Origin of the sequence: Streptomyces sp. NPDC014870 (genome assembly GCF_043081505.1) — a bacterium.
In the GTDB taxonomy this organism is placed as follows: Bacteria; Actinomycetota; Actinomycetes; order Streptomycetales; family Streptomycetaceae; genus Streptomyces.
In genome coordinates, this window is sequence record NZ_JBIBWQ010000013.1 from 209,321 (window position 1) to 320,532 (window position 111,212).

The following is a 111,212-nucleotide window of genomic DNA, read 5'->3' on the forward strand; positions in this document are numbered from 1 at the left end:
TCGGGCCGACGGACCCGACGGTCCTGCCGGATCGGGCGGAGCGGCCGGATCAGCCGGATCGGTCGGCTCCGAGGCGGTCGGGCGCGACCTCGCCGCCGCGCCCGTGCTCCCGTACGCCCTGGTGGCAGGCGTCCTCTGCGCCCTCTACTTCCTCTACTCCTGGGTCCAGTACGCGCACTTCCGCACGCCTTCCTGGGACCTCGGGATCTTCAACCAGTCCGTCCGGGCCTACGCCGAGTTCCGGGCCCCGATCGTCGACATCAAGGGCCCCGGCTTCCTCATACTCGGGGACCACTTCAGTCCCGTGACGGCCCTCCTCGCGCCCCTGTACTGGATCTGGTCCTCGCCGCTCGCCCTGCTCTTCGCGCAGGCCGCGCTCTTCGCAGCCTCGGCCGTGGTCGTCGGCCGCACCGCCCACCAGGTGCTCGGCAGCCGCGCGGCCGGTCTCGGGCTCACGGTCGCCTACGGGCTCTCCTGGGGCCTCCAGGAAGCCGTCAAGTCCGACTTCCACGAGATCGCCTTCGCCGTCCCGCTGCTCGCCCTGACCTGCCGCGCCCTGCTCCTCGGCCGCTGGACCGCCGCCGTCGCCTGGTCGGCACCCCTGGTCCTGGTCAAGGAGGACATGGGGCTCACCGTCGCCATGGTCGGCGCCGTCCTCTTCCTCAAGGGGCAGAAGCGGCTCGGCGCGGCCCTGGCCGCCTTCGGCGCCGCGTTCTTCGCCCTCACGGTCCTGGTCCTGATCCCGGCCGCGAGCCGCGTCGGCCAGTACGACTACTGGGCCAAGATCGAGAAGTCCAGCGAGGGCGCGGACGTCCCCCTCACCCAGGTCCTGCTCAACGCGCTGGGCTCCGACGTGAAGTGGGAGATGGTCTTCTTCCTCGTCGGCATCACGGGCTTCCTGGCGCTGCGCTCCCCGCTGCTGCTGCTCGTCCTGCCGACGCTCGGCTGGCGCTTCCTCTCCCAGGACCCGAACCACTGGGGGATGATCTGGCACTACAGCGCCATCCTGATGCCGATCGTCTTCCTCGCCCTGGTCGACGCGGTCCGCGCGGTCCGCACCTCGCCGCGCGCCTGGCTCGTGGCGTACGGACGGGTCGCCGTCCCCGTCGCCACGGCCGTCGCGATCGTGCTCGCCCTCGACCTGCCGCTGCGGGAGCTGCTGCGCTCGGAGACGTACCGCACGGACGCCCGGACGCTGGAGGCCCGGCAGGCGGTGGACGCGGTGCCGACGGGGGCGAGCGTCGAGACGAACGTGCCGCTCATGGCGCACCTCACCGCCGACCGCACGGTCTACTGGGTCGGTGGGGCGAAGGGCGTCAGCCCCGACTACCTCGCCCTGGACATCTCCTCCGGCTGGTCCCAGCCGGTCACGGACCCCGTGCAGCTGGCGTCCCAGCTGCATCCGGAGGCGCGGTACGAGGTGTCGGCGCGGGCGGGACAGTTCGTGGTGCTCAGGCGGAGCTGAGAGGCGTACGCGCCCGTGCACGCCGAAGGGGCCCGGTTCCGAGAACGGAACCGGGCCCCTTCGCTGTGGCCTGGGCCGGTGATCAGTACTGCTGGCGCGGACGGTTGAACCAGGCCGCGCCGTCGGCCTTCGCCACGAAGACGATGATCAGGATGCCGAGCACGAGGCTGATGATGCCGGCGGGCAGCGAGAAGATGCTGAACAGCACCATGAACGAGGCGTAGACGATGGTGCAGACGCGAACGCCGCCGGCGCCCGTCTTGAACTTGGCGGCGAGCACCATGCCGAGAACGCCGATGATCGCCGAGAAGATGCCGAGACCGATCAGCACGCCCTGGCCCAGGTCCGCGAACATCTCGGCGTCGGCCGACGAGGCGCCGGACCGCTCGAGCTCGCCCTCGATCGCGAACGACATGGCGATGATGGCGAGCGCGCCGATCACGTTGAGGCTGGCGATGATCCAGAGGATCACGCGGGCCGACTTCACACCGCCCGGCATCTCCATGACCGCGCCCGGGTAACCGCCCGCGCCGTACGGCTGCTGGATCGGGGGAGCCTGCGGGTAGCCGTAGCCGGGCTGCTGGCCCTGCTGCTGGGGGTAGCCGTAGCCCGGCTGCTGCCCCTGCGGCTGGCCGTAAGGGTTGTTCGGTTCGCCGAAGCTCATCGCGGGATTCCTCCGTTGGTCTGTGCGGGGACGACGCGGCCCGCGACGGAGGATCTTTTACGGCATATGAGCGGTTCGCCCCCCGGCACTGCCCGCGGCAGTTCGCCGTTATCGTCGTCGTACCGTCGACTTTTTGTCCAGTCGGTAGTCGGGGCTTTGTGCGAGTGCAACCTTTCGCGAACGGTTCCGTCCGCCTCCGCGCGGTCCCCGTGCAGGCGAATTGGAACTAGCGGTGGGTCATCCGGGAGGATGGGCCCATGAGCGCCCAGATTCTCGATGGCAAGGCCACCGCAGCCGCGATCAAGACCGAACTGGCCGTCCGCGTGGCGGCCCTGAAGGAGCGGGGCGTCACGCCCGGCCTCGGCACGATCCTGGTCGGCGACGACCCGGGCAGCCAGAAGTACGTCGCCGGCAAGCACCGCGACTGCGCGCAGGTCGGTATCGCCTCCATCCAGCGCGAGCTGCCCGCGACCGCCACGCAGGAGGAGATCGAGGCGGTCGTCCGGGAGCTCAACGAGGACCCCGCGTGCACCGGGTACATCGTCCAGCTCCCGCTGCCCAAGGGGATCGACGAGAACCGCGTCCTGGAGCTGATGGACCCGGCCAAGGACGCCGACGGCCTGCACCCGACGAACCTGGGCCGGCTCGTCCTGAACGAGCCCGCGCCGCTGCCGTGCACCCCCAACGGCATCATCACGCTGCTGCGCGACCACGGCGTGGAGATCAACGGCGCGGAGGTCGTGGTCGTCGGGCGCGGTGTCACGATCGGCCGCCCGATGCCGCTGCTGCTCACCCGGCGCTCGGAGAACGCGACGGTGACGCAGTGCCACACCGGTACGCGTGACCTGTCCGCGCACCTGCGGCGGGCGGACATCGTCGTCGCCGCCGCGGGCGTGCCGCACCTGATCAAGCCCGAGGACGTGAAGCCGGGCGCGGCCGTCCTGGACGTCGGCGTCTCGCGCGACGGCGAGGGCAAGATCGTCGGCGACGTGCACCCGGGGGTGACCGAGGTCGCGGGCTGGATCTCCCCGAACCCCGGCGGTGTGGGTCCGATGACCCGCGCGCAGCTGCTCGTCAACGTCGTCGAGGCCGCCGAGCGCGCGGCCGCGGCGCTCTGACGATGACGTCGAAGGTCGTGGGGGGCGACGCACCGGGCGCGGAGGGCGCGGAGGGCTCCGGGACGTCCGGGGCCTCCGGGGCCTCCGGGACGTCCGGGGCTTCCGAGCGGGCCGAGGGGGCCGCGGGGGGCGCGGCTGACTCGGGCGCGCCCACGGGCGCCGAGGGCGTGAACGGCGCCGGCGGCGCGGACGGTGCCAAGGCTGTCGAGGGCGCCGACAGTGGCGAGGGCGTCAACGGTGCCGATGGTGTCCTGCCGGCCGGTACGGGCTCCGTCTCCGGCTCCGGTACGGGTGCCCCCGCACCGGCCGGGCGTACGCGGCGGCCCCCGTCGCTCACGACCGACACCGCGCGTCCCGAAGGCGGCGGACGGGCCGCCGCAGGGGACGCTCCGGCCCCCGCGCGCCAGTGGCCGCTGCTGACGGTGCTCGGGCTCGCGGTGCTGGGGCTCCTGATCGTCGGTACCGATCTCTTCGCGCAGTCGTTCCGCGTCGGCACGATGCTCGTCGGCCTCGCGCTGCTCGTGGGTGCGTGTCTGCGGCGCACGCTGCCCTCGGTCGGCATGCTCGCCGTACGGTCGCGCTTCACCGACATGGTCACGTACGGCGTCATGGGCGGGCTCATCGTGCTGCTGGCGCTCATGGTGCAGCCGGACCCGTGGCTGAAGATCCCGTTCCTGGAGGACATCCTCCATCTGACGATCACTTAGGAGCGGCGCCCGCCCTCTCCCCCGTGGGAGGGCGGGCGCCGTTCCTCTGTGAGGGTCATGTACGTGCCAATCAGGTGCAAGGTCCGCCCGTTCGTTGTGGCACGGAAGTGACCATTCCGCCACTCCGTCACTCCCGTGTACCAGCACGTCCCGTACTCCCGCGCTCTCCAGGGAACTGCCATCCTGGGCGGAGGGATCCTGCTGGGGGTCGCGAGGACGCGAGGGGGACCGCACATGCCTCGTTGGCAGGCGCTGCCTGACGAACTCGACCCGCGCGTGCGCGAGTTCGCCGGCCGGTTAAGGCACCTCGTCGACCGCAGCGGGCTGAGCGTCGCCGCCGTCGCCGACCGCACCGGCTACAGCCGGACCGCCTGGGAGCGGTACCTCGACGGTCGCCTCCTCGCGCCGAGGGGCGCCGTCCTCGCGCTCGCCGAGGTGACCGGCGCCGATCCCGGACGGCTCACGGCGGAACGCGAGCGGGCCGAGCGCGCCTGGAACGGCTCCGAGCAGGGCCCGAGGGGCGCCGGTGGCCTCGCCCCCGGCGTGAACGCCTCGACGGAGACCAGCGTCAGCAGCAGCCACAGCCACAGCACCACCGCCGGCCCGGAAAGCACAGGCCCGACCGCCGTCACCGACGACATGGTTCGCTCCGGCCCCAACGGCCCCAACGGCCCCATTGGTCCCAACAGCCCCACCGGTCCCAACGGCGACGCAGGGCGCACCGGCCCAACCGGCCCAACCGGCCCAACCGGTCCAAGCGGCCCGACCGGCAGGCCGGAGCCGGCCCCCGCCCCGCCCTCCGAACCGCCCCGCCGCCCCGCCGCCGCCCTGCGCGTGCTCCTGCTCCTCACCGGCGTGCTCGGCGCCCTGCTCGTCGTCACCGCCGCCGTCCTCCTCGCCGATCTCGGCGGCGGAGGCGGCAGCGGCGGCAGCGGCGGAGACGGTTCCGGCGGTGGCGACCGGGGCTCCGCGGCCACGCGCACGCCCGGCACGTCCCCCGCCTCTCCCGGGGCCTCCGGGGCGGGTACCGGCACGTCGCCGCTCCCCTCCGGAGTGAAATGCTCCGGCGCCGGATGCACCGGCCAGGACCCCGAAGGCATGGGCTGCGGAGGCACGTTCGCCACCACCGTCTCCCGCGCCCCGGTCGGCTTCGCCGGGCAGATCGAGGTGCGGTTCAGCAGGACCTGCGGTGCCGCCTGGGCGCGGGTCACCGGGGCGGCGCCCGGCGACACCCTGCACGTCACCGCCGCCGGAGGCGGCCAGGACGTGACCGTGGGCGCCGATCCGGACGCGTACAGCCCGATGGTCGCGACGGCGGACGGGACGGACGTGCGGGCGTGCGCGGCGCCCGCGAACGGCACCCGCGTCTGTACGGGAGGGCGCTGACCCCAGTCGGGTGGCAGTGAGCCGGACCACAAGGGGGTGGGGGTTCGACCCGTCCCGGGTCGGATAGCCTGACCGCTGGAAAATCTCTTCACGTCGAGACACCGATCGATCAAGAAGAGCTGTCCAGCACCCGGGGCAGGGCCCCCACCCGCCAGCTGTCTTACGGAGATCGCCATGACCCGCACTCCCGTGAATGTCACCGTGACCGGCGCGGCCGGCCAGATCGGCTACGCGCTGCTGTTCCGCATCGCCTCCGGCCACCTGCTCGGCGCGGACGTGCCGGTCAAGCTGCGCCTCCTCGAGATCCCGCAGGGCGTCAAGGCCGCCGAGGGCACCGCCATGGAGCTCGACGACTGCGCCTTCCCGCTGCTCAAGGGCATCGACATCTTCGACGACCCGAACCAGGGCTTCGAGGGTGCGAACGTGGCGCTGCTCGTCGGCGCCCGCCCGCGCACGAAGGGCATGGAGCGCGGTGACCTGCTCGCCGCCAACGGCGGCATCTTCAAGCCGCAGGGCAAGGCCATCAACGACCACGCCGCGGACGACATCAAGGTCCTGGTCGTCGGCAACCCGGCCAACACCAACGCCCTGATCGCCCAGGCCGCGGCCCCGGACGTCCCGGCCGAGCGCTTCACCGCGATGACCCGCCTCGACCACAACCGCGCGCTGTCGCAGCTGGCCGCCAAGACCGGCGCGTCGGTCGAGGACATCAAGCGCCTCACGATCTGGGGCAACCACTCGGCGACCCAGTACCCGGACGTCTTCCACGCGGAGATCGCCGGCAAGAACGCCGCCGAGGTCGTCAACGACGAGGCGTGGCTGGCCGACACCTTCATCCCGACCGTCGCCAAGCGCGGCGCCGCGATCATCGAGGCCCGTGGCGCGTCCTCGGCCGCCTCCGCCGCCAACGCCGCCATCGACCACGTCCACACCTGGGTCAACGGCACCGCCGAGGGCGACTGGACCTCCATGGGCATCCCGTCGGACGGCTCCTACGGTGTCGCCGAGGGCCTCATCTCCTCGTTCCCCGTCACCTGCAAGGACGGCAAGTACGAGATCGTCCAGGGCCTGGACATCAACGCGTTCTCCCGCGCCCGGATCGACGCCTCGGTGCAGGAGCTGGCGGAGGAGCGCGACGCGGTCCGCGAGCTCGGCCTCATCTGAACCTGAGGTCTGAGACCCACCCCGCACACCCCACCGCCCCCGGCCGCTTCGGCCGGGGGCGGTGCGTTTTCCGGTGCCTACTTCTTGTACTGGCCCGGCGTGTAGTGGCCGGGCGTCATGCGGGTGGTGAGGGCGATGCGGTTCCAGGCGTTGATGACGGTGATGGCGCTGATGACCCGCGCCAGCTCCGTCTCGTCGAACTGGGCGGCGGCCCGCGCGTACACCTCGTCCGGGACGAAGCCGTCGGTGACGACGGTGACGGCCTCGGTCAGTTCGAGCGCGGCGAGCTCGCGCTCCGTGTAGAAGTGCCGCGACTCGGCCCAGGCGCTGAGCTGGACGATTCGCTCCACGGACTCGCCTTCGGCGAGGGCGTCCTTGGTGTGCATGTCGATGCAGAACGCGCAGTGGTTGACCTGCGAGGCCCTGATCTTGATCAGGTGGTAGAGGGTGGAGTCGATGTGCTCGGCCGCGGCCTGGTCGAGCCGCCGCATGGCCCGGTAGAACTCGGGGACGCGCTCGCCGAAGTTGAGGCGGGGCGCGTGCTCCGCGGCGTACTCGGGCTTCAGGGTCGGGCTTGTGGTCGTCGTCGTCATGCTTCTCACCGTACGAGCGGGGTGGCGCAGGAGTATGGTCCATTCGTATGGCAGATGAGTGGGCCACTTTTGGGGCCGACCTCCACTTGGACCTGCGCGGCGCGGGGGCGCGTACGGGCCTGCGAGCCGCGCTGATGGACGCGCTGCGGGAGGCGGTGCGCAGCGGGCGACTGGCCGCGGGCGTACGTCTGCCGTCCTCGCGCACGCTCGCCGCCGACCTCGGGATCGCCCGCAACACGGTCGCCGACGCCTACGCCGAGCTGGTCGCCGAAGGCTGGCTGACCGCCCGCCAGGGCTCCGGGACGCGGGTCGCGCAGCGGTCGGTGCCGCGCCGGCGGACCGGTTCGGGCGGGGCGGGCGGTTCGGGCGGTCAGGGCGGCACGCGGACCGGGTCTCCGGCCCGCTCGGGCCGGACCACACCGACGTATGACCTGAAGCCGGGCGTGCCCGACCTCGCCTCCTTCCCGCGCGCCGAATGGCTCAAGGCATCCCGGCGGGCGCTGACGGCGGCGCCCCACGAGGCGTTCGGCTACGGCGATCCGCGCGGCAGGATCGAGCTGCGCACAGTGCTCGCCGAGTACCTCGCACGAGCACGGGGCGTGTACGCGCGGCCGGAACGGATCGTGCTCTGCGCGGGGTTCGTGCACGGCCTCTCGCTCATGGGCCAGGTGCTGCGGGCCCGGAGGGTGCGGGAGGTGGCGGTCGAGGCGTACGGGCTCGACGAGCACTGGCGGCTGCTGACCCGCTCGGGGCTGCGGCTGCCCGCCCTGCCGTACGACGAGCTGGGCACGAGGACCGAGGGGCTGCCCGGGATGAGGGGGGTCGGCGCGGTGCTGATGACGGCCGCCCACCAGTTCCCGCTCGGCGGCGCCCTCCACCCTGACCGGCGGGTCGCGGCCATCGACTGGGCGCGGTCCTCGGGCGGGCTCGTCCTGGAGGACGACTACGACGGGGAGTTCCGCTACGACCGCCAGCCCGTCGGCGCCCTCCAGGGCCTCGACCCGGAGCGGGTGGTGTATCTGGGCACTGCCAGCAAGTCTCTCGCTCCCGGGCTGCGGTTGGGGTGGATGGTGGTGCCGGAGAGCCTCGTGGGCGAGGTGGTCGAGGCGAAGGGCCACATGGACTGGTCGGGCAGCGCGCTCGACCAGTTGACGTTCGCGGAGTTCCTGGCGTCGGGGGCGTACGACCGCCATGTACGGGCGATGCGGCTGCGCTACCGCCGGCGGCGCGACGAACTGGTGGCGGCGCTGGCCGCGCACGCGCCGCGGACCCGGGTGAGCGGCATCGCGGCCGGCCTCCACGCGGTCCTGGAACTCCCGGCGGGCCAGGAGCCGGAGGCCCTGCGCTCCGCCGCGTGGCAGGGGCTCGCGGTGCGCGGCCTGAGCCACTTCCGCCACCCGGACACCGCCCCGGCCCAGGACGGCCTGGTGGTCGGCTACGCCACGCCCCCGGACAGCGCCTGGTCGGGCGCCCTCGCGGCCCTGTGCCGCGTCCTGCCGACGGCCTGACGGCGTGACGGCGTGACGGCGTGGCGCCGTGAAGCCGTGAAGCCGTGACGACTTGGCGCCGTGCCGTCTTGGCGGCGACGCGCCCGTACGCGCCCGTACGCGCCCGTACGCGCCCGTACGCGCGCGTGGCACGGGGGAGCAGCCGGGCCCGGCCGGAGCTCAGGGCGCCGGGCTCTCCGTACGGGCGTCCCTGTCCTCGTCCTCGTCCCGCACCGGCGCCTCGCCGAACCGCGCCAGGACCAGCGCCCCCGCGACGGCGATCGTGAAGCCGAGGATCGCCAGCCACGCCAGGCCCTCCCGCGTCCGGTCGCCCAGCCACACCACCCCGACCAGCGCGGGGCCGATCGTCTCGCCCAGGACCGCGCCCGCCGTCGCCGTCGTCACCGAACCCCGTTGCAGCGCCGAGGTCAGCAGCAGGAACGCGGCCCCGCCGCCGACAAGGAGCGCGTAGAACGCGGGGTTGGTCAGGTCGATCCCGTCGATCAGCCGGACCGCCACCTCCACCACCCCGAAACCGAACCCCGCTCCAAGGCCGAGCGCGAGCGCGCGCGGCCCCTCGGGCAGTCGCCCCGCGAGGGCGCCGATCCCGAGCACGCCGAAGGCCGTCGCCAGCATCGCCCACCGCAGCGCGTCCGAACCGGTCTCGTCGCCCTCCGTCCCCGAGGAGACGGCCAGCATCGCCAGACCCCCGCAGACGACCGCCACCGCGCCCCACTCCACGCGGCTCAGCCGGGCCTTCAGCAGCCAGGAGGCGACCACCGCGGTCACCGCCAGGCTCGCGGCGAGCGCGGCGCCCACGGTGTAGATGGGGAGCGAGAGCAACGCGACGATCTGGAGACCGAAGCCGATCCCGTCCAGCGAGAGACCGGCCAGATATCGCCACTGCCGTACCGCGCGCAGGAACAGGGCGACATCGACTCCGGCGCCCGTCCCCGGCGTCGCCGCCCGGGCGCCGAGCGCCTGCAGAACCGAGGCCGTACCGAAGCAGACCGACGAGGCCAGCGCGCAGATCATCCCAAAGAGCACGAAAGGACTCTAGTGCGGGGCCGCTCGAACAGCGGCTTAAACTGTGCGGTCGCGACCACGGGATGGGGAGGCAGATTCATGCGCAGGCTGAGGTCGAGCACGGTCGTGCTCGGCGGTATGGGAGTGCTCGCGGCGACGATCACCTCCTGCGGATCCGAGCCCGACAAGCGGTGTGTCGACCCGCTGACGCGCGAGAAGCTCCCGAGCTACGAGTGCGAGAGCGGCCGCGGGAGCAGCGGCAGCGGCACGGCCCGCGGCTCGTACTACTACGGCGGCAGCGTCAGCGACAACAGGGTCAGCGGCGGCAGCTTCGACAAGAAGGCCGTCGACACCGGAGGCTTCGGCTGCTCCGGTTCCAGCGGCGGCTGAGCGGGCGGACGACAGGGCATGCGGCGGCACACGATCGAACCCCGGCCGGGGTGGCAGCAGACGGTGGAGGAGCAGGGGCTCGTCTACCCCCTGACCCGCTACCCCGACGACTCTCTGCGCCCGTACTGGGACGAGAGCGCGTACTACTCCTTCACCCTGCCCGAGGTCGAGGCGTTGGAGGAGGTCGTCGAGGAACTGCACGCGATGTGCCTGGCGGCGGCCGCCCACATCGTCGAGCACGACCGGTTCGCCGACCTCGGCCTGACCGATCCGCGGCTCGCCTCCCTCGTCGCCGAGTCCTGGCGCCGCCGGGCCGAACTGCCCTCGCTCTACGGCCGGTTCGACCTGCGCTACGACGGTACGGGCCCGGCCAAGATGCTGGAGTACAACGCCGACACGCCGACCTCGCTGGTCGAGGCCGCGAGTCCGCAGTGGTTCTGGATGGAGGATCGTTTCCCCGGAGCCGACCAGTGGAACTCGCTGCACGAGCGGCTCGTTGACGCCTGGAAGCGTCAGGCGCCGCTGCTGCCGCCGGGCAGCCCGGTGCACTTCGTCCACTCCGAGGGGGACGAGCTCGGCGAGGACCTGATGACGGTCGCGTATCTGCGCGAGACCGCCCAGCAGGCCGGGCTCGACACGGAGGCCCTGTCGGTCGAGCAGATCGGCTGGGACCGGCTCTCGGGCCGGTTCGTGGACGACCGGCTGCGGTTCATCCGCAGCTGCTTCAAGCTGTATCCGTGGGAGTGGCTGGCCACGGACCGCTTCGGTCCGTACGTCCTGGACACCCTCGACAACGGCGGGGGTACGGGCACGACCTGCTGGATCGAGCCCGCGTGGAAGATGCTGCTTTCCAACAAGGCGCTGCTGGCGATCCTCTGGGAGCTGTACCCGGACCACCCGAACCTGCTGCCCGCCTACCTCGACGGCCCGCGCGAACTCGCCGAGCGCGGCGGCTACGTCGCCAAGCCGCTCCTCGGCCGCGAGGGAGCGGGGGTCACCGTCCACGAGCCGGGCTCGGCGCCCGCCGCGCGAGACGAGCCATGCTGCTACCAGGAGTTGGCCCCGCTGCCGGACTTCGACGGCAACCGGGTGGTGCTCGGCGCGTGGGTCGTCGAGGACGAGGCGGCGGGGCTCGGCATCCGGGAGTCGGCGGGCCTGATCACGGACGAGTACGCCCGCTTCCTGCCGCACGTCATCCTCTGAGCCCTGGCGAGGGCTACTCCGGTACGTACTCCCTGAGCGGCGCGGGCTTCAGGCCGGCCGCCTCGGCGGCGGCCAGTGCGCGGGTCAGATCCTGCTCCAGCGTCTCGTTGAAGTGCAGCAGGATGATGTCGCCGGCCTTGAGGGTGGGGGTCGGCGGGGTCCACTGGCCCCAGGTGGTCAGGTCGTACGTCCAGGTCACCAGGGCCTTCGCGCCACAGGCGCGGGCGGTGGTGCGGGTGGTCTCGTCGTACGTGCCGTAGGGCGGGCGGAGCAGCCGGGGGCCGTCGCCGAACTCGGCGAGGTGCTGGTCCCGCGCGCCGCAGACCTCCGCCTTCTGGCCGGCCGCGTCGAGTCCGGTCAGGTCCGGGTGGTTGACGGTGTGGTTCTCGACCCGGGAACGGCCGTGGTCGAGGAGCGTGTGGAAGTAGCCGGAGTCGTACGAGTAGGCGCCCGGGAGCAGGAAGAGCGAGGCGGGCACCCGGCGGTCGATGAGGATCTTGGCGGCGGCGGGGTCGTGGAACCAGCCGTCGTCGATGGTGATGAAGACGACCGGGTCGGTGGTCTCGACATGGGAGACGACGGGGACGGGCGCGGGCCAGGCCGCCGTCGGGGCGGCCTGCGCGGGGCCCGCGAACGCGCCGAGCAGCGCGAGCGGGACGAGAACGGCGAGTGCGCCGCGCAGCGCGCGGCGAGGGCGGGGTCTCGGCATGGCGGCATCATTGGCCTAGACCAACTGTGCTGTCAATGCCCCGAGTTGCCCCGCCCCCACCCCAGGAACCGGACCCGCCCGGTCCACCGGGTCGAGGCCCGAGGCCCGGCTCACCGGTTCAGGGCCCCGAGGCCCGGCCCGTCAACCCAGGCCGGTGAGGCCGTTCACCGGCGCCCGGCGCCCGGCGCCCGGCGTCCGGCGTCCGGCGTCCGGGCCGCTCAGCCCGCGAGTACCGCCCGGAGTTGCTCCAGGCCCCAGTCCAGGTCCTCCTTGCTGATCACCAGCGGCGGTGCGATCCGGATCGTCGAGCCGTGGGTGTCCTTCACCAGCACGCCCCGTTCCATCAGCTTCTCCGAGATCTCCCGGCCCGAGCCCCGCGACGGTGCGATGTCCACGCCCGCCCACAGGCCGCGGCCCCGCACCGCCTCGACCGCGCCGCCGCCCACGAGCAGTCCCAGCTCCGCGTGCAGATGCTCGCCCAGCTCCGCCGCCCGCTGCTGGTACTCGCCCGTCCGCAGCATCGCGATCACCTCCAGGGCCACCGCGCACGCCAGCGGGTTCCCGCCGAACGTCGAGCCGTGCTCGCCCGGCCGGAACACCCCCAGCACGTCCCGGTCGGCGACCACCGCCGAGACCGGGACGACCCCGCCGCCCAGCGCCTTGCCCAGGACGTACACGTCCGGCACCACGCCCTCGTGCTCGCAGGCGAACGTCCGCCCGGTCCGGCCGAGGCCCGACTGGATCTCGTCCGCGATGAACAGCACGTTCCGCTCCCGGGTCAACTCCCGCACCCCGCGCAGATATCCGGGCGGCGGGACGAGCACCCCCGCCTCGCCCTGGATCGGCTCGATCAGCACCGCCACCGTGTGGGCGGTCACCGCCGCCTCCATCGCCGTCAGATCGCCGTACGGCACGATCTCGAAGCCCGGCGTGTACGGGCCGTAGTGGTCGCGGGCCTCGTGGTCCGTGGAGAAGCTGACGATCGTCGTGGTCCGGCCGTGGAAGTTGTTCGCCGCGACCACGATCTTCGCGTGCCCGTCCGGCACGCCCTTGACCTCGTACCCCCACTTCCTGGCGGTCTTCACCGCCGTCTCGATCGCCTCCGCGCCCGTGTTCATCGGCAGGACCATGTCCTTGCCGCACAGCTCCGCGAGCCGGGTGCAGAACTCCGCGAAGCGGTCGTGGTGGAACGCCCTCGACGTGAGCGTCACCCGCTCCAGCTGCGCCCGCGCCGCGTCGATCAGCCGGCGGTGGCCGTGCCCGAAGTTGAGCGCCGAGTACCCGGCGAGCATGTCGAGGTAGCGGCGCCCTTCGACATCGGTCATCCAGGCCCCGTCGGCCGTGGCGACGACGACGGGCAGGGGGTGGTAGTTGTGCGCGCTGTGCGCCTCCGCGGAAGCGATCGCGTCTTGCGTACTCGACACGGGATCTCCGTTCGTCCTGCGGCCAGGGGCGGGTGTGGCTCCCTTTCCTATCGTCGCTCGGATACCGGACGAAGAAACCTTGAGCGACGGCGCGCCCGCTAATGTGGAAACACGCACGGCGACTGGCGTACGGGGAATCGACCCTGGGGGAGCCGTGCGCGGCAGACCACACGCGGTGCCGCCCGCCTGGGCACCACAAGGACCCCGTCCCGTGTGGTGCCGCGCCGAATCGCACGCACCGCTCCGGGACCCGCCGCCGCTACGCCCGGAGGAACGCCATGAGCGACATGACGAGCACCACCCACCACCCCGCCCTCTCCGCCGCCGACCCCGAACTCGCCGCGCTCGTCGGAGCCGAGGAGCGGCTGCAGGCCGAGACCCTGCGGCTGATCCCCAGCGAGAACTACGTCTCCGCCGCCGTCCTGGAGGCCTCCGGCACGGTCCTGCAGAACAAGTACAGCGAGGGCTACCCCGGCCGCCGGTACTACGAGGGCCAGCAGAACATCGACCAGGTCGAGACTCTCGCCGTCGAGCGCGCCAAGGCCGTCTTCGGCGTCGACCACGCCAACGTCCAGCCCTACTCCGGTTCCCCCGCCAACCTCGCCGTCTACCTCGCCTTCGCCGAGCCGGGCGACACCGTGATGGGCATGGCCCTGCCGATGGGCGGCCACCTCACCCACGGCTGGGGCGTCTCCGCCACCGGCCGGTGGTTCCGCGGCGTGCAGTACGGCGTCCGCCAGGACAACGGGCTCGTCGATCTCGACGAGGTCCGCGAACTCGCTCTCAAGGAGCGCCCGAAGGTGATCTTCTGCGGTGGCACCGCGCTGCCCCGCACGATCGACTTCGCCGGCTTCGCCGAGATCGCCCGCGAGGCCGGGTCCGTCCTGGTCGCCGACGTCGCCCACATCGCCGGGCTGATCGCGGGCGGCGCCCACCCCTCACCCGTCCCGTACGCCGACGTCATCTCGACGACCACCCACAAGACCCTGCGCGGCCCGCGCGGCGCCATGCTGATGTCCCGCGAGGAGCACGCCAAGGCCCTCGACAAGGCCGTCTTCCCCGGCCTGCAGGGCGGTCCTCACAACCAGACCACTGCGGCCATCGCCGTCGCCCTGCGCGAGGCCTCCCAGCCCTCCTTCCGCGACTACGCCCACGCGGTCGTCGCCAACGCCAGGGCCCTCGCCGAGGCGCTGCTCGCCCGCGGCTTCGACCTGGTCTCCGGCGGCACCGACAACCACCTGATCCTGATGGACCTCACCCCCAAGCAGGTCCCCGGCAAGGTCGCCGCCAAGGCCCTCGACCGCGCCGGGATCGTCGTCAACTACAACACCGTCCCCTACGACCCCCGGAAGCCCTTCGACCCCTCCGGCATCCGCATCGGCACCCCCTCGCTCACCTCCCGCGGCCTCGGCACCGCGCACATGGCCCAGGTCGCCGACTGGATCGACCGGGGCGTCGCCGCCGCGGGCTCCGGCGACGAGGACGCGCTCCGCACGATCCGCGCCGAGGTCGCGGAGCTGATGGCCGCCTTCCCCGCCCCGGGCCTCCCGGTCTGATCCGACGCCGAACCAACCGGCCGGACCTCCAGCCGTCGAGCCGTCCCGCCGTCGAGGTCCGGCCGGTCGGCGGGCGCTCAGCCGGCCGACTCGGCCATGCGACGGGCCTCCTCCAGGGACGGTTCGCCCTCGAGCCGCAGGGTCAGGGCCCCCGCGTTCCTCGTCCAGAGGAGCGTGGGGCCCGCCGTGCGGACGGAGTGCGTCCACTCCTGGCCGCTCGGGTCCGTCATCGGGACGCTCAGCAGATGCGGCTCGGCGAACCAGTAGCCCTCGGCGCCGTCCGGCAGGTCGACCCACTCCGGCTGCGTCCGCACCTGCTTGGCGAAGCCCGGGGCGAGCCGCGCAGGGAACTCGTCGAGACGGACCGTCCCGCCGTCCTTCCCGCGCCAGCACAGGCTGATCACCGCCCGGCCCTGCTCCGCCGAGCCGGTCACCGACACCGCGTGCGGAGTGCCGAGGGCGCTCGGTATCAAGGGCTCGAACCCCGCCCGTCGCCCCGCCTCCTCCAAGGGAACGGCCCCTTCGCACCCCGGGACCGCCGCGCCCGGCGACGGACGCGCCCCCGGGTCGTACCGGACCTCGACCCCGCCGAAGCCGAACCACTCCGCCACCGTCGCCCGCACCGGGGGCGTGAGCACCAGGACCACCAGGAGCCCGGAGAAGGCCGCGAGCAGCGCCCTCCAGCGCCGGCGCACGGACCCGCGCAGGGCCTCGAAGCGTCGCCGCCGCACCGGCGTCGGCACCCGCTCCGCCAGGAGCTGAGCGAGCACCCGCTCGGCCATGGTCTCCCCGCCCACGTCCGGCACCTTCAGCCGCCGCCCCAGCTCCCGCAGCTCCTCCGGCAGGCCGTCCCCGTGCCCGCCCGGTGACCTGTCCCCGTGCCCGCCCGTGGCCCCGTCCCCGCGCCCGCCCGCGAACCCGTCCCCGTGCCTGCCCTGGGACCCGTCACCGTCCGCCCGCTCGTCCGTCATGCTCCTCACCTCCTTCCTCTCCCTCCAGCACGAGCCCGAGCTTCTTCAACGCCCGGCTCAGCCGGGACTTCACCGTGCCGCGCGGCCAGCCCAGCGCGGCCGCGGTCTCCGTCTCGTCCAGCTCCAGCAGATAGCGGTGGATCACCACCTGCCGATGGTCGTCGCCAAGCCCGTCCAGCGCCCCGAGCAGCTGAAGGCGTCTCTCCCGCTCCTCGGCCGCGATCGCCGGATCCGCCCCCTCCGGTATCAGCGGCTCCGCGGCGAGCAGCTCCGCCTCCCGCCCCGCGACCGCCCGCTGCCGGCCCGCCGCGCGCACTGTGTTCCTCGTCTCATTGGCCACGATCCGCAGCAGCCACGGACGGAAGGCCGCCCCCTCCTTGAACCGCCCCAGCGACCGGTACGCCTTGAAGAAGGCCTGCTGCACCACGTCCTCGGCCTCCGCGCCCGCGCCGTACGCCACCGCCGCCCGCAGCGCGACCGCCGTGTGGGCGCGGACCAGCGACGCGTACGCCTCCGCCTCCCCGGCGCGCACCCGTGCGATCACCGCCGACTCGTCCACGACGCACCGGCCCCCCTCCAGCGTCCTCACACCTTGAATACACCGGCCGACCCCGATCGGTTCCCAGTCCGGGATGGCCCGGTGAACCTGAGAGAATGTGAGGCATGGCCTCTGACAGTCCCCGTGTGCTCTCCGGAATCCAGCCCACCGCAGGCTCGTTCCACCTCGGCAACTACCTCGGTGCCGTCCGCCAGTGGGTCGCGCTTCAGGAGACCCACGACGCCTTCTACATGGTGGTGGACCTGCACGCGATCACGGTTCCGCAGGACCCGGCCGAGCTCCGCGCGAACACCCGGCTCGCCGCCGCGCAGCTGCTCGCCGCCGGTCTCGACCCGGAGCGCTGCACCCTCTTCGTCCAGAGCCATGTGCCCGAGCACGCGCAGCTCGGCTGGGTGATGAACTGCCTCACCGGCTTCGGCGAGGCCTCCCGCATGACCCAGTTCAAGGACAAGTCGTCCAAGCAGGGCGCCGACCGGGCCACCGTCGGCCTCTTCACGTACCCGATCCTCCAGGTCGCCGACATCCTGCTCTACCAGGCCGACCAGGTCCCGGTCGGCGAGGACCAGCGTCAGCACATCGAGCTGACCCGCGACCTCGCGGAGCGGTTCAACGGGCGCTTCGGCGAGACGTTCACGATCCCGGCGCCGTACATCCTCAAGGAGACCGGGAAGATCTACGACCTGCAGGACCCGACGATCAAGATGAGCAAGTCGGCGTCCACGCCGAAGGGTCTGATCAACCTGCTCGACGAGCCGAAGACGACGGCGAAGAAGGTCAAGAGCGCGGTCACCGACACCGACACGGTCATCCGCTTCGACCCGGAGAGCAAGGCCGGCGTCTCCAACCTGCTCTCGATCATGTCCACGCTCACCGGGACGAGCATCCCCGAGCTGGAACAGAGCTACGAGGGCAAGATGTACGGCGCGCTGAAGACCGACCTGGCCGAGGTCATGGTGGACTTCGTCACGCCGTTCCGGACCCGTACGCAGGAATACCTGGACGACCCGGAGACGCTGGACTCGCTCCTGGCCAAGGGCGCGGAGAAGGCGCGGGCGGTCGCTGCCGAGACCCTGGCGCAGACGTACGAGCGGGTGGGCTTCCTGCCCGCCAAGCACTGAGTCCAAGGACCCTGGCCACAGGGGTGGTGCAGGCCGCACACTGGCGGCTGCACCACCACCGTCCCGAATCGACACGACACCGGAGGAGAACGACGTGGGGACCGTAACGCTCGGCGTTTCGATCGCGGTCCCGGAGCCCTACGGCAGCCTGCTCCAGGAGCTGCGCGCCGGCTTCGGGGATCCCGCCGCGCACGGCATCCCCACGCACGTGACGCTCGTCCCGCCGACCGAGGTGGCCGCCGAACGGCTCCCCTCGATCCAGGCGCACCTCGCCGAGGTCGCCGCGGGCGTTCGCTCCTTCCCGGTGCGGCTGAGCGGCACGGGAACGTTTCGCCCGCTCTCCCCGGTCGTGTACGTGACGCTCGCCGAGGGCGTCTCGTCCTGCGGCTGGCTCCAGGAGCGGGTCCGGGACGAGTCCGGACCGCTCGTGCGCGAGCTGCAGTTCCCGTACCACCCGCACGTCACCGTCGCCCACGGCATCGCCGAGGAGGCGATGGACCGGGCCTACGCGGAGCTGGCCGACTTCGAGGCCGCCTGGACCTGCTCGTCCTTCGCCCTGTACGAGCAGGGCGAGGACGGGGTGTGGCGCAAGCTCCGCGTCTTCGAGTTCGGCGACAGCCACGGCGCCTCCGGGGTCCCCGGGGTCCCGGCCCAGGGCTCCGCGCCCGTCGACGAACCCACCCCTGCGGCGGGCTGACGCCCCACCCCGGTCAGACCGGCAGGCGGCGGAACAGCGGCCTCGGCACATGCCGCAGGGCCGACATCACCATCCGCAGCGCCCCCGGCACCCACACGGTCTCCGAGCGCCGTCGCAGCCCCAGCTCGATCGCCAGGGCGACCTCCTCCGGAGTCGTCGCCAGCGGCGCCTCCTCGAGCCCTTCCGTCATCCGGGACCGCACGAATCCCGGGCGTACGACCATCACGTGCACCCCGGTCCCGTACAAGGCGTCCCCGAGCCCCTGGGCGAACGCGTCGAGACCCGCCTTGGACGAGCCGTAGATGAAGTTCGCGCGGCGGGCGCGCTCGCCGGCCACCGACGACAGCACCACCAGCGAACCGTGCCCCTGCGCCTGGAGCGCCGCCGCGCAGATCAGCCCCGCCGAGACCGCGCCCGTGTAGTTGGTCTGGGCGACCCGGACGGCGGCGAGCGGATCGGCCTCGTCGTGCGCCTGGTCGCCGAGGATCCCGAAGGCGAGCAGCACCATGTCGATGTCGCCCTCCGTGAAGATCTTGCCGAGCCGCTCCGCGTGCGACTCGGTGTCGAGCGCGTCGAACGCCACCGTGCGCACGTCGGCGCCCAGCACGCGCAGCGAGTCGGCGGCGGCCTCCAGGGCGGGGGTGGGGCGCCCGGCCAGCCAGACCGTACGGGTGCGGCGGGCGATCAGCCGGCGGGCCGTGGCGAGCCCGATCTCGGACGTGCCGCCGAGCAGGAGCAGGGACTGCGGGGTGCCGAAGGCGTCCTTCATGACGGTCAAACTCCTCGGAGAGAGCGATTCAGGGAGCGATTCACAGGGCGAGGCGACGGGACAGATCGGACGTGAAGACGGACCGGGGGTCGAGCGTGGCGCGCAGCGCGCGGAAGTCGGCGAGCCTCGGGTACATCGCGTGCAGCAGCTCGGGCCGCAGCCGCGAGTCCTTCGCGAGGTAGACCCGGCCGCCCGCGTCCGCCACCTCCTCGTCCAGCTCGTCGAGGAACGCCCCGAGACCGGAGAGCCGGGTCGGGATGTCGAGCGCCAGCGTCCAGCCGGGGACCGGGAACGACAGCCAGCCGGGGTCGCCGGCGCCGAAGCGCTTCAGGACGGCCAGGAACGACGGACAACCGCGCCGCGCGATCCGCCGCACGATCCGGCGCAGGGTCTCCTCGTGCCCGTGGCCGACGACGAACTGGTACTGGACGAACCCGCCCCGGCCGTAGATCCGGTTCCAGTGCGGAACGCCGTCCAGGGGGTGGAAGAACGTGGACATCCGCTGGAGTTCGCCAGTGCGGCGGCGGGGCGCCCCGCGGTACCAGAGCTCGTTGAACATGCCCACGGTCGTGCGGCCGAGCAGCCCCTCGGGGAGGAGCGCGGGCGCGGCGGGCAGGTGCCCCGGGCGGAACGCGAGGGGCGCGCGGCGCGCGCGGCGGTCCCGGACGGGGATCGCGTCGTACGGGGCGTGGTCGCCGCGCGTGAGGACCGACCGGCCGGTGGCGGCGCCGCGCGCGAGGAGGTCGATCCAGGCCACCGAGTAGCGGTACCGGTCGTCGGCGGCGGTGAGCCGGGCCATCAGGTCGTCGAGGTCCGTGGCGCGTTCGGTGTCGACGGACATGAGGGAGGTCTCCACGGGCAACAGCCGGAGGGTCGCGGAGAGGATGACGCCGGTGAGACCCATGCCGCCGGTGGTCGCGTCGAAGAGGTCCGTGCCGGGGACGACGGTGTGGATCCCGCCGTCGGCGGTGAGGAGTTCGAGGGAGGTCACATGGCGGCCGAAGGAGCCCGAGACGTGGTGGTTCTTGCCGTGGATGTCGGCGCCGATCGCCCCGCCGACGGTGACGTACCGGGTCCCGGGGGTGACCGGGACGAACCAGCCGAGCGGGAGCAGGACCTCCATCAGCCGGTGCAGGCTGACGCCCGCTTCGCAGACGACGGTGCCCGCGACGGCGTCGACGGAACGGATCCGGTCGAGGCCGGTCATGTCGAGGACGGAGCCGCCGGCGTTCTGTGCCGCGTCGCCGTAGGCGCGGCCGAGGCCGCGTGCGATCGAGCCCCGGGCGCCGCAGGCGCGGACGGTCTCTGCGGCCTCCTCGTAGGTGCGGGGGCGGTGCACGCGCGCGAGGGTGGGGGCGGTGCGGCCCCAGCCCATGAGGGGCTCGACATCGGTGTGGGCAGCCATGAAGGCGACCGTATCGCCCGGTCTATGCGTTATGTCGGGTATGCCCGGCGGTTCGTCGAAATGGGTGATTAAAGGAGTGTCAGGAAAGATTGCCGTGCGGTCGGCGTGCCGCCGGGCCAGAGTCACCCCTGGTCGACCACCAGCGCGACCACAGCTCGACCGGGGCGACGGCGGAGTCGCCCGGCATCCGGGGAGGCGGAGCCGATGCGACACGCGGACGTGGCCGGGGCCGAGAGGCGGTTGCTGGCGGCCCTGCGCGGCTGCGGGCAGCGCGCGCCTGTGGCGACGGCGGCCCGCGCGCTGTCGTTCGGCGGGGAGCACGGCGCCCTCTGGCTCGCCGCCGGGCTCACCTGCGCCGCACTGGACCCGGAACGCCGAGCGGGCTGGCTGCGCGGCACGGCCCTGATCGCCGGGGCGCATCTGGCCAGCATGGGCGTCAAGCGGGTGGTGCGGCGGCCACGGCCGGGCGCGGCGGAGTACGCACCCCTGGTCCGCACGGCGGGCCGGCACTCCTTCCCCAGCTCCCACGCGACCTCCGCCGTCGCGGCGGCCGTCGCCTTCGGCGCCCTCCACCCGGCGGCCCGGCGCCTCGCCGCCCCCGTGGCGGCCGCGATGTGCGCCTCCCGCCTGGTCGTCGGCGTCCACTACCCGACGGACGTGGCCGCGGGCGCCCTCCTGGGCGCCGTCACGGCCGGCCTGGGCCGCGCCTGGCTCCGCGCGCCCGGACCCGCGTGCACCCCGCCCCACGCGCGCGTGACGCCCGTCCCCGTGGCGGGGCCCATCCTCCTGAGAACCACCGCCTCCCGGCCCGTGAGCCCCGGAGGCGTCCGTGGCTGACCGCGCCTCCATCGGCCGCCCCACGGGCCACCCAACGGTCCGCCCGACCGGCCTCACCGCCGTCCTCGACACCCCCGTCCCCGCACCGCGACGGCGGCACGGGCGCACCGGACACGGCCGCCGGGTGGCCGCCACGGCCGCCGGACTCGTCAGGACCGCGCGGCCCCGGCAGTGGGTCAAGAACGTGCTCGTCCTCGCCGCGCCCGTCGCCGCGGGACAGCTCGTCTCCTGGCACACGGCCGCCCGACTCGCCCTCGTCTTCGCCCTGTTCACGGCCGCGGCCGCCGCCGTCTACCTCGTCAACGACGCCCGCGACGCCGCCGCCGACCGCGCCCACCCCGACAAGTGCCACCGCCCCGTCGCCGCCGGCCTGGTCCCCGTACCCCTCGCGTACACCGCCGGGACCCTCCTCGCCATCGGAGCGGCCGGCGCGAGCGCGGTCCTGTGCAACCCCATGACCGCGGCGCTCCTCATCGCGTACCTCGTCATGCAGTTCGCGTACTGCCTGCGCCTCAAACACGTCCTCGTCGTCGACCTCGCCGTCGTCACCACCGGCTTCCTGATGCGCGCGATGATCGGCGGTGTCGCGCTCGCGATCCCGCTCTCCCGCTGGTTCCTGATCACCACCGGATTCGGCGCGCTCTTCATGGTCGCCGCCAAGCGCTATTCCGAAGCCGTCCGGATGGAGGCCGCGCAGGGCGCCACGCGCGCGTTGCTCACCCAGTACACGACCGGATACCTGCGCTTCGTCTGGCAGCTCGCCGCCGGAGTCGCCGTCCTCGGCTACTGCCTGTGGGCGCTGGAGAGCGGCGGCGTCGCCACCGGCTCGCTCCTGCCGTGGCGTCAGCTCTCCATGATCGCGTTCATCCTCGCCGTGCTGCGCTACGCCGTCTTCGCCGACCGCGGCACCGCCGGAGCCCCCGAGGACGTCGTCCTGCGCGACCGCCCGCTCGCGGTCGTCGGCCTGGTGTGGGCGGCCATGTACGGCATGGCCGTCGCGGACGTGTGAGGCCGCCGGCCGCACGCGGTATCGGTACGAGATCAAGGGGTACGCGTACGAGATGGACTGGCTGACGAAGCTCCCCGTCATCGGACCCTGGGTGACCAGGTTCATGAAGACGCACGCCTGGCGTTCCTACGAGACCCTCGACGCCGCCCACTGGACCCGGCTCGCCGCCGCCATCACCTTCCTCAGCTTCCTCGCGCTCTTCCCGCTGATCGCCGTCGCCGCCGCGGTCGGCGCCGCGCTGCTCAGCAAGGAGCAGCTCGACAAGATCGAGGACAAGGTCAGCGAGCAGGTCCCCGGCATCTCCGACCAGCTCAACATCGGCGGGCTCGTGGACAACGCGGGAACGATCGGTCTCGTCGCCGGCGTCCTGCTGCTCTTCACCGGCATCGGATGGGTCGGCTCGATGCGGGACTGTCTGCGCGCGGTGTGGGGGCTCGACGACCAGGACGAGGGCAACCCCTTCGCCCGCAAGGGCAAGGACGCGCTCGTCCTGCTCGGGCTCGGCGCGGTCGGGCTCTGCTCGCTCGCCGCGTCCTGGCTCGGCTCCACCGCCGTCGGCTGGAGCGCCGACAAGGTGGGGATCTCCGGCGAAGGGGCCACCGGGATCCTGCTCCAGGTGGCCTCCGTCGCCGTCGCCGCCGTCGCGGGCTTCCTCGTCCTGCTGTACCTGCTGACGCTGCTCCCGGGCGTCCAGCCGCCGCGACGCCGTCTGATCGTGGCGGCCGTGATCGGCGCGATCGGGTTCGAACTGCTGAAGCTGCTGATCGGCGGCTACATGCGGGAGGTCGCGGGGAAGTCGATGTACGGCGCGTTCGGCGTACCGGTCGCGCTGCTCCTGTGGATCAACTTCTCCGCGAAACTGCTGCTGTTCTGCGCCGCCTGGACGGCTACGGGGTCGCCGTCGGCTCCACGCCCTCGGACTCCTGAGCCTGAGCCTGATCCTTCTGAGGCTCCTGCTCCTGCTCCGTCTCCTGCGCGTCCGGCCGAGGGCGGCGCAGCGGCCAGCGACGGTTGACGAGGAACGCCGCCCCCGCGAGCAGCACCAGCACACCGCCGATGACGGCGAGGGCGGTTCCGACGCCACCGGACTTCGCCGCGGCGACGTTCTGGGCGGTGTTCGGCGCGTTCTTGCCGGGCGCCGGCGTCGTACCGCCGCTCTCGGTGCCCGGCGTCGTCCGCGCGGACTTCGGCGGAACCAGCTCGCCGACCGGCGTCACCTTCCCGGTCGCGGCGAAGCCCCAGTCCAGGAGCCGCGCGGTCTCCTTGTAGACCGCGTGCTGCTCCTTGGAGGACGGGTTCAGGACCGTCACGAGCAGCACCTTGCCGTTGCGCTCCGCGACGCCGGTGAACGTGGATCCCGCGTGCGTGGTGTTGCCGTTCTTGACGCCGGCGATGCCCGCGTACTGCGGGACGCCGAGGTCCCCGGTCAGCAGCCGGTTGGTGTTCTGGATCTCGAACGTCTCCCGCTTCTTGCCCGGCTTCTGCTCCCCGGGGAAGGCGGCGCGGGCGGTCGCCGCGTACTCCCGGAAGTCCGCCTTCTGCATACCGCTGCGGGCGATCAGCGTGAGGTCGTAGGCCGAGGAGACCTGGCCCGGCGCGTCGTAGCCGTCGGGCGAGACGACGTGCGTGTCGAGGGCCTGCAGTTCGTCGGCGCGCGCGTTCATGTCGGCGACGGTCTGCGGGATGCCCTGGTTCATCGCGGAGAGCACCCGCACGGCGTCGTTGCCGGAGCGCAGGAAGACGCCCAGCCAGAGGTCGTGGACGGTGTAGGTCTGCTTCTCCTTGATGCCGACCAGGCTGGAGCCCGAGCCGAGCCCGGCCAGGTCCCGGGCGGTGACCGTGTGGGTCGCCGTCCTAGGGAACTTGGGCAGGACCGTGTCCGCGAAGAGCATCTTGAGCGTGGAGGCGGGGGCCAGCGGCCAGTGGGCGTTGTGCGCGGCGAGGACCTGGCCGCTCTCGGCGTCCGCGACGATCCACGACCGCGCGCTCAGCTCCTTCGGAAGCACCGGCGCCCCGGGCCCGAGGCTCACCTGCGTGCCGGGCCTGCTGAGCAGCGAGCCGCCGACGGAGGACATGAGGGCGGGCGGCTTGGGCTGCTGGTCCTCCTTGTTGTCCACCGTGTCCGCGTGGGCGGGGGCGGCGGCGAGGAGGGGGAGCAGCGCGGCGGCAAGGACCGCGCGAGCGGTCGTCTTCGAAGCAGACACGATCGAAAACGTACAGGCACCGCTCGGCGAACCGAACCCCGCCCGGCGCTTCCCCCGACCCCGACCACCCGGACGCACACGCGCGTGCCACACCACCCCCGCGACCCCCCGCACCTCCGCCCGCCCCGGCGCCGGGGCGGGTGCGGCGGGTGGTGACAGTGGAGGTATGAAGCTCAGCCGGCCGGTCTCCTGGTCCCTGCTCGCCTTCGGTGTGTGGAGCTGGTTCATCTGGATCACTTTCTATGTGTAACTAGCCAGTAGAGCGTAGAGCTTCAACAACAGAAAAGAGCAGGTGAGAGACCTTGACCCCGTTTGTGTCGGTCGTCGGATCCGAACAACTCGACACGGTGCGAGTCGCCGTGTACGCACGCCAGAGCAAGGCCCGCCCGGACTCGTCCGAGGCGTCCCCAGAGGCACAGCTCGCGGCCGGTGAGGCGCTGGCGGCGAGCCGGGGGTGGGAGGTCGTTCACGCCTTCAAAGACGTCGGAAGGTCCGGTTGGGATCCCAACGCGGTCCGCCCGGCTTTCGAGGACCTCATGTCCGCCGTGCGCGCGGGTGAGGTCGACGTGGTCGTGGTCAACGAGCTGTCGCGGCTGACCCGCAAGGGCGCGCATGACGCGCTGGACATCGACAAGGAGTTCAAGAAGTACGGCGTGCGCTTCGTCTCCGTACTCGAACCGTTCCTCGACACGTCGAACCCGATCGGCGTCGCGATCTTCGCGCTGATCGCGGCACTCGCGAAGCAGGACAGCGACATCAAGGCGGAGCGCCTGCGCGGAGCCAAGGACGAGATCAAGGCGGTCGGTGGCCGGCACTCCAGCTCCGCCCCGTATGCGATGCGGGCTGTCCGAGAGAAGATCGGCAACCTTGTGGTGTCCGTCCTTGAGCCGGACGAGGACAACCCGGAACACGTGGAGATCGTCGAGCGCATGATCGAGATGTCGTTCGCGGGCATCTCCGACAACAAGATCGCAACGACGCTGGCGTCAGAGGAAGTGCCAGCGCCGGGGGAGGCCGAACGACGAGCCACCGACAAGCGGATGCAGTCCATCAAGATGCGGCGCGTGTCGACGGATGACACCCCGATCCGCTGGCGAGCCCAGACAGTCCGCTGGATCCTCTCCCACCCGGCCATCGGAGGCTTCGCCAGTGCGCGAGTGAAGCGGGGCAAGGCGTACGTGAACGTGGTCGCTCGGGACGAGGGCGGGGCGCCCCTGACGCCTCACAGGGGAGTCATCGAGGGGGCCAGGTGGTTGGAACTCCAGGAGCGGCGAAGCAAGCGCACGAAGACGAACAGGCAGCCCGGCGGTGAGGCCACGCCCACCCTCATGAGCGGCTGGCGCTTCACGACCTGCGGGATCTGCTCGGGCTCGATGGGCCAGAGCAAGAACAACGGCGGGCAGGACTACTACATGTGCGCCAATCCCCAGGGGCACGGCGGCCTGAGCGTCAAACGCAACCAGCTCGACGACTATGTGGCGGGCTGTGTCTGGGCACGGCTCGACGCTGCGGAAATCGACGACGAAGAGGACAGGGAATGGCTCGCGGAGGCGGCATTCCGATTCGCGCTACAGCGTGACCTGTCCGGAGTCGAGGAGGAGAGGCGCGAGACGGAAGCGCACCTTGAGCACGTGCGGAACTCCATCGCCGAGCTCCAGGCCGACCGCAAGGCGGGGCTGTACCGAGGGCGCGACGAACTGGCCATGTGGCGCGCGACGATGACGCAGTACCGGAGCTTCGAGGACCAGTGCACGGCCAAGCTGGACGAACTGAACGCGATGACCGCCGCAGCGATCCAGGTTCCGTCGGAGTGGCGCGAACCGGGGGAGGACCCGCTGGGCCCTGGGTCCCCGTGGGCAGCGTGGGATGTGTTCAAGCGCCGAGAGTTCCTCGACCTCTTCCTCGAGGGCGTCTCGGTCGGCCCCGGCAGGGACCCGGAAACCTGGAAGTACATCGCGGTCGAGGACCGGGTGACGCTGAACTGGCGTCGCCCTGAATCGGATGAGGACCACGAGGACGACGAAGAGACACTGTCTGCCCTCTGACGCCTCCCCACAGCCCCGGCAGTCCCTCGCGGACCGTCGGGGCTGTGCTGTGCCCGCAGCGGGGCCGACCAGCGGGCGGGGCCATGACGGTGAGAGAGCCTTTTCGTATGTACAAGAGAAAATAGGGACAAAACCAAACCATCCATCGAAACGCCATCGTCATGCTCGCTCCACGGGAATCCGCTGATCCCTACACCACAGTGAGGGACCGGGTGGGTTGCCCGAGCACTCCGCACGGCGACTGTGGGAATCTCACCGCCCCTACTACTTCCAGAGGGACAGGGACTACCGCGCACCCCACCGACGCGGAACGGGCGGACCGAGTGCCCGTCTCTCACATCAGCTCTGCCCGTGCAGCACGCACCCTCTCGGCGTGGCCGCAGTGGTCGTGTGGCAGAGCGCGGGGGTCACACCGCCCATCAGTAGCCGGCTCGTCCGCGAGTCGCCGAACGGGGCTGTGAGCCCGTGGGATCCCTCACCGTGTCCGGACCGGCCGAGCCGGAGAGGACGACCAAGCCCACCTGCCCCAACAGAGCAGAGGTGCGCGGTACAGGCCCGGCACCTTCGGGATATCGGCCGCAGAGTTCTGGGTTCGAGTCCCCGGGGTGGGCACGAGAACAACGGTCGGCATTCCTGGCCGTGTTTGCCGGCTGTGAGGGGTTGGAGTCAGTGAACGAGCCACCATAGACCGACGCCCGCTGCGGGGGCTGAGAGAGCCAGTAGGAGAAGACCGCCGACGATCCCCGTCACGCGGTCCTCGCTGAACATTTCGGGACGGCGGGGATCGTAGACCACGCTGATCATGTCCGGGGGCGTGTACTCGTTGATGCGGGCGTATGACTCGCCCCGGACCGGAGTGCCGCCCGGGGGTGTGAAGCAGAGGATCGGGTAGAAGTGCACGTCACCGTCACCGTCCTCGTGCTCGCGGACTCCGATGACCTCCGCGTCGATGCGTACACCCCGACGCCTAAGGCCGATCTCGGCCCACGTCCACAGCACCCCCAATACGCACCCGGTGATGCCGAGGACAGCGACGAGCCACATCCCTATCAGGTCCTTCGGGGGCATCGTAAGGGCGGCGCTTCCACGCCGCCGGACTATCCGGGAGGCACGCAGAGAACGACGAACAGGCCGACGACAACAAGAGGGCGGGCGTGCGCTGTATCGACCGCACGGACTCGGCGACGCACCGTCGACGCTGCAAGACTCATCACGCGATGTACGAGGGACGGACGAGTGTCCGCACTCGACGTGCGCGGAGCCGGCGACGAGCGGCCCGGAACGACGCTGCTGCACGGCTCCGCCGGATCATCGGGCAGAAGGGGCACGCGTGGTGTGACTGGCGCCTCAACCACTTCCCCACAGCGGACGTGGACTTGAACCATGTACGGCCCCTCGCGCTGGGAGGGACCGATATGGACGGCAACGTTCAAGTGCTGTGCCGGGGTGCCATCAGCTCAAGACGAGCACTGCGTTCGGGCGCGTGGCCTAACGCTGTGCCCACCACGTTCCCGCTACCCCGCCGGCAGTTGTGACCAGGGCGACGAGCCATCCAGGGATGCGCTGGATGGTCAAGTGCAGCCCCCCGCAACGAAGTTCGAATCGTGGTGGGGCGTCGGTCTGGTCTTTGTTGCGATGCACGTTTCCTCCTGTAGGTCTCCTCCTAACTGACACCCCGCACCGGGTGGCGGAACATGGCGCGCACCCTGGCGAACCCTGGCGAATAGTCGCGTGCCCTAGCGAACCTGGCGGATCTCTTGACACATCCACGCTTGTTAGGGAGGTCCCGTGCCCCGACACCCCCGTCCCCCTTGCTCGGTACCCGCGATCTGGGCGAGTCGCACGACAAGCCGTCTATCGGACCCGCATCGACTTCTATTGCGGCATCGCCCTCTTCGGAGGCAGGGCAGCCGCACGCCTTACCGGTGTGCTGAACGGCTGACGCCGATATGTGGCCCCCGTGTGCCTCTCCGTTGTCGGAGCGGGCGCGGGGGCCATTCGGCGTTCCCGGTAGATCAGAGGGTCAGTCGAGAGACGCCAGGGCGGACGCCACGAGAGAGCGTGCCGCAGCTTCCCGCGCCGCCCCTTGCGATAGCCGGTCGAAGGCTTTTGCATACAGCTCGACTTGGCTTGGCTGCGTCAGGGTGGATGCGGCGTCCAGGGTGTCCGCGTGCACCCTCGTGTCGTCGAAGATTGTGAATGTCGGCATGGGCCAGACGGTTCGTTGGGGCGAGAAGGGGACGATGCTTACGGACACGTTCTGGAGATCCATGACTCCCAGGAGGTGACCGAGCTGCGCCGCCATCGCATCGACGGTGCACAGTCGGTAGCGCAGTACCGATTCCTCCAGGACGAACGCGAACCGGTGTGCTGCGTTGTTCAGTACCGCGTTCCGTCTCATGCGGACCTTGACGGCCTCCGACACGTCGTCCGGTGTACCGCGAAAATCCGCGATGGATGACAGGAGTGACGTCGCGTACGCGGGCGTCTGGAGGAAGCCGGGGATCACGTCGGAGACGTAGACCCGGAACAGGTGAGTGCGCCGGTACAGACTCTCGGTGGACTCCTGCACGTGCCGTAGGCCGCCCCGCTGGAGCCGCTTCCACTGCACGTGAGCGTCCGCCGACTGCCTGTTCGCCGCGATCAGATCCGGCGCCTGGTCGTCGGCGCCGCATGCCCGACACCATGCCCGGATGTCCCCGTCGGAGGGTGGCGTCTTTGCGTTGCCGATGCGCGACACCTTCGAGTCCGACCAGCGCAGTCTGACGGCCAGCTCCCGCCCGCTGAATCCGGCGTCCCTGCGTAGCTCACGCAGCCGGCCCGCCAGTGCTTCACGGGCTTGCTGAACGCTCGATGAGGGGTGTGGGGGCATGGAGCTGGCTGTCCTCAGATCGCGTACAGGTGGTGCGGGACGGCTCGGTCCCAGACGGCCTCGAATGCGGAGGCGCAGAGTTTCACCGTCTCCGCGTCGTCGGTGATCTCGTCCTCCACCACTGCGCCCTCCCCGGAGAAGTGGTGCACGCGGAGGAGCGTGCCGTCGAAGAGCCAGAAGTCATTGCAGGGAAGAGCGATGGCCGTGGCCCGGCGACGTGGCAGCCAACGGACGTCTTCGCCGGCTGTGACGTTGGCGTGGGTGACGTAGTGCTCCCACCGGATGTACTCCGTCACGGGCTCGGAAACGATGCGGGCTCGGCGGATCGTCACGCCCCGAGCCACGGTGTCCGTGATCAACTGATCGTACGGATGCCACCAGGAGGCGCGGTCGCTCCAGTCGATGCGCTCGCCCCGCTTCCATGCCTCGAACCGGTCGGTAGGCGCGTACGAGTCACGCATCTCCAGGTGTACGGCTGACCGCTCACACCGGCCGAGCAGCTCAGCGAAGCTGGGCACGCTCGATGGCATCACACGCCTCCCGGATCATCGGAATCATGCGGGCCGGCATCCTGACGATCGCCTCGCTGTCGGGAACCGGCCCGTTCGCGGGGCTGCTCGCCTCGCACTGGGTTTGAGTCTCGCTGTCCGGCTTCCAGCCTTGCAACAAGATCTCCTGGGCTTCCGCGTCCGCCCACACCGTCGGGCAGTGATCGCGGTCGGTGTTCGGGTCGATGCCTACGAACTCTACGGCCATGGCTGACTGCCTGGTCCAGGTGATTGCGTGAGCTTGCATGAACCATGCTGAGCAGCGGATGGAGAGTCAATATCCCAATCAGCCATAGGAATTGATGTGCAAACTCATGCAACTCCGTGGAGCCCCGGCCAGCCGTCCTCCTAGCGTCGAATGCAAGCGACGACCGCATTGAGGGGACGACGACATGGCCGCCGGAACGCAGGAGAGCGACACGGACGCCCGCACGGACGAGTACACGACGTACGCGCCCAAAGGGGAGACCTGCCCCGAGTGCAGCGCGCCGATCGGAGCCCTGGAGCCCTGCCGCCGGGGATCGGTGGAGCGGCAGTCCGGGCCGCCCGCCGTGGTCTACCGGCACAGCAAGTGCGCCAAGCCGCGCCGTCGCGACCGGTGACCAATCGAAGACGAGAGGAGCAACAGCATGGGTTGGGGAACGGGCAAAGGCGGAAGCGGTGGCAATGGGCAGCACTCCGGTGGGAAGGACCCGGGCACGTCCAAGCCGTCCTCCGACACGGCCAAGCCGAAGGACCCGCCGAAGCACAAGAAGGACTAGTGCAAGTGAAGACGACTGATCTCGCAGCGGCCGAGCGGATTGCCATCCGCGAACTGCTCGGCGCTGTGAACGATGAGATGGAAGCGTCCGTGGCGCCCGAGTGGGAGCGGGCGGCATGGGATGTTCCCCGGGCCGCGTTCGTGGCTGAGCGCATCTACCTTGGTGACGAACTTGAACCGTGCGACCGCGCGAACGCCCCGGAAGCATGGCTCCGTGCGGTCTACGCGAACGACTCCGTGGTGACCCAGGTCAACGACGGAGCGGACCTCGGGGACGGCGACCGACGGGCGTCGTCGTCCGCTTCGGCGCCCTCCATCGTGTTCCGGATGCTCCACATGCTCGACGTGCGTGCCGGACTCAAGGTCCTGGAGATCGGCACGGGAACCGGGTGGAACGCGGGCCTTCTGAACCACGTCGCCGGCCCGGGGAACGTGACGACCGTCGAAGTGGACTCCAAGTTGGCGGCCGAGGCCGCGAAGCGTCTACGGAGGGAAGGGGGCGCCGCGCATGTGGTCACTGGGGACGGGGCCGAGGGATACGCGGCCAACGCTCCCTATGACCGGCTCGTGTCCACGTGCTCCGTACGGTCCGTCCCGCGTCCGTGGGTCGACCAGGTGAAAGCCGGAGGTGTCATCCTCACACCGTGGGAGTCCCCCTGGATCTGCTACGGGTTGCTGCGCATGACCGTGGACGACATGGGTTGTGCGTCGGGGCCGTTCTCGCCGTACTCCGCGTTCATGCTCATGCGGAACCAGCGCACCGACCTACGGATCTTCCGGGACGTCGTGCGCGACGACCATCAGCCCGACGAATCGACCACCAGCCTCCCGCCGTGGCGGGTGACCGGTGACGATCTCGCCGCTCAGTTCGCCATGGGGCTACAGCTCCGTGACGTGTGGTGGACGCGGCAGGACGACCCCGACGTCGACGGGGTGGCCTCCCGACTGTGGGTCGCCACGACCGACGCCACCTCGTGGGCTGCCATCGACTGGGACGGGGAGTCGGACGACCGGTGGACCGTCTGGCAGCACGGCCCGCGTCGGCTGTGGAACGAAGTGGAAGCCGCCCACGCCTGGTGGGTGCTGCATGACCGTCCCGGCCCGGAGCGGTTCGGTCTGACCGTGACCGCAAAGGGGGAGTCCGCATGGCTGGAGACTCCCGATCGGCCTGTTCCTGCAGCCGGCTGACCTGAAGGACTGGTCCGTCTGTGCGCCTGCCCCCCCGGGTGCACAGACCGGGCTACTTCTTGCCCGCGCGGACACCCCGCAAGCCGATCACGCCCACGGCCGTCCCTAGGATGAACGACGTGACAGCCAGTGCGAGGTGCACCCAGAAGTACGCCGTCGGGTTGCCCGCGTCGTCGAAGGCGAGCCCGCTCCCGTCCTTCCAGAGGTTCTTCGCGAAGGTCACCCAGATCACCCAAGACCAGACGCCGAACGCGAGCAGGAACCAGGAGACGCGGCGGCTGAGCTTCATCGGGGGTCCTTCGGGGTGGGGTGCTCGTGCCCTGCCAGTATCGAACGGGCCCGCGGCGGGCTTGCGGGTGGGTCTCGGTACGCTGGTGGCGTGCGCGCTTTGCGGCGCGGACGCGGATAGGGGTGGGGCGCGTGCTCGGCTTTCTGGTGGTGGTTGTGGTGGTTCTCGGCCTGCTGGGCGGGGTCCACTGGTACGTGTGGCGGCGCCTCGTGCGCGATGTCACCGTGCGCGGAAGCGTCGCGCGGCGGCTGGGGACGGGCGCCGCGTTCGTCCTGCCCGCGTTGGCCGTCGGCGCGCTGGTCTCCGCGCGGGCGGGCGCGCCCTTCTGGCTCCAGCAGGTCGTGGCCTGGCCGGGCTATCTGTGGCTGGCCCTGCTGCTTTACCTGACCCTCGCCCTGGTCGTGGGGGAGGCCGTCCGGCCGGTGCTGCGGCGCGTCCTTGAGCGCCGGGACATCGCCGACGCTCCGCAGGCCGTGGCGGCCCCGTCGGCCCCGGTCCCGGTGACCGTGCCCGCCCCCGCGCCGACAGCGCCGGAGGCGCCGGAGGCTCCCGAGGCGCCGGAGCCGGCCGTCGTGGAGTCCGGTGCCACCGCCGTGTCGCGGCGGCTGTTCGTGTCGCGGGTCGTCGGCGGCGCCGCGGCCGCCGCCGCCGTGGGGACCGTCGGGTACGGGACGTACGGCGTGCTGCGCGGGCCCAGCGTCAAGCGGGTGACCGTGCCGCTGGCGAAGATCCCGCGCGCGCTGCACGGGTACCGGATCGCCGTCGTGTCCGACATCCACATCGGGCCGATCCTCGGCCGCGCCCACACCCAGCGCATCGTGGAGACCATCAACGCCACCCAGCCCGACCTGATCGCCGTCGTCGGCGACCTCGTCGACGGCAGCGTCGAGAACCTCGGCTCCGCCGCCGAGCCCCTCGCCCGGCTCCGGGCCCGGCACGGCTCGTTCTTCGTGACCGGCAACCACGAGTACTTCTCCGGCGCCGACGCCTGGGTCGACCACGTCCGCGAACTCGGCCTGCGCCCGCTGCGCAACGAGCGTCTGGAGATCGCGGCGGGCTTCGACCTCGCCGGGGTCGACGACATCGCGGGCGAGAGCGAGGGCAAGGGCCCCGACTTCGCCGCCGCGCTCGGTGACCGGGACCGCGCGAAGGCCGCCGTCCTCCTCGCGCACCAGCCGATCGTCATCGACGACGCCGTCCGCCACGGCGTCGACCTCCAGCTCTCCGGGCACACCCACGGCGGGCAGCTCTGGCCCGGCAACTACCTCGCCGAGCTGGCCAATCCGACCGTCGCCGGTCTGGAGCGGTACGGCGACACCCAGCTGTACGTCTCGCGCGGCGCGGGCGCCTGGGGCCCGCCGGTACGGGTGGGCGCGCCCTCCGACATCACCGTCGTCCAGCTCGCCTCGAAGCAGGCGTGACGGGACGGGCTCCGGCGGGCCCGTGAGTGGAAGCTGTCACTCCTCGCGCAGGGGGTGATACGTACCGTTCGACCCGCCGGATTCTCATATCCCGGACATATACCTGCATCGTGAAGGTTTCCTCTTCCACTTGTGAAGTCCGTGTGATTGGGTGACGCCATCGCGGGATGGCTGGGCGCCGCCGCGGCAGGGGTGGGAACGAAAAAAGGAAGCACGGCGATGCGGTCGACGGTCCGTCTTCGGATCCTCATCACATGCGGAGTTCTGGTGGTCGCCGGAGTGGGCGGCTGGCAGCTGCTCCCGTCCGACGACGAACGGACCGATGCGATCACCATCGGCACCACGGACGAGGTGACCTCGCTCGATCCGGCCGGCGCGTGGGACGCCGGTTCCTGGGCGATGTACAGCAACGTCTACCAGACGCTGCTGAGCTTCAAGCCGGGCGTCATCACGCCGGTTCCGGACGCCGCCGAGAGTTGCAAGTTCGTCGGCGCGAAGCTCACCACGTACCAGTGCGAGCTCCGGGACGACCTGACCTTCTCCAGCGGGCGCAAGGTGACCGGCGAGGACGTCAAGCACTCCTTCGAGCGGATCCTGAACATCAAGGCGGACACCGGTCCCGCGCCGCTCTTCCCGACCCTCAAGAACGTCGTCGCCGACGGGCAGAAGGTCACGTTCAATCTGAACGGCCGGGACGCGACCTTCCCGTTCAAGCTCGCCACGGGCGCGGGTTCCATCGTCGACAGCAGCCAGTACCCGGCCAAGCGGGTCCGTGAGGGCGTCACGGCCGACGGTTCCGGGCCGTACGTCCTCAAGGAGTTCAAGCCTGGCGAGAGCGCGCGCCTGGAGCCGAACCCGAAGTACAGGGGCGCGGCCAAGGCGGGCCGTACGGTCGTCGTGAAGTACTTCCAGGAGTCCGAGAAGCTCGCGGACGCCTGGAAGAACAAGCAGATCGACATCGCGCACCGGCAGATGCCGCCGGAGTTCCTCTCCGAGGCGGGGAACGGCAAGGACTCCGCCCGGATCACGGAGGCGCAGACCGCCGAGGTCCGCAACCTCTACTTCAACGTGAAGCCCGGCTCGCCGATGGCGAAGAAGGAGGTCCGGCAGGCGATCGCCGCCGTCGTCGACCGCCCGGCCATCGTCACCGGCGCCTACCACGGCACGGTGGAGCCGCTGTACTCCCTGATCCCGCAGGGCTTCAACGGTCACAGCACCTCGTTCTACGACGCGTACCCCGAGCCGTCCAAGAAGAAGGCCAAGAGCCTCCTGCAGGAGGCGGACGTCGAGACGCCGGTGAGCTTCACCCTCGGCTACCGCAAGGACGTCACGTACGGGGCCGAGGCGAAGGAGCTGCAGCGGCAGCTGGAGTCGACCGGCCTGTTCAAGGTGAAGCTGGTCGAGGCGGAGTGGCAGGACTTCCAGAAGGCGTACGCGAAGGGCGAGTACGACGCGTACCCGGTCGGCTGGCTGCCCGACTTCCCGGACTCCGACAGCTTCACCGCCCCGCTCGTGGGCGCAGGCAACGCCATGCACACCGGGTTCTCCAGCCGGAAGATCGACTCGTTGATCTCGGCGACGCAGCAGTACAGCGACCGGGCGGCGGCGGCGAACGACTTCGAGGACATCCAGTCGGAGGTCGTGAAGGACGTTCCGCTGATCCCGCTCTGGCAGAAGAAGGACTACGTGCTCGCGACGACGGAGGTCGCCGGCTCGCAGTACCTCACCGACGGCACCGGGGTCTGGCGGCTCTGGGAGCTGAGCTGGATCTGACGCCCGTCCGCCCGTAGGCCCGTCCGCCCGTAGACCCGGGCGGCCCGGCATCCGACGCGTCATCGCCCGAGGGGCCCCGAGCCGTGCACCGGCCGGGCCCCTCGGGCGTTGCTCGGCCCTGTTCAGTCGTCCTTCGTGGACCCCGCGTCCTTCGCGTCCTTGGTCGCCTTGGCGCGCTTCGGCTTGCCCGAGGCCGCCATGCCCGCCGCCGTCGGCATGAAGTCGGCGAGGAGGTCGTGGGTCTCGCGCACCAGCGGGCGCAGCAGCCGGAAGCGGGAGAGCGAGATCGCGCGGGCGGTGACCGGCGCGAGGCGCTCGACGAGCCGACGGCTGTTGGCGCAGCCCTCGGAGCGGTCGTACACCCAGAACAGCACCAGGCCCATCTGCTGGAGCCAGAGCAACTGGGGGAGCGGCTCGGCCAGTTCGGGGTCGATCTTGACGTTCGCCCCGGCGATGACCCGGCGGTGGACCTCGATCGCGGCCTCGCGCGGGCCCTCCGACTCGGGGGAGAAGGGGCTGAGCGGGCTGTCCGGGTCGGCGGCGTTCTTGAAGAACTGGGACGCGAACTCGTGGTACGGCTCGGCGATGTCGAGCCAGCCGAGGAGGACCCCGCGGATGCGGGCCGTGAGGTCCTTCTCGTCGCTGTCCAGGATGGCTTCGACGGCCGACTGGTGTTCCTCGGCGATCCGGTCGTAGAAGCCCTGGACGAGGTGTTCCTTGGACGCGAAGTAGTAGTACGCGTTGCCGACGGAGACCCCGGCCTCCTGGGCGATGGCCCGCATGGTGGTCTTGTCGTAGCCGCGTTCCTTGAAGAGCCGGAGGGCGGTTTCGAGGATCAGCGTGCGGGTCTGCTCGCTCTTGGCGACCTTGGGCTGCGCGGGGCCCTCGGCGGGCTTGTCTTCCTTCACGTCCTTCACGGCCCCGAGCCTAGCCGGGCGCGCCGGGTGCTTCGCAGCGCCCGTCCTCGCAGCGCCCGTCCTCGCGGGCCGGTCCGCCGGCCTTGATCGCCTCGCGCCACTTGGCGGCGGCGAGGACGGTCGCCCGGGCGACCGGCCGGCCGGCCGGGGTGGCCAGCCACCGGGCCTTGGGCCGGTGGTCGGCCAGGGCCCAGAGGCAGACGATCCAGGCGGAGGTGGAGGTGTAGATCTGCCCCCGGTCCCCGATCGCGGTGATCTCCTTGAGGGTGGCCGCGTGGTCGAGGCCGGGGAAGCGGCGCCTGGCCTCCTGAGAGGCTGCCGGGACGAGGTCGAGCGGCACCAGTTGTCGCTGCCGCAGGAGCCAGTGCCGCAGATGGACGCAGAGCGGGCAGTCGGCGTCGTAGGGCACGGTGAGGCGGTGTACGGGGGTGCCGGTCCGGCTCATCGGTCCCACCTCACGCCCCGGCGACGGGCGGTGCCCAGGGGCCCTTGGGGGTGGGGCCGGTCCAGCCCTGCGGGGGCACCGGCGGGACCTGTTCGCGCTCCATGACGCCCCGGCGGCGGATCTTGTTGAGGACGTAGACGTTGCCGAGGTGCATCACGCCGAGGACGAGGAGGACCACGCCGAGCTTGACGGAGAGGGCCTCGAAGAGGGCCCGGGCGTCGGCGACGGCCTCGTCCTGGCTGAGGTAGAGGGCGACGAAGCCGAAGTTGACGAGGTAGAAGCCGACCACCAGAAGGTGGTTCACGGCATCCGCGAGCTTCTCGTTCCCGTGCAGGACGTCGGCGAGGAAGATCCTTCCGTTGCGGCTGAGCGTGCGGGCGACCCAGACGGTCAGGGCCACGCTGATGACCAGGTAGGCGATGTACGCGACGACAGTGAGGTCCATGCCCCACCCTCCTTTGAACGCGTTCAAATAGGTTCTGGGCATGACTGTAGACCCCCACTTGAACATGTTCAAGTGGGGGTCTGTGGGTGGTGCTGTACGGCCGAACTCCCGCTCGGCTGCCGCTACTCCGGGCCCGCGCCGCCCTCAGGTCCTGCGCCGCCCTCCGGTCCCGCATCGGCGCCACGGACACGAACTGGGCCACGTCCCGCAGCGCCTCCGACAGCGCGAGAGGCGGTACGTCGGTCAGCGCCGCCGCCGCCCAGGCGCCGCGCGACGCGGCCGAGGCCGTGGCCCTGCGCCGCTCGAAGCGGACCGCGCCCGTGCGGCAGAGGGACGCGATCCCGGTCTCGCGGCTCTCCGCGTCGACCAGCTCGACAGGGAGCAGCGCCCGCCAGAACACGCCCTCGCCGACCGGTACTTCACCCGCGCGAGGCAGCTCCCGCACCATCTCCGAGGAGTAGCCCTCGCGGAAGAAGCCCAGATGGTCGCCGGTCCAGCCGCGCTCGGCCAGCAGCGCCCTGGCGCGGGCGTAGTGCAGGACGCGGCCGGCGAAGCGGTCGGCACTCGCCCCCGCGGCCACCTCGGCCGGGGCGAGCGGGTACGTCGCGCGGAAGACCTGCTGGAACGGCTGAGCCTGCTCCCGCCCCGTGAACTCGCCCCGCCACTCGGCCATCTCCTCACCGTCCGCCCGCAGCGGATGCCACAACCGCAGCCGGGCCCCCGGGGCGACCGGCAGCGCGGTGCCGTCCGCGCCCGCAAGGGCCCAGCCGCCGCCGGTCCGCTCGGGCAGCCCGGCCGTCCAGCGCCCGTCGCCGTCGGCGTCGGCCTCCCAGAGCAGCGCCCGGGCGACGGCGCCGGTCACCGGATGGTCGATGTAGTACCGCTCCCAGTCCGCCGTCGGCCACGTCGTCCCCGCCGCCAGATGGTCCTCCAGACGGGACCGCTCCACGGCCAGCAGGGTCCGCAGCTCCTTGAACCCGGCGCGCAGCGGCGCAAGCCGCTCTCCGTGCGCCTCCCGGACCGGCTTCGGCGCGGACTTCAGGATCCGGCCCTCGGGGCCCCGGAACGACAGCGAGGCCGCGCCGGGCTCGCTCACCGCGAGGACCGCCGTGTACGCCCCGAGCGCCTCCTCGCGCACCCCGCGCGCGTCGAGCCCGTGCGCCGGGACACCGCGCTCGCGCAGCATCGACGGCGTCAGCCCGGCCCGTCCGGCGACGGTCTCCAGGGCCTTGGCGGTCGCCTTGAGCACCGTCCGGTTGCGGACCCTCCCCCGGACCCGCCCGAGCCACTGGACGGCCTCCTCGGCCCGCGTGCCCTCGAACTCGCCGAGCACCGCCACCGCGGTCGAGGCCAGCGTCTGACTGCGGCACTCGCCCCCGGAGCCGCCGAGCCCGGTGCCCGCGTGCAGGGCGACGGCCCCGGCCGCCGGCGCCGCCCACGGCGCGTCCAGATCGAGCGCGGCCCACAACAGCCCCCGTATCAGACAGGTGTTGGTGTCACCCGCGATGCCCCGGACGGTGATCCCCCAGGGATTCAGGTCGGCCACCGTGTGCTCGGGCTGCGCGGCGATCCCCTCCAACAGCCGCCGCACCAGCTCCGCACCGGACTCGGCCTCCGCCAGGAGCGCCGAGGCGCGCCTGCGCCAGGTCCGGGTCGCCCTGACCTTCTCCAGCTGCACACAGTGCGTCAGGAACGCGGTCACGCCCCTTCCCGCCAGCAGCTCGGCGTGCACGGCCCGCATCGCCGGGCCGTACGCGTCGAGACCGTCGAGAACGTGGCGCGGCAGCCGGCCCTCGACGACAGGTGTCTCCCGCCGCAGCAGGGCGTCGATCCTGTCCCGTGTCCCAGCGAACTCGTCGGAGACGTGGACCCGCAGGTCCTCCGCCGTCCGCCGCAGCGCCCTCAGGCGGGGCCGGTCGCACTCCTCGACCTGCTCGGCCGCCGAGAGCGCGATCGGCACCAGCACCATGAACCTGTCCCGGAGTTCGTGCGGGGAGACCTCGGCCTCCGGGCCCGCGAGGCGCCCGAGCAACAGGTCCGACTCCGCCGTCGACCAGCCGAGCTCTTGGCCCGCCAGCCGCTCCAGGGCCTGATCGAGCAGCGGCTCCCGGCGCATGCACGCCCTCCGGTGCATCACCAGCGCCCATTCCCGCCGCTCCACCGGGTCCGCCGCCTCCGTGAGCGCCAGGACCGCCCCGCCTCCGTGCCCCCCTGCCTCCCCGGACTTGTCCGCATCCAACGCCGCATTCAGCCTGAGCCCCAGGCTCGTGGTCCCCACCATGCGTACGACGGTAGGGGACGCCGCTGACAACGTGAGCACGAAGGGCCCGCGACGTACGATCGACGCATGGAGCCGACCGAGCCCGAGCCGACCGAGCCCATCCCGCGCGACTGGACCGACGAGCATGTCGCGCGCTGGCAGCCGGTCCTGCCCGGCCTCGACCCTTCCGTGGAGGGCGCCGTCACCCGGATGAAGAAGCTCTCCGTCCATCTGCGGCGGGTCCGCGAGCAGTCCCTGGTCGACTTCGAACTGGAACGCCACGAGTTCGACACGCTGCACAAGCTCGCAGGACGGGGCGGCAGCGCCGCCCCCTCCGAGCTGGCCCAGGACCTCGACCTCGCCCCCGCCTCGGTCACCGGCCGCCTCGACGTCCTGGAGCGGCGCGGCTTCGTCCGCCGTACGTCCTCCACGACCGACCGGCGCCGGGTCGTCGTCGAACTCACCGCCGCCGGCCGGGAGACCTGGCGCGGCGCGATGGACGTCCTCGGCCACGAGGAGGACCGGCTGCTCGGCGTCCTCGACGAGGACGAGCGGACCCTGCTCAACGACCTGCTCCGCCGGATCATGCTGGTCGCCGAGGAAGGCCCGCCCGGCCCTCCCTGGCACGGCTAGAGGCCCTGGCGACCCGCCCACGATGACCCCGGTACGCGTTCCCTAAGCGCCTCCGGCCACCCCCTCCCGGTACCCCTTGAACGCCGCCCCCACGATCCCCAGGATCCGCTCCGTCTCCCGATCCGTGTCCTTCCCCGTCGTGAGCGTGGAGTAGACGACGACACGGCCCAGGCCCGGAGTGGCGAACACCCCGCTCGTGTAGCCGCGGTTGGTTCCCGTCTTGCCCCAGACGACGGGCCCGCCGCCGGGCGCCGGGGTGCGCATCAGGCCGCCGAGGCTGAAGCGCGCGTCCGGTATCGGCGGCACCGTGAAGAGCGCCGCCCGTTCGGCCGGACGGTGCAGTCCGCCCCGCATCAGCACGTTCATGAAGCGGGTCAGATCGCCGGACGTGGAGACGAGACCGCCCTCGGCCCACGCCCAGTCGTCGGCGGGCAGCCGTGTGCGGCGCAGTCCGAGCGGCCGCAGGATCCGGTCGCGGAGCTCCGCCTCGTACGACCGGCCCGACACCTTCTCGACGAGGAGGCCGGCGAGGAAGTAGTTGACCCCGTTGTACTGGGCCGTCGTGCCGGGTGGCGTCGGCGTCCCGCAGGAGACCGCCGACCGCACGACCTCGACCGGCGTCCCCGGCCGGACGCACTCCGGCTTCTGCAGCCCACTGGTGTGGCTGAGCAGCTGCCCCACGGTGATCGGCGCGTACGAGCGCGGCAGGAGGCCCGGGAGGTGCGCCTGGACCGGGTCGTCCAGCGACAGTCGCCCCTCGCCGACGAGCTGGAGCACGAGGGCGGCGGTGAACAGCTTCGTGACGCTCCCGACGGCGAACTCGCCGGCGGACGGTCCGTCCACGGGCGCCGTCCACTCACCGGCGGTCCCGGTCCACCGGCCGTCCCGCCCGCTGATCCGGACCATCGCCCCGCGCACGGAGGGCTCGGGCAGCCCGGCCAGAGCGGCTCTCAGGGCGGCGATGTCGACCTGGCCGTCCACGGCGGCGCTCCGTGTCCACGACGGTGCGGCAGCCGAAGCCGGCGCGCTCGTCGGGCCGAGCACCGCCACACCCACGAGGGCCGCCCCCGCCGCGACCAGGGCCGTCCAACGCGCCTTACCGGCAACCGAGTTCGTCCGCCTGCTCGGCCACGTGCTAGTCCGTGCGTTCGTCCTTGAGTTCGTCATGGATCAAGGTTCCCGCCGGAGGCCCGCCCGGACCATCGGGGACACCCCTCGCCGCACCCGGAGGCCACCCCGACGCCACCCGGATCCGCGAACCGCCCTCGCCCCTAGGAGCCGTCACATCCTCTGCCCCTGAGGAACCGTCACACCTCTCGCCCCCCGAGGAACCGTCACATGCTCAGCGAGCGCGCGTAGTTCAGCTGGCCCATGACCCAGTGGATGGTCTCCGGCCCCCTCGCCGGGACCATCGTGGAGTGGTGGCGGCCACCGCTCGTGACCGTGACCTGGATGAAGCCGGTCGTCTGCTTCTCCTTCATCAGCAGGAACAGCAGACCCAGCAGGCACAGCACGAAGAAGATGACGGCCAGCACGATCGCGACCGTCGGGATCTTCTCCTCCGTCCGCGACATGTCCATCGCGTTCCACACCGCGCCCCTGAGCGGCATCGGACCGGCCGGGGTGATGATCTGGTCCCCGACGACCGTGATGTCGCCCAGGCTCAGCAGTGGCGCGCCCCCGGCCATCCCCGCCGGCGGGTACTGCGGAGGCACCGGCAGACCGGCCGCGAGGGTCGGCTCGTAGCCGCCAGGCGTCCCCGCCTGCGGATACCCGTAACCCGGCGTCCCCGCCTGCGGGTAGCCGTACCCCGGAGTCCCCGGCTGCTGGTTGGGACCCCACTTGTACTCACCGTCCGCGTAAGGATTCGGCTCGCTCATCTCTCTCCCCGTTCTCTCCTGCGACGGCCACGACGACAAAGCCCGCTCCTGCACGCAGAGCGTACAGAAGCGGGCTTCCCCACATGGGGCAGGCGACCGGCCAGGTGTCAGAAGCGACGCGTGATCAGCGCGCGCTTCACTTCCTGGATGGCCTTCGTGACCTCGATGCCACGCGGGCAGGCGTCCGTGCAGTTGAACGTCGTGCGGCAACGCCACACGCCGTCCTTGTCGTTCAGGATCTCCAGGCGCTGCTCGCCCGCCTCGTCACGCGAGTCGAAGATGAAGCGGTGCGCGTTGACGATCGCGGCCGGGCCGAAGTACTGCCCGTCGTTCCAGAACACCGGGCAGGACGACGTGCACGCGGCGCACAGGATGCACTTGGTGGTGTCGTCGAAGCGCTCGCGGTCCTCGGCCGACTGCAGACGCTCACGCGTCGGCTCGTTGCCCTTGGTGACCAGGAACGGCATGACGTCCCGGTACGCCTGGAAGAAGGGCTCCATGTCGACCACGAGGTCCTTCATCACCGTGAGGCCCTTGATGGCCTCGACCGTGATCGGCTTCTCGGGGTTGATGTCCTTGATCAGCGTCTTGCAGGCGAGCCTGTTCTTGCCGTTGATCCGCATCGCGTCCGAACCGCAGATGCCGTGCGCGCACGAGCGGCGGAACGTCAGCGAGCCGTCCATGTCCCACTTGATCTTGTGAAGGGCGTCGAGGACACGCTCCTTCGGGTCGATCTCGATCTGGAAGTCCTCCCAGACCGACGCGTCCGACACCTCGGGGTTGAAGCGGCGGATGCGCATGGTGACCGTGATGTACGGGGAGGCGGCGGACTCCGCCTCGACCTTGTCCAGTACGGGGGTAGCCATCAGTACTTACGCTCCATCGGCTGGTAGCGGGTCTGGACGACCGGCTTGTAGTCGAGACGCACGGTCTCGGAGCCGTCCTCGCCGACCTCGCGGTACGCCATCGTGTGGCGCATGAAGTTGACGTCGTCGCGGTTCGGGTAGTCCTCGCGGTAGTGACCACCGCGGGACTCCTTGCGCGCCAGGGCCGAGACGGCCATGACCTCGGCCAGTTCGAGCAGGTTGCCCAGCTCGATGGCCTCCAGGAGGTCGGTGTTGAAGCGCTTGCCCTTGTCCTGGATGGACACGTTCTCGTAGCGCTCGCGCAGCTCGGCGATCTTCTCGACGGCCGTCTTGATGGTCTGCTCCGTACGGAACACCATCACGTTGGCGTCCATCGTCTCCTGGAGCTCACGGCGGATGTCGGCCACCCGCTCGCTGCCCGTGGAGTTGCGCAGCTTGTCGATCTGCGCGACGACGAGCGCCTCCGGGTCCTCCGGAAGCTCGACGAAGTCGCTCTTGGCGGAGTACTCGGCGGCGGCGATGCCGGAGCGCTTGCCGAAGACGTTGATGTCGAGCAGCGAGTTGGTGCCGAGGCGGTTGGCGCCGTGCACCGACACGCAGGCGACCTCGCCGGCCGCGTACAGGCCCGGGACGACGGTGGTGTTGTCCGCCAGGACCTCACCCTCGACGTTGGTCGGGATGCCGCCCATGGCGTAGTGCGCGGTGGGCTGGATCGGGATCGGGTCCGTGTACGGCTCGATGCCGAGGTACGTACGGGCGAACTCGGTGATGTCCGGGAGCTTGGCGTCGAGCTGCTCCGGCGGGAGGTGCGTCAGGTCCAGGTAGACGTGGTCGCCCTCGGGACCGCAGCCGCGGCCCTCGCGGATCTCCGTGTAGATGGAGCGCGAGACGACGTCACGGGACGCGAGGTCCTTCATGACCGGCGCGTACTTCTCCATGAAGCGCTCGCCGTCCTTGTTGCGGAGGATGCCGCCCTCACCGCGGGCGCCCTCCGTCAGCAGGATGCCCATGCGCCAGATGCCCGTCGGGTGGAACTGGAAGAACTCCATGTCCTCCAGCGGCAGGCCGCGCCGGTAGCAGGCCGCCTGGCCGTCACCGGTCAGGGTGTGCGCGTTGGAGGTCACCTTGAAGAACTTGCCCGTGCCGCCGGAGGCGTAGATCACGGCCTTGGCCTGGAAGATGTGGATCTCACCGGTGGCCAGCTCGTACGCGACGACACCGGCGGACTTCTTGACGCCGTCGACCTCGGTGATCAGCTGGTCCAGGACGTAGAACTCGTTGAAGAACTCCACGCCCTCCTTGACGCAGTTCTGGTACAGCGTCTGGAGGATCATGTGGCCGGTGCGGTCCGCGGCGTAGCAGGACCGGCGGACCGGGGCCTCGCCGTGGTTGCGGGAGTGACCGCCGAAGCGGCGCTGGTCGATGGTGCCGTTCGGGGTCCGGTTGAACGGCAGGCCCATCTTCTCCAGGTCGAGGACGGCGTCGATGGCCTCCTTCGCCAGGATCTCTGCGGCGTCCTGGTCGACCAGGTAGTCACCGCCCTTGACCGTGTCGAAGGTGTGCCACTCCCAGTTGTCCTCCTCCACGTTGGCCAGCGCGGCGGCCATGCCGCCCTGCGCGGCGCCCGTGTGGGAGCGGGTGGGGTAGAGCTTCGTCAGGACGGCGGTGCGGCTGCGCTTCGTCGCCTCGATGGCGGCGCGCATGCCGGCGCCACCGGCGCCGACGATGACGGTGTCGTACTTGTGGATCTTCATGACGTGGATTACCTCAGCCCCGTGCCTAGCGGATGTTCGGGTCGAAGGTGAAGATCACCAGCGTGCCCAGAAGGATGGTGAACACCGTGGCGGTGTACAGCAGGCCCTTGAGCCACAGGCGCGTGTTGGCCCGCTCCGCGTAGTCGTTGATGACCGTGCGGAGGCCGTTGGCGCCGTGCAGCATGGCGAGCCAGAGCATCAGGAGGTCCCAGACCTGCCAGAACGGCGAGGCCCAGCGGCCGGCCACGAAGGCGAAGCCGATCTTGGAGACGCCGCCGTCGAGGAAGAGCTGGATCAGCAGGTGGCCGAGGACCAGGACGACGAGGACGATGCCCGAGAGGCGCATGAAGAGCCACGCGGCCATCTCGAAGTTGCCTCGGGTCGCCCGCGGCGTCTTGCCGGTGCGCTTGCGGGGGGCCTCGATGTACGGGGCCGGGTTGTCCACGTCGTAGTGGGCCGCGCCCTCGACGGGACCGATCGCGGAAGTGGTGTCAGCAGACATGTCTGGCGTCAGCTCCCGAACAGTTCACGTGCGGCGTGGCCGAGGACGGGGTAGATCGAACCCGCCATCAGCACGACCCAGATGCCCACGACGGTCCAGAGCATCTGCTTCTGGTAGCGCGGGCCCTTGGACCAGAAGTCCACGGCGATGACCCGAAGGCCGTTCAGCGCGTGGAAGAGGATGGCGGCGACCAGGCCGTACTCGAGGAGTGCGACGATCGGCGTCTTGTACGTGGCGACCACTTCGTCGTAGGCCTCGGGGGAGACGCGGACGAGAGCGGTGTCCAGCACGTGTACGAACAGGAAGAAGAAGATGAGGACGCCGGTGACTCGATGAGCCACCCAGGACCACATTCCTTCCCGGCCGCGGTACAGCGTTCCAGCCGGCACGGAAAAACCCTCCGGGAGCGGGGATCAGGGTCGGCCGGCTTCAGTGTCGGTCTGACCCGGCCGGGTACGGTCCACCGGCCCTGGTCATCGTAGCGACGACTTGTCGGTTCGCTCGCGCGGGGTCCATAGGTGTGATCAAAGAGGCACGGAAGGACTACGGACGGGCTATCACCTCGCCCCGAATCACCGCATTCCGGACGCCCGGGCGGGTGTCGGGTGTGTCTGTACGGATGCCTGTACGGATGTCCGTGCGGATGCCGGTACGGGTGTCTGTGCGGGCGGGTGTGCGGATGCCTGCGCGGACGCCGGCACGCGCGCCGCGTGCGCGCCGAGGCGGTGGGCCAGCCGGGCGCGGGTCAGCCGGCGCAGCTCGTCGGCGGCGACCACCCGCTCCTCGTCCGGCTCGTTCGCGAGCCGGGAGCGGATGCCCGCGAGGACCTGGTCGAGGCGTTCCCCGGGGCGGACGCCGTCGAGGCTGATCACGAAGGCGTGCCCGAAGCGGCTCTCGTACGCGGCGTGGGCGGCCCGCAGCGCGGTGTGCGCGGCGAGCGGCGCGTCGGGGTGGGGCGTGGCCGAGCACTCGGCGGCGAGCGCCTCGTCGCGGTCGGCGGCGGACAGGTCGTACCCGGCCTCGTCGGCGGCGGCGAGCAGCGCGTCGAGCGTCGGGTACGGGCGGTGCGCGGTCACCCGTTCGGCCCAGCGGGGGCTGTGGCAGCAGGTGAGGAGGAGCTCCCGCGCGCCCTCGGCCGGGAGCGCGTTGAAACGCGCCAGCGGGTCGCCCTGCTGGGCGGGTATCGCGGGGGCGGTGGCGGGGGTGGCGGCGGAGCCCAGGTTCCGGTTCCGGGAAGGGGCGCGGGTGTCGCTGGTCAGCGTGGACTCCGGGAAAGATGGGGTGGGTGTGACTCAACGTTATCGATGGGGAGCGAGAACCGTCCGAAGGATGCGCGAATTTCACCCGGAAGGGAGAGTTTCGGAACGTGTGCGTGACGTTCGGTCGCCCGTTGTCGGGGTCCCGTGGCCCCGAATGGCCCCGTCCCGCCCGCTGAGGGAGGATTCCGAGTGATGCGCTACGCCATACGAAGGCCCCACGCGGGCCCCACCGTCCTCGCGGCCGCGCTGGCCCTGGCCACCGTGACCGCCTGCTCCAGCGGCGCCTCCGACGGCCCGGCCGGACCCACATCCGGCGCCGGAACGCCGTCCGCCGCCACCAGCGCGCCGACGAGCACGCCGCCGCCGAGCCCGACGCCCACCCGGACGTACCCCCTCTCCACCGCCCCGCTCACCGTCCCCGCCGTCCGCTCCCACGAAGCAGCGCGCGGACCGGGCTGGCGCCCCACACCCCAGGCGGGGGTCGTGGTCGCGGCCGGCAGCGAGGGCCTCGCCGACGAGGGCCGGCTGCTCGCGGGGGAGCTCAAGATCGCGTACCGGGGCGCCGTGCCGGCCCGCGCGGGCGACGTCGAGCTGGCCCTCGGCGGCGCGGGCGCCCCCGAGTCGTACACGCTCACCACCCGCGACGACCGGGTCCGGATCACCGGCCCCGACCAGGCGGGCGTCTTCTACGGGACCCGCACGCTCAAGCAGTCGGTGAAGGGCTCGGGCGCCATGCCGGAGGGCACGGTCACCGACGCGCCCGCCAAGCCGCAGCGCGGGCTGAACCTGGACATCGCGCGGAAGTTCTTCACGGCGGCGTGGATCGAGGCCCGGCTGCGCGAGATGGCCGACCTCAAGCTCAACCAGTTCGGCCTGCACTTCTCCGACGACCAGGGCTTCCGCATCGCGTCGGACACCCACCCCGAGATCGTCTCGGCCCAGCACCTCACCAAGGCCGAGGTGCGCCGGATCCTCGCCCTCGCGCAGACCCTGCACATCACCGTCGTGCCCGAGATCGACTCGCCCGGACACCTCGGCGCCGTGCTGCGCGCCTACCCGGAGCTCCGGCTGCTCAACGTCCAGGGCGTGCCGCGCCAGGGCGCCATCGACATCTCCAAGCCCGCCTCGGCGAAGCTCGTGGACGAGCTGCTGCGCGAGTACGCGGCCCTCTTCCCGGGCGGCTGGTTCCACGTCGGCGCCGACGAGTACCAGGCGCTGACCGTCCGCGACCCCGCGGCCTCCTACCCGCAGCTGGCCACGGCCGCCCGCGACAAGTACGGCCCGCAGGCCGGCGTCCAGGACCTGGCGGAGGGCTGGCTCAACGACCGCGCGGCGGTGGTGCGCTCCACGGGCAAGGTGGCGAAGGCCTGGAACGACGGGTTCTTCCGGGGCGGCGTCGTCAGCGCCGACAAGCGCATCGAGGTCGAGTACTGGACCGGCAAGGAGATCGGGGCCCGGCCGCCGATCGAGTACCTCCAGGAGGGCCGGCCGGTCGTCAACCTGAACGACGAGTTCCTCTACTACGTCCTCGGCGAGCCGAACCAGTTCACGTACCCCACCGGCCGCCGGATCTACGAGCAGTGGACCCCGCGGGTCCTGCGCGGCACGACCCCGGTTCCGGCACGGTACGACTCCCAGATCCTGGGCGGCCGGTTCGCGGTCTGGTGCGACCTGTCCCGGGCGCAGACGCAGGCGCAGGTGGCGGACGGGATCCGGATGCCGCTGACGGCGACGGCCCAGAAACTGTGGGACGCCAGGACGCCGACGGCGAGTTGGGCCGAGTTCCAGGCACTCGCGGTGAAGGTGCGCGGCTGAGCGGCGGCGCTCACCGGTGTACGGCGGTTTCCCCGTGGACGGGTCCGTTCCGCTCGCGTACGGTCACTCCGCCACGGCCGCGCGGCCGTGGCGGCGCCTCGGGGAGGGGCGTCGATCACCTGTGGGGGTTCGCTCGACCATGCTCCGCAATCCCGTCGGCCTTTCGTACGCCGTCGTGACGCTGCTCGCGACGCTCGCCGTCGCCGATGCCGCTCTCTTCGTCTCGGCCCTCGACGTGCGGCTTCTGATGACCGGCAGCCTGGAGGACCACCCCGAGCCCGCGGGCTTCGCGCACATGGGCGTCGATGTCGTGTCGGTGCTCCAGGCGCTGATCCAGCTGGCGCTCGTCGTCGTCTTCCTCGTCTGGTTCCACCGGGTCCGCAAGAACGCCGGGGTCTTCGCGCCCGATGTGCACCGGGGCGGTCCCGGCTGGGCCATCGGCGCCTGGTTCGTCCCGATCGCCAACCTCTGGTGGCCGCGGAGTGTCGCGGCGGGCACGTGGCGGGCCAGCCGCCGGGACCCCTACGGCGACCAGAAGGTCGCCGGGGAGTCGTTCACCGTGCTGAACCTGTGGTGGGTCTGCTGGATCGTGACGGATGCCGCGAGCTTCTTCGCGACCGCGGTGTACGACGACGCGGACACGGTCGAGGAGTTCACGGCGGGGGCCGGCCTCCTCATGGGAGCGGCCGTCCTGGACATCGTCGCCGCCGTCCTCGCGATCCTGTTCGTCCGTCGTCTGACCTCTATGCAGCACAGCAAGGCCACTGGCATGATTCCGGCCGCGTAGTGACGAAATCACGCCAGGTGGCGCAGTAAGAGGCAGTGCCGCGACCGCGACGGGAGGCCTCGATGAGCCTGCTGGAACTGATCGACCGGGCCGACGAGCGCAGTCTGGCGGCTGCCGGGCTCGCCTGTCTGGACCGCTGTCTGCCGCTGCTCGCCCCCGAGGGAGGGGACGTGCTGCGGCCCGTCTGGGCTGCGGTGGCCCGGGGCGACGGCGAGGCGTGGGGCGAGGCGGTCGCCAAGGCGCGGGTGGACCTGGACGGCACCGGCGCGCAGGGCGCGGCCGCCGGGCTCGTGCGTGAGATGCTGGGCACGGCCCCCGCCGAGTGGGCCGAGGACGTGCTGCGGGTCTGGGCCGCCGGATGTTCCGTCAGCGCGCTCGCCCTGCACGGACGGTACGAGGCCGCCGAGGTCACGGACGAGCTGATCGAGCGGTGCCGCACCGGTGACTCGACCGGGGCCGGTCCGCTCCTCGCGGGCGAGCTGCGCCGGCAGCAGGCGGTCCTGGAGTCGGTCGCCCACGGGCCGACCGGTCTGCGCAGGGCCCGCGAACTCTCCACGGAGGGCGGCCGGGTGCTCCGCGCCGTCGTCTCCCGCCGGGCCCGTACGGCCTGACGCGAACGGGGCGGGTACCCGATGGCACCCGCCCCGCCCCCCGTGCCGCTGCTCCGCCCGTACCGCGCTACTCCGCCGGCTTCACCGCGAGCTGGTCGATGGTGGCCGCGATGTCCGTCTCCGCCCGCGCCTTGTCGAGGCCGAGGCCCGTCAGGACCCCCTCGCCGTCCTCGAACTCGAGCAGCGCGAGCAGGACGTGCTCGGTGCCGACGTAGTTGTGGCCGAGCCGGAGCGCCTCGCGGAAGGTCAGCTCGAGCACCTTCTTCGCCGCCGCGTCGTACGGGATGAGCGCGGGCACCTCCTCGGCCGCCGGCGGCAGCGTCGGGGCGACCGCCGCGCGCAGCGCCTCGGGCGTCACGCCCTGCGAGGCCATCCAGAGCACCGCGAGCCCCTCGGGTTCGGCGAGCAGGCCGAGGGCCACGTGCCCGGGGGCGATCTCGGCGTTCCGGGCGGCCGAGGCCTCGTTCTGGGAGGCCACGACGACGTTCCTGGCCCGCGGGGTGAAGCGGCTGAACCCGGCGTTCGGGTCCATCTTCTCGGTGTCGGGGTCCTTGGGGACGAAGCGCTTCTGGGCCGCCTGACGGGTGACGCCCATGCTCTTGCCGATGTCGGTCCAGGAGGCGCCGGAGCGCCGGGCCTGGTCGACGAAGTGCCCGATCAGATGATCGGCCACGTCGCCGAGGTGGTCCGCCGCGATCACCGCGCTCGACAGCTGGCCGAGCGCGTCGGCGTCGCTCTTCTTGATCGCCGCGATGAGGTCGTCGAGCCGGACGGGGATGGTCATGCCCACGGGGTTCGTCATGAGTGCAACCCTAGGTTGACAGTCCAGTGGTGTCAACCATCAGTTGACAGTCGGCGGGTGTGCGGGGGCACGGAAAGGCGACCGCGATCTGCGGCAAGGGTCGAGGAGGGGCCCTGAGCTGGGCGGAAAAGGAGGACGACCGGGGCCGCCACCCCCCACAGGAGAGGCCCCGGTCGTCGTCCGCGGAGCCGCAGCACGGCCCCGTACTCCGTTCAGCGCCATACAAGCGATTTCTGTCACACCACCGCCGATGTCCCAAGTTGGTTGCAGGTTGCACAAAGAGGGGACGTACGTGGACGCTGTGGCCGAGAAGCACGTAGCGTCTGCTGGGTGCCGACCGGTACGGCGGTGGTGACCAGCCGTGATGACGAACAAGGGTGGGGAGTGCTGGGGGAGGACGCGGAGCTGACGGCCGCGGTGCTCGCTGCGCAGGACGGGAACGAGGACGCCTTCCGTACTGTGTACCGCGCCGTGCACCCACGGCTGCTGGGCTACCTGCGCTCGCTCGTCGGAGACGCCGACGCCGAGGACGTCGCCTCCGAGTCCTGGCTCCAGATAGCCCGCGACCTCGACCGCTTCAGCGGCGACGCGGACCGGTTCCGCGGCTGGGCCGCCAGGATCGCCCGCAACCGCGCGCTCGACCACATCCGGATGCGCGGCAGACGCCCCGCGGCCGGCGGCGACGAGACCGAACTCACCGACAAACCCGCCGAGTCCGACACCGCGGACGAGGCACTGGAAGCACTCGCCACCGGCGACACCATGCACCTGATCGCCCAACTTCCGCAGGACCAGGCCGAGGCCGTGGTCCTCCGGGTCGTCGTCGGCCTGGACGCCAAGAGCGCCGCCGACACCCTCGGCAAGCGCCCCGGCGCCGTACGGACCGCGGCCCACCGGGGCCTGAAGCGGCTCGCCGAACTGCTCGGCGCCGAGGGCGACGGCGGCGCCGCTCCCCTCGGGGGCGTACCGCCGCAGCGCGGTCGCAGGCCGGGGGCCCAGACCCCCGGTGGTGTGACGCAATCGCGCGCGCGGACGCAGAAGGACATGTGATGGCCGACGAGCAGGACCGGTGGCTCGACCAGGAAGCCGCGGAGAGTCTGTTCCGCGGCGAAGCGGTCGATCCCGTCGACGATCACACGCGCGCCGAGGCCGACCGCCTGGCCCGGGCCCTCGCCGAGATCCGCCCGGCACCCCTTGCCCACGCGGTGGACGTCGAACTCCCCGGTGAGGCCGCCGCCCTGGCCGCCTTCCGCGCGGCCGCCGCCGAGCGCGGCGCCACCGTACGGTCCGCAGCCCATGCCTCGTACGTCCCCCACACCACGGCGTCGGCCGTCGCCGAACTCGGCGCGGTACGGATCAGCCGGGCACAGAACGCCCGACGGTGGGGCCGCTCGCTGCGGTACGGACTCGCGGCCGCGGTCGCCGCGGTGGCGGTCGGCGGGGTCGCCGTCGCCTCGGGCTCCGGCATGCTGCCGTTCACCACGGACGGCCCGACCCCGGCCGGTTCCGTGTCCGCCGCGGACACCCCGGGGCCGGTCTCCTCGTACTCCCCGGACTCCTCGCAGGCGCCGGGACCGCACGTCGACACGGTCACGCCGTCCGCGCCCCACACCGACGACCACGGCTCGCCCGGCGCGTCCCCCTCCTCGCCGGCCACCCCCGCGCCCTCGGCCACGACCGGCTCCGGCGACGGTACGGGCGCGCCCGACGGCACGGGCGGCCGGGACGGCACGGGCGACGGCACTCCGAAACCGGAGAAGAGCACCAGCCCGGCGGACAAGGACGGCGACAGCTCGGGCGCCAAGATCGTCAAGGCCTGCAAGGACTTTCGCGCGGGCCGCATCGACGAGAGCGCCAAGCGTCGGCTGGCGCAGTCGGCGCGTACCGGCGAGACCGTGCGCCGCTTCTGCGACCGGATCCTGGCCGAACCCGAGCGCTCGGACGGCACGGGCGACGGCGGCTCCCGGGGCGACGACGGCGGGTGGAGCGACAGCCGGACCGTGGACCGCACCGCCGCGCTCTCCGCGACGCCCGCCCGGGTCATCGCCCGGAACCAGGCCTCCACCCCCGCCCCCACCCGCCTCGGGGACCTGCTCGGAGTCCCCTCGATGAACACGGTGTGACACTTTTCGGCCGGTCGGCGCAGTACAGAGTGAGCCGACTGGTCATCGGCCGCGCGTGAGCCGGGGTTCCCCCCGTACCTTCGGCTCCGCGCACCGGCGCGGGTGGGACACGTTCCCCCGGTCCCACCCGCGCCCCTTCTCCTACCGCCGCACGACACACGCCGCGCGACACACCGCCGCACGACTACCCGTGCGCGACTACCAGTGCACGACGACCTTGTCGCCGACCTTCACCTGGTCGAACAGCGCGGAGATCTTCCCCCGGTCCCGGACGTTGACGCAGCCGTGCGAGGCCCCGTTGTAGCCCCGGGCCGCGAAGTCCGCCGAGTAGTGCACGGCCTGGCCGCGGCTGAAGTACATCGAGTACGGCATCGGCGTGTGGTACAGCTTCGACCAGTCGTTGCGGACCTTGCGGTCGACCTGGAAGATGCCCTCGCGGGTCGGGGTGTTCTCCGAGCCGAAGCGGACGTCCATCGACGAGACGACCTTGCCGTCGATCATCCAGGCCAGCGTGCGGGTCTCCTTGCTGATGCACAGCACCCGGCCGGTCATGCAGCGCGCGTCGGGCGTGTCCAGGGTGTTGGACGTGGAGGGCTTCAGCTCGGCGGCCGTCGGCTTGCGGGTCATCGCCGTCAGCCGCTGCCAGGTGACCTCGTCCACCGAACCGGTCTGCGGCAGCTCCCGCTTCTTCTGGAAGGCCTTGACGGCGCTGCCCGTGATCGAGCCGTAGAAGCCGGTGGGCGCCCGGTCGAAGTAGCCGATCTGGCGCAGCCGCGCCTGCAGCTCACGCACCTTCTCGTTCTCGTCCCCGTCCTTCATCAGGACCTTGCCGACCGGCTGCGGGGAGGTCGTGGAGGGACTGGGCGTCGCGGAGGTCGGCTTGTCGTCCGTGGACGGCGTGGCGCTGGGGGGCGTCGACGGCTGCTCCGTGGCCGGGGCGGAGACGGAGTTCGACGGCTTGCCGCCGGTCGAGGGCGAGGCGCCCGAGCCGCCGCCGGCCGCCTGGGCCGTACAGCCCGTGGCGATCGCCACGGCGACCGTGGCCATGAGTGCCCTGCCCATGACTGCTCTGCGTATGACGGAAGAACGGCGCATCTGTAGCCCCCCGGGAATCAGCTTGTGTACCTCTTGGATGCTTCCCGCGCGCCCTTGGTTGCGCACCGGGCGGCAGCCCGGACCATGCTGTGACACAAGCGAGATCTCAACGAGAGGCGCTACGCATGGCGCGCGAGACGGAGTCGGGACTTCCCATCGAGCCGGTCTACGGACCGGAGGCGCTGGCCGGGTGGGAGCCCGCGGAGAGACTGGGCGAACCGGGCGCGTATCCGTTCACCCGCGGCGTGTACCCGAGCATGTACACCGGCAGGCCCTGGACGATGCGGCAGTACGCCGGTTTCGGCACCGCCGTCGAGTCCAACGCCCGCTACCGGCAGCTGATCGCCAACGGCACGACGGGTCTGTCCGTCGCCTTCGACCTGCCGACCCAGATGGGGTACGACTCGGACGCCCCGATCGCGCACGGCGAGGTCGGCAAGGTGGGCGTCGCCATCGACTCGATCGACGACATGCGGGTGCTGCTGGACGGGATCGCGCTCGACCAGGTCTCCACGTCGATGACCATCAACGCGCCCGCCGCGCTCCTCCTGCTCCTCTACCAACTGGTGGGCGAGGAGCGGGGCGTCCCGGCCGACCGGCTGACCGGGACGATCCAGAACGACGTGCTCAAGGAGTACATCGCGCGCGGCACGTACATCTTCCCGCCCAAGCCCTCGCTGCGGCTGATCGCGGACATCTTCAAGTACTGCGGCGCCGAGATCCCGAAGTGGAACACCATCTCGATCTCCGGCTACCACATGGCCGAGGCCGGCGCCTCGCCCGCGCAGGAGATCGCGTTCACGCTCGCCGACGGCGTCGAGTACGTCCGTACCGCCGTCGCAGCCGGGATGGACGTGGACGACTTCGCGCCCCGGCTGTCGTTCTTCTTCGTGGCCCGGACGACGATCCTGGAGGAGGTCGCCAAGTTCCGGGCGGCCCGCAGGATCTGGGCGCGGGTGATGCGGGAGGAGTTCGGGGCGCGGAACCCCAAGTCGCTGATGCTCCGCTTCCACACCCAGACCGCCGGGGTGCAGCTCACCGCGCAGCAGCCCGAGGTCAATCTCGTCCGGGTGGCCGTCCAGGGCCTCGCCGCCGTCCTCGGCGGTACGCAGTCGCTGCACACCAACTCCTTCGACGAGGCCATCGCCCTGCCGACGGACAAGTCCGCCCGGCTCGCGCTGCGGACGCAGCAGGTGCTGGCGTACGAGACGGACGTCACCGCCACCGTCGACCCGTTCGCCGGCTCGTACGTGGTGGAGAGCATGACGGACGACGTGGAGGCCGCCGCGGTGGAGCTGATGCGGAAGGTCGAGGAGCTGGGCGGCGCGGTCGAGGCCATCGAGCGCGGCTTCCAGAAGGGCGAGATCGAGCGCTCCGCCTACCGGATCGCGCAGCAGACCGACAGCGGCGAGCGGGTCGTGGTCGGCGTCAACCGCTACACGATCGACGTGGAGGAGCCGTACGAGCCGCTGCGCGTCGACCCGGCGATCGAGGCCCAGCAGGCGGAGCGGCTCGCACGGCTGCGCGCCGAGCGCGACGGGGCGGCCGTCACGGCGGCCCTCGACGGGCTGCGGCGGGCGGCACACGGCACGGAGAACGTCCTGTACCCGATGAAGGAGGCGCTCAGGGCGCGGGCGACGGTCGGAGAGGTCTGCGACGCGCTGCGGGAGGTCTGGGGGACGTACGTCCCGAGCGACACCTTCTGACCCCGAGCGACACCTTCTGACCCCGACCGACCCCGGACTTCCGGACGATCTTCCGCGATGCGAAACGGGGGAGCGCTCTGTCGTACCCCCGTGCGAGACTCCCGTACATGCTGGGTGTCACCGATCTTCCGACCTATCTCGTGGGCCTCGTCCTCATCATCCTGCTGCCGGGGCCGAACTCGCTCTACGTGCTGTCCGTCGCCGCCCGCAAGGGCACCCGGACCGGGTACAAGGCCGCCGCCGGCGTCTTCACCGGCGACGCGGTCCTCATGACGCTGGCAGCGCTCGGCGCCGCCTCGCTGCTCCAGACCACACCGCTGCTCTTCATGATCGTGAAGTACGCGGGCGCGGGCTATCTGGCGTGGATGGCGTACGGGATGATGCGCTCGGCCCGGTCGATGTGGCGCACCCGGCACGACGCCGCCGACGAGGAGGGCGCGGGGGTCGCGGCCGACGCGGGGGAGAACCCGTACCGCCGGGCGCTGATCATCAGCCTCTTCAACCCGAAGGCGATCCTCTTCCTGATCTCGTTCTTCGTGCAGTTCGTGGACCCCGGGTACGCCTACCCGGCGCTGTCCTTCCTCGTCCTCGGCACGCTGCTCCAGATCAGCAGCTTCCTCTACCTCACCATGCTCATATTCGGCGGCACCCGGCTCGCCGCCGCGTTCCGCCGCCGCAGGCGGCTCTCGGCCGGCGCGACCACCGCCGCGGGCGCCCTCTTCCTCGGCTTCGCCGCGAAGCTCTCCCTCAGCAGCGCCGCTTGACCCTGACACCGTGTGAGGCCGTGTCGTAGGAGTCGTCATGTTCACCATCGGAGACTTCGCCCGGCACGGGCGGGTGTCGGTCCGGATGCTGCGCCACTACGACGCCATCGGACTGCTGCGCCCGGCCCATGTCGACCCGCACAGCGGCTACCGCCACTACGAGGCGGACCAGCTCGCCCGGCTCAACCGTGTCATCGCGCTCAAGGAGCTCGGCTTCACCCTCGAACAGGTGGGGACGATCCTCGACGAGCAGGTCGGCGCGGAGGAGCTGCGCGGCATGCTGCGCCTGCGCCAGGCCGAGCTGGAGACGGCCCTCGCGGAGGCGGCGGGACGCCTCGCCCAGGTCGGCGCGCGGCTCCGAGCCATCGAGAGCGAGGGGCACATGCCCACGCAGGACGTCGTGATCAAGAGGATTCCGCCGGTGCGGCTGGCCGAGCTGAGCGGGGTGGCCGCAGGGTTCGGCCCCGGCGAGATCGGCCCGGTCATCCAGCCGCTGTACGGGGAGCTGTGCGCGCGCCTGGAGGCCGCGGGCGTCACCGGGTTCGGCCCGGGGATCGCGTACTACGAGGACAGCGGCCGGGGCGACGGCTCGATCCTCGTCCACGCGGGCATGACGCTCCCGGCGGGCACGGAGGCGGTGGCCGGCGTCGACGTCGTCGACCTGCCCGGCCTGGACGAGGCGGCGACGGTCGTGCACCGCGGCTCGATGGAGGACATCCTCCCGACCGTCCAGACCCTGGCCACCTGGATCGACGCGAACGGCTACCGCTCGCTGGGCTACTCCCGCGAGCTGTACCTGGAGTACGCGGAGGACCCCGCGCAGTGGGTGACCGAACTCCAGGAGCCGGTCACGCGCGCGTAGCGCCGGCGGACGCTGGGCGGGCGCCCTCGGACGCCGTGCGTGACAAGGCCCGCCCGGAGGTGTCCGGGCGGGCCTCGCGCCGTGTCCGTGGGCCCTGCCGGCCCTACCTCGCGAGCGCCCGCTTCAGCTTCAGGGCGCGACGGGCCAGCCGGCGGACCCGCGGGTGGCGGGGGACCGGGATGCCGCCCGGGAGGCCAAGGACGGTGAGGCGGCGGCGCGTGAAGTAGTGCCGGGTCCGCTCCGCGAGCGGGCCCGAGAGATGGGCGACCGCCGAATCCCGCAGGTCGGGGCGGATCTTCGGCTGCATCGCGAAGCCGACCGCCGCGACCAGACCCGCCAGGGCCTCCGCGTCCGGCGCGGGCGCCGGGGTCTGCTCGGCGTCCGCCTCCAGGTCCTCGACGAGCGCGTCGACGAGGGTCGCCGGGACGCGGTTGCTGTTCTGGTACGGGGTCAGCCGCTCCAGGAGCATCCCGGTGCCGACCCGGGCCACCGGGATCCCGTAGAAGACGCGCGCCGTCATCAGCGCCGTCGAGAAGCAGCCCACCACCAGGGCGGGGCGCTTCTCCCGGTACACGACCTCGGCGAGCACCGGCCGGTCCAGGACGGTCAGTTCGGCGCCGAGCGCCTCCGCCTCCTGGGCGAGCCGCCGCGTCCAGGCGTCCGGCGCCGTGGGGTGCGGCTTGAAGACGAGCCGCCGGTGACCGCGGGCGACCGCGCCCTTGACCATCCGTACGTGCAACTCCTCCTCCTCGGCCGGGGTGAGCAGCGACAGCGCCGCCAGGTACTGGCCGAGCAGCAGCGCCGGGCCGTCCTCGTCGCCCGCCGGGGCGGACGGGCCCGCGAGCTCCGCGATCACCTTGGTGAACGCCTCCGCGGGTACCACTTCGGCCTCGGGGCCGAACTCGCCGAGGAGCAGCGGCGCGAGGCCCGGCACCAGATCGAGGTGGAGCAGCCGCCGGACCCGCTCGCCGACCAGCGGGTCGATCTTGTTGCGGGTGGGGCCGTAGCTCATCAGGCCGTCGGCGTACACGTCGAGGGACGCCTCGGGGAACAGCCGCGCGATCGTCAGCGCGGGCGCCACCTGCACGGACTCCAGGGCGATCTCGATCCGGTCGTCGCCGAGGTCCCAGATCTTCCGCAGGTGGCGTTCGAGCAGCGGTACGTCGTCGTTCCGCGGCGACCAGCCCGCCGGGTGCAGCGGTTCGATCGCCTCGTTCCAGGACAGCACCGAGTCGAAGCGCCCGCGCAGCTTCTCGAAGCCGGGCATCTCGTCGAGGGCCGGCGTGGTCTCCGGGACGGCCGCGTTGTTGCCGACGAGCAGCAGCCGCCGGTCGGCCGGTCCGAAGCAGCCGCTGTCCAGGGCGGCGGCCAACGTGGCCGCGCCGTACAGAGTGGAGGCGTAGAAGATCTGCGTCGTCCTCACGCGGCGACCCCCGAGCCCGTGGTCCGGGCGAGGGAGCCCGCACGGCGCCTGCGCAGTTTGCGCAGCACGCCCGCCCGCTCCTCGTCCATCGAGGCCAGCGCCTCGCCGAGCACGTCCTGAGGCATGCGCTTCAACGCCGCCGCACTCATCGAGCGCAATTTCTTCGCCACCGCCGGTTCGAATCGTTCAATGGAGGAGACGTGGTGCGAAATGAGTGCGCAATAGGTGCGGACGGCTTTCGGGAGAAGCCGGTCCGCGTCCACGTCGTTCGCCGTTTCCTCGATCACCTGATCGAAGGCCCGGATGAAATCGAGCTGGCGAATATCGCCGATCTGCGTGAGAGAAGTGGAGACGCCCCGGCGGTAGAAGATCCCGAGCGTGCTCACCGCCGCGAAGGAGTCCGCCTCCCGGTGCAGCTTCCAGATCCACGGCCGGTCCTCCGCGGTCCGCAGACCGGGGGTGAAGTGGAGCAGCCCGCGGTCGAGCAGCCGCCGGTGGTACATCCCCGCCCACGCGTACGGGTAGTCGACGGAGGTCGTCCGGTGGGCCGGCAGGATCGCGTCGCGGGGGCGCAGCACCTCGTTCCGCAGCCCGATGGGGGCGCGCTTCACCGACCGCGCCCGGCCCGTGTTCACCACGTGGTCGGTACGGAGGAAGTCGCAGCCGAGCCCGTCCATCGCCGCCACCAGGCGGGCCAGGTGGCCCGGGGCCAGCCAGTCGTCGCCGTCGAGGAAGGCGAGGTACTCGCCCCTGGCCGCGTCGAGGCCGGTGTTGCGCGCGGTGGCGAGACCCTGGTTCTCCTCGTGCCGGAGCAGGACGGCCCCCGGGATCTCGCGTGCCGCCCTGTCGAGGATCTCCGGCGTCCCGTCCGTCGAGCAGTCGTCGACCAGCAGGAATTCGAAGTCCTCGCGGGCGTTCGCGCGCAGGCTTGTCAGGGTGTCGGGGGCGTATGTCTGCACGTTGTAGAACGGCACGACGACGGAGAGCTTGACCACCCGGCCGACGCTAGGCGCCGGTCCGGCCTTCGTTCTGGCCGACAGAGGGATGTTCGGTGAACACGAAGAGGCGGGAGCCTTAACCGCCCCCGATCCTGTCCGTTTTCAACGTGCGGGAAGGCTCTGTTCACCGTTTGTTGTGGCTCAGTTGGGCCACCGAACGAAATGCCTATCTAGCGTCCTCGACGTGCCAGCAAGTACCCCTGAACGAGTACGCATTGCCGTACTCGCCGACTCCGACACCCGGTGGAAATGGGGCGCGCTCACCGCGCGTCGTATAACCGCTTCCGAGCCCACCGGATTCGTCCTGCGCGGCCGGGCCACCCCCACCGCGCGCCAGCTCGCCGAGACCGGGGTGTCCGACACACCCCCGCGCGAGGTGACGGGCGCGGAGTTCCTTCGTGAGGTACGGGACGGGGCGTACGACGTCGTCGTTCTCGCCCTCGTCGGCGGCACGGTCCGCGCGGTCCTCCAGGGGATCGCCGACCTGGGCCTGGAACGCCGCCCGGTGCTCGTCACCGGCTATGTCGGAGTCGTCTACGAGAAGCTCGCCGACGGCCTGCTGCTGCGCCACGGCGCCGACGTCGTCCTCGCCAACTCCCGCCACGACGCGGAGCGTTTCCGTGCCGTGTACGAAGGAGTGGGCGCCGACGCCTCCTCGGTGACGGAGGCCGCGCTGCCGTTCCTCGGCGGGGCTCCCTACGCCCCCGAGGCCGGCCGGGACACCCTCGTCTTCGCCGCCCAGCCGTCCGTGCCGGTCACCCGCGCCGACCGCGCGTACCTGCTCCGCAGGCTCGTGGAGCACGCCCGGAAGAACCCGGGCCGCGAGGTGCTGCTCAAGCTCCGCTCCAAGCCGGGCGAGCACACCACGCACCTGGAGGAACTGCCGTACCAGAAGCTGGTGCGCGACCTGGACGTCCCGCCCAACTTCCGCCTGGTGTACGGGCACATGGGCGAGGTCCTGGACCGCACCGACCTGCTGGTCACGGTCTCCTCGACCGCCGCGCTCGAAGCGCTGCACCGGCGGATCCCCACGGCGATCCTCACCGACATGGGCGTGCGCGAGGTCCTCGGCAACCACCACTTCATCGGCTCGGGGCTGCTGACCTCCTTCGACCGGCTCGACGAGGACATCCGCCCGAAGGCCGACGAGGAGTGGCTCTCCCGCCAGGGTGTGGCCGCCGAAGGCTCGTACGAGAAGGCCTTCGACACCGCCCGTGAGCGGGTCGCCGAGCTGCTCGCCGGCCCGCCGCTGCCCCCGATCGACCCCTACTACACAGCGGAGACGGCCCCCGGCTACCTGCCCGGGATCCTCGCCCGCCACCGCCTGGACGTCACCGCGACGCCGACCCGCGACAGCGGGCTGCGCCGGATCGTCCGGGAGGCCGCGCGCGGCGCGTACCGCCACGGCGTCCAGCGCGTGGCGCCCGTCATCCGCCGTCTTGGAGAACTCTGATGACCACGACCGTGCTTGCCGTCATCCCGGCGCGGGGCGGTTCCAAGGGCGTCCCCGCCAAGAACCTCACCCCGGTCGCCGGCGTCCCGCTCGTCTCCCGCGCCGTCCGGGCCTGTCTGGACGCCCGCCTGGTCACCGATGTCGTCGTCTCCACCGACGACGCGGCGATCGCCTCCGCCGCCCGCGCGGCCGGCGCTGAGGCGGTCCACCGCCCCGCCGCGATCGCTGGCGACACCGCGACCAGCGAGTCGGCCGTGCTGCACGCCATGGACGCCTTCGAGGCGACCAGCGGCCGCCGCGTGGACGTGGTCCTCCTCGTCCAGTGCACGAGCCCCTTCATCACCGCGGAGGAGGTCAACGGCACCGTCGAGAAGATCACCGAGGGCGCCGACACGGCCTTCACGGCCGCCCCCAGCCACGGCTTCCTGTGGCGGGAGACCCCCCAGGGCACCACGGGCGTCAACCACGACAAGTCCTTCCGCCCCCGCCGGCAGGACCGCGAGCCCGAGTACCTGGAGACCGGCGCCGTCTACGCGATGGCCGCCGAGGGCTTCCGTACCCACAACCACCGCTTCTTCGGCCGCACCGAGCTCGTCGTCACCGACCCCCTGCGGGTCCTGGAGATCGACGACCCGCACGACCTGGCCCGCGCCCGCGCCCTCGCGCCGCTGCTCGACACGCCGGTCGTCCCCGGCTTCGAGGACATCGACGCCGTGGTCCTCGACTTCGACGGCACGCAGACCGACGACCGCGTCCACCTCGACTCCGAGGGCCACGAGTTCGTCTCCGCGCACCGCGGCGACGGCCTCGGCATCGCGGCCCTGCGCCGGGCCGGCATGCCGGTCCTGATCCTCTCCACCGAGCAGAACGCGGTCGTCGCCGCCCGCGCCCGCAAGCTCAGGATCCCCGTCCTGCACGGCATCGACCGCAAGGACCTCGCCCTCAAGCAGTGGTGCGAGGAACAGGGCATCGACCCGCAGCGCGTCCTCTACGCCGGCAACGACGTCAACGACCTCCCGTGCTTCCACCTCGTCGGCTGGCCCGTCGCGGTGGCGAGCGCGCACGACTCCGTACGGGCCGCCGCCCGTGCGGTGACCCTCACCCCCGGTGGCTCCGGAGCCGTTCGCGAGATCGCGGCCTGGCTTCTCGGACCCGAGCTCCTCTCCCCCAACCGCTAAGGAACACCAGAACCATGACCTCTCGCCTCCGTACCTTCGGCAGCAAGACCGCGGGCCCCGGCCACCCCGTCTACGTGACCGGTGAGATCGGCATCAACCACAACGGTGACCTGGAGAACGCGCTCGCGCTCATCGACGTGGCCGCCGAGGCCGGCTGCGACGCCGTGAAGTTCCAGAAGCGCACCCCGGAGATCTGCACCCCGCGCGACCAGTGGGACATCGAGCGGGACACCCCGTGGGGCCGGATGACCTACATCGACTACCGCCACCGCGTGGAGTTCGGCGAGGACGAGTACCGCGCCATCGACGAGCACTGCCAGAAGCGCGGCATCGACTGGTTCGCCTCCCCGTGGGACACCGAGGCCGTCGCCTTCCTGGAGAAGTTCGACGTCCCGGCCCACAAGGTCGCCTCCGCCTCCCTGACGGACGACGAGCTGCTGCGCGCCCTGCGCGAGACCGGCCGTACGGTCATCCTCTCCACGGGCATGTCGACGCCGAAGCAGATCCGCCACGCGGTCGAGGTCCTCGGCTCGGACAACATCCTGCTCTGCCACGCCACGTCCACCTACCCGGCGAAGGCCGAGGAGCTCAACCTCCGCGTGATCGACACGCTGAAGGAGGAGTACCCGAACGTCCCGATCGGCTACTCCGGCCACGAGACGGGCCTGCAGACCACGCTGGCCGCCGTCGCCCTCGGCGCCACGTTCGTCGAGCGTCACATCACCCTCGACCGCGCCATGTGGGGCTCCGACCAGGCCGCGTCCGTCGAGCCGCAGGGCCTGCAGCGCCTGGTCCGCGACATCCGCACGATCGAGACCGCGCTCGGTGACGGCGTCAAGAAGGTCTACGAGTCGGAGCTCGGCCCGATGAAGAAGCTCCGCCGGGTCCAGGGGTCTGTCGCCGCATGACCGGCCGGCTGGCGTTCGTCGAGAGCCCTGTCCAGCTCCTGAACGTCCTGGAGTGGGCGCACGCCCAGTCCCCGACCGTCGGGGGCACGACCGCCCCCGACGGCCGGGGGGCCGCGATACACGCGGCCGAGCCGCCCGCCGGCGGCCACCCGGCCACGGGCCCCGCCGTGCCCGCCGGCGGCGCGCGCACCGCCCGCGCCGCCGAGCAGGCCGCGCACCCGGGCGACGGCGGGGAGCCCTCGGGCTCCGCCACGCCGTCCGCCGCCGCGCCGGTCGCCGGTGATCCGGCCGCCGCCGCGCAGGGCCCCACTCCCGCCAGCCTCCACGGCCCCGCCAGCCTCCACGGCCCCGAGGGCCCTCACGGGCCCGACGCCGATGGCGCGGCTTCCGCGTCCGTCGTGCCCGCCCCGGTCGACTTCACGCTCGTCGTGCTCTCGCCGACCGACCCGATGTCGCGCGGCCAGCTGCGCCGGATGGCGCAGCTGGCGCGCGACGACGGGTTCACCGTCCGCTGGCAGGAGGCCCGCGGCGGACGCGGCTCGCTCGTGCAGACCCTGCGGGAGCTGGCGCCCCTGCTGCGGTCCGCGGAGCGGATCATCGTCGGGGACCCGTTCTCCCGCTACGTCCAGCTGCTCCTCACGCTCTTCGCGCCCAAGCACCTCACCGTCGTCGACGACGGCACCGCCACCATGGAGTACGCCGCCCAACTGGCCCGTGGCGAGCGTCTCGTGCGCTGGCACCGGCGCGGCAGCAGCCGGGGGCCGCGCGAACTCGTCCTCGCCCCGGTCACCGCGGCCGCCCGCCGCAAGCTGGCCCCCAACGGGCGCCGTACCGTCGAGATCTTCACCTCGCTCCCGGTCGAGCCGCCGCCCGGCACGACCGTCACCAGGAACACCTTCGCCTGGACCCGGTCCCGCTTCGGCCCGCCCCGCATCACCAAGGGCGCGGACCTGGTCGGCACCTCGCTGGTCGAGACGGGCGTGGTCGACGCCGACCAGTACGCCCTCGCCGTCGCCGAGCTGGCCCGCACCCACGGCGCGACCCGCTACTTCGCGCACCGCAGGGAATCCGCCGAGAAGCTGCACCGGATCGCGGTGGAGACCGGTCTGGAGATCGTCCGGCCCGACCTTCCGCTGGAGCTGATCGCCCGGCGGGGCCCGATCGGCCGGTCCGTCGTGAGTTTTCCCTCGACGGTCGTGCACACCCTGCCGCTCGCCCTGGTCGGCACCGGCGTCAAGGTCGCCGTCTGCGAGATCGCGCCCGAGTGGCTCAAGGAGAACGCCTCCCCGCGGGCCCAGGGCTTCCTCGCCGGGGTCACCGGCACGGCCGCGCACGAGGTGGACCGGCTCACCGCCCAGGCGACCCAGGCGACCCAGCCCTCACAACGGCTCGAATTCGGGTGAGCTTACCCAGAAGGGATGGCAGTCAAGCCTGCCGAACCGAGATTCTTTCCCCTATCGGGCTGAACTTTTCGTGATCAACGGGCAGTTGATCTCTGAAGGGGCCTACCCTTCAAAAGGTGAACCAGTTGAAGTCCCGTGAGCCCGGCTCCGTCGTCCTGCCCGGAACGCTGTCCCCCTCGCTGCGCGGCGAACTGATCGCCTTCCGCCGCGACTTGCACATGCACCCCGAGCTGGGCAACCAGGAGTTCCGTACGACCGCGGCGCTCAAGGCGCGCCTGGAGGCCGCCGGACTCGCGCCGAGGGTCCTCGCCACGGGCACGGGACTGGTCTGTGACATCGGCACCTGGGACAGGGCCCGGCCCATGCTGGCGATCCGTGCCGACATCGACGCGCTGCCCATTCCGGACGTCAAGACCGTCGCGTACCGCTCCACCGTGCCCAACCGGGCCCATGCATGTGGACACGACGTCCACACCACCACGGTCCTCGGCGCGGGCCTTGTCCTCGCCGAGCTCGACCGCCAGGGGCTGCTCCCCAACGCCGTCCGGCTGATCTTCCAGCCCGCCGAGGAGGTGCTGCCCGGCGGCGCCGCCGACGCCATCGAGTCCGGGGTCCTGGACGGGGTCGGCCGGATCATCGCCGTGCACTGCGACCCGAAGGTGGACGCGGGCCGGATCGGGCTGCGCCCCGGCCCCATCACCTCCGCCTGCGACCGGCTGGAGGTCACCCTCGACGGCCCCGGCGGCCACACGGCCCGCCCGCACCTCACCACGGACCTGGTCACGGCCGCCGCCCGGATCGCCACCGACGTCCCCGCGCTGCTCGCCCGCCGCGTCGACGCCCGCTCCGGCCTCGCGGTCACCTGGGGCCGGATCGAGGCCGGCCACGCCTGCAACGTGATCCCGCAGCACGCCGAGCTCTCCGGCACCGTCCGCTGCCTGGACCTGCCCGGCTGGCGCGAGGCCCCGGACCTGGTGCACGCCGCGATCGACGAGATCGCCACGCTCCACCGGGCCAAGTCGACCATCAACTACGTGCGCGGTGTCCCCCCGGTCGTCAACGACCCGGTCATCACGGAGCTGCTCCGCGACGCCATGACCGCCCGGCGCGGTGTGTACGCGATCGAGGACACCGAGCAGAGCCTCGGCGGCGAGGACTTCTCCTGGTACCTGGAGCACGTCCCGGGCGCCATGGCCCGTCTCGGCGTCCGCGCCCCCGGCGACACGACACGCCGGGATCTGCACGCGGGCGACTTCGACGTGGACGAGGAGTCGATCGCGGTCGGCGTCGAGCTGTTCACCGCCGCCGCCCTGATCGACGCGGCGCCGAAGCGCTGACGTACGAACCGACGACGTGGGCCCGGACGGCCGAAACTGCGTTCATCCGTCCGGCCCAACGGCCCGCGTGTCGGGGCCCGGTCCGAGACTGGACGCCGTCCAGGGCGTGTATAACCGGCGGTGCCGAGGTGGTAGCCCCAGGTGGCCCTTGTCAACGGTCTCCCTGGCCGGTTCGCGACGATCCGATAACGACTCATGAACGGGTCTTTAACTGACATCTACGCGCGTTACGATCCACGCGAAACCAGCGCCGGAAGAGGCGCTTTCGGTCAGTCTCGAAGGGACCCTCCTCTTGCGCCGGGTATCCAAGATCGTTTCCGCGTCCGCAGTGACCGCGGCCCTCGCTCTCACCGCCACCGCGTGCGGTGAGTCGTCCACCGAGTCTGGTTCGGACTCGGGCACCATCAAGGTCGGCATGGCGTACGACGTCGGCGGCCGTGGTGACAACTCCTTCAACGACTCCGCCGCCCGCGGTCTCGACAAGGCCAAGGCCGACCTCGGTGTCGAGACCAAGGAGCTCACCGCCAAGACCGGTGAGACCCCGGCCGACCGCGAGCAGCGCCTCACCTCCCTCGCCGAGGGCGGCTTCAACCCGGTCATCGGTGTCGGCTTCGCCTACAAGGACGCCATCGACAAGGTGGCCGCGAAGTTCCCGAAGACCACCTTCGGCCTGGTCGACTCGGTCTCCGAGGCGAAGAACGTCGACTCGATCGTCTTCACCGAGGAGCAGGGCTCCTACCTCGCCGGTGTCGCCGCCGCGCTGAAGTCCAAGGACGGCAAGATCGGCTTCATCGGTGGTGTCGACACCCCGCTGATCAAGAAGTTCGCCGCCGGCTTCCAGCAGGGTGTCAAGGACACCAAGCCGGACGCCTCGGTCACCATCCAGTACCTGTCCACCGGTACGGACTTCTCCGGCTTCGGCGCCCCGGACAAGGGCAAGGCCGCTGCCAAGGGCATGCTCGACAAGGGCATCGACGTCATCTACGCCGCCGCGGGCGGCTCGGGTGCCGGTGCCATCGAGGCCGTCGCCGCCAAGCCGGGCACCTGGGCGATCGGTGTCGACTCGGACCAGGCCAAGGACCCGGCCCTGTCGAAGTACGCCGGCTCGATCATGACCTCGATGGTCAAGAACGTCGACACGGGCGTCTTCGAGCTCATCAAGTCCGTCCAGGACGGCAAGCCGGCGACCGGCACGCACGTCTACTCGCTCGCCGAGAACGGTGTCTCGCTGACCACCACCGGTGGCCACCTCGCCGACATCCAGGCCCAGCTGGACGAGGCCAAGAAGAAGATCATCGACGGCCAGATCAAGGTCGACACGACCCTCTGACAACCGTCGGAAAGGGGCCCGGAGAACGGCTTCGGCCGACACTCCGGGCCCCCTTCACACGTCTGCCCGCGGGCAGTTGAACGATTTTCCAAAAGCTACGCGCGTAGCGTCCGCCGTACAGGGTATTTTTCGCCACCGACAGCGCCTGCGCACCGCCTCATCCCCTCCTCACGCTCCCTGCCTAGGAGAGTGCGTCATCAAAGCCTCCAGCTCCAGCAGTCCCAACGCCGTAGAACTCCGCGGCATCACCAAGCGTTTCCCCGGAGTCGTGGCCAACCACGACATCGACATCACCGTGCGCCGCGGCACCGTGCACGCCCTCGTGGGCGAGAACGGCGCGGGCAAGTCGACCCTGATGAAGATCCTGTACGGCATGCAGAAGCCGGACGAGGGCACCATCACGGTCGACGGCGAGCAGGTGACGTTCCACAGCCCCGGTGACGCCATCGCCCGCGGCGTCGGCATGGTGCACCAGCACTTCATGCTCGCGGACAACCTCACGGTCCTCGAGAACGTGGTCCTCGGCTCCGAGAAGCTCTACGGCATCGGCGACAAGGCCCGCGCCAAGATCAAGGAGATCTCCGGCGCGTACGGCCTCGGCGTCCGTCCCGACGTGCTCGTCGAGGACCTCGGTGTGGCCGACCGCCAGCGCGTGGAGATCCTCAAGGTCCTCTACCGCGGCGCCCGCACCCTGATCCTCGACGAGCCGACCGCCGTACTCGTCCCGCAGGAGGTCGACGCGCTCTTCGACAACCTGCGCGAGCTCAAGGCGGAGGGCCTGACGGTCATCTTCATCTCGCACAAGCTGGGCGAGGTCCTGTCGGTCGCCGACGAGATCACCGTCATCCGGCGCGGCACCACGGTCGGCACCGCCGACCCGCAGCACACCACGACCAAGCAGCTCGCCGAGCTGATGGTCGGCGCGGAGCTGCCCTCGCCGGAGACCCGCGAGTCCACGGTCACGGACGTGCCGATGCTGACGGTCCAGGACCTGTCGCTCAGCGCCGTCGACCCCGACGGCGTGGTCCGCGCGGTCCTCGGCGGCATCACCTTCACCATCCACAAGGGTGAGGTGCTCGGCATCGCCGGCGTCGAGGGCAACGGCCAGTCCGAGCTCGTCGACACGATCATGGGCATGCGCAACGCCGACCGGGGTGTCGTGACCCTCGACGGCGCCGACATCTCGTCCGCCCCGACACGCAAGCGGCGCGAGGACGGCATCGGCTGCATCCCCGAGGACCGCCACCGGCACGGTCTGCTCCTGGAGGCCCCCCTCTGGGAGAACCGGATCCTCGGCCATGTCACCGAGAAGCCCAACTCCAAGGGCGCCGTCCTCGACCTCAAGGCCGCCCGCAAGGACACCGAGCGGATCGTCCGCGAGTACGACGTCCGTACCCCCGGCATCGAGGTCACCGCGGCCTCCCTCTCCGGCGGCAACCAGCAGAAGCTGATCGTCGGCCGCGAGATGAGCCACAACCCCAAGCTGCTGATCGCCGCCCACCCCACCCGTGGCGTGGACGTCGGCGCGCAGGCGCAGATCTGGGACCAGATCCGGGCGGCGCGCCGGGAGGGCCTCGCGGTCCTGCTGATCTCCGCCGACCTGGACGAGCTGATCGGCCTCTCCGACACCCTGCGCGTGATGTACCGCGGGCGTCTGGTGGCGGACGCCGACCCGGCGACCATCACCCCGGAGGAGCTGGGCTCGGCCATGACCGGCGCCGCCGCCGGTCACCTTGAGCACGATGAGAGCCCTGAGGGCACCGACGGCCCGGAGGACGAGGCCCGATGAAGAAGTTCGACAAGGAGCGGTTGCTCCTGGGCATCGCGGCGCCGCTGCTCGCGATCGTCGCCGCCTTCCTGATCACCGCCCTGGTGCTCGCGGCGACCGGCAAGGAGCCGTTCAGCGCCTTCGGGATCATGTTCGACTACGGCATCAAGTCGGACAGCCAGGTCTACATCATCAACAAGGCGACGACGTACTACCTGGCGGGCATCGCGGTGGCCATCGGCTTCCGCATGAACCTGTTCAACATCGGTGTCGACGGCCAGTACCGTCTCGCGGCGTTCTTCGCCGCCGCCGTCGGCGGCGCGCTGACCCTGCCGGGCATCGTGCAGATCCCGCTGATCATCATCACCGCGATGATCGTCGGCGCCATGTGGGCGGGCATCGCCGGTGTCCTGAAGACCACCCGGGGTGTCAGCGAGGTCGTCTCCACGATCATGCTGAACTTCATCGCGACCGCGATCATCGGCTACCTGCTCCAGCCCGGCCGGCTCGGCCACCTGGACGCCGCCGGTACGAAGGTCGCGACGACCCCGCTGCCGGAGTCCTCGCGCTTCTTCGACTTCCCGACCACGCCGACCCCGATCTACGGCTTCGTCGTCGTCGCGGTCATCGCGGGCATCGCGTACTGGTTCACGCTCTCCCGCACCCGCTTCGGCTTCGACCTGCGCACCGTCGGCCAGTCCGACACGGCGGCCGCGGCCAGCGGCGTCAACGTCAAGAAGATGGTCGTCACCTCCATGCTGATCTCCGGCGCCATGGCCGGTCTGATCGGTATGCCGACGCTGCTCAACGACAGCTACGAGTTCGGTGGCGACTTCCCCGTCGGCATCGGCTTCACCGGTATCGCCATCGCCCTGCTCGGCCGCAACCACCCGATCGGCATCGCGCTCGCCGCGATCCTCTGGGGCTTCCTGGAGCGCGGCGGCCAGCAGCTGGAGTTCGAGGACTACGACCGGGAGATCGTCGGCGTCATGCAGGGCGTCATCGTCCTCTGCGTCGTCATCGCCTACGAACTCGTCCGCCGCTACGGCCTCAAGCGCCAGCAGCGCCAGGTCGGCGAGAAGCTCGCGGCCCAGGCCCGTTCCAACAACTCGACGGAGGTGTCGGCGTGAGCGCCACGGCGACTTCCACCCCGCCGCCCGCCGCGCCCAAGGCGGCCGGTGGCAAGGGCGGCCGCACCCGCCTCTCCCTGCCCTGGATCCTGCTGATCGTCGCGGGCGGGCTCATCGCCCTCTCGGCCGTCCGGGCCATCACCGGCGCGCAGGACCTCACCTCGGCCGGCCAGATCGGCGCCGCGCTCTCGCTCGCCGTGCCGATCGGCCTCGCCGGTCTCGGCGGTCTGTGGGCCGAGCGCGCGGGCGTGGTCAACATCGGCCTCGAAGGCATGATGATCCTCGGCACCTTCTTCGGTGCCTGGGCCGGCTGGCAGACCAGCCCGTGGCTCGGCATCCTCGCCGGCATCCTGGGCGGCATGGTCGGCGGCCTGGTGCACGCGGTCGCCACGGTCACCTTCGGCGTCGACCACATCATCTCCGGTATCGCGATCAACATCCTGGCGGTGGGCTTCACCACCTACTTCGCCAAGCTGTGGTTCAACTCCGGCGAGGCGGCCGCGAAGGGCGGCAGCCCCAAGCAGTCCCCGCCGGCCGAGGAGATCACCTCGGTCACGATCCCGGGGCTGTCCGACTGGCTGGCCGACATCGAGAAGCACCACTGGTTCCTGATCTCGGACATCGCCGGCATCCTCGGCGGCCTGGTCACCAACGTCTCGGTGGTCACGATCATCGCCGTCCTGCTGGTGATCGGTACGTTCTTCGTGCTGTGGAAGACCTCGTTCGGTCTGCGCCTGCGCTCCTGCGGCGAGAACCCGATCGCTGCCGAGTCCCTCGGCGTCAACGTCTACAAGTACAAGTACATCGCCGTGATCGTCTCCGGCGGCATGGCCGGTCTCGGCGGCGCCTTCCTGTCGCTGGTCACCTCGCACATCTACAACGAGGGCCAGACCGGTGGCCGCGGCTACATCGGCCTCGCGGCGATGATCTTCGGCAACTGGCGGCCGGGCGGCCTGGCGATGGGCGCGGGCCTGTTCGGCTTCGCCGACGCGCTCCAGCTGCGCAGCGGCGGCGAGTCCGTGCACGCGCTGCTCCTGCTGCTCTTCGCGGTCCTCGTCGCGATCGCGGCCTGGAAGGCGTACAAGAAGCGCTGGATCACCTCCTCGATCGCCATCGTCATCGGCGTCGGTGTCTTCATCTGGTACCTCGGTACCGACACCGTCCCGGTCGAGTTCGTCAGCGCCACGCCGTACGTGGTGACCCTGCTGGTGCTGTCGCTCTCCGCACAGCGTCTGCGGATGCCCAAGGCGGACGGCATGCGCTACCGCAAGGGCGAGGGCAAGTGACCTCGCCCCTCGGCGAAGCCGACTGGGAGGCCCTGCGGGTGGAGGCCAGGGACGCCATGTCCCGCGCCTACGCCCCGTACTCGGGCTACCCGGTCGGCGCGGCCGCCCGGGTGGACGACGGGCGCACGGTCTCCGGCTGCAACGTGGAGAACGCCTCGTACGGCCTCGGGCTGTGCGCGGAGTGCGGGCTTGTCTCGCAGCTCCAGGCCACCGGCGGCGGCCGGCTGACCCACTTCGTCTGCGTGGACGGCGAGGGCGCGCCCCTGGTGCCGTGCGGACGGTGCAGGCAGCTGCTGTTCGAGTTCGGCGGCCCGGAACTCGTCCTGGAGACCCCGGACGGAATCCTCACGCTGGCGGACATGCTTCCGCAGGCCTTCGGCCCCGGTCACCTCAGGAAGTAACACCGAGGAGAGCGGCCCTTCCGGCACCATGGGGAGGGCCGCTCTCTCCTCTCACCCCTCTATGCGCGTAGAAAGAGGCACCACCATGGACGTCATCTCCGTCATCCGCACCAAGCGGGACAAGGGCGAGCTGAGCCCGGAGCAGATCGACTGGGTCATCGACGCCTACACCCGCGGTGTGGTCGCCGACGAGCAGATGTCCGCCCTGGCCATGGCCATCCTGCTCAACGGGATGAACCGCGCGGAGATCGCCCGCTGGACCGCCGCGATGATCGCGAGCGGCGAGCGCATGGACTTCTCCTCGCTCTCCCGCCCCACCTCCGACAAGCACTCCACCGGCGGTGTCGGCGACAAGATCACCCTGCCGCTCGCCCCGCTGGTCGCCGCCTGCGGCGCCGCCGTCCCGCAGCTGTCGGGCCGGGGCCTCGGCCACACCGGCGGCACGCTGGACAAGCTGGAGTCGATCCCGGGCTGGCGCGCGCTGCTGTCCAACGCGGAGATGCTGAACGTCCTGGACACCACCGGTGCGGTGATCTGTGCGGCCGGCGACGGCCTGGCACCGGCCGACAAGAAGCTCTACGCGCTGCGTGACGTCACGGGCACGGTCGAGGCGATCCCGCTGATCGCCAGCTCGATCATGTCGAAGAAGATCGCCGAGGGCACGGGCTCCCTGGTCCTGGACGTGAAGGTCGGCTCGGGCGCCTTCATGAAGAACCTGGCGGACGCCCGCGAGCTGGCCTCGACGATGGTGGGCCTCGGCACCGACAGCGGTGTGAAGACGGTCGCGCTGCTCACCGACATGTCCACCCCGCTGGGCCTCACGGCCGGCAACGCCCTGGAGGTCCGCGAGTCCGTCGAGGTCCTCGCGGGCGGCGGCCCGGCGGACGTGGTCGAGCTGACGATCGCGCTCGCGCGCGAGATGCTCGACGCGGCCGGTATCAAGGACGCGGACCCGGCGAAGGCCCTCGCGGACGGCTCGGCGATGGACGTCTGGCGCCGGATGATCGCGGCCCAGGGCGGCGACCCGGACGCCACCCTCCCCGTCGCCCGCGAGCAGCACGTCGTGACGGCGGCCTCCTCGGGCGTCCTGACCCGCCTCGACGCGTACGACATCGGCATCGCCGCCTGGCGCCTCGGCGCGGGCCGCGCCCGCAAGGAGGACCCGGTCCAGGCGGGCGCGGGCGTCGAGCTGCACGCCAAGCCGGGCGACCCGGTCACGGCGGGCCAGCCGCTCCTCACCCTCCACACGGACACCCCGGAGAAGTTCGACTACGCCCTGGAGTCCCTGACCGGCTCCTGGGACATCGCCCCCGAGGGCACGGCGTTCACCCCGAACCCGATCGTCCTGGACCGCATCGCCTGACGGCGGCCCTCCCCGTGAACGGGGCCGGTGGATCTCCACCGGTCCCGTTCGTCGTTCAACGGACGACCTTGATGCCGAGATGCCGAAGCGGCCGCCGAGCCCCGCCGATGAGTTCCGGGCGCGGCGCGGGTCTCCCTGGTGTGGACACCACTGGACCGCTCGTACTGACCCTCGCCGCCCGCGCCACCCCCGAGGAGGTGGCGCGGCTCTGCGCGCTGCTCGGAGAGGCGGCGCCCACCGACGTGGTCTGTGATGTCGGCGGGCTGGCGCACGCCGATCTCGCGGCCGTGGACGCCCTCGCCCGGCTGCGGCTCGCCGCCCGGCGGCGCGGGCACCAGTTGCGGTTCGAGGGCGCGGGCGGCGAGCTGCGGCGGCTGCTCGATCTCGTCGGGCTCGCCGGCCTTGTATGAGCCCGCCGGCTACGCCTCCAGACGCTCCGGCAGGTCGAAGAGCGGGAACCAGCGCTTGGTGTCCAGGAAGAAGTCCATCCCGCCGACCTTGCCGTCCCGCAGCTCCAGGACGATCAGCGCCCACGGGCTGTATCCGCCCTCGGGGTCCGGGTGGTAGTGCGCGAACGCAGGGGAGCCGTTCGCCACGGTCGGGACCAGCTTCGAGCCCCGGCAGACGTCGCCGACACCGAGCATCCAGCCCACGATGTCGTCGTGGCCGCGCAGCCACAGGTCGTACGGCGGCATGGACATCGTCGCGTCCTCGTGCAGGAGCGCGGTCAGCGCCTTCATGTCGTAGCCCTCGAAGGCCGCGACATAGCGCTCCAGGAGCTGCTTCTGCTCCTCGTCCAGCGGGTCCGCCGCGTCCGAGGCCGCCGGTTCGTTCTCCGCGATCGTCGCGCGCGCCCGCTGGAGCGCGCTGTTGACCGAGGCGACCGTGGTGTCGAGCAGCTCGGCGACCTCGCTCGCCTTCCAGGCGAGCACCTCGCGCAGGATCAGCACCGCCCGCTGCTTCGGCGGCAGGTGCTGCAGGGCCGCGACGAACGCGAGCCGCACGGTCTCGCGGGACACGGCCGTCTCCGCCGGGTCGGCCACCGACGGCAGCACCCGCCCGTCCGGGACCGGCTCCAGCCAGGTGACCTCCGGCCGGGCGTTCAACTGGGCCTGGGCGACCGGCGTCGCGGCCGTCAGGTCCATCGGCCTGGCCCGCTTGTTCCCCGCGTTCAGCGAGTCCAGGCACACGTTCGTCGCGATGCGGTAGAGCCAGGAACGCAGGCTGGAGCGGCCCTCGAAGGAGTCGAGCGACCGCCAGGCGCGGACCATCGTGTCCTGCACGGCGTCCTCGGCCTCGAACGACGAGCCGAGCATGCGGTAGCAGTAACCGGTCAGCTCCGTGCGGTACTTCTCCAGCTCGGAGTGCCGGTCCTCGGCCGTTGTCACCAGATCGCTCATCGCAGGTCCACCCCAGTCGCCCCTCATCGGCACCGGTGCTGTGCCGATGAGGGGAAGCTACCGCAGCCCACTGACAACAGGGGTCAGGTTCCCGGCTTCCGCCCGTAGACGAACACGTCGTCGCCGTTCTTGAGCAGGTTCCAGTACGCCTTCGCGTCGGCCGGGCGCATGTTGACGCAGCCGCCCGAGCCCGGCGGGTTCCACATGGACTTGGTCGTCGAGTGGAAGGCCTGGCCGCCGTCGAAGAACTGCGAGTACGGCATGGAGACGTGGTAGATCGTCGACCAGTGGTTGATGCTGCGCCAGTAGATCTTCTTGGCGCCGGTACGGGTCTCGGTGCCGTCCTTGCCCGTACGCACCGCAACCGGGCCGTACTTGAGCTTCGCGCCGTCCTGGATCCAGGTCAGCTGCCGCGTCAGGTCGACGCAGGCGATCCGGCCCTTGTTGGTCGGACACTTGCCGGCCTTGTTCGGGTTCTTCCCGGCGGCCTTCTGCTGGATCATCGTGTCCATCGTCCGCCACGTCAGCGGACCGGCGTACCCCATGGTCGGCGTGATGCCGTGGGTGCGCTGGAACGACTGGATCGCCTTGCAGTCGGCGAGCGACTGCTTCCCGTCCACCGTCCTGCCCAGGAACTTCTCCACCTGCTTCTGGTACGGCCCGGTCGTCACGTTGCACGACGCGGCCTGGGCCGTCCCCGCGCCGAGGGCCACCGTCAGCGGCACCACCATCGAGGTGATGCCGAGGACGATCCCGGCGCGCTTCCGTATTCCGTTCATGATCACCAACTCCCCCTAGGGTCCTAAGACTTAGGACGAGCGGGGGAGCGTTCCGGTTGTACGGACGGGGCACCGGTTTCGGGCCGTCTTCCGGGCGCCTTCCGGGACGTGTCTCAGTGCGCCGTACGGAGCCGCGGCCGGCGCGCCCGTGCCTCCTGCGTCCGGGCCTCGACCCGGGCGCTGTGCGTGCCGTAGAGGGTGATCGAGACGACGCCGAGGACCGCGACCAGGCCCAGGAGCACCGTGCCCGCCCAGCCGCCGGCGTGGAAGGCGATCGCGCCGAGCGTGCCGCCGACGCTGCTGCCGACGTAGTACGCGGACTGGTAGAGCGCCGAGGCCTGCGCCCGGCCGGTCTTCGCGGTCCGGCTCACCGAGGAGGAGGCGACCGCGTGCCCGGCGAAGAAGCCGGCCGTGATCAGGACCAGGCCCGCCAGGACGGCGGTGAGGCTGTCGGCGAGCGAGAGGAGCAGCCCGGCGGCGGTCGTGCCGACCGCCAGGTAGAGCGCCCCGCGCCGGCCGAGACGTCCGACCAGCTTCCCGGCCGCGGCCGAGGAGACCGTACCGACGAGGTACACGAGGAAGATCGAGCCGATCACGCCCTGGGGGAGCGAGAACGGCGCCTCGACGAGCCGGTAGCCGATCACGGTGTAGACCGCGCCGAACACCGTCATGAACAGCGCGCCGATCGCGTACAGCCGGACGAGGAGCGGGTCGGAGAGGTGGGTGCGGACCGCCGCGGCGAGCAGCTTCGGGTTGAGCGAACCCGGCGTGAAGTGCCGGGCCTTGGGGATGAGGACCCGGAAGGCGACGACGCAGACCACGGCCATCAGACCGACCGCGAGGAGCCCCGCGCGCCAGCCCCACATCTGGGCCACCCAGCCGGTGACGATACGGCCGCTCATGCCGCCGATCGAGTTGCCCGCGACGAACAGGCCGATCGCCGCGATCAGCGCCTTCGGCCGCACCTCCTCGGCCAGGAAGGCCATCGCGGAGGCCGGCAGGCCCGCGAGGGCCGCGCCCTGGACGGCGCGCAGGGCGACCAGCCAATCCAGGTTCGGGGCGAAGGGGACGAGCAGTCCGACGGCGACCGCGACGGAGAGCGAGACGGTCATCATCCGTCGGCGCCCGAAGCGCTCGGACAGCGCGCTCATCGGGAGCACGAGGAGGGCGAGGGCGCCGGTCGCGGCGGAGACCGTCCACGAGGCGGCGGAGGCGCTCGCGCCGAACTCGGCGGAGATCGCGGGGAGGAGGGCCTGGGTGGAGTAGAGGAGCGCGAAGGCGGCGAGGCCCGCGGCGAAGAGCGCGAAGCTCATCCGGCGGTAGCCGGAGGCTCCGGGGGCGAGACGGGTGTCGAGGGCGGCCGTGCTGGTGGCGGCCGCCTCGGTACTGGCGGAAGGCATACCTAGAACGTAGGACGATTGTTTTTATGCGTCCAATGCATGGAACTGCTGTAATCGTTCCTATGGTGCATGAGTACAGGTCACAGGCTCGGCTGTCACCGAGTAGTTACGAAGAAGACATGGGGCTGCTGCTCGCGCCGCGGCTCGCGTACTTCGCGGCGGTGGCCCGGCACGAGCACGTGACCCGCGCGGCGGCGGAGATGGGCGTCCCCCAGTCGACCCTCTCGCGGGCGATGGTCCGGCTGGAACAGGACCTGGGGGTGTCCCTCTTCGCCCGCAAGGGCCGCACGGTCTCGCTGACCCCGGCGGGCCGGACGTTCCTCGGCTCGGCCGAGCGGGCGCTCGCCGAGGTCGAGCGGGCGGCCGACTCCGTACGGGCGGACGCCGACCCGGCGGCGGGCCGGGTGGCGTTCGGCTTCCTGCACACGATGGGCTCGGAGACGGTCCCGGCGTTGCTGCGCGCCTTCCGCGTGGACCACCCGAGGGTCCGTTTCACGCTCGTCCAGAACTACGGCGAGGCGATGATCGAACGCCTCCGGTCCGGCGAACTTGACCTGTGCCTGACGTCCCCCGTCCCGGACGCCCCGGACCTGGTGGCCCGCCGCCTGGACGAGCAGCGGCTGCGCCTGGTCGTCCCGGACGACCACCGGCTCGCCTCCCGCAAGCGGGTCCGCCTCGCGGAGGCGGCGGACGAGACCTTCGTGACCCTGGAGCCCGGCTACGGGCTGCGCCGCATCACGGACGACCTGTGCGCCGAGGCGGGCTTCACGCCCCGGGTCGCCTTCGAGGGCGAGGAGGCGGAGACGCTGCGCGGCCTGGTCGCGGCGGGCCTCGGCGTGGCCCTCCTGCCACCCCCGGCGGTCCCGCGCCCCGGCGTCGTCGAACTCACGGTCACGGCGCCCCGGGCGATCCGCGAGATCGGCGTCGCCTGGCTGGACGGCCACCCGGACACCCCACCGGTGGCCGCCTTCAAGAAGTTCCTCCTGAGCAAACGAGGCCACCTCCTCCCGGACTGACCCACCACCGCGAACGGCCCCGCGGCGCGAAGCTGCCGCGCCCGGGGGGGTCGGGGACGGAGCCCCCCGGTCTCGTCAGAGTTTCGGGAAGGGGTGGAGTGGGGGAGGAATCCGCGCCCCGGGCCCGCGGCTAGCGCCGGCCCACCCGCCCGAAGCCCGCCGCCAGCGGCATCCGCAGACCCAGCGGCGGCGGAGCCGCCAGCGCGTCTGCGAGGGGGCGGGCGAACGGGCGGGCGAACAGCGCGCCGAGGACGAAGTCCGTCGCCAGCGCGCGCACCTCCTCGTCGTACTGCCGCAGCGCGTGCCCGTCCGAGTGGACCTCGAAGCGGCACGTGTCCCGGTTGGCCTTCTTCGCCCGCACCGCGAGCCGGTACGACAGCTCAGGATCCGTCCGCGCGTCGTTGGTGCCGTGCACCAGCAGGACCTGACGCCCCACCAACTGCCGTACCGGCTCCGGCTCCGCCGCGACGTCGTCCTCCGGCAGCCACGGCGCGAGCCCGAGCACCGCGTCGACCGCCGCGTGTCCCGCCGCCCGCAACGCCGCCCGCGCGCCCATCCCGTGGCCGGCCAGACAGACCGGGACGTCGCCGTAGCGCCGTACCGCCTCCGCCACCGCCCACTCCGCGTCCGAGGCCAGCGCCGCGTCCGTACCGTTCCAGCCGCGCCCCCGGTACCGCACCACGTGCGCCACCAGGCCTTCCCCGCGGCCCGCCCTGACGAGCTGTCGGCCCAGCGGCAGCAGCGCCGCGTGCGCCCGGACCGAGGCGCGCCGCCCGGACGCGACCTCCCCGTCCGGGAGGAGCAGGACCACACCGCCCACCGCCGTACCGGGGTGCGATGCGCCGACGGGCCGTCCGAGCCGGGGTGTCCGGCCTCCTGCGGTCCCTACGAGTGCGGAGTGCGCCATGGCAGAACAGTCTCAGAAGGCGAGGTGTACGCCATCCGTACGCGCGGTCACTGTTACGTATCGACAAGCGAGTTGAGGAGGGGCGCTCTACGCGCGTAGGGGCTAGAGTGCGGCAATGACGAGCCAGACCCACAGCGTTCCGACCGCGGACCAGATCCGCCGCGCGCCGAAGGTGCTCCTCCACGACCACCTCGACGGCGGACTGCGCCCCGGCACGATCATCGAACTCGCCCTCGCGCAGGGCTACGACCACCTCCCCGAGACCGAGCCCGACAAGCTCGGCATCTGGTTCCGCGAGGCCGCCGACTCGGGCTCCCTCGAGCGGTATCTGGAGACCTTCGCGCACACCTGCGCCGTCATGCAGACCCGCGAGGCCCTCGTCCGCGTCGCCGCCGAGTGCGCGGTCGACCTCGCCGAGGACGGTGTCGTCTACGCCGAGGTGCGCTACGCCCCCGAGCAGCACCTGGAGGCCGGGCTCACCCTGGAGGAGGTCGTCGAGGCCGTCAACGAGGGCTTCCGCGAGGGCGAGCGGCTGGCGCGCGCCAATGGCCACCGCATCCGCGTGGGCGCCCTGCTGACCGCCATGCGGCACGCGGCGCGCGCCCTGGAGATCGCCGAACTCGCCAACCGCTACCGCGACTCCGGCGTCGTCGGCTTCGACATCGCGGGCGCCGAGGCCGGCTACCCGCCCACCCGCCACCTCGACGCCTTCGAGTACCTCAAGCGCGAGAACAACCACTTCACGATCCACGCGGGCGAGGCCTTCGGCCTGCCGTCGATCTGGCAGGCCCTCCAGTGGTGCGGCGCCGACCGTCTCGGCCACGGCGTCCGCATCATCGACGACATCGAGGTCGCCGACGACGGCTCGGTGAAGCTCGGCCGCCTCGCCGCGTACGTGCGGGACAAGCGCGTCCCGCTGGAGATGTGCCCGACCTCCAACCTGCAGACCGGCGCGGCGGACTCCATCGTCGAGCACCCGATCGGCCTGCTCCGCAAGCTGCACTTCCGGGCCACCGTCAATACCGACAACCGCTTGATGAGCGGTACGAGCATGAGCCGGGAATTCGAGCTGCTGATCGAGGCATTCGACTACACGCTCGACGACATGGCGTGGTTCACGGTCAATGCGATGAAATCAGCGTTCATTCCTTTCGATGAACGTCTCGCCATGATCAATGACGTCATCAAGCCCGGGTATGCCGAGCTGAAGTCCGAATGGCTGTTCCAGCAGACCGTCACGACCAGCGAGTCTGCCGGAAGGGCGGACTGAGCGCAGGCTTCGGGAGGGGCGTCGGGGCGGCCGGGGAACATCTGACCGGCCGCCTTTCGGTGTTTGCGGGAGCGTCATTCGCTGGCTAAGTTGCAAAGCCGCTCTGCATTCCCCGAATTTCCTCCCCGAAATCCTCAAGGATGATTCTCTGATGAAGCAGTCTGCCGCCAAGACGCTCGGTGTCGCCGCCCTCGGTGCCGCTTTCGCCGCTGCCGCCGCCGGCACGGCCACCGCCGCCCCGGCGCTGCCCGCCGCGCCCGACGCGCTCGGCCTGGTCACCTCGACCGTGCCGCTGGGCGACGGTCTCACCGAGCTCCCCGAGGGCGCCACCGAGTCCCTCCTGGGCGGCCAGGCCGCCGTCGACCAGGGCGCCAAGGCCGTCCCGGCCGCCGCCGGCCAGGCGCTTGAGCACGCCCCCCTCGACGGCGCCACCAACGCGCTCGGCAACACCCCGGTCGGCGGCCTGCTCGGCGGCCTCCCGGTCGGCGCCCTGCCGCTCGGTGGCCTGCCGATCGGCTGATCACGCCGTACCCACGCCGATGGGGCGCCCACCCGGTCCGGGTGAGCGCCCCATCGGCGTACGTACGTCCTCGCGCCCGCTACCAGGCGGTGCTCGCCGACTTCTCCGCCGGGAGCAGCAGCCAGAGCGCCAGGTACAGCAGGAACTGCGGCCCCGGCAGCAGGCACGAGACGAGGAAGATGACCCGCATGGTGGTGGCCGAGGTGCCGAAGCGCCGTGCCAGCGCTGCGCACACTCCGCCGATCATGCGTCCGTCACGGGGGCGGGCAAGTGCGGCCATGGTGGGCTCCTTCGGGAGGGTCTTCGGGAAGCCGCTCCGTCGGGCTTCCGATGACTCCATCCTCGCCCGGCAAGGCGGGACAAAGCGTCGGTCTACGGGGCGATCCCGACCCTGGGAATCGTCGGGGTAGGCCCCTGAGAACCCTCGTCCCGCAGGAGGGCCGAACCCCGGCCCGGCCTGCGACGCGGGGAGGACCCGCTCGTCCTCTCCCCGTCCCCGTATCGCCCCCGGCGCAGCCGCGCCCGCCCGGCGGGCACCACCAGCAGATGCGCGAGGGCCACTCCGGCGGTGTTCAGGAGCAGCGAGTCGATGTCCACGACCTGCCCGGGCACGGCGGTCTGCAACAGCTCCACGGCCAGCGACACCAGGGCTCCGGCCGCGACCGTACGGGCCAGGGACGCCCAGGGCGAGACCCGCAGCCGTCCGTCGGCCATCGGCAGCAGCACCCCGAGCGGGGCCAGGAGCAGCAGGCCCTCGCCGATCCGCCGGGCCGCCTCGGCCGGGCCGAGCGCGAGATCCGCGCGGATCCCCGCGAGTGGGGTCAGGTTCGGCGCGGTCACCCAGGCCACGTCGCGTGGGCTGAGTGCCACCCAGGCGACGAGCAGCAGATGCGCGAGGAGGAGAGCGAAACCCACCACGCGTACGACCACGGCGGCGCTGCCGCCCGAACCTTGACGCTGCACGCCCCCCAAGACGCGCCCCGTCCCGGAATCGGTTCCGCAGCGACGAGGACCTCCCAGAACGGTCTCAGGGCGCCGACGGTCTCAGGAGACCCCCGACGGTCTCAGGACGCCGACGGCGTCGGCAGGCCCAGTGTCGGCGCCGCCGACTCCGGGCGCTCGCGCAGCTCGGTCGTGCAGGCGTACCGGCGCGGGGCATAGCGGCCCGGCCCGCCCAGGACCACGCTCTCCTCGCCCGCGCCCGCCGAGCTGTGCGCGAATGTGCAGACGATCTGCGCGAGCGCCGTCGGCGTCAGGTCCTCCGGCTGCCGGCTGAGCCGCAGCGTGTCCACCGGGTCGCCCGGTCGGCCGCCGGTGACGACGAGCGGACCCTTGACGGCCGTGGAGAACCCGGCCTCCCGCTCGCTGTCCGAGGGCTCGCTCAGCAACTGCGCGAGCAGCGCCGACGCCGTCGTCACCGGGTTGCCGCTCGCCTTCTCCTGCGGCAGCGGCGAGCGCCGGTCCACCGCCTCCAGCTGCGAGCCGCACATCAGGTAGACCCGGACCGGGACGCCCGTCGACTGCGCGGCGACCTCGTCGCCCGTCACGCTGCACGGCACCCGTGAGGGACCGGGCCCCGCGTCCACCGGCACCGACGTCGTCCTGATCCCGCACCCGGAGGCGAGCGCGGCCACGACCACCACCGCCGCCACCATGCCCGTACGGACTGCTCTGCGGCGGCTCAACGCTCCTCCACCCCGTCCTGTTCGTCCTGCTCCTCGTCCTGCGGGAGCCGCAGGACGAACACCGCGCCGTCGCCGTCCGGCGAGTTCGCGGCGGTGATCGAACCGCCGTGGATCAGCGCGTTCTCCATGGCGATCGACAGACCGAGACCGCTGCCCTCCGACCGCGGCCGGGACGCGCTCGCCTTGTAGAAGCGGTCGAAGACGTGCGGCAGGACCTCCTCCGGGATGCCGGGACCGTGGTCCCGCACCGCGATGACCAGCTCGCCGTCCTCGGTGCGCACCGACACCCGCACCGGCGAACCGCCGTGCTTGAGCGCGTTGCCGATCAGGTTCGCCAGGATCACGTCGAGCCGGCGCGGGTCGAGCCGCGCCACGATCCCCCGCTCGGCGTCCAGGTCCACGGCGTCCAGCCAGGCCCGGGCGTCGATGCAGGCGGTGACCTGGTCGGCGACGTCGACGTCGTCGAGGACGAGCCGGGCGGTGCCCGCGTCGAAGCGGGTCACCTCCATCAGGTTCTCCACCAGGTCGTTCAGCCGCCGCGTCTCGCTCACCACGAGCGCCACGGCCGGCGCGATCATCGGGTCGAGGTCGTCCTGCTCGTCCTCCAGGACCTCCGTGACGGCCGTCAGCGCCGTCAGCGGGGTCCGCAGCTCGTGGGACATGTCCGCGACGAACCGCCGGCTGGACTCCTCCCGCGCGCTCATGTCCGCGACCTTCTTCTGCAGGGACTCGGCCGCGCTGTTGAACGTCCGTGACAGATCGGCCAGTTCGTCGGTGCCGGAGACCCGCAGCCGGGTGTCCAGCTCGCCCTCGCCCAGCTTCCGCGCCGCCTCGCCGAGCCGGTGCACCGGCCGCAGCACGGTCGTGGCCGCCGCCTGCGCGAGCAGCGCGGAGCCGACGAGCGCGAGCGCGGTGGCGATCCCGAGCGACCAGGCGAGCGAGTTCAGATCGGCCCGCTCGGCCTCCAGGGACTTGAACATGTAGCCGGTGGGTCCGCCGCCGGTGATCCGCGTACCACCGACCAGGTACGGCGTCTTCCCGCGCTGCGTCCGCTGCCAGAACAGGTGGTACGGGCTGGTCTCGCCGTCCGTCGCGGGCCGCGCCGTGTCCACCGCGGTCCGCAGCGACTCCGGCACGTCGGCCAGCGTGAACGTGTCCGGGTTCGAGGCCCCGATGATCGGCTTGCCGGCCTCCCGCTCACCGAGCAGCAGCACGCTGTACCCGGCGCTGCCGCTCGCCATCTGGTCGGCGGTGCGCCGCAGATCGTCCTCGGTGGGCCGCAGCGGCAGCGTCGCCGCCCGGTTCTGCATCTCCTGCCGGAAGTCGTTCAGTGCCCCGTCCTGCGTCCGCGTCAGCACCGCCTCGCGGTTCAGCCAGTACGCGATCCCCGACGCGGACACCGCGGCCGTGAGCGCGACCAGCGCGAAGACGACGACGAGACGCAGCCGGAGACTCGTGAAGCGCAGCCCGGCGAATATCGCTCTTCTCACGCAGGGACGTCCAGCCGGTAGCCCACACCCCGGACGGTACGGATCAGGGTCGGCGAGGACGGCACGTCCTCCACCTTGGCGCGCAGCCGCTGGACACAGGCGTCCACGAGCCGCGAGTCGCCCAGGTAGTCGTGCTCCCACACCAGGCGCAGCAACTGCTGGCGCGACAGGGCCTGTCCGGGCCGCCGGCTCAGCTCCAGGAGCAGCCGCAGCTCGGTCGGCGTGAGCTGCAGGTCCTCCCCGTTCTTCGTCACCGTCATCGCCGAACGGTCGATGACCAGCGAACCGAAGGTCGCCGAGTCGGTCGACTCCCGTTCGCCGCGCCGCAGTACGGCCCGGATCCGGGCGTCGAGCACCCGACCCTGGACCGGCTTGACCACGTAGTCGTCGGCGCCGGACTCCAGGCCGACGACGACGTCGATGTCGTCACTGCGCGCGGTGAGCAGGATGATCGGCAGCTGGTCGGTGCGCCGGATGCGCCGGCACACCTCGAAGCCGTCGATGCCGGGCAGCATGACGTCCAGTACGACCAGGTCCGGACGCTGCTCCTTGAGCAGTTTCAGGCCGTCCTCTCCCGTCGCCGCGGTGGCCACTCGGTGGCCCTGGCGTGACAGGGAGAGTTCGAGGGCCGTGCGGATGGCGTCGTCGTCCTCGATCAGCAACAGGAAAGGCACGGACGTCATTCTGTCCCATGCGGCCGTCGGAGTTCGACTGTGCGGCGGGACCCGCCCCTGTGACACGGCTGTGACAGTCGGCGGACACCCCGATGAAAGTGCCCGGGCAGAGTTCTTGGCACACGGACCGAACAGACTCCAACCGACGGGGGGCGCGAGATGAACGCACTGCACAGCACCACCACGAGCGCAGTGGTCACGCGTCTCCACGATGTCGTCGTGCGGGGCGGGACGGAGAAGTCCGGCGGTGTGAACGGGCGGGGGTGCGTTCGCAGCGCCGGGCGTCAGCACAAGGCGCCGTACATGGTCGCCGTGGCTGACGGGGGAGCGGCGTACGGGGAGGTCAAGGGGGAGCGGCAGTCGGCGTCCGAGGCGGAGTTCACCGCCTACGTGGCCGAGCGTCGTGCCTCCCTGTACGCCACCGCCTACCACCTGACCGGTGACCGGTTCGAGGCCGAGGACCTGCTGCAGAGCGCGCTGTTCTCGACCTACCGGGCCTGGGACCGGATCAGCGACAAGGCGGCGGTCGGCGGCTATCTGCGCCGCACCATGACGAACCTGCACATCAGCGCCTGGCGCCGGCGGAAGCTCAACGAGTACCCCACGGAGGAGCTGCCGGAGACGGCGGGCGACACGGACGCGATGCGCGGCACGGAGCTGCGCGCGGTCCTGTGGCAGGCCCTGGCCCGGCTGCCCGAGCTCCAGCGCACGATGCTGGTGCTGCGCTACTACGAGGGCCGTACGGATCCGGAGATCGCGGAGATCCTGGACATCAGTGTCGGCACGGTGAAGTCGAGCATCTGGCGTTCGCTGCGCAGGCTGCGCGAGGACGAGGTGCTGAGCTTCGGCCGTGACGAGGAGGAGTCCTTCGGCGAGCTGGTGGCCTGAAGGCACGGGGGGAACACGGGGGAACAACGGGGGACGTACGGGGGTACGGGGGAAAAGGCGCGGGCGGTACAAGCCGGGGGAGCTTGTACCGCCCGCGTCGTTGTGCGGGCTATCGGGCCACGGGGGTGCGGTGACGGCCCGCCGCCGCGGCGGCCAGCCGGCCCAGGGCCTCCTGCTTGGCGCAGGGGTGGGCGCCCAGCTCGGTCTGGCGGGCCACGATGGAGCGTTCCGTGCGCATCAGACGCCAGCCGCGGCGGAGCAGGAACGGGACCGACTTGCGGCCTTCCTTGAGGTCACGCAGCAGGCGACGGCGGAACGTCGTCGAGGGGCGGCCGCGCAGGCACAGGGCGTCGGCGAGGACACCGAGCTCCTGGCAGCGCTCCACGATCTCCGCGGCGAAGATGCCCTCCGCGACGAAGAGCGGGGTCCGGCCGATGTCGAGGGCGTCGTGGTCCACGCGCGAGCTGGTGGCGAGGGAGTACACCGGCACGTCCGTGCGGCCCGTACGGCACAGGTCCATGATCGCGGCGACGGCGGCCTCCGCGTCCCAGGAGCCGGGGGAGTCCCAGTCGATGTCGGCGCTGTCCGCGACCAGCGGAAGCGTCGGGTCGTCGCCCTCCTTGTAGAAGTCGTCGAGGCGCAGGACCGGGAGGCCGGTGACGGCGGCGAGGGACGACTTGCCGGAGCCTGAGGGGCCCGCGAGCAGGACGACACGCGTCGGGATCGGTTGAGAACTCACGGGACACCAGTGTGAACCATTCCCCCGGGCAGGGGACCCCTGAGGAAGGGGGTTGGTATCGAGCATCACACCTCAACTACGCTCGGTGCCCACGTCATCACCCAACGTCGAAGGACTCTCATGGCGCGTCACAAGCAATCCGGGACCGCCCGTCGCGGTGCCCTCCTGAAGGCCGGGCTGACCGTGACGGCGGCCGGTGCGGCCGTGCTCGGTCTGGGGGCCGCGGGCGCCCAGGCGGCCCCGCTGCCGCTGCCGGTCGACTCGCTCCTCGGCAGCGATGCCGCGTCGGCCCTCGGGGCCACCGGCCACGCCGTGGGCCCGCTGACGAACCTCCAGCTCGACCCGCTGGCGAACACCGGGGTCGACCCGCTCGACAACGGGATCGGCACCCAGGTCGCCGACTTCAAGCCGGTGGGGACGAACCTGGTGACCGACCATGTCACGAAGGGCGGGGGCCTGGACGACCTGCCGCTGGTCGGCGAGGTCACGGGGCTGCTGCCGAAGGCGTAGCGGGTACGGGAAACGGCCCCCGGGCGGATGCCTGGGGGCCGTTTCGCGTGGTGCTAGTACGACGAGCCGCTCGCGCCGAGGGAGCCCGTGGGGTGCCAGACCGTCTTGGTCTCCAGGAAGGCCGTCAGGCGGTCCGTGCCCGGGGAGGCCGTGAAGTCGACGGCGCGGGGGCGCAGGACGCGCTTGAGGTTGTCCGCCGCCGCGATCTCGAGCTCGCGGGCCAGGTCGGCGTCCGCGCCCGTCAGGTCGATCGCGTTGACGTCCTGGTGGGCCGCCAGGTGCGGGCCCATCTCGGCGGCCTTGCCCGAGAGGATGTTGACCACGCCGCCCGGCAGGTCCGAGGTGGCGAGCACCTCGCCCAGGGACAGGGCCGGGAGCGGGGACTTCTCGCTCGCGATCACCACCGCCGTGTTGCCCGTCGCGATGACCGGGGCGATGACGGAGACCAGGCCGAGGAAGGACGAGTCCTGGGGGGCCACGACCGTGACGACGCCGGTCGGCTCCGGGGTCGACAGGTTGAAGTACGGGCCGGCGACCGGGTTGGCGCCGCCCACGATCTGGGCGATCTTGTCGGTCCAGCCCGCGTACCAGACCCAGCGGTCGATCGCCGCGTCGACGACGGCCGCCGCCTTGGACTTCGACAGGCCCTCGGCGTCCGCGACCTCGCGGACGAACTGGTCCCTGCGGCCCTCCAGCATCTCGGCGATGCGGTAGAGGATCTGGCCCCGGTTGTACGCCGTCGCGCCCGACCAGCCGCCGAAGGCCTTGCGGGCGGCGACGACCGCGTCACGGGCGTCCTTGCGGGAGGAGAGAGGCACGTTCGCCAGCCAGTTGCCCTTGGAGTCGCTCACCTCGTACACCCGGCCGCTCTCGGAGCGGGGGAACTTGCCCCCGACGTACAGCTTGTAGGTCTTGAAGATGTTCAGGCGCGTCTGCTGCTCAGACATCGAGGTAGGCCTCCAGACCATGACGGCCACCCTCGCGGCCGAAGCCCGACTCCTTGTAGCCGCCGAAGGGCGAGGTCGGGTCGAACTTGTTGAACGTGTTGGCCCAGACGACACCCGCGCGGAGCTTGCTCGCGACCGCGAGGATGCGGCTGCCCTTCTCCGTCCAGATGCCCGCCGACAGGCCGTACTGGCTGTTGTTGGCCTTGGCGACCGCCTCGTCCGGCGTACGGAACGACAGGACGGACAGGACCGGGCCGAAGATCTCGTCGCGGGCGATGGTGTGCGCCTGCGTGACGCCGGTGAAGAGCGTCGGGGCGAACCAGTAGCCGGCGGACGGGATCTCGCAGGCAGCCGTCCAGCGCTCGGCGCCCTCCGCCTCGCCCCGCTCGACCAGCGAGGTGATGCGGGCCAGCTGCTCCGAGGAGTTGATGGCGCCGATGTCGGTGTTCTTGTCCAGCGGGTCGCCGAGGCGGAGGGTGGACAGGCGGCGCTTCAGGGCGTCGAGCAGCTCGTCCTGGACCGACTCCTGGACGAGGAGGCGCGAGCCCGCGCAGCAGACCTGGCCCTGGTTGAAGAAGATGCCGTTGACGATGCCCTCGACGGCCTGGTCGATGGGGGCGTCGTCGAAGACGATGTTCGCGCCCTTGCCGCCCAGTTCGAGGGTGACCTTCTTGTCCGTGCCCGCGATGGAGCGCGCGATGGCCTTGCCGACGGCGGTCGAGCCGGTGAAGGCGACCTTGTTGACGTCCGGGTGCTCGACGAGCGCGGCGCCCGTCTCCCCGTAACCGGGAAGGATGTTGACGACGCCCTTGGGCAGGCCCGCCTGGCGGCAGATGTCCGCGAAGAACAGGGCGGAGAGCGGGGTCGTCTCGGCCGGCTTCAGGACGACCGTGTTACCGGTCGCGAGGGCCGGGGCGATCTTCCACGCCAGCATCAGGAGGGGGAAGTTCCAGGGGATGACCTGACCGGCCACGCCCAGCGGGCGCGGGTTCGCGCCGTAGCCGGCGTGGTCGAGCTTGTCGGCCCAGCCCGCGTAGTAGAAGAAGTGCGCGGCGACCAGCGGGAGGTCCGCGTCGCGGGTCTCCTTGATCGGCTTGCCGTTGTCCAGGGTCTCCAGGACGGCCAGCTCGCGGCTGCGCTCCTGGATGATCCGGGCGATCCGGAAGAGGTACTTGGCGCGCTCGGAGCCGGGGAGCGCGGACCACTTCTCGAAGGCCTTGCGGGCCGCCTTCACTGCGCGGTCGACGTCCTCGGCGCCCGCCTGGGCGACCTCGGAGAGGACCTCCTCGGAGGAGGGGGAGACGGTCTTGAAGACCTTGCCGTCGGCCGCGTCGACGAACTCGCCGTCGATGAACAGGCCGTAGGAGGGGGCGATGTCGACGACGGACCGGGACTCGGGCGCCGGTGCGTACTCGAATACAGATGCCATGATGATCAGTCCACCGTCACGTAATCGGGGCCGGAGTAGCGGCCGGTCGCCAGCTTCTGACGCTGCATGAGCAGGTCGTTGAGCAGGCTGGAGGCACCGAAGCGGAACCAGTGGTTGTCCAGCCAGTCCTCGCCGACGGTCTCGTTGACCAGGACCAGGAACTTGATGGCTTCCTTGGTGTTGCGGATGCCGCCGGCGGGCTTCACGCCGATCTGGATGCCGGTCTGCGCGCGGAAGTCGCGCACCGCCTCCAGCATCAGGAGCGTGTTGGCCGGGGTGGCGTTGACCGCGACCTTGCCGGTCGAGGTCTTGATGAAGTCGGCGCCCGCCATCATGCCGAGCCAGGAGGCGCGGCGGATGTTGTCGTACGTGGAGAGCTCGCCGGTCTCGAAGATGACCTTCAGGCGCGCGGCGCCCGAGGCCTCCTTGACGGCCCGGATCTCCTCGTAGACCTTCAGGTACTTCCCGGCGAGGAACGCGCCCCGGTCGATCACCATGTCGATCTCGTCGGCCCCGGCGGCGACGGCGTCGCGGGTGTCCGCGAGCTTCACGTCCAGCGCGGCGCGGCCGGCCGGGAAGGCGGTGGCGACGGAGGCGACCTTGACGTCGGAGCCCTTCAGGGCGGCCTTGGCGGTGGCCACCATGTCGGGGTAGACGCAGACCGCGGCGGTCGGCGGGGTCGTACGGTCGGTCGGATCGGGATTGACGGCCTTGGCGGCGAGCGCCCGGACCTTGCCCGGGGTGTCCGCGCCTTCGAGCGTCGTCAGGTCGATCATGGAAATGGCCAGGTCAATGGCGTAGGCCTTGGCCGTGGTCTTGATCGAGCGGGTGCCGAGGGACGCGGCGCGCGCCTCCAGGCCGACGGCGTCGACGCCGGGCAGCCCGTGGAGGAAGCGGCGCAGCGCGCCGTCGGACGCGGTCGCGTCGGCGAAAGCGGAAGCTGCGGTTGCAGTGGTGGGCATGGTCACCAGTCGAGCATATCTACGCGCGTAGCGGCCTGTACAGCCCCACCTTTCCGGAAGGGGATTCCTGACGCCCGTCACGGAGCTGTGACATGGAGCGGACGGGTCCCTCATACAAGATCATTAGATTTTTTCTCAGCAGCCAGCGAGAACTCACCGGCCCCGACCGAACGAGAAGTCAGCGGCATGCGGCTCTTCCTCACCCGACCTGTATCTGATGCACAGGAGTCGTTATGCGCACCGCCCTCCGCACCGCCGTCGCCACCGCCCTCCTCGCGGGCGTCGCCGTCACCCCGGCCCTGACCGCCGGAACCGCGTTCGCCGCGGACGCCAAGCCGGTGGCCGGCGCCGGAACGGCCGCCGACGCCCCGGGCACCCTCGTTCGTACGGAGACCCTCCGCGACGGCACGATCGCCAAGATCTACAAGGTCGGGGCCGCGCACCACCGCGCCGATCTCTTCTTCGACGGCAAGCCCGTCGGCGTGCTCGACGCCAACACCCGCCCGGACGCCGGGAACGACAACGGCACCTTCTTCGTCCTCTTCGAGGACGGCCGCACCCTGGCCTGGGAGCGGAACTACGTCCCCGGCGCGCAGCCCGGCGTCTACAAGCTCGCCGACGGCACCGTCCTCCAGCTCGCCAAGAAGGACGGCCGGTACGGCCTCCAGCTGATCGAGAACGGCAAGGGCCGCGGCTTCACCTACCTGAACGGTTTCCGCCAGGTCTGGACGTACGGCAAGGCCGTGGTCGTCCTGGAGCAGGACGGCGGGTTCGCCGCGTACATCCCCGGCTCCACGGTCCAGGCGGCCCCGGCGCTGGTGAGCACCGAGAACCCCGGTGGCGGCCAGGGGCCCGAGACGCCCGTCGGTGAGAAGATCGGCACCCGCAAGCTCGCCGACGGCACGGTGGGCGACCTGTGGCGGCACGCCAAGGGCCACTACACGCTGGAGCTGAAGACCGCCGCAGGCAAGCCCCGCGGCAGCGTCACGGCCGGTGGCCCCGGTGGCAAGGCGGAGAAGGGCGCCCAGTTCGGCGAGATGTGGGTGACCCTCGACAACAAGGGGCAGGTCGGCTCCTGGATGAACCGGAACCTCGGCACCGACTACGCCGACAGCACCAAGGGCTGCACCGTCACCCGTGACAGCGGCTCCGCCTTCGACGAGCTGAGCCTGCAGCTCGTCAACAGCCCCTCGGGCGCGTTCGCCCGGATCCTCCACGACGACGCGGGCAAGGTGCTCGCGACCCTGACCCTCACGAAGTCGACCGCCCTCGCCGACGGTGTGTGGCTGTCGACCCTGCCCGGCGCGAAGAAGCCGATCGTGCAGATGCGCACCAGCGAGCCGGAGGAGCTCTTCACCCTCGACTTCCCCGACCTGCCGAAGGGCTGCGCCGCGGGCACCCCCGAGACGAAGCCGACCACGCCCGCCCCGGGCACGTCCGCCGGTACCTCCGGGCAGACCACCGTCGTCCCGCAGGGCGGGGTCGCCGCCGGTGCCGAACTCGGCAGCGTGGAGAGCGCCAACGACGCGGCGCTGATGGCCTCCGGTCTGGGCGCGGCCGCCGTCGTCGCCGCCGGTCTCGGCTTCACCGTCCTGCGCCGCCGTGCCGCCGCCCGCGGCTGACCGCACGCGTCCCACCCCCGCCCCCGGGCGGAGCACCATCTCTGCCCCCGGGCAGGAGTACCACCCCTGCCCTTGACCCGAGCGAGCAGGAGCATCACCCACCCCTGCCCTTGACCCGAGCAGGAGCATCACCCCACCCCGGACCGGCCGTCGCACACACACCCCGTGCGGCGGCCGGTCGCATCCCCGCCCGGAGCCGCCCCGTGAACCGCCGCCGTACCGTCGCCCCCGTCCTGCTCGCCCTCGCGGCCCTCGCCGTGCTCACCGGCTGCGCCGAGGACGGCGCCCCCGCCGCCACGCCGCCCGCGAAGGTCGTCGAGACCGCCTCGCCCGCGCCGGCCGCGTCCGCCGCGCCGATGCCGCGCTCCGAGCCGGTGCGGGTGAAGGTGCCGGCCGCCGGGGTCGACACCGGGCCCGTGCTCGACCTGGGGCTCGCCGCGGACGGGACCGTCGAGGTGCCGTCCGTCGCCCAGGCCGACCGGATCGGCTGGTACGACAAGGGCGTCACCCCGGGCCAGACCGGCCCCGCGATCCTGATCGGGCACTTCGACACGGAGCGTGGCCCCGCCGTGCTCAAGGACGTCGCCAAGGTCCGGGTCGGCGACGAGATCACCGTCACCCGCGCCGACGGCTCCGACGCCGTCTTCCGCGTACGGGAGCTGGAGCAGGTCGACAAGAAGGCCTTCCCGACGAAGAAGGTCTACGGCGACACCACCCGGCCCGAGCTGCGGCTGATCACCTGCGGCGGCGAGCTGGTCGACGGGCACCGCCCCGACAACGTCATTCTCTACGCCGATCTGGTCACCCGAGCCGCCTGAGCCGAGCGGTGGGGGCTGAGGCAGAATCGGCACCATGACGAGCCCCCAGCCGCCCGCCGAGCCGGCCTTCGCCGACCGTGTCTTCCGTTCGCCCCTCGGGATCGCGGGCGGGGTCCTGCTGATCGGTCTCACCGCGTGGTTCTGCATCGACGCGATGGTCCGGGGCGCGGGGCGCACGCCGTGGCTGGCCCTCGCGAGTCTGCTGCTCGTCGTGCCGCTCGTGGTGGCGTTCACGATCCGCCCGGCGGTGTACGCCAACGAGGACCGGCTGCGGATCCGCAACCCCTTCCGCTACATCACGCTGCCCTGGGCCGCCGTCGCCGACGTCCGGGCCGGGTACTCCAGCGAGGTGCTCACGCAGGACGGGGGCACGTTCCAGCTGTGGGCCGTGCCCGTCTCGCTGCGGCAGCGCAAGCGCGCGGCCCGGCAGCAGGCGCGCGCCTCCCAGGACGACCCGCACGGCCGGACGTCCGTGCACGCGCGCGTGGACGACCGGGACCGGCTCGCACCGGCCGACCAGACGATCGCCGATCTACGGGAACTGGCCGAGCGCTGCGCCGGCCGCCCCGAGGCGCAGGGGGAGCCGCAGGTGCGCTGGGCGTACGAGATCATCGCGCCGGCGACGGCGGGGCTCGTCCTGCTCGTGATCCTGCTCGCGACCGGCTGAGGCCGGACGCGTACGGCCTTCACGGCGCGCACGGCGCGCCCGCCCTTCACGGCGCGCCCGCCCACACCAGCACCATGTACGCGCCCAGCCACGCCGAGGACAGCGCCGCCCCGCCGAGCACCAGGGCGGCCACCCGGCGGCGCGCCCGGCCGGCCGCGAGCGCGAGCGGAAGCAGCAGCGGGAAGCCGGGCAGCAGGAACCGGGCGCGGGGGAAGTACACGCCCCCGCTGCCCAGGACCACGAGCAGCAGCACGCCCGTGAAGACCAGGAGCGGCAGCGGCTGCCGGTCGGCGAGGCAGAGCAGGAAGAGCGCGCCGGCGGCGATCATCGTGAGCGAGACCAGGACCAGGAAGAGCTGCGGATCCGCGGTGTAGACGAGCTGCCTGCGCAGCTGGCGCAGCGTCACCGAGCCGCCGTCCCAGGCGTTCCCCCAGGTCTCCTGCACCACGAAGTACCCGTCCCAGCGCCCGAGCCGCAGCCCCACCCAGCCGACGTACGCCAGCCAGCCCAGCGGCGCGACCACGGCCGCGACGAGCGCGGGCCGGCTCCCGCGCCGCGCGGCGAGCAGCCCGGCGACCGTCACCGCCGCGGCGACCGCGATCCCCGTCGGCCGGGTCAGGCCCGCCGCGACCGCGAGCCCGCCCGCCCAGGCCCACCGCCCGTCGAGGGCCGTGTAGAGCGCCCACGCGGTCAGCGCGGTGAACAGCGACTCCGTGTACCCCATCCACTGGACGAGGGCGACCGGCAGCGCGCCCCACAGGACCGCCAGGACCGTGCCGACCCGCCGCCCGTACAGCCGGTCGCCGACCGCGAAGATCCCCCAGGCGGCGGCCAGCGAGCAGAGCACCGCGAGGACCAGGCCCACGGAGGCCCGCGAGCCGGGCGTGAGGGCCGCGACCGCCTTGATCAGGGCCGGGTAGAGCGGGAAGAACGCCATCGGCCGGTGCCCGTCGGTCGGTTCGCCGGGCGGCCCGGGCGCGTACCCGTGGTCGGCGATCGCCAGGTACCAGCGCGAGTCCCAGCTCGTCGCGAGCGTCGGCCAGATCCCGTCCCCCCGCAGATGCGCCCAGCGGCCGAGCACGAGCAGCCCCAGGAGCCGCACGGCCAGATAGCCGAGGAGCGCGGGCGCCGCGTGCCGCAGGGTCCCGCGCACCCGCTTCGGGAGCCGGACACCCCGCGCGGACGGTGGCCGCCGGGAGGCGGGAACGGTCGGTCGGGCGGTCAGGACCGGGGGCACTGCGGCGGCTCCAGGGAGGCTCGGCGGGACACCGGGTCACCCTGACCGGAACCACCTGATCGCGGGACGCGGGTGGGGCCGGTCGGCGTACCGAATTCACCCGTAGGGGAGAGCCGTACGGGACGGCCCCACGGGAGTCGTACAGCAACGCCGAGGGGCCCGCACGGAATCCGATCCGTACGGGCCCCACACGGGCTTGGTGCCGCTACAGACCCGCCGCCTCCGACAGGTCGCGCTTGATCGCGGCGAGGATCTCGGCGCCCTTCGCGCGGGCCGTCGCCAGCTCGCTCGCGTCGGCGACCGGGACCACGACCTCCAGGTAGCACTTGAGCTTGGGCTCCGTGCCGGACGGACGGACGATCACCCGGGCCTTGTGGGTGCCCTCCAGGTAGTAGCGCAGACCGTCCGTCGGCGGCAGCGCAGCCGTGCCCTTCGCCAGGTCCTCGGCCGTCGTCACCGTGAGGCCCGCGAGGTGGACCGGCGGCCGCTCGCGCAGCGTGCTCATCGCGTTCGCGATGATGCTCAGGTCCTCCACGCGCACCGACAGCTGGTCCGTGGCGTGCAGCCCGTGGGCCACCGCGAGGTCGTCGAGGAGGTCGGTCAGCGTACGGTCCTGCTCCTTGAGCACCGAGGCCAGCTCCGCGACGAGCAGCGCCGCCGTGATGCCGTCCTTGTCGCGGACGCCCTCGGGGTCGACGCAGTAGCCGAGCGCCTCCTCGTAGCCGTACCGCAGACCGTCCACGCGGGCGATCCACTTGAAGCCGGTCAGCGTCTCCTCGTAGCCGACGCCCGCCGCCTCGGCGATCCGGCCGAGCAGCGAGGACGACACGATCGACTCGGCGAAGACGCCCCGCGCCCCCTTGTGCACCAGGTGCGCGGCGAGCAGCGCGCCCACCTCGTCACCGCGCAGCATCCGCCAGCCGCCCTCCACCGAGGCGTCCGGCACGGCGACGGCGCAGCGGTCGGCGTCCGGGTCGTTGGCGATCACGATGTCCGGGTCCACGGCGCGGGCCGCCTCGAAGGCGAGGTCCATCGCGCCCGGCTCCTCCGGGTTCGGGAAGGCGACCGTCGGGAACGCCGGGTCCGGCTCGGCCTGGGCGGCGACGAGCGCGGGCGGCGGGAAGCCGGCCCGGGCGAAGGCGGCCGTGACGACGTCCTTGCCGACGCCGTGCATGGCCGTGTACACGGTCCGGGCGGTCCGGGGGGAGCCAGGGGTCAGGACGGCGTCCGTACGGGCCAGGTAGGCCTCCAGGACCTCGTCGCCGAGGATCTCCCAGCCGTCGGCCGGGATCGGGACGTCGTTCAGCGAGCTGATCGCGTCGATCTCGGCGGCGATCTCGGCGTCGGCGGGCGGCACGATCTGCGAGCCGTCGCCCAGATAGACCTTGTAGCCGTTGTCGCGCGGCGGGTTGTGGCTCGCGGTCACCTCGACACCGGCGACGGCCCCCAGATGCCTTATGGCGTACGCGAGGACGGGCGTCGGCAGCGGGCGGGGGAGCACGGCCGCGCGCAGCCCGGCGCCGGTCATCACGGCGGCGGTGTCGCGGGCGAAGTCGGCCGACTTGTAGCGGGCGTCGTAGCCGATGACGACGAGGCCGCCCTCCTGGCCCTTGGCCTTGAGGTACGCGGCGAGGCCTGCGGCCGCGCGGATGACGACCGAGCGGTTCATCCGCATGGGCCCGGCGCCGATCTCGCCGCGGAGGCCGGCGGTGCCGAACTGGAGGGTGCCCGCGAAGCGCGCGGCGAGCTCGTCGGTCGAGCCGGCCTCGATGAGCTGCGCGAGCTCCTCGCGGGTCTCCGGGTCGGGGTCCTCGGCGAGCCAGGCCTGGGCCCGGGCGAGGAGGTCGTCCTGCGTCACGGTGTGCCTTTCGGGGGTGCGGGGAGGGTGGGTGCGGGTGGGGGCGGGTGCGGGGTGGGGCCGCTGCGCGGAGCCTTTCCCCACCCCGCCCCTTCCCGAACTGAGGGCAAGCCCCCAGGCCCCCGTACGGCCTGCGGCCGTGTCCTCAAACGCCGGACGGGCTGATTTCCGCCCGCCAGGGCGAAATCCAGCCCCGCTGGGGGTCCCCCCACGCCGCCAGGCGTAGGGGGAGGTTGAGGCGCGGGGTCCGGGGCGGAGCCCCGGCTGCACCTCAGATGCGGTCGAGGACCCGCGTCAGGAGTTCGCCCATGTGGGCGGCCGAGTCGCGGCCGGCCTGGAGGACCTCTTCGTGGTTCAGCGGCTCGCCCGAGAGCCCGGCCGCCAGGTTGGTGACGAGGGAGATGCCCAGGACCTCGGCGCCCGCCTCGCGGGCCGCGATGGCCTCCAGGACGGTGGACATGCCGACCAGGTCGCCGCCCATGACGCGGACCATGTTGATCTCGGCCGGGGTCTCGTAGTGCGGCCCGGGGAACTGCACGTAGACGCCCTCTTCGAGGGTCGCGTCGACCTCCTTGCACAGCGCGCGCAGGCGCGGCGAGTAGAGGTCGGTGAGGTCCACGAAGTTCGCGCCGACGATCGGGGAGGCGGCCGTCAGGTTGATGTGGTCGCTGATCAGGACCGGCTGGCCGGGGCGCATGCCCTCGCGCAGGCCACCGCAGCCGTTGGTCAGGACGACCGTCTTGACGCCGGCGGCGACGGCGGTGCGCACGCCGTGGGCGACGGAGGCGACGCCCCGGCCCTCGTAGAAGTGGGTGCGGCCAAGGAAGACCAGGACGTGCTTGGCGCCGATCTTGTACGAGCGGACCTTGCCGCCGTGTCCCTCGACGGCCGGCGGCGGGAAGCCGGGCAGCTCGGTCACGGGGAACTCGGCCTCCGGAGCGCCGAGCGCGTCGACGGCCGGCGCCCAGCCGGAGCCCATGACGAGGGCCACGTCGTGGTTCTCGACTCCGGTCAGCTCGCGAAGTCGCGCGGCAGCGGCCTCGGCGGCCTCGTACGGGGTGGCAGTTGCGTTCACTGACTCTCTCGCCTCGGGGAGGGGGGGTCCGAGGGGAGCCCCGGACGGATTTCGTACCCGCAGAAGCCTAGCCCGAGAATTCCTACGCGCGTAGATGACGATGCTGACGGACATGCGATCGTTGTCTTGTCGTTTCCGACGAATCGCCCGGAGGCCACCCCTGTGCGCTTGTGCCCGTCCGGTGGCCCGTCCCCTCAGCACGGGCGCTTGCGCAGCTCCATCACGTAGTCGTGCGGCGCGCCCGCCGACTCGGCCGCGTCGGCGACCTCGCCCAGGTAGCGGGCGGACGGCAGCCCGCCCTCGTACGCGTTCAGGACGTACACCCAGGCCGGCTCCTCGCCGTCCAGGGTGTGCACGCGGACCCGCATCCGCCGGTAGATGTCGAGGTTGACGCCCTCCCAGCGGTCCATCGAGTCCTCGTCCATCGGCGCGATGTCGTACAGCGCGACGAAGACCTGGGAACGCGGCGCCTCGACGATGGTGGCCAGCGCTCCCTCCCAGCCCATCTGCTCGCCGCCGAAGGTCAGCCGCCAGCCGTTGAGCCAGCCCGTGCCGCGCAGCGGGGAGTGCGGGGCGCGGCGGGTCATGAGCCGCGCGTCGAGGTTGCCGGCGTACGCGGCGTAGAGCGACATGGGATCGAGGGTACGGGAGGGGAGCGGGTGTCTGCGGAAGTCCGAGGTGGGGGCCGGTACGGGCCCGGTACCGGGCAGGCCGCGGGCGTACCGGATCCGAACGGAGGCCCCGGCGCGAGTCCGCCTCCGTCGTACGGGACAATGGGGTACGCACTTGAAGCGTGCGGGACAATGGCGTACGCACTGCATCCCAGCGGGGGGACCCCCCCGGCAGAACGAGAGCGCGAGGCGTAGATCCCAGTGACCCGGATCGTGATCATCGGCGGCGGACCCGGCGGATACGAGGCTGCCCTGGTGGGCGCCCAACTCGGCGCGGAGGTGACCGTCGTCGACTGCGACGGTCTCGGCGGCGCGTCCGTCCTCACCGACTGCGTTCCCTCGAAGACCCTCATCGCGACGGCCGAGGTGATGACCACCTTCGACTCCTCGTACGAGGAGCTGGGCATCATCGTCGCCGACGACACCCCGCACGTGGAGCAGGCCGCCCGCGTCGTGGGCGTCGACCTCGGCAAGGTCAACCGCCGGGTGAAGCGCCTCGCGCTGGCCCAGTCCCACGACATCACCGCCTCCGTCACCCGGGCCGGCGCCCGGGTGCTGCGCGGTCGCGGCCGGCTCTCCGGGCGGCAGGCCGTGGACGGCTCCCGTCAGGTGATCGTGACGGCCGCCGACGGTACCGAGGAGACCCTGACCGCCGACGCCGTGCTGATCGCGACCGGCGGCCACCCGCGCGAGCTGCCCGACGCCCAGCCGGACGGCGAGCGGATCCTGAACTGGACCCAGGTCTACGACCTCAAGGAGCTCCCCGAGGAGCTCATCGTGGTCGGTTCCGGTGTCACCGGCGCCGAGTTCGCGGGCGCCTACCAGGCCCTCGGCTCCCGGGTCACCCTCGTCTCCTCCCGTGACCGCGTGCTCCCGGGCGAGGACCCGGACGCCGCCGCGGTCCTGGAGGACGTCTTCCGCCGCCGCGGCATGAACGTCATGGCCCGCTCGCGCGCCGAGTCCGCCAAGCGGGTCGGCGACCGGGTCGAGGTCACCCTCTCCGACGGCCGGGTCATCTCCGGCACCCACTGCCTGATGGCCGTCGGCGCCATCCCGAACTCGGCCGGAATGGGTCTGGAGGAGGCCGGCGTCCGGCTCAAGGACTCCGGGCACATCTGGACCGACAAGGTCTCCCGCACCTCCGCCCCCGGTGTGTACGCGGCCGGTGACGTCACCGGCGTCTTCGCGCTCGCCTCGGTGGCGGCCATGCAGGGCCGGATCGCGATGTACCACTTCCTCGGCGACGCGGTGACCCCGCTCAACCTGAAGACGGTCTCCTCGAACGTCTTCACCGACCCCGAGATCGCGACCGTCGGCTTCACCCAGGCGGACGTCGACGCCGGGAAGATCGAGGCCAGGGTCGTGAAGCTGCCGCTGCTGCGCAACCCGCGCGCCAAGATGCAGGGCATCAGGGACGGCTTCGTGAAGATCTTCTGCCGTCCGGGCACCGGGATCGTGGTCGGCGGCGTCGTCGTCGCCCCCCGGGCGAGCGAGCTGATCCACCCCATCTCGATCGCGGTGGACAACAACCTGACGGTCGAACAGATCGCAAACGCTTTCACCGTGTACCCCTCCCTGTCGGGCTCGATCGCCGAAGTGGCACGTCAGTTGCACACCCGAAAGGCGACCGGCGAAGCCTGATCACCCGCCGATCACCCCTCTCGCCTGGGGGGATCTGGACAACCCCCGGCAAGGGGGGACATAGAACGATCAACGACGGGGCCTCCCATACCACTTGGAGGCCCCGTCTGTGCGCATCTTCTGCAATTCGGCGCATAGTGCTGAAAAGTTCCGGCCGCTCACGTTACTGTCAGTTTTGTGTTCGCTGCAGAACGTCGTCAGTTGATCCTCGAAATGGTGCGCGCCAACGGAGCCGTGTCGCTCCGGGAGCTCGCCCGCGTCGTCCAGACCTCAGAAGTGACCGTACGGCGAGACGTGCGGGCCCTTGAGGCAGAAGGACTCCTCGACCGCCGGCACGGCGGTGCGGTACTGCCGGGCGGTTTCACGCGAGAGTCCGGCTTCCCGCAGAAATCCCATCTCGCGACCGCGGAGAAGACGGCCATCGCCGATGTCGCGGCGAGCCTCGTCGAGGAGGGCGAGGCCATCGTCGTCGGCGCCGGGACGACCACGCAGGAGCTGGCCCGTCGGCTCGCCCGCGTGCCCGGTCTGACCGTGGTCACCAACTCCCTGCTCGTCGCCCAGGCGCTGGCCCACGCCAACCGGGTCGAGGTCGTCATGACCGGCGGCACGCTGCGTGGCTCCAACTACGCGCTGGTGGGCAGCGGGGCCGAGCAGTCCCTCCAGGGGCTGCGGGTCTCCCGGGCCTTCCTCTCCGGCAGCGGTCTGACCGCCGAGCGCGGCCTGTCCACGTCGAACATGCTCTCCGCGAGCGTCGACCGGGCACTGGTGCAGGCGGCGGCCGAGGTCGTGGTCCTCGCCGACCACACCAAGCTCGGCACCGACACCATGTTCCAGACGGTGCCGACGGACGTGATCACCCGCCTCGTCACCGACGAGCCCCCGGCGCACGACGACCGGGCCGCGACGGAGCTCCAGGCGCTGGCCGACCAGGGCGTGCAGATCGCCGTGGCCGGTACGGGCGCGGGCGGTGACCAGGTCCCCCCGCCCGGACGCCCCCGCCGCGACGTCCCCCTCCCGGGACAGCGGGCCGCCCACCCGGGTGGCCGGCTCCGCAGCGCGGGCGGGGCGCTGACCAGTGAGGTGCTCGCCCCCGAGCGCGCGGCCCGGGTGGCGGACATGCGGCGGCGTTGAGACTCGTACGAAGGCTCGGTTCAGGGGTCCCTCCCCCAGGGGGCCCGCCGGGTGCCGGTCGGCACCCCCGGCTCAGGGCAGCAGGCCCCGTACCGTCAGTTCCAGCAGCCGGTCGGCCAACTCCGGGTCCTCCGGCGACTGTTCGGCCGCCAGCGCGATCGCGTTGGTCAGCCGCATCAGATCGCCGATCGACACCTCGTCGCGTACCGTCCCCGCCTTCTGCGCCCGGGACAGCAGGGCCTCGCCCGCCGCGTGCAGAGGGACACCGCACTGCGCGAGCGCCGAACGCGCGTCCCGCGAGCCCGACATGGCCGGCATCAACGCCCGGGACAGCCCGCGGTACTCACTCGCGTGAGTGATCAGGCAGCGCAGCCACTCCACGAGCGCAGGGCACGGCTCCTCGGCCTCCGCCAGCTCCCGGCCGCGCTGCAGCAGCGCGGCGAGCGCCTCCTGGAAGACCGCGTTGATCAGCGCCTCACGGGTGGGGAAGTGCCGGTACAGCGTGCCGATGCCGACCCCCGCCCGGCGCGCGATGTCCTCCAGCGAGGCGTCGGTGCCGTGTTCGGCGAAGACGGCGCGGGCCTCGGTCAGCAGCCGTTCGTGGTTGCGGCGCGCGTCGGCACGCATGGGGCCATCCCTCCGGATATGGGCGAAGGGCCCACCGGCGGTGCGCCTGCGGGCCCTTCGTACAGCTGGGGTGCGGTCGTCAGTCCTTGATCTCGCAGATTGCCGCGCCCGAGGTGATGGAGGCGCCGACCTCCGCGGAGAGGCCCTTGACGGTGCCGGAGCGGTGCGCGTTGAGCGGCTGCTCCATCTTCATGGCCTCCAGGACGACGATCAGGTCGCCTTCCTTGACCTCCTGGCCCTCCTCGACGGCCACCTTGACGATGGTGCCCTGCATCGGGGAGGCGAGGGTGTCGCCGGAGGCCGTCGGCCCGGACTTCTTCGCGGCGCGGCGCTTGGGCTTGGCGCCGGCGGCGAGGCCGGTGCGGGCCAGGGTCATGCCGAGGGAGGAGGGCAGGGAGACTTCGAGGCGCTTGCCGCCGACCTCGACGACGATGGTCTCGCGGCCGGTCTCGTCCTCGTCGGTGTCGGCACCGGCGGGGGCGAAGGGCTTGATCTGGTTGTCGAACTCGGTCTCGATCCAGCGGGTGTGGACCGTGAACGGGTCGGCGGTGAAGGCGGGGTCGGTGACGACGGCCTGGTGGAAGGGGATGGCGGTGGCCATGCCCTCGACCTTGAACTCGGCGAGCGCGCGGGCGGCGCGCTGCAGGGCCTGCTCGCGGGTGGCGCCGGTGACGATCAGCTTGGCGAGCAGGGAGTCCCAGGCGGGGCCGATGACCGAGCCGGACTCGACGCCGGCGTCGAGGCGGACGCCGGGGCCGGAGGGCGGGGCGAAGGTGGTGACGGTGCCGGGGGCGGGGAGGAAGTTGCGGCCCGGGTCCTCGCCGTTGATGCGGAACTCGAAGGAGTGGCCGCGCATGGCGGGGTCGTCGTAGCCGAGTTCCTCGCCGTCGGCGATCCGGAACATCTCCCGTACGAGGTCGATGCCGGTGACCTCTTCGGTGACCGGGTGTTCGACCTGGAGGCGGGTGTTGACCTCGAGGAAGGAGATCGTGCCGTCCATGCCGACGAGGAACTCCACCGTGCCGGCGCCGACGTAGCCGGCCTCCTTCAGGATGGCCTTCGACGCGGCGTAGAGCTGCTCGTTCTGCGCGTCGGTCAGGAAGGGGGCCGGCGCCTCCTCGACCAGCTTCTGGTGGCGGCGCTGCAGGGAGCAGTCGCGGGTGGAGACGACGACGACGTTGCCGTGGGTATCGGCCAGGCACTGGGTCTCGACATGGCGGGGCTTGTCGAGGTAGCGCTCGACGAAGCACTCGCCGCGGCCGAAGGCGGCGACGGCCTCGCGGACGGCGGAGTCGTACAGCTCGGGCACCTCTTCGAGGGTGCGGGCGACCTTCAGACCGCGGCCGCCGCCGCCGAAGGCGGCCTTGATCGCGATCGGCAGCCCGTGCTCCTGGGCGAAGGCGACGACCTCGTCCGCGCCGGAGACCGGGTCGGGCGTGCCGGCCACCAGCGGGGCGCCGGCGCGCTGGGCGATGTGCCGGGCGGCGACCTTGTCACCGAGGTCCCGGATCGCCTGCGGCGGCGGGCCGATCCAGGTCAGACCCGCGTCCAGGACCGCCTGCGCGAAGTCGGCGTTCTCGGAGAGGAAGCCGTACCCGGGGTGGATCGCGTCCGCCCCGGAGTCCTTGGCGGCCGCGAGCACCTTGGCCATGTCCAGATAGCTGGCGGCCGGGGTGTCACCGCCCAGGGCGAACGCCTCGTCGGCCGCGCGGACGTGCAGAGCGTCCCGGTCCGGCTCGGCGTAGACGGCCACACTCGCGATCCCCGCGTCCCGGCACGCCCGGGCCACACGGACTGCGATTTCGCCACGGTTGGCGATGAGCACCTTGCGCACGATGGCTCCCTCCTTGAAAACAAGCTGAGTTTAGGGACTACCGACACGGCCTATCGACCCATTCCCAGTGGTGAGCTTGCCCACACGGAGCGTGATACGAGGCGTTCGGGGTCATGAAATCCCTTGCCGTACCACGGTACGCAGGACTCCTCTACGGCACAGTAGCTCCGAGGTGTGGCGCAGGTCTCTGTTCGGGCGACCAGTCGCCGATCAGGTTTCTTTGTGGAGTCCCTACTAATGGCGCAATGATTCTTTGCCCGGGAACAGTCCGTCGCCGACCCTTGTCCACGGGTTTACCCGGCAGTAGCCTTCGCGCAGTCGTTCGTACTGTCGGTAACAGCCGTACACAGGGGGTGGCCGAGGTGGCCCGCAGACCGATAGCGCTCGTGACGGCGGGGGTGCTGTTCCTGGAGGCACCGGGAATCGTGGCGCTGAACGCGGTCATGGCACGGTTCGTCGAGGCCCAGTCGATGTCCCTGGACGGGCTCGACCCGGACCACATGGTCACCGGGACCTGGGTGCTGGGCATCGTCTCCGGGCTGCTGCTCGCGCTCTGCGCCACCGTCGCGCTGGTCGCCGGCATTCGTGACCGGCGCCCCGGCCGTGCGGGGCGGGCCCTGCTCGTCGGCTGCGCCGTCGTGCACGGGCTGCTGGGCGCGGTCACGGTCGGTCTGATCGGCTGGGGCGCCTTCGCGTTCATGACCGTGGTGCTCGGCCTGATCGTGCTGACGCTCGTGGCGTACGGCAAGGGTGCCGAAACCCCCGAAGGCGCGCCGGCGCCCGCGTAGGAGCCCTTGGCGGCGGCCGTCAGTGCCAGAGGTCGGTGATGGAGACCCCGAGCTTGCCCAGGAGCCTGCGCAGCAGCGGCAGGGACAGGCCGATCACATTGCCCGGGTCGCCGTCGATGCCGTCGATGAACGGGGCCGAACGGCCGTCCAGGGTGAACGCGCCCGCCACGTGCAGCGGTTCGCCGCTCGCCACGTACGCGGCGACCTCGGCGTCGGTCGGCTCGCCGAAGCGGACCACGGTCGAGGCGGTCGCCGACTCGTAGCGCTTGGCGGCCGTGTCGTAGACGCAGTGCCCCGTCTGGAGGATGCCGACCCTGCCCCGCATCGCCTTCCAGCGGGCGGTCGCCTCCTCGGCGTCGGCGGGCTTGCCGAGGGCCTGCCCGTCGAGTTCGAGGACCGAGTCGCAGCCGATGACCAGGGCGCCGAAGACCTCGGGGCGGGCGGCCACATGGGCGGCCTTCGCCTCGGCGAGCGCGAGGGCGAGTTCGGCGGGCGTCGGCGCGTGGACCTTGTCCTCGTCGACGCCGCTCACGATGACCTCGGGAGCGAGTCCGGCCTGCCGCAGCAGTCCGAGACGGGCGGGCGAGGCGGAGGCGAGCACGACACGGCGGCGATCAGGAGTCATGGGGGAAGCCTAGCCAGTACGGGGGCTCCCGGGTGTCCCGATGGCCGGTGGCCGCGACCTCAGTGCACGCCGACCACGAACATCGCCACCACCATCGCCAGGGCCAGCAGGATCGACGCGCGACGCAGCATCGCCTGCATGTCGCGCATCTCCTTGGGCGGCTCGTTCTCGGGGTCGGACCACAGCATGCGTCCGATCCTGCTCGTGCGACGGCCGGGGCGCCTGAGTACCCGTACTCAGGCGCCCCGGTGCCGAAGGACTAGTTACGGCGAGGTGAACACCCCGGCCTCCGCCGAGGTCAGCGCCGCGCGGGCGGCCCGCTCGCCGTCCGCGGGGCCGAGCGGCTCGCGGGTGATCATGAAGCGGTAGTAGAGCGGGGCGGAGACGGCGCGCAGCAGCTCCAGTCCGTCCGTCTCGGGCGGGATCTCGCCGCGCGCCGCGCCGCGCTTCACCACCGGGGCCCACTCGTCGAGGCGGGCGCGGTAGAAGCCGTTGAGCGCCTCCGCGCACTCCTCGTCGCAGGCCGCGGCCGCGATGACCGCGCGGAAGACGCCGCCCATCCGGGGGTCGGTGAGGGTCCGGACGACGAGCGCGGCGTTGGCGCGCAGGTCGCCCGCGAGGCTCCCGGTGTCGGAGGCCGGCAGGGACCGCTCGGCCATGTCGCGCAGCAGGTCGGCGACGAGGCCGACGGGGGAGCCCCAGCGCCGGTAGACGGTCGTCTTGCCCACGCCCGCGCTCGCGGCGACGTGGTCCATGTTCAGCCCGTGGAAGCCCGTGGCGGCCAGGGCGTCCTCCGTCGCTTCGAGGACGGCCCGGCGCACCTTCGCGGTACGGCCTCCGGGACGCACGGTGCCGGGCACGGCCGGCTGGCTCTCACTCAAACGGGTCTCCTGTTCCATTAACGCCTTCGAGTCTGCTACGGTACGGGACATCTTAACGGAATCAGATTCCCATTAAGGGGTCCGCCGATGGTTGCCACCGATGTCCGGTCACAGTCGCAGGCCGGTAGCCGGCCCGCCGCCCGTATGGACGGACGGATGCGGCTCGTCCTCCTCGTCCTCCTCGTCGCCCAGTTCATGCTGGCCGTCGACTTCTCGATCCTGAACGTCGCGCTGCCCGTCATAGGCGAAGGACTCGGCTTCTCGCTGGCGAACCTCCAGTGGATCGCCACCGCCTTCGCGCTCGCCGCCGCAGGATTCACCCTCCTCTTCGGGCGCGTCGCCGACCTCGTCGGGCGCCGCCGCCTCTTCCTCGGCGGCATGGCCCTCCTCGGGATCTCCTCCCTCGCCGGCGGCCTCGCCACCGACCCCGCCCTGCTGATGGCCGCCCGCGTCGCCCAGGGCCTCGCCACCGCCGCCGTCACGCCCGCCGGGCTCTCGCTGCTCACGTCCTCCTTCCCCGAGGGCCCCCTGCGCGCCAAGGCGCTCGGCCTCAACGGCGCGCTGATGTCGGCCGGGTTCACCACGGGCGCGATCCTCGGCGGCGTCCTGACCGAGCTGCTCTCCTGGCGCTGGGCGTTCTTCATCAACGTGCCCGTCGCCCTCGCCGTCCTGCTCGTCGCGCCCGCCGTGCTCAAGGAGAGCCGCCCGGCCGTCCGCCCGCGCCTCGACGTCCCCGGCGCGATCACCGTCACCGGCGGCCTCCTCGCCCTCGTCTACGGCCTCACCACCGAGCCCCTGGCCGTGCCCGTCGGCATCGCCCTGCTCGTCGCCTTCTGGTTCGTGGAGCGCCGCGCCGCCTCACCCCTCGTACCGGTACGGATCCTCACCCGTCCCACCGTGATCTGGGGGAACCTCGCCGGGCTCGTCGCCTTCGTCACCGAGACCTCGCTGGTCTTCCTGATGACGCTCCACCTCCAGGACGTCCTCGGCTTCTCGCCGCTCGCCGCCGGCCTGTCCTTCGGCGTGCTCGGCGCGGGCACGGTCATCGGCGGCGTCCTCGCACCGCGCTTCATCGGCCGGTACGGGGCCCGGACCGCCCTCGTCGCGGGCGGACTGCTGCAGGCCGCCGCCACGGTCTCGCTCTACGCCCTCGGCGACGACCGGAGCTGGCTGTGGCTGCTGCTCGCCGGCACCTTCGTCGGCGGCGTCGGCAACATGGTCGCCATCGTCGGCTTCATGGTCACCGCCACCTCCGGGCTGCCCGACTCCGAGCAGGGCATGGCGACCGGCCTCGCCACCATGACCCAGCAGATCGGCATCACCATGGGCACACCGATCATGAGCGCCGTCGTCGTCACCTCCGCCACGGTCTTCGACGGCATCGGCCTCGCGGTCCTCGTCAACGCGGCGATCGTGGTCGTGGGCGCGGTCCTGGCCGGGATCTTCCTCCGCAGGGCGTGACCCTGCGGACGAGCCAAAGGCCGGACGAGCCGAAGGCCGGACGCGCGAAAGGCCGGGCACGCGAAAGGCCGGACGCGCGAAAGGCCGGGCACGCGAAAGGCCGGACCCCACGCAAGGGGTCCGGCCTTCGGCGTCTTCGCGCGGTTACACCGGCCAGTAGGAGCGCGCCCACGAGCGCGGTCCCGGCCGGGCCCGTACCGAACGGGCGATACGGGCCGGGTCCGACCAGCCCTCCGGGGCCTCCGGGCCGCCGCCACCGGCAGCGGCCGCCGCCGTCGCCGCGGCCCGGGCCTGGACCACCGCCAGTGCGGCGGCCAGCTCCTCCGGGGTCGGGTTACCTCGTACGACCTTGATCATGTCGACTCCCTGTCTCCCTGACTGAGGCCTAGAGGGGGATGTTGCCGTGCTTCTTCGGAGGGAGGGATTCCCGCTTCGTCCGCAGCTGACGCAGGCCCTTCACGATCTGCGGGCGGGTGTCCGACGGCAGGATGACGCCGTCGATGTAGCCGCGCTCGGCCGCCGTGTACGGGTTGAGCAGGGTGTCCTCGTACTCCTGGATCAGCCGCGCCCGCTCCGCCTCCTGGTCCTCGGCGGCGGCGATGGTGCGCCGGTGCAGGATGTTCACCGCGCCCTGCGCGCCCATGACCGCGATCTGGGCCGTCGGCCAGGCCAGGTTGAGGTCGGCGCCCAGGTGCTTGGAGCCCATGACGTCGTAGGCGCCGCCGAAGGCCTTGCGGGTGATGACGGTGATCAGCGGGACGGTCGCCTCGGCGTACGCGTAGATCAGCTTGGCGCCGCGCCGGATGATGCCGCCGTACTCCTGGTCCACGCCCGGCAGGAAGCCCGGCACGTCGACGAAGGTGATGACCGGGATGTTGAAGGCGTCGCAGGTGCGGACGAAGCGCGCGGCCTTCTCGGAGGCGTTGATGTCCAGGCAACCGGCGAACTGCATCGGCTGGTTGGCGACGATGCCGACCGGGAAGCCCTCCACGCGGCCGAAGCCGGTGAGGATGTTCGGCGCGAACAGCGCCTGCGTCTCCAGGAACTCGCCGTCGTCGACGACGTGTTCGATGACGGTGTGCATGTCGTACGGCTGGTTCGCGGAGTCCGGGATCAGGACGTCCAGCTCGCGGTCCTCGTCCGTCGCCTCCGTCTCGGCGACCTCGGGGAAGGCCGGCGGCTCGGAGAGGTTGTTCGACGGCAGGTACGAGAGCAGCGACTTGACGTACTCGATCGCGTCCTTCTCGTCGCCGGCCATGTGATGCGCCACACCGGACGTGGTGTTGTGCGTGCGCGCGCCGCCCAGCTCCTCGAAGCCGACGTCCTCACCGGTGACGGTCTTGATGACGTCCGGGCCCGTGATGAACATGTGCGAGGTCTGGTCGACCATGACGGTGAAGTCGGTGATCGCGGGAGAGTAGACCGCGCCACCCGCGCACGGGCCGACGACCAGCGAGATCTGCGGAATCACGCCCGAGGCATGGGTGTTGCGGCGGAAGATCTCGCCGTACATGCCGAGGGCCATGACGCCCTCCTGGATCCGCGCGCCGCCCGAGTCGTTGATCCCGACCACCGGGCAGCCGGTCTTCAGCGCGAAGTCCATCACCTTCATGATCTTCTGGCCGAAGACCTCGCCGAGCGCCCCGCCGAAGACCGTGAAGTCCTGCGAGAAGACGGCGACCGGACGGCCGTCGACCGTGCCGTAGCCGGTGACGACACCGTCGCCGTACGGGCGGGTCTTCTCCAGGCCGAAGTTGGTCGACCGGTGCCGGGCCAGCTCGTCCAGCTCCACGAACGAGCCTTCGTCGAGCAGGAGTGCGATCCGCTCCCGGGCGGTCAGCTTGCCCTTCGCGTGCTGCTTCTCCACCGCGCGCTCGGAACCGGCGTGGGTGGCCTCGTCGATCCGGCGCTGAAGGTCCGCGATCTTGCCAGCGGTCGTGTGAATGTCGATCTCTTGCGGCTCTACCGACTCGGACATCGGGATGCGGCTCCCTGCCTGGTCACGGGGGTTCGTCTGCTACGAATGGGCTACTGCCCGGCTACTGACCCGTAGCGTATCGACGGCGATACGGTTCGGCACTGCGGTCTTTGCCACACCTAGTCTGGCTTGCATGACGTCCTCCGATGCCTCAGGAGCGCGGTGGTCCGACCTGGACCGACCCCCGCTCAACGCCGCCGCGCTGCGCCGTGCGCTCGTCCTCCCCGACGGGCTCTGGACCTCGCTCGACCTGGTCACCACGACCGGCTCCACCAACTCCGACCTCGCCGCACGCGCCGACGAGCTGCCCGAGGGGGCCGTGCTCGTCGCCGAGGAGCAGACCTCGGGGCGCGGCCGCCTCGACCGCGACTGGGTCTCGCCGCCGCGGGCCGGGATCTGCCTGTCCGTGCTGCTCAAGCCGGACGTGCCCGTGCACCGCTGGGGCTGGCTCCCGCTCCTGACCGGCGTCGCGGCGGCGACCGGGCTCGCGAAGTCCGCGGGCGTCGACCTTTCCCTCAAGTGGCCGAACGACCTGCTGGTTTCCGTCGGGGGCGAGGAGCGGAAGGCCGGCGGGATCCTCGCCGAGCGGGCGGGCGCGGACGGGGTCGTCGTCGGCATCGGGGTCAACGTCACCCTGAAGGCGGAGGAGCTGCCGGTGCCGGCCGCCGGCTCGCTGCTCCTCGCCGACGCGATCTCCACGGACCGGGACACGCTGCTGCGCTCCGTCCTGCGGTCGATGGAGCACTGGTACGGGCGCTGGACCCGGGCCGACGGCGACCCGGTGGCCTCCGGCCTCCAGGAGGCGTACGAGGCGGGCTGCTCGACCCTCGGCCGGCACATCAGGGCCGACCTGCCGGGCGAGCGGATGCTGGAGGGCGAGGCGGTCGCCGTGGACGGCGACGGGCGCCTGGTGGTGGCGACGGAGGGCGGCGGCACCGAGGCGGTCGCGGCGGGCGACATCGTCCACGTCCGCGCCACGGGCTGACGGCGGGCCCTCCCGGGGGCCGCGGCTCGTCGGGGCCTCGGCTCCCCGGTGCCGCCGTGTGCGGGGCGGGGCTGGGCGGCGCGGGGCTGGGCCGGGCGGGACGTGCGACGTTCGCACGCGCGGAACGGCGTGAGCTGGCACACACCTGTCGTATCGTGGAGCGCGATCCAGGGCGACAGATCGGCAGGGCAGTGGGCAGGGAAACGGCAGGAGGCGGCCGGTGACCGTCGACGACGCGCGCAACGGCGGTGAGGCGGAGCCACCGCCTGAGGCGGAGCCGTCGGCGTACCCCACGCCGCACCACCACGTCGACCACACGGCCGAGCCGACCGACGACCCCCTCGCCATCCGCCTCGAACAGCTCATCCTCGGCGCGGACCGCCGCTACACCCCCTTCCAGGCCGCCCGCACGGCCGGCGTCTCCATGGAGCTCGCCTCCCGCTTCTGGCGCGCCATGGGCTTCGCCGACATCGGTCAGGCCAAGGCGCTCACCGAGGCCGACGTCCTCGCCCTGCGCCGGCTCGCCGGTCTCGTCGAGGCGGGGCTGCTCAGCGAGCCCATGGCCGTCCAGGTCGCCCGGTCCACGGGCCAGACGACCGCCCGGCTCGCCGAGTGGCAGATCGACTCGTTCCTGGAGGGCCTCACCGAGCCCCCCGAGCCCGGGATGACCCGTACCGAGGTCACGTACCCCCTGGTCGAGCTGCTCCTGCCCGAGCTGGAGGAGTTTCTGATCTACGTCTGGCGGCGCCAGCTCGCCGCCGCCACCGGCCGCGTCCTCGTGCAGGCCGCCGACGACGAGGAGATGGTCGACCGGCGGCTCGCCGTCGGCTTCGCCGACCTCGTCGGCTTCACCCGGCTGACCCGCCGCCTGGAGGAGGAGGAGCTCGGCGAGCTGGTCGAGGCCTTCGAGACCACCTGCGCCGACCTCGTCGCCGCGCACGGCGGCCGGCTCATCAAGACCCTCGGGGACGAGGTGCTGTACGCCGCCGACGACGCGGGCACCGCCGCCGAGATCGCGCTGCGCCTGATCGAGACGCTCAGCCAGGACGACACGATGCCCGCGCTGCGCGTCGGCATCGCCTTCGGCACGGTGACGACCCGGATGGGCGACGTCTTCGGCACGACGGTGAACCTGGCGAGCCGGCTCACCTCGATAGCGCCCAAGGACACCGTCCTGGTCGACGGGGCGCTCGCGGAGGAGCTGACCCGTACGGCCGAGGCGCCCGTCTCCGAGACGCAGGCGGCCGAGGAGGCGGCCCGCGCCGAGAAGGAGGGAGAGCAGGCGCCGACGTACCGCTTCGCGCTCCAGCCGATGTGGCAGCGGCCCGTGCGCGGTCTCGGCGTCGTGGAGCCCTGGCACCTCACCCGTCGCCCGACCTAGGATCCCGGTGAACAGTCGTTAACCGGGAGGGTCCAGCCATGTCCGAGCAGCGTTTCGGTGAGTTCGTCGCGGTCCGTCGGCACGAGCACGTGGCCGAGCTGGTCCTCGACCGGCCCAAGGCCATGAACGCGGTCTCCCTGGAGATGGCCCGCTCGATCAGCGCGGCCTGCGCGGCGCTCGCGGCGGACGACTCGGTACGGGTGACGGTGCTGACGTCCTCGAACGACCGGGCCTTCTGTGTCGGCGCCGACCTCAAGGAGCGCAACTCCTTCACGGACGCCGAGATGGTCCAGCAGCGTCCCGTCTCGCGCGGTGCGTACGGCGGCGTGCTCGACCTGCCGATGCCGACCGTCGCCGCCGTCCACGGCTTCGCGCTCGGCGGCGGCTACGAGCTGGCGCTCGCCTGCGACGTGATCGTGGCCGACGCGACGGCCGTGGTCGGGCTGCCCGAGGTG

Annotated in this window: 106 protein-coding genes, 4 pseudogenes and 1 riboswitch (2 of these 111 running past the window's edge); of the genes and pseudogenes, 56 read left to right on the forward strand and 54 right to left on the reverse strand. The window is 71.7% G+C overall.

The window, feature by feature from the left end; all coding sequences use genetic code 11:
* Nucleotides 1-1,465, forward strand: partial view of a DUF2079 domain-containing protein gene (locus ACF09C_RS32850; protein ID WP_392096787.1) — the 3' portion only. It extends 62 nt beyond the left edge of the window; 1,465 of the gene's 1,527 nt are visible here — the last part of the coding sequence; its start codon lies beyond the left edge, outside the window; it ends in the stop codon at nt 1,463-1,465.
* Nucleotides 1,466-1,547: 82 nt separating this feature from the next.
* Here the strand turns inward: ACF09C_RS32850 and ACF09C_RS32855 are convergent, their stop codons facing one another.
* The gene (locus ACF09C_RS32855) at nt 1,548-2,129 is read right to left on the reverse strand and encodes a hypothetical protein (protein WP_362413593.1); all 582 of its coding nucleotides are present in this window, start codon (nt 2,127-2,129) and stop codon (nt 1,548-1,550) included.
* 257 nt (nt 2,130-2,386) lie between these two features.
* Between ACF09C_RS32855 and ACF09C_RS32860 the strand changes: the two genes are divergently transcribed.
* The 4 genes from ACF09C_RS32860 (at nt 2,387) to ACF09C_RS32875 (ending at nt 6,504) form a co-directional block, all read left to right on the forward strand.
* Nucleotides 2,387-3,247, forward strand: coding sequence for a bifunctional methylenetetrahydrofolate dehydrogenase/methenyltetrahydrofolate cyclohydrolase (locus ACF09C_RS32860; RefSeq protein WP_392096789.1), 861 nt, complete (start codon nt 2,387-2,389; stop codon nt 3,245-3,247).
* Between the two features lie 2 nt (nt 3,248-3,249).
* Nucleotides 3,250-3,954, forward strand: coding sequence for a DUF3017 domain-containing protein (locus ACF09C_RS32865; RefSeq protein ID WP_392096791.1), 705 nt, complete (start codon nt 3,250-3,252; stop codon nt 3,952-3,954).
* 234 nt (nt 3,955-4,188) lie between these two features.
* Nucleotides 4,189-5,340, forward strand: coding sequence for a helix-turn-helix domain-containing protein (locus ACF09C_RS32870; RefSeq protein ID WP_392096792.1), 1,152 nt, complete (start codon nt 4,189-4,191; stop codon nt 5,338-5,340).
* 174 nt (nt 5,341-5,514) lie between these two features.
* The gene (locus ACF09C_RS32875; RefSeq protein ID WP_392096794.1) at nt 5,515-6,504 is read left to right on the forward strand and encodes a malate dehydrogenase; all 990 of its coding nucleotides are present in this window, start codon (nt 5,515-5,517) and stop codon (nt 6,502-6,504) included.
* A gap of 77 nt (nt 6,505-6,581) precedes the next feature.
* Here ACF09C_RS32875 and ACF09C_RS32880 read toward each other — a convergent pair whose 3' ends face one another.
* Complete coding sequence (locus ACF09C_RS32880) at nt 6,582-7,097, reverse strand: carboxymuconolactone decarboxylase family protein (RefSeq protein WP_392096795.1); 516 nt, start codon at nt 7,095-7,097, stop codon at nt 6,582-6,584.
* A gap of 47 nt (nt 7,098-7,144) precedes the next feature.
* Here ACF09C_RS32880 and ACF09C_RS32885 point away from each other — a divergent pair, with 47 nt between their 5' ends.
* Nucleotides 7,145-8,605, forward strand: coding sequence for a PLP-dependent aminotransferase family protein (locus tag ACF09C_RS32885; RefSeq protein ID WP_392096797.1), 1,461 nt, complete (start codon nt 7,145-7,147; stop codon nt 8,603-8,605).
* 159 nt (nt 8,606-8,764) lie between these two features.
* On the opposite strand, the gene ACF09C_RS32890 is transcribed toward ACF09C_RS32885, so the two are convergent.
* Complete coding sequence (locus ACF09C_RS32890; RefSeq protein ID WP_392096799.1) at nt 8,765-9,631, reverse strand: hypothetical protein; 867 nt, start codon at nt 9,629-9,631, stop codon at nt 8,765-8,767.
* 78 nt (nt 9,632-9,709) lie between these two features.
* On the opposite strand from ACF09C_RS32890, the gene ACF09C_RS32895 reads away from it, so the two are divergent.
* On the forward strand, nt 9,710-10,000 hold the full coding sequence (locus tag ACF09C_RS32895) for a hypothetical protein (RefSeq protein WP_392096801.1): 291 nt from the start codon (nt 9,710-9,712) through the stop codon (nt 9,998-10,000).
* 18 nt (nt 10,001-10,018) lie between these two features.
* The gene (locus ACF09C_RS32900; protein WP_392096802.1) at nt 10,019-11,203 is read left to right on the forward strand and encodes a glutathionylspermidine synthase family protein; all 1,185 of its coding nucleotides are present in this window, start codon (nt 10,019-10,021) and stop codon (nt 11,201-11,203) included.
* A 13-nt stretch (nt 11,204-11,216) separates the two neighbouring features.
* Here ACF09C_RS32900 and ACF09C_RS32905 read toward each other — a convergent pair whose 3' ends face one another.
* Entirely contained in the window at nt 11,217-11,912 is a 696-nt protein-coding gene (locus ACF09C_RS32905) for a polysaccharide deacetylase family protein (RefSeq protein WP_392096804.1), read from the reverse strand.
* 218 nt (nt 11,913-12,130) lie between these two features.
* The gene (gene rocD / locus ACF09C_RS32910; RefSeq protein ID WP_392096806.1) at nt 12,131-13,336 is read right to left on the reverse strand and encodes an ornithine--oxo-acid transaminase; all 1,206 of its coding nucleotides are present in this window, start codon (nt 13,334-13,336) and stop codon (nt 12,131-12,133) included.
* Nucleotides 13,337-13,444: 108 nt separating this feature from the next.
* A riboswitch (ZMP/ZTP riboswitch) is annotated at nt 13,445-13,535 on the forward strand.
* An 88-nt stretch (nt 13,536-13,623) separates the two neighbouring features.
* On the opposite strand from rocD, the gene glyA reads away from it, so the two are divergent.
* Nucleotides 13,624-14,892 (forward strand): serine hydroxymethyltransferase, encoded by a 1,269-nt coding sequence (gene glyA / locus ACF09C_RS32915; protein ID WP_392096981.1) that lies wholly within the window; start codon nt 13,624-13,626, stop codon nt 14,890-14,892.
* A gap of 77 nt (nt 14,893-14,969) precedes the next feature.
* On the opposite strand, the gene ACF09C_RS32920 is transcribed toward glyA, so the two are convergent.
* Together ACF09C_RS32920 and ACF09C_RS32925 are read right to left on the reverse strand one after the other, a co-directional pair.
* Nucleotides 14,970-15,863, reverse strand: coding sequence for a hypothetical protein (locus tag ACF09C_RS32920; protein ID WP_392096808.1), 894 nt, complete (start codon nt 15,861-15,863; stop codon nt 14,970-14,972).
* Nucleotides 15,838-16,452 carry an RNA polymerase sigma factor gene (locus tag ACF09C_RS32925; protein WP_392096810.1) on the reverse strand — a complete coding sequence of 205 codons (615 nt, stop codon included), beginning with the start codon at nt 16,450-16,452 and terminating at the stop codon, nt 15,838-15,840. Before ACF09C_RS32925 ends, ACF09C_RS32920 begins: the two co-directional genes overlap by 26 nt.
* Before the next feature lie 74 nt (nt 16,453-16,526).
* Between ACF09C_RS32925 and trpS the strand changes: the two genes are divergently transcribed.
* Entirely contained in the window at nt 16,527-17,540 is a 1,014-nt protein-coding gene (gene trpS / locus ACF09C_RS32930; protein WP_392096812.1) for a tryptophan--tRNA ligase, read from the forward strand.
* Nucleotides 17,541-17,634: 94 nt separating this feature from the next.
* Nucleotides 17,635-18,237: a 2'-5' RNA ligase family protein gene (locus tag ACF09C_RS32935; RefSeq protein WP_392096814.1), complete on the forward strand. Its 603-nt coding sequence runs from the start codon at nt 17,635-17,637 to the stop codon at nt 18,235-18,237.
* 13 nt (nt 18,238-18,250) lie between these two features.
* Here the strand turns inward: ACF09C_RS32935 and ACF09C_RS32940 are convergent, their stop codons facing one another.
* Together ACF09C_RS32940 and ACF09C_RS32945 are read right to left on the reverse strand one after the other, a co-directional pair.
* Nucleotides 18,251-19,006, reverse strand: coding sequence for a decaprenylphospho-beta-D-erythro-pentofuranosid-2-ulose 2-reductase (locus ACF09C_RS32940; protein ID WP_392096816.1), 756 nt, complete (start codon nt 19,004-19,006; stop codon nt 18,251-18,253).
* Between the two features lie 40 nt (nt 19,007-19,046).
* Nucleotides 19,047-20,411 carry an FAD-binding protein gene (locus ACF09C_RS32945; protein WP_392096818.1) on the reverse strand — a complete coding sequence of 455 codons (1,365 nt, stop codon included), beginning with the start codon at nt 20,409-20,411 and terminating at the stop codon, nt 19,047-19,049.
* Between the two features lie 204 nt (nt 20,412-20,615).
* Here ACF09C_RS32945 and ACF09C_RS32950 point away from each other — a divergent pair.
* From ACF09C_RS32950 to ACF09C_RS32960, 3 genes and pseudogenes are all read left to right on the forward strand, one after another.
* Nucleotides 20,616-21,128 (forward strand): annotated as a pseudogene (locus tag ACF09C_RS32950) (phosphatase PAP2 family protein); the annotation flags it as partial.
* Nucleotides 21,129-21,372: 244 nt separating this feature from the next.
* Nucleotides 21,373-22,257, forward strand: coding sequence for a decaprenyl-phosphate phosphoribosyltransferase (locus ACF09C_RS32955; RefSeq protein WP_392096982.1), 885 nt, complete (start codon nt 21,373-21,375; stop codon nt 22,255-22,257).
* Between the two features lie 52 nt (nt 22,258-22,309).
* Nucleotides 22,310-23,272, forward strand: coding sequence for a YihY/virulence factor BrkB family protein (locus tag ACF09C_RS32960; RefSeq protein WP_392096820.1), 963 nt, complete (start codon nt 22,310-22,312; stop codon nt 23,270-23,272).
* A 337-nt stretch (nt 23,273-23,609) separates the two neighbouring features.
* Here the strand turns inward: ACF09C_RS32960 and ACF09C_RS32965 are convergent.
* Nucleotides 23,610-24,332: pseudogene (locus ACF09C_RS32965) on the reverse strand (D-alanyl-D-alanine carboxypeptidase family protein); the annotation flags it as partial.
* Nucleotides 24,333-24,763: 431 nt separating this feature from the next.
* Between ACF09C_RS32965 and ACF09C_RS32970 the strand changes: the two are divergent.
* On the forward strand, nt 24,764-26,506 hold the full coding sequence (locus tag ACF09C_RS32970) for a recombinase family protein (RefSeq protein ID WP_392096822.1): 1,743 nt from the start codon (nt 24,764-24,766) through the stop codon (nt 26,504-26,506).
* A 666-nt stretch (nt 26,507-27,172) separates the two neighbouring features.
* Here the strand turns inward: ACF09C_RS32970 and ACF09C_RS32975 are convergent.
* The 4 genes from ACF09C_RS32975 to ACF09C_RS32990 form a co-directional block, all read right to left on the reverse strand.
* On the reverse strand, nt 27,173-27,574 hold the full coding sequence (locus ACF09C_RS32975) for a DUF3592 domain-containing protein (RefSeq protein ID WP_392096824.1): 402 nt from the start codon (nt 27,572-27,574) through the stop codon (nt 27,173-27,175).
* 955 nt (nt 27,575-28,529) lie between these two features.
* Entirely contained in the window at nt 28,530-29,378 is an 849-nt protein-coding gene (locus tag ACF09C_RS32980) for a helix-turn-helix domain-containing protein (protein WP_392096826.1), read from the reverse strand.
* A 14-nt stretch (nt 29,379-29,392) separates the two neighbouring features.
* Nucleotides 29,393-29,908, reverse strand: a complete 516-nt coding sequence (locus tag ACF09C_RS32985; RefSeq protein WP_392096828.1) for a DUF6879 family protein — start codon at nt 29,906-29,908, stop codon at nt 29,393-29,395.
* Nucleotides 29,880-30,134, reverse strand: a complete 255-nt coding sequence (locus ACF09C_RS32990) for a hypothetical protein (protein WP_392096830.1) — start codon at nt 30,132-30,134, stop codon at nt 29,880-29,882. The genes ACF09C_RS32985 and ACF09C_RS32990 overlap by 29 nt, the downstream gene beginning before the upstream one ends.
* Nucleotides 30,135-30,318: 184 nt before the next feature.
* Here ACF09C_RS32990 and ACF09C_RS32995 point away from each other — a divergent pair, with 184 nt between their 5' ends.
* The 3 genes from ACF09C_RS32995 to ACF09C_RS33005 are packed head-to-tail and all read left to right on the forward strand — an operon-like array spanning nt 30,319 to nt 31,874.
* Nucleotides 30,319-30,528: a hypothetical protein gene (locus ACF09C_RS32995; RefSeq protein WP_392096831.1), complete on the forward strand. Its 210-nt coding sequence runs from the start codon at nt 30,319-30,321 to the stop codon at nt 30,526-30,528.
* A 27-nt stretch (nt 30,529-30,555) separates the two neighbouring features.
* Complete coding sequence (locus ACF09C_RS33000) at nt 30,556-30,687, forward strand: hypothetical protein (RefSeq protein ID WP_257135201.1); 132 nt, start codon at nt 30,556-30,558, stop codon at nt 30,685-30,687.
* A gap of 5 nt (nt 30,688-30,692) precedes the next feature.
* On the forward strand, nt 30,693-31,874 hold the full coding sequence (locus tag ACF09C_RS33005) for a methyltransferase domain-containing protein (protein ID WP_392096832.1): 1,182 nt from the start codon (nt 30,693-30,695) through the stop codon (nt 31,872-31,874).
* Nucleotides 31,875-31,926: 52 nt separating this feature from the next.
* Here the strand turns inward: ACF09C_RS33005 and ACF09C_RS33010 are convergent, their stop codons facing one another.
* Nucleotides 31,927-32,163 carry an SCO4848 family membrane protein gene (locus ACF09C_RS33010; RefSeq protein ID WP_392096834.1) on the reverse strand — a complete coding sequence of 79 codons (237 nt, stop codon included), beginning with the start codon at nt 32,161-32,163 and terminating at the stop codon, nt 31,927-31,929.
* A gap of 131 nt (nt 32,164-32,294) precedes the next feature.
* Between ACF09C_RS33010 and ACF09C_RS33015 the strand changes: the two genes are divergently transcribed.
* Nucleotides 32,295-33,584 (forward strand): metallophosphoesterase, encoded by a 1,290-nt coding sequence (locus ACF09C_RS33015; protein WP_392096836.1) that lies wholly within the window; start codon nt 32,295-32,297, stop codon nt 33,582-33,584.
* 219 nt (nt 33,585-33,803) lie between these two features.
* Complete coding sequence (locus ACF09C_RS33020; protein ID WP_392096837.1) at nt 33,804-35,357, forward strand: ABC transporter substrate-binding protein; 1,554 nt, start codon at nt 33,804-33,806, stop codon at nt 35,355-35,357.
* Nucleotides 35,358-35,479: 122 nt separating this feature from the next.
* Here the strand turns inward: ACF09C_RS33020 and ACF09C_RS33025 are convergent, their stop codons facing one another.
* The 4 genes and pseudogenes from ACF09C_RS33025 to ACF09C_RS33040 form a co-directional block, all read right to left on the reverse strand.
* Nucleotides 35,480-36,274 carry a TetR/AcrR family transcriptional regulator gene (locus tag ACF09C_RS33025; protein WP_392096839.1) on the reverse strand — a complete coding sequence of 265 codons (795 nt, stop codon included), beginning with the start codon at nt 36,272-36,274 and terminating at the stop codon, nt 35,480-35,482.
* A gap of 10 nt (nt 36,275-36,284) precedes the next feature.
* Nucleotides 36,285-36,719: a thiol-disulfide oxidoreductase DCC family protein gene (locus ACF09C_RS33030; protein WP_392096841.1), complete on the reverse strand. Its 435-nt coding sequence runs from the start codon at nt 36,717-36,719 to the stop codon at nt 36,285-36,287.
* A 10-nt stretch (nt 36,720-36,729) separates the two neighbouring features.
* On the reverse strand, nt 36,730-37,164 hold the full coding sequence (locus ACF09C_RS33035; protein WP_392096984.1) for a hypothetical protein: 435 nt from the start codon (nt 37,162-37,164) through the stop codon (nt 36,730-36,732).
* A gap of 505 nt (nt 37,165-37,669) precedes the next feature.
* Nucleotides 37,670-39,571 (reverse strand): annotated as a pseudogene (locus tag ACF09C_RS33040) (DUF4132 domain-containing protein); the annotation flags it as partial.
* Between ACF09C_RS33040 and ACF09C_RS33045 the strand changes: the two are divergent.
* Nucleotides 39,512-40,057, forward strand: a complete 546-nt coding sequence (locus ACF09C_RS33045; RefSeq protein ID WP_392096843.1) for a MarR family winged helix-turn-helix transcriptional regulator — start codon at nt 39,512-39,514, stop codon at nt 40,055-40,057. The pseudogene ACF09C_RS33040 and the gene ACF09C_RS33045 overlap by 60 nt on opposite strands.
* A gap of 42 nt (nt 40,058-40,099) precedes the next feature.
* Here ACF09C_RS33045 and ACF09C_RS33050 read toward each other — a convergent pair whose 3' ends face one another.
* From ACF09C_RS33050 to ACF09C_RS33080, 7 genes and pseudogenes are all read right to left on the reverse strand, one after another.
* Nucleotides 40,100-41,038: a serine hydrolase domain-containing protein gene (locus tag ACF09C_RS33050; RefSeq protein ID WP_392096845.1), complete on the reverse strand. Its 939-nt coding sequence runs from the start codon at nt 41,036-41,038 to the stop codon at nt 40,100-40,102.
* A 353-nt stretch (nt 41,039-41,391) separates the two neighbouring features.
* Nucleotides 41,392-41,937, reverse strand: a complete 546-nt coding sequence (locus ACF09C_RS33055) for a hypothetical protein (RefSeq protein ID WP_392096847.1) — start codon at nt 41,935-41,937, stop codon at nt 41,392-41,394.
* A gap of 107 nt (nt 41,938-42,044) precedes the next feature.
* Nucleotides 42,045-42,803, reverse strand: coding sequence for a succinate dehydrogenase iron-sulfur subunit (locus ACF09C_RS33060; RefSeq protein WP_352191934.1), 759 nt, complete (start codon nt 42,801-42,803; stop codon nt 42,045-42,047).
* Entirely contained in the window at nt 42,803-44,557 is a 1,755-nt protein-coding gene (gene sdhA / locus ACF09C_RS33065; protein ID WP_392096849.1) for a succinate dehydrogenase flavoprotein subunit, read from the reverse strand. Before sdhA ends, ACF09C_RS33060 begins: the two co-directional genes overlap by 1 nt.
* Nucleotides 44,558-44,582: 25 nt before the next feature.
* Nucleotides 44,583-45,059: a succinate dehydrogenase hydrophobic membrane anchor subunit gene (locus ACF09C_RS33070; RefSeq protein ID WP_329116889.1), complete on the reverse strand. Its 477-nt coding sequence runs from the start codon at nt 45,057-45,059 to the stop codon at nt 44,583-44,585.
* Between the two features lie 8 nt (nt 45,060-45,067).
* Complete coding sequence (gene sdhC, locus ACF09C_RS33075; RefSeq protein ID WP_189948009.1) at nt 45,068-45,448, reverse strand: succinate dehydrogenase, cytochrome b556 subunit; 381 nt, start codon at nt 45,446-45,448, stop codon at nt 45,068-45,070.
* Nucleotides 45,449-45,778: 330 nt separating this feature from the next.
* A pseudogene (locus ACF09C_RS33080) lies at nt 45,779-46,279 on the reverse strand (2-oxo-4-hydroxy-4-carboxy-5-ureidoimidazoline decarboxylase); the annotation flags it as partial.
* 231 nt (nt 46,280-46,510) lie between these two features.
* Here ACF09C_RS33080 and ACF09C_RS33085 point away from each other — a divergent pair.
* The 3 genes from ACF09C_RS33085 (at nt 46,511) to ACF09C_RS33095 (ending at nt 49,531) form a co-directional block, all read left to right on the forward strand.
* On the forward strand, nt 46,511-48,133 hold the full coding sequence (locus ACF09C_RS33085; RefSeq protein WP_392096851.1) for a glycoside hydrolase family 20 protein: 1,623 nt from the start codon (nt 46,511-46,513) through the stop codon (nt 48,131-48,133).
* 139 nt (nt 48,134-48,272) lie between these two features.
* The gene (locus ACF09C_RS33090) at nt 48,273-48,920 is read left to right on the forward strand and encodes a DUF4328 domain-containing protein (protein WP_392096853.1); all 648 of its coding nucleotides are present in this window, start codon (nt 48,273-48,275) and stop codon (nt 48,918-48,920) included.
* Nucleotides 48,921-48,982: 62 nt separating this feature from the next.
* Nucleotides 48,983-49,531, forward strand: coding sequence for a hypothetical protein (locus ACF09C_RS33095; RefSeq protein WP_362413660.1), 549 nt, complete (start codon nt 48,983-48,985; stop codon nt 49,529-49,531).
* A gap of 67 nt (nt 49,532-49,598) precedes the next feature.
* Here ACF09C_RS33095 and ACF09C_RS33100 read toward each other — a convergent pair whose 3' ends face one another.
* Nucleotides 49,599-50,333 carry a Clp protease N-terminal domain-containing protein gene (locus ACF09C_RS33100; protein WP_392096855.1) on the reverse strand — a complete coding sequence of 245 codons (735 nt, stop codon included), beginning with the start codon at nt 50,331-50,333 and terminating at the stop codon, nt 49,599-49,601.
* Nucleotides 50,334-50,717: 384 nt separating this feature from the next.
* Between ACF09C_RS33100 and ACF09C_RS33105 the strand changes: the two genes are divergently transcribed.
* Both ACF09C_RS33105 and ACF09C_RS33110 read left to right on the forward strand, forming a co-directional pair.
* Nucleotides 50,718-51,383, forward strand: a complete 666-nt coding sequence (locus tag ACF09C_RS33105) for an RNA polymerase sigma factor (protein WP_392096986.1) — start codon at nt 50,718-50,720, stop codon at nt 51,381-51,383.
* The gene (locus ACF09C_RS33110) at nt 51,383-52,456 is read left to right on the forward strand and encodes a hypothetical protein (protein ID WP_392096857.1); all 1,074 of its coding nucleotides are present in this window, start codon (nt 51,383-51,385) and stop codon (nt 52,454-52,456) included. Before ACF09C_RS33105 ends, ACF09C_RS33110 begins: the two co-directional genes overlap by 1 nt.
* Before the next feature lie 198 nt (nt 52,457-52,654).
* Here ACF09C_RS33110 and ACF09C_RS33115 read toward each other — a convergent pair whose 3' ends face one another.
* A complete protein-coding gene (locus ACF09C_RS33115; RefSeq protein WP_392096858.1) occupies nt 52,655-53,518 on the reverse strand; it encodes a L,D-transpeptidase family protein in 864 nt (287 codons plus the stop codon).
* A 158-nt stretch (nt 53,519-53,676) separates the two neighbouring features.
* Between ACF09C_RS33115 and ACF09C_RS33120 the strand changes: the two genes are divergently transcribed.
* From ACF09C_RS33120 to ACF09C_RS33130, 3 genes are all read left to right on the forward strand, one after another.
* A complete protein-coding gene (locus ACF09C_RS33120) occupies nt 53,677-55,257 on the forward strand; it encodes a methylmalonyl-CoA mutase (protein WP_392096860.1) in 1,581 nt (526 codons plus the stop codon).
* 107 nt (nt 55,258-55,364) lie between these two features.
* Nucleotides 55,365-56,021 (forward strand): leucine efflux protein LeuE, encoded by a 657-nt coding sequence (leuE, locus tag ACF09C_RS33125; protein WP_392096861.1) that lies wholly within the window; start codon nt 55,365-55,367, stop codon nt 56,019-56,021.
* Nucleotides 56,022-56,058: 37 nt separating this feature from the next.
* Entirely contained in the window at nt 56,059-56,883 is an 825-nt protein-coding gene (locus ACF09C_RS33130; protein WP_392096863.1) for a MerR family transcriptional regulator, read from the forward strand.
* A gap of 103 nt (nt 56,884-56,986) precedes the next feature.
* Here the strand turns inward: ACF09C_RS33130 and ACF09C_RS33135 are convergent, their stop codons facing one another.
* On the reverse strand, nt 56,987-58,306 hold the full coding sequence (locus ACF09C_RS33135; protein WP_392096864.1) for an alpha-2,8-polysialyltransferase family protein: 1,320 nt from the start codon (nt 58,304-58,306) through the stop codon (nt 56,987-56,989).
* Nucleotides 58,303-59,301 carry a glycosyltransferase family 2 protein gene (locus tag ACF09C_RS33140; protein WP_392096866.1) on the reverse strand — a complete coding sequence of 333 codons (999 nt, stop codon included), beginning with the start codon at nt 59,299-59,301 and terminating at the stop codon, nt 58,303-58,305. Before ACF09C_RS33140 ends, ACF09C_RS33135 begins: the two co-directional genes overlap by 4 nt.
* 148 nt (nt 59,302-59,449) lie before the next feature.
* Here ACF09C_RS33140 and ACF09C_RS33145 point away from each other — a divergent pair, with 148 nt between their 5' ends.
* From ACF09C_RS33145 to ACF09C_RS33200, 12 genes are all read left to right on the forward strand, one after another.
* Complete coding sequence (locus ACF09C_RS33145; RefSeq protein WP_392096988.1) at nt 59,450-60,757, forward strand: DUF6716 putative glycosyltransferase; 1,308 nt, start codon at nt 59,450-59,452, stop codon at nt 60,755-60,757.
* A complete protein-coding gene (locus tag ACF09C_RS33150) occupies nt 60,757-61,935 on the forward strand; it encodes a cytidylyltransferase domain-containing protein (protein ID WP_392096867.1) in 1,179 nt (392 codons plus the stop codon). Before ACF09C_RS33145 ends, ACF09C_RS33150 begins: the two co-directional genes overlap by 1 nt.
* Nucleotides 61,936-61,949: 14 nt before the next feature.
* Nucleotides 61,950-62,843 (forward strand): N-acetylneuraminate synthase family protein, encoded by an 894-nt coding sequence (locus ACF09C_RS33155; RefSeq protein WP_392096869.1) that lies wholly within the window; start codon nt 61,950-61,952, stop codon nt 62,841-62,843.
* A complete protein-coding gene (locus ACF09C_RS33160; protein ID WP_392096870.1) occupies nt 62,840-64,246 on the forward strand; it encodes a hypothetical protein in 1,407 nt (468 codons plus the stop codon). The genes ACF09C_RS33155 and ACF09C_RS33160 overlap by 4 nt, the downstream gene beginning before the upstream one ends.
* Before the next feature lie 116 nt (nt 64,247-64,362).
* A complete protein-coding gene (locus ACF09C_RS33165) occupies nt 64,363-65,583 on the forward strand; it encodes an amidohydrolase (RefSeq protein ID WP_392096871.1) in 1,221 nt (406 codons plus the stop codon).
* 292 nt (nt 65,584-65,875) lie between these two features.
* Nucleotides 65,876-66,913 carry a BMP family protein gene (locus tag ACF09C_RS33170; RefSeq protein WP_392096873.1) on the forward strand — a complete coding sequence of 346 codons (1,038 nt, stop codon included), beginning with the start codon at nt 65,876-65,878 and terminating at the stop codon, nt 66,911-66,913.
* A gap of 196 nt (nt 66,914-67,109) precedes the next feature.
* Nucleotides 67,110-68,702, forward strand: a complete 1,593-nt coding sequence (locus tag ACF09C_RS33175; RefSeq protein WP_392096990.1) for an ABC transporter ATP-binding protein — start codon at nt 67,110-67,112, stop codon at nt 68,700-68,702.
* Entirely contained in the window at nt 68,699-69,811 is a 1,113-nt protein-coding gene (locus tag ACF09C_RS33180; protein ID WP_392096874.1) for an ABC transporter permease, read from the forward strand. The genes ACF09C_RS33175 and ACF09C_RS33180 overlap by 4 nt, the downstream gene beginning before the upstream one ends.
* Nucleotides 69,808-71,097 carry an ABC transporter permease gene (locus tag ACF09C_RS33185; RefSeq protein WP_392096876.1) on the forward strand — a complete coding sequence of 430 codons (1,290 nt, stop codon included), beginning with the start codon at nt 69,808-69,810 and terminating at the stop codon, nt 71,095-71,097. Before ACF09C_RS33180 ends, ACF09C_RS33185 begins: the two co-directional genes overlap by 4 nt.
* Complete coding sequence (locus ACF09C_RS33190) at nt 71,094-71,498, forward strand: cytidine deaminase (protein WP_392096877.1); 405 nt, start codon at nt 71,094-71,096, stop codon at nt 71,496-71,498. Before ACF09C_RS33185 ends, ACF09C_RS33190 begins: the two co-directional genes overlap by 4 nt.
* Before the next feature lie 85 nt (nt 71,499-71,583).
* Entirely contained in the window at nt 71,584-72,861 is a 1,278-nt protein-coding gene (locus ACF09C_RS33195) for a thymidine phosphorylase (RefSeq protein WP_392096879.1), read from the forward strand.
* A gap of 140 nt (nt 72,862-73,001) precedes the next feature.
* Complete coding sequence (locus tag ACF09C_RS33200) at nt 73,002-73,271, forward strand: STAS domain-containing protein (protein WP_392096881.1); 270 nt, start codon at nt 73,002-73,004, stop codon at nt 73,269-73,271.
* A gap of 9 nt (nt 73,272-73,280) precedes the next feature.
* Here ACF09C_RS33200 and ACF09C_RS33205 read toward each other — a convergent pair whose 3' ends face one another.
* From ACF09C_RS33205 to ACF09C_RS33215, 3 genes are all read right to left on the reverse strand, one after another.
* Entirely contained in the window at nt 73,281-74,261 is a 981-nt protein-coding gene (locus ACF09C_RS33205; protein ID WP_392096882.1) for a sigma-70 family RNA polymerase sigma factor, read from the reverse strand.
* 83 nt (nt 74,262-74,344) lie between these two features.
* A complete protein-coding gene (locus ACF09C_RS33210; protein WP_392096992.1) occupies nt 74,345-74,992 on the reverse strand; it encodes a L,D-transpeptidase family protein in 648 nt (215 codons plus the stop codon).
* 161 nt (nt 74,993-75,153) lie between these two features.
* On the reverse strand, nt 75,154-76,440 hold the full coding sequence (locus tag ACF09C_RS33215) for an MFS transporter (RefSeq protein WP_392096884.1): 1,287 nt from the start codon (nt 76,438-76,440) through the stop codon (nt 75,154-75,156).
* A 62-nt stretch (nt 76,441-76,502) separates the two neighbouring features.
* Between ACF09C_RS33215 and ACF09C_RS33220 the strand changes: the two genes are divergently transcribed.
* A complete protein-coding gene (locus ACF09C_RS33220; RefSeq protein WP_392096885.1) occupies nt 76,503-77,456 on the forward strand; it encodes a LysR family transcriptional regulator in 954 nt (317 codons plus the stop codon).
* 130 nt (nt 77,457-77,586) lie between these two features.
* Here the strand turns inward: ACF09C_RS33220 and ACF09C_RS33225 are convergent, their stop codons facing one another.
* Nucleotides 77,587-78,363, reverse strand: coding sequence for an alpha/beta hydrolase (locus tag ACF09C_RS33225; protein ID WP_392096886.1), 777 nt, complete (start codon nt 78,361-78,363; stop codon nt 77,587-77,589).
* A gap of 115 nt (nt 78,364-78,478) precedes the next feature.
* On the opposite strand from ACF09C_RS33225, the gene ACF09C_RS33230 reads away from it, so the two are divergent.
* Both ACF09C_RS33230 and ACF09C_RS33235 read left to right on the forward strand, forming a co-directional pair.
* Complete coding sequence (locus ACF09C_RS33230; protein WP_392096888.1) at nt 78,479-79,633, forward strand: adenosine deaminase; 1,155 nt, start codon at nt 78,479-78,481, stop codon at nt 79,631-79,633.
* A 151-nt stretch (nt 79,634-79,784) separates the two neighbouring features.
* Nucleotides 79,785-80,153 (forward strand): hypothetical protein, encoded by a 369-nt coding sequence (locus tag ACF09C_RS33235; protein WP_362413711.1) that lies wholly within the window; start codon nt 79,785-79,787, stop codon nt 80,151-80,153.
* A 79-nt stretch (nt 80,154-80,232) separates the two neighbouring features.
* Here ACF09C_RS33235 and ACF09C_RS33240 read toward each other — a convergent pair whose 3' ends face one another.
* From ACF09C_RS33240 to afsQ1, 5 genes are all read right to left on the reverse strand, one after another.
* Nucleotides 80,233-80,433: a PspC domain-containing protein gene (locus ACF09C_RS33240; RefSeq protein ID WP_262006996.1), complete on the reverse strand. Its 201-nt coding sequence runs from the start codon at nt 80,431-80,433 to the stop codon at nt 80,233-80,235.
* Between the two features lie 92 nt (nt 80,434-80,525).
* Nucleotides 80,526-81,116: a VanZ family protein gene (locus ACF09C_RS33245; RefSeq protein ID WP_392096890.1), complete on the reverse strand. Its 591-nt coding sequence runs from the start codon at nt 81,114-81,116 to the stop codon at nt 80,526-80,528.
* A 101-nt stretch (nt 81,117-81,217) separates the two neighbouring features.
* Nucleotides 81,218-81,808, reverse strand: a complete 591-nt coding sequence (locus ACF09C_RS33250) for a hypothetical protein (RefSeq protein ID WP_392096994.1) — start codon at nt 81,806-81,808, stop codon at nt 81,218-81,220.
* Between the two features lie 26 nt (nt 81,809-81,834).
* Nucleotides 81,835-83,328, reverse strand: a complete 1,494-nt coding sequence (locus ACF09C_RS33255; RefSeq protein WP_392096892.1) for an ATP-binding protein — start codon at nt 83,326-83,328, stop codon at nt 81,835-81,837.
* Nucleotides 83,325-84,002, reverse strand: coding sequence for a two-component system response regulator AfsQ1 (afsQ1, locus tag ACF09C_RS33260; RefSeq protein ID WP_181019089.1), 678 nt, complete (start codon nt 84,000-84,002; stop codon nt 83,325-83,327). Before afsQ1 ends, ACF09C_RS33255 begins: the two co-directional genes overlap by 4 nt.
* 159 nt (nt 84,003-84,161) lie before the next feature.
* Here afsQ1 and ACF09C_RS33265 point away from each other — a divergent pair, with 159 nt between their 5' ends.
* Nucleotides 84,162-84,890, forward strand: coding sequence for a SigE family RNA polymerase sigma factor (locus ACF09C_RS33265; protein ID WP_392096894.1), 729 nt, complete (start codon nt 84,162-84,164; stop codon nt 84,888-84,890).
* Between the two features lie 109 nt (nt 84,891-84,999).
* Here the strand turns inward: ACF09C_RS33265 and ACF09C_RS33270 are convergent, their stop codons facing one another.
* Complete coding sequence (locus ACF09C_RS33270) at nt 85,000-85,695, reverse strand: uridine kinase (RefSeq protein WP_392096896.1); 696 nt, start codon at nt 85,693-85,695, stop codon at nt 85,000-85,002.
* Between the two features lie 54 nt (nt 85,696-85,749).
* On the opposite strand from ACF09C_RS33270, the gene ACF09C_RS33275 reads away from it, so the two are divergent.
* Nucleotides 85,750-86,139 carry a hypothetical protein gene (locus tag ACF09C_RS33275; RefSeq protein ID WP_362413727.1) on the forward strand — a complete coding sequence of 130 codons (390 nt, stop codon included), beginning with the start codon at nt 85,750-85,752 and terminating at the stop codon, nt 86,137-86,139.
* A 53-nt stretch (nt 86,140-86,192) separates the two neighbouring features.
* Here ACF09C_RS33275 and ACF09C_RS33280 read toward each other — a convergent pair whose 3' ends face one another.
* The 3 genes from ACF09C_RS33280 to deoC are packed head-to-tail and all read right to left on the reverse strand — an operon-like array spanning nt 86,193 to nt 89,477.
* On the reverse strand, nt 86,193-87,086 hold the full coding sequence (locus ACF09C_RS33280) for an aldehyde dehydrogenase family protein (RefSeq protein ID WP_392096897.1): 894 nt from the start codon (nt 87,084-87,086) through the stop codon (nt 86,193-86,195).
* Nucleotides 87,079-88,515 carry an aldehyde dehydrogenase family protein gene (locus ACF09C_RS33285; protein ID WP_392096898.1) on the reverse strand — a complete coding sequence of 479 codons (1,437 nt, stop codon included), beginning with the start codon at nt 88,513-88,515 and terminating at the stop codon, nt 87,079-87,081. Before ACF09C_RS33285 ends, ACF09C_RS33280 begins: the two co-directional genes overlap by 8 nt.
* 5 nt (nt 88,516-88,520) lie before the next feature.
* Nucleotides 88,521-89,477 carry a deoxyribose-phosphate aldolase gene (gene deoC / locus ACF09C_RS33290; protein ID WP_392096899.1) on the reverse strand — a complete coding sequence of 319 codons (957 nt, stop codon included), beginning with the start codon at nt 89,475-89,477 and terminating at the stop codon, nt 88,521-88,523.
* Nucleotides 89,478-89,710: 233 nt separating this feature from the next.
* Between deoC and ACF09C_RS33295 the strand changes: the two genes are divergently transcribed.
* The 3 genes from ACF09C_RS33295 to ACF09C_RS33305 all read left to right on the forward strand — a co-directional run bounded on the left by ACF09C_RS33295 (nt 89,711) and on the right by ACF09C_RS33305 (nt 92,584).
* Nucleotides 89,711-91,099: a hypothetical protein gene (locus ACF09C_RS33295; protein ID WP_392096900.1), complete on the forward strand. Its 1,389-nt coding sequence runs from the start codon at nt 89,711-89,713 to the stop codon at nt 91,097-91,099.
* 203 nt (nt 91,100-91,302) lie between these two features.
* The gene (locus ACF09C_RS33300) at nt 91,303-91,917 is read left to right on the forward strand and encodes a class F sortase (RefSeq protein WP_392096902.1); all 615 of its coding nucleotides are present in this window, start codon (nt 91,303-91,305) and stop codon (nt 91,915-91,917) included.
* A gap of 34 nt (nt 91,918-91,951) precedes the next feature.
* Nucleotides 91,952-92,584, forward strand: coding sequence for a PH domain-containing protein (locus ACF09C_RS33305; protein WP_392096903.1), 633 nt, complete (start codon nt 91,952-91,954; stop codon nt 92,582-92,584).
* Between the two features lie 46 nt (nt 92,585-92,630).
* On the opposite strand, the gene ACF09C_RS33310 is transcribed toward ACF09C_RS33305, so the two are convergent.
* From ACF09C_RS33310 to ACF09C_RS33325, 4 genes are all read right to left on the reverse strand, one after another.
* A complete protein-coding gene (locus ACF09C_RS33310; protein WP_392096905.1) occupies nt 92,631-93,821 on the reverse strand; it encodes a hypothetical protein in 1,191 nt (396 codons plus the stop codon).
* A gap of 205 nt (nt 93,822-94,026) precedes the next feature.
* The gene (locus ACF09C_RS33315) at nt 94,027-95,679 is read right to left on the reverse strand and encodes a phospho-sugar mutase (protein ID WP_392096907.1); all 1,653 of its coding nucleotides are present in this window, start codon (nt 95,677-95,679) and stop codon (nt 94,027-94,029) included.
* 271 nt (nt 95,680-95,950) lie between these two features.
* On the reverse strand, nt 95,951-96,754 hold the full coding sequence (locus ACF09C_RS33320) for a purine-nucleoside phosphorylase (protein ID WP_392096909.1): 804 nt from the start codon (nt 96,752-96,754) through the stop codon (nt 95,951-95,953).
* A 194-nt stretch (nt 96,755-96,948) separates the two neighbouring features.
* Nucleotides 96,949-97,386, reverse strand: coding sequence for a gamma-glutamylcyclotransferase (locus ACF09C_RS33325; RefSeq protein ID WP_362413749.1), 438 nt, complete (start codon nt 97,384-97,386; stop codon nt 96,949-96,951).
* 240 nt (nt 97,387-97,626) lie between these two features.
* On the opposite strand from ACF09C_RS33325, the gene ACF09C_RS33330 reads away from it, so the two are divergent.
* On the forward strand, nt 97,627-99,066 hold the full coding sequence (locus ACF09C_RS33330; RefSeq protein ID WP_392096911.1) for an NAD(P)H-quinone dehydrogenase: 1,440 nt from the start codon (nt 97,627-97,629) through the stop codon (nt 99,064-99,066).
* 213 nt (nt 99,067-99,279) lie between these two features.
* Nucleotides 99,280-100,197, forward strand: coding sequence for a DeoR/GlpR family DNA-binding transcription regulator (locus tag ACF09C_RS33335; RefSeq protein ID WP_392096995.1), 918 nt, complete (start codon nt 99,280-99,282; stop codon nt 100,195-100,197).
* Nucleotides 100,198-100,269: 72 nt separating this feature from the next.
* Here ACF09C_RS33335 and ACF09C_RS33340 read toward each other — a convergent pair whose 3' ends face one another.
* Nucleotides 100,270-100,824 carry a TetR/AcrR family transcriptional regulator gene (locus ACF09C_RS33340; RefSeq protein ID WP_392096912.1) on the reverse strand — a complete coding sequence of 185 codons (555 nt, stop codon included), beginning with the start codon at nt 100,822-100,824 and terminating at the stop codon, nt 100,270-100,272.
* Between the two features lie 79 nt (nt 100,825-100,903).
* Nucleotides 100,904-102,658, reverse strand: a complete 1,755-nt coding sequence (locus ACF09C_RS33345; RefSeq protein ID WP_392096914.1) for an acetyl/propionyl/methylcrotonyl-CoA carboxylase subunit alpha — start codon at nt 102,656-102,658, stop codon at nt 100,904-100,906.
* A 362-nt stretch (nt 102,659-103,020) separates the two neighbouring features.
* On the opposite strand from ACF09C_RS33345, the gene ACF09C_RS33350 reads away from it, so the two are divergent.
* Nucleotides 103,021-103,446 carry a hypothetical protein gene (locus ACF09C_RS33350; protein WP_392096915.1) on the forward strand — a complete coding sequence of 142 codons (426 nt, stop codon included), beginning with the start codon at nt 103,021-103,023 and terminating at the stop codon, nt 103,444-103,446.
* Between the two features lie 19 nt (nt 103,447-103,465).
* Here ACF09C_RS33350 and ACF09C_RS33355 read toward each other — a convergent pair whose 3' ends face one another.
* The 3 genes from ACF09C_RS33355 to ACF09C_RS33365 all read right to left on the reverse strand — a co-directional run bounded on the left by ACF09C_RS33355 (nt 103,466) and on the right by ACF09C_RS33365 (nt 104,970).
* Nucleotides 103,466-104,071 carry a nucleoside triphosphate pyrophosphatase gene (locus ACF09C_RS33355; protein ID WP_362413762.1) on the reverse strand — a complete coding sequence of 202 codons (606 nt, stop codon included), beginning with the start codon at nt 104,069-104,071 and terminating at the stop codon, nt 103,466-103,468.
* Between the two features lie 59 nt (nt 104,072-104,130).
* Entirely contained in the window at nt 104,131-104,259 is a 129-nt protein-coding gene (gene mmpB / locus ACF09C_RS33360; RefSeq protein ID WP_361442946.1) for a morphogenic membrane protein MmpB, read from the reverse strand.
* A 75-nt stretch (nt 104,260-104,334) separates the two neighbouring features.
* The gene (locus ACF09C_RS33365) at nt 104,335-104,970 is read right to left on the reverse strand and encodes a TetR/AcrR family transcriptional regulator (RefSeq protein WP_392096917.1); all 636 of its coding nucleotides are present in this window, start codon (nt 104,968-104,970) and stop codon (nt 104,335-104,337) included.
* 69 nt (nt 104,971-105,039) lie between these two features.
* Between ACF09C_RS33365 and ACF09C_RS33370 the strand changes: the two genes are divergently transcribed.
* A complete protein-coding gene (locus tag ACF09C_RS33370) occupies nt 105,040-106,413 on the forward strand; it encodes an MFS transporter (RefSeq protein ID WP_392096918.1) in 1,374 nt (457 codons plus the stop codon).
* A 144-nt stretch (nt 106,414-106,557) separates the two neighbouring features.
* On the opposite strand, the gene ACF09C_RS33375 is transcribed toward ACF09C_RS33370, so the two are convergent.
* A complete protein-coding gene (locus ACF09C_RS33375; protein WP_392096919.1) occupies nt 106,558-106,770 on the reverse strand; it encodes an acyl-CoA carboxylase epsilon subunit in 213 nt (70 codons plus the stop codon).
* A gap of 28 nt (nt 106,771-106,798) precedes the next feature.
* Nucleotides 106,799-108,391 (reverse strand): acyl-CoA carboxylase subunit beta, encoded by a 1,593-nt coding sequence (locus tag ACF09C_RS33380; RefSeq protein ID WP_392096921.1) that lies wholly within the window; start codon nt 108,389-108,391, stop codon nt 106,799-106,801.
* A gap of 133 nt (nt 108,392-108,524) precedes the next feature.
* Between ACF09C_RS33380 and ACF09C_RS33385 the strand changes: the two genes are divergently transcribed.
* The 3 genes from ACF09C_RS33385 to ACF09C_RS33395 all read left to right on the forward strand — a co-directional run.
* Nucleotides 108,525-109,376: a biotin--[acetyl-CoA-carboxylase] ligase gene (locus ACF09C_RS33385; RefSeq protein WP_392096923.1), complete on the forward strand. Its 852-nt coding sequence runs from the start codon at nt 108,525-108,527 to the stop codon at nt 109,374-109,376.
* A gap of 220 nt (nt 109,377-109,596) precedes the next feature.
* Nucleotides 109,597-110,757 (forward strand): adenylate/guanylate cyclase domain-containing protein, encoded by a 1,161-nt coding sequence (locus ACF09C_RS33390; protein ID WP_362413775.1) that lies wholly within the window; start codon nt 109,597-109,599, stop codon nt 110,755-110,757.
* A gap of 38 nt (nt 110,758-110,795) precedes the next feature.
* Nucleotides 110,796-111,212: the 5' portion of an enoyl-CoA hydratase-related protein gene (locus ACF09C_RS33395; RefSeq protein ID WP_362413778.1), read on the forward strand. Its footprint extends 372 nt past the window's final position; only the first 417 of its 789 coding nucleotides appear in the window; its start codon is at nt 110,796-110,798; its stop codon lies off the right edge, out of view.

What these genes read in the sequence shown, in the direction of transcription:
- ACF09C_RS33180 (WP_392096874.1), top strand. Translation starts at nt 68,699, where the DNA reads ATGAAGAAGTTCGACAAGGAGCGGTTGCTCCTGGGCATCGCGGCGCCG.
- ACF09C_RS33240 (WP_262006996.1), bottom strand. Translation starts at nt 80,433, where the DNA reads ATGGCCGCACTTGCCCGCCCCCGTGACGGACGCATGATCGGCGGAGTG.
- ACF09C_RS32885 (WP_392096797.1), top strand. Translation starts at nt 7,145, where the DNA reads ATGGCAGATGAGTGGGCCACTTTTGGGGCCGACCTCCACTTGGACCTG.
- ACF09C_RS32990 (WP_392096830.1), bottom strand. Translation starts at nt 30,134, where the DNA reads ATGGCCGTAGAGTTCGTAGGCATCGACCCGAACACCGACCGCGATCAC.
- ACF09C_RS33365 (WP_392096917.1), bottom strand. Translation starts at nt 104,970, where the DNA reads ATGGAACAGGAGACCCGTTTGAGTGAGAGCCAGCCGGCCGTGCCCGGC.
- ACF09C_RS32940 (WP_392096816.1), bottom strand. Translation starts at nt 19,006, where the DNA reads ATGAAGGACGCCTTCGGCACCCCGCAGTCCCTGCTCCTGCTCGGCGGC.
- ACF09C_RS33235 (WP_362413711.1), top strand. Translation starts at nt 79,785, where the DNA reads ATGAAGCAGTCTGCCGCCAAGACGCTCGGTGTCGCCGCCCTCGGTGCC.
- ACF09C_RS33055 (WP_392096847.1), bottom strand. Translation starts at nt 41,937, where the DNA reads ATGAGCGAGCCGAATCCTTACGCGGACGGTGAGTACAAGTGGGGTCCC.
- ACF09C_RS33325 (WP_362413749.1), bottom strand. Translation starts at nt 97,386, where the DNA reads ATGTCGCTCTACGCCGCGTACGCCGGCAACCTCGACGCGCGGCTCATG.
- ACF09C_RS33340 (WP_392096912.1), bottom strand. Translation starts at nt 100,824, where the DNA reads ATGCGTGCCGACGCGCGCCGCAACCACGAACGGCTGCTGACCGAGGCC.
- mmpB (WP_361442946.1), bottom strand. Translation starts at nt 104,259, where the DNA reads ATGCTGTGGTCCGACCCCGAGAACGAGCCGCCCAAGGAGATGCGCGAC.
- ACF09C_RS33220 (WP_392096885.1), top strand. Translation starts at nt 76,503, where the DNA reads ATGGTGCATGAGTACAGGTCACAGGCTCGGCTGTCACCGAGTAGTTAC.
- ACF09C_RS32985 (WP_392096828.1), bottom strand. Translation starts at nt 29,908, where the DNA reads ATGCCATCGAGCGTGCCCAGCTTCGCTGAGCTGCTCGGCCGGTGTGAG.
- ACF09C_RS32920 (WP_392096808.1), bottom strand. Translation starts at nt 15,863, where the DNA reads ATGACGGACGAGCGGGCGGACGGTGACGGGTCCCAGGGCAGGCACGGG.
- ACF09C_RS32875 (WP_392096794.1), top strand. Translation starts at nt 5,515, where the DNA reads ATGACCCGCACTCCCGTGAATGTCACCGTGACCGGCGCGGCCGGCCAG.
- sdhA (WP_392096849.1), bottom strand. Translation starts at nt 44,557, where the DNA reads ATGAAGATCCACAAGTACGACACCGTCATCGTCGGCGCCGGTGGCGCC.
- ACF09C_RS33195 (WP_392096879.1), top strand. Translation starts at nt 71,584, where the DNA reads ATGGACGTCATCTCCGTCATCCGCACCAAGCGGGACAAGGGCGAGCTG.
- ACF09C_RS33305 (WP_392096903.1), top strand. Translation starts at nt 91,952, where the DNA reads ATGACGAGCCCCCAGCCGCCCGCCGAGCCGGCCTTCGCCGACCGTGTC.
- ACF09C_RS33380 (WP_392096921.1), bottom strand. Translation starts at nt 108,391, where the DNA reads ATGTCCGAGTCGGTAGAGCCGCAAGAGATCGACATTCACACGACCGCT.
- ACF09C_RS33385 (WP_392096923.1), top strand. Translation starts at nt 108,525, where the DNA reads ATGACGTCCTCCGATGCCTCAGGAGCGCGGTGGTCCGACCTGGACCGA.
- trpS (WP_392096812.1), top strand. Translation starts at nt 16,527, where the DNA reads ATGGCCTCTGACAGTCCCCGTGTGCTCTCCGGAATCCAGCCCACCGCA.
- glyA (WP_392096981.1), top strand. Translation starts at nt 13,624, where the DNA reads ATGACGAGCACCACCCACCACCCCGCCCTCTCCGCCGCCGACCCCGAA.
- ACF09C_RS32905 (WP_392096804.1), bottom strand. Translation starts at nt 11,912, where the DNA reads ATGCCGAGACCCCGCCCTCGCCGCGCGCTGCGCGGCGCACTCGCCGTT.
- ACF09C_RS33205 (WP_392096882.1), bottom strand. Translation starts at nt 74,261, where the DNA reads ATGAGCGATCTGGTGACAACGGCCGAGGACCGGCACTCCGAGCTGGAG.
- ACF09C_RS33375 (WP_392096919.1), bottom strand. Translation starts at nt 106,770, where the DNA reads ATGATCAAGGTCGTACGAGGTAACCCGACCCCGGAGGAGCTGGCCGCC.
- ACF09C_RS33295 (WP_392096900.1), top strand. Translation starts at nt 89,711, where the DNA reads ATGCGCACCGCCCTCCGCACCGCCGTCGCCACCGCCCTCCTCGCGGGC.
- ACF09C_RS33085 (WP_392096851.1), top strand. Translation starts at nt 46,511, where the DNA reads ATGCGCTACGCCATACGAAGGCCCCACGCGGGCCCCACCGTCCTCGCG.
- ACF09C_RS33060 (WP_352191934.1), bottom strand. Translation starts at nt 42,803, where the DNA reads ATGGCTACCCCCGTACTGGACAAGGTCGAGGCGGAGTCCGCCGCCTCC.
- ACF09C_RS33090 (WP_392096853.1), top strand. Translation starts at nt 48,273, where the DNA reads ATGCTCCGCAATCCCGTCGGCCTTTCGTACGCCGTCGTGACGCTGCTC.
- ACF09C_RS32855 (WP_362413593.1), bottom strand. Translation starts at nt 2,129, where the DNA reads ATGAGCTTCGGCGAACCGAACAACCCTTACGGCCAGCCGCAGGGGCAG.
- ACF09C_RS32895 (WP_392096801.1), top strand. Translation starts at nt 9,710, where the DNA reads ATGCGCAGGCTGAGGTCGAGCACGGTCGTGCTCGGCGGTATGGGAGTG.
- ACF09C_RS33035 (WP_392096984.1), bottom strand. Translation starts at nt 37,164, where the DNA reads ATGGACCTCACTGTCGTCGCGTACATCGCCTACCTGGTCATCAGCGTG.
- ACF09C_RS33285 (WP_392096898.1), bottom strand. Translation starts at nt 88,515, where the DNA reads ATGGCATCTGTATTCGAGTACGCACCGGCGCCCGAGTCCCGGTCCGTC.
- ACF09C_RS32945 (WP_392096818.1), bottom strand. Translation starts at nt 20,411, where the DNA reads ATGGCTGCCCACACCGATGTCGAGCCCCTCATGGGCTGGGGCCGCACC.
- ACF09C_RS32860 (WP_392096789.1), top strand. Translation starts at nt 2,387, where the DNA reads ATGAGCGCCCAGATTCTCGATGGCAAGGCCACCGCAGCCGCGATCAAG.
- ACF09C_RS32995 (WP_392096831.1), top strand. Translation starts at nt 30,319, where the DNA reads ATGGCCGCCGGAACGCAGGAGAGCGACACGGACGCCCGCACGGACGAG.
- ACF09C_RS33020 (WP_392096837.1), top strand. Translation starts at nt 33,804, where the DNA reads ATGCGGTCGACGGTCCGTCTTCGGATCCTCATCACATGCGGAGTTCTG.
- ACF09C_RS33250 (WP_392096994.1), bottom strand. Translation starts at nt 81,808, where the DNA reads ATGGTGGCGGCGGTGGTGGTCGTGGCCGCGCTCGCCTCCGGGTGCGGG.
- ACF09C_RS33215 (WP_392096884.1), bottom strand. Translation starts at nt 76,440, where the DNA reads ATGCCTTCCGCCAGTACCGAGGCGGCCGCCACCAGCACGGCCGCCCTC.
- ACF09C_RS33370 (WP_392096918.1), top strand. Translation starts at nt 105,040, where the DNA reads ATGGTTGCCACCGATGTCCGGTCACAGTCGCAGGCCGGTAGCCGGCCC.
- ACF09C_RS33275 (WP_362413727.1), top strand. Translation starts at nt 85,750, where the DNA reads ATGGCGCGTCACAAGCAATCCGGGACCGCCCGTCGCGGTGCCCTCCTG.
- ACF09C_RS33270 (WP_392096896.1), bottom strand. Translation starts at nt 85,695, where the DNA reads ATGCTCGATACCAACCCCCTTCCTCAGGGGTCCCCTGCCCGGGGGAAT.
- leuE (WP_392096861.1), top strand. Translation starts at nt 55,365, where the DNA reads ATGCTGGGTGTCACCGATCTTCCGACCTATCTCGTGGGCCTCGTCCTC.
- ACF09C_RS33355 (WP_362413762.1), bottom strand. Translation starts at nt 104,071, where the DNA reads ATGACTCCTGATCGCCGCCGTGTCGTGCTCGCCTCCGCCTCGCCCGCC.
- ACF09C_RS33155 (WP_392096869.1), top strand. Translation starts at nt 61,950, where the DNA reads ATGACCTCTCGCCTCCGTACCTTCGGCAGCAAGACCGCGGGCCCCGGC.
- ACF09C_RS33150 (WP_392096867.1), top strand. Translation starts at nt 60,757, where the DNA reads ATGACCACGACCGTGCTTGCCGTCATCCCGGCGCGGGGCGGTTCCAAG.
- ACF09C_RS33010 (WP_392096834.1), bottom strand. Translation starts at nt 32,163, where the DNA reads ATGAAGCTCAGCCGCCGCGTCTCCTGGTTCCTGCTCGCGTTCGGCGTC.
- ACF09C_RS32870 (WP_392096792.1), top strand. Translation starts at nt 4,189, where the DNA reads ATGCCTCGTTGGCAGGCGCTGCCTGACGAACTCGACCCGCGCGTGCGC.
- ACF09C_RS33100 (WP_392096855.1), bottom strand. Translation starts at nt 50,333, where the DNA reads ATGACGAACCCCGTGGGCATGACCATCCCCGTCCGGCTCGACGACCTC.
- ACF09C_RS32865 (WP_392096791.1), top strand. Translation starts at nt 3,250, where the DNA reads ATGACGTCGAAGGTCGTGGGGGGCGACGCACCGGGCGCGGAGGGCGCG.
- ACF09C_RS33030 (WP_392096841.1), bottom strand. Translation starts at nt 36,719, where the DNA reads ATGAGCCGGACCGGCACCCCCGTACACCGCCTCACCGTGCCCTACGAC.
- ACF09C_RS33130 (WP_392096863.1), top strand. Translation starts at nt 56,059, where the DNA reads ATGTTCACCATCGGAGACTTCGCCCGGCACGGGCGGGTGTCGGTCCGG.
- ACF09C_RS33225 (WP_392096886.1), bottom strand. Translation starts at nt 78,363, where the DNA reads ATGGCGCACTCCGCACTCGTAGGGACCGCAGGAGGCCGGACACCCCGG.
- ACF09C_RS33265 (WP_392096894.1), top strand. Translation starts at nt 84,162, where the DNA reads ATGAACGCACTGCACAGCACCACCACGAGCGCAGTGGTCACGCGTCTC.
- ACF09C_RS32975 (WP_392096824.1), bottom strand. Translation starts at nt 27,574, where the DNA reads ATGCCCCCGAAGGACCTGATAGGGATGTGGCTCGTCGCTGTCCTCGGC.
- ACF09C_RS32960 (WP_392096820.1), top strand. Translation starts at nt 22,310, where the DNA reads ATGGACTGGCTGACGAAGCTCCCCGTCATCGGACCCTGGGTGACCAGG.
- ACF09C_RS33115 (WP_392096858.1), bottom strand. Translation starts at nt 53,518, where the DNA reads ATGGGCAGGGCACTCATGGCCACGGTCGCCGTGGCGATCGCCACGGGC.
- ACF09C_RS33095 (WP_362413660.1), top strand. Translation starts at nt 48,983, where the DNA reads ATGAGCCTGCTGGAACTGATCGACCGGGCCGACGAGCGCAGTCTGGCG.
- ACF09C_RS32980 (WP_392096826.1), bottom strand. Translation starts at nt 29,378, where the DNA reads ATGCCCCCACACCCCTCATCGAGCGTTCAGCAAGCCCGTGAAGCACTG.
- ACF09C_RS33335 (WP_392096995.1), top strand. Translation starts at nt 99,280, where the DNA reads ATGGTGCGCGCCAACGGAGCCGTGTCGCTCCGGGAGCTCGCCCGCGTC.
- ACF09C_RS33230 (WP_392096888.1), top strand. Translation starts at nt 78,479, where the DNA reads ATGACGAGCCAGACCCACAGCGTTCCGACCGCGGACCAGATCCGCCGC.
- ACF09C_RS32880 (WP_392096795.1), bottom strand. Translation starts at nt 7,097, where the DNA reads ATGACGACGACGACCACAAGCCCGACCCTGAAGCCCGAGTACGCCGCG.
- ACF09C_RS33210 (WP_392096992.1), bottom strand. Translation starts at nt 74,992, where the DNA reads ATGGTGGTGCCGCTGACGGTGGCCCTCGGCGCGGGGACGGCCCAGGCC.
- ACF09C_RS32900 (WP_392096802.1), top strand. Translation starts at nt 10,019, where the DNA reads ATGCGGCGGCACACGATCGAACCCCGGCCGGGGTGGCAGCAGACGGTG.
- ACF09C_RS33110 (WP_392096857.1), top strand. Translation starts at nt 51,383, where the DNA reads ATGGCCGACGAGCAGGACCGGTGGCTCGACCAGGAAGCCGCGGAGAGT.
- ACF09C_RS33280 (WP_392096897.1), bottom strand. Translation starts at nt 87,086, where the DNA reads ATGTCTGAGCAGCAGACGCGCCTGAACATCTTCAAGACCTACAAGCTG.
- ACF09C_RS33045 (WP_392096843.1), top strand. Translation starts at nt 39,512, where the DNA reads ATGGAGCCGACCGAGCCCGAGCCGACCGAGCCCATCCCGCGCGACTGG.
- ACF09C_RS33070 (WP_329116889.1), bottom strand. Translation starts at nt 45,059, where the DNA reads ATGTCTGCTGACACCACTTCCGCGATCGGTCCCGTCGAGGGCGCGGCC.
- ACF09C_RS33000 (WP_257135201.1), top strand. Translation starts at nt 30,556, where the DNA reads ATGGGTTGGGGAACGGGCAAAGGCGGAAGCGGTGGCAATGGGCAGCAC.
- ACF09C_RS33120 (WP_392096860.1), top strand. Translation starts at nt 53,677, where the DNA reads ATGGCGCGCGAGACGGAGTCGGGACTTCCCATCGAGCCGGTCTACGGA.
- ACF09C_RS33160 (WP_392096870.1), top strand. Translation starts at nt 62,840, where the DNA reads ATGACCGGCCGGCTGGCGTTCGTCGAGAGCCCTGTCCAGCTCCTGAAC.
- deoC (WP_392096899.1), bottom strand. Translation starts at nt 89,477, where the DNA reads ATGCCCACCACTGCAACCGCAGCTTCCGCTTTCGCCGACGCGACCGCG.